The sequence below is a fragment of the Amycolatopsis australiensis genome (assembly GCF_900119165.1).
GTDB classification, from domain to species: Bacteria; Actinomycetota; Actinomycetes; order Mycobacteriales; family Pseudonocardiaceae; genus Amycolatopsis; species Amycolatopsis australiensis.
Map to the genome: position 1 here is coordinate 2,809,287 of NZ_FPJG01000006.1, position 111,874 is coordinate 2,921,160.

Here is a 111,874-nt window from a genome sequence, read left to right on the forward strand (position 1 = left end):
ACGTCCGTGCTCGCGAAGATGGTGGGCCTTGACCTGCCGCTCACGTCGCATCCGCTGCAGGCGCTCGTGTCGGAGCTGCTCGAACCGGTCCATCCCACGGTCGTCATGTCGAACGCCGTGCACGTCTACGTCTCGCAGGCGCACAAGGGCGAACTCGTGATGGGCGCCGGCATCGACAGCTACAACGGCTACGGGCAGCGCGGCTCGTTCCACGTCATCGAGCAGCAGATGGCGGCCGCGCTGGAGCTGTTCCCGGTGTTCGCGCGGGCACACCTGCTGCGGACGTGGGCGGGCATCGTCGACACGAGCCCGGACGCGTCCCCGATCATCGGCCTCACCCCGGTCGAGAACCTGTTCCTCAACTGCGGCTGGGGGACCGGTGGCTTCAAGGCCACTCCCGGTGTCGGCGACGTCTACGCCGACACCATCGCTCGCGGGAAGCCGCACGAGTACGCCGAGCCGTTCGGCCTCGACCGGTTCACCACCGGTGCCCTCGTCGACGAGCACGGCGCCGCCGCCGTCGCGCACTAGGAGATTCCGATGCAGCTGATCCCCTGCCCGTGGTGCGGGCCACGCGAGGAAGCCGAGTTCCACTACGGCGGCCAGGCGCACGTCGCCTACCCGCCGGACCCGTCGGCGCTGCCGGACGAGGAGTGGGCGAAGTTCGTCTTCTTCCGCGAGAACCCGAGCGGTCCGTTCGCCGAGCGGTGGAGCCACTCCGCGGGCTGCCGCCGGTGGTTCAACGCCGTCCGCGACACGCGCACCCACGACCTCCTGGCGGTCTACCGCCTCGACGAGCCCCGGCCGGTGATCCCGTGACCCGACTGTCCGGCGTCCCGCTCAAGTTCACCTTCGACGGCCGCGAGCTGACCGGTTTCCTCGGCGACACCCTGGCTTCCGCGCTGCTCGCCAACGGCATCCACCAGGTCGCGACCAGCGTCAAGCACGGCAGGCCGCGCGGCATCCTGGGGGCGGGCGTCGAGGACCCGAACGCACTGGTGCAGATCGAAAAGCCGTTCCCCGAGCCGATGCTGAGCGCGACGACCGTCGAGTTGTACGACGGCCTGGAAGCACGTGGCCTGCGCGGCCGGGGCCGGCTGGCCGCCGAGCCCGACCGGGCGCGGTACGACGCCAAGCACGCCCACTGCGACGTCCTGGTCATCGGTGCCGGACCGGCCGGCCGCGCCGCCGCCGCGTCGGCCGAAGGGCGGGTGCTCCTGATCGACGACCAGCCTGACGGCGAGGCGCCCGAAGGCGTCCGGTTCCTTTCGCGCACGACGGCGTTCGGCGTCTACGACGACGGTTTCGTGCTCGCCCTCGAGCGCCGAGGCGAACCCGCGGCCCCCGAGCGCGTTTCGCGGCAGCGGGTCTGGCGGATCCGGGCGAAGCGGATCGTCATCGCCACCGGCGCCCACGAACGGCCGATCGTCTTCCCGGACAACGACCGCCCCGGCATCATGCTGGCTTCGGCTGCCCGCACGTACCTGAACCGCTACGGTGTCCTGGCCGGGCGGCGCGTGGTCGTGTTCACCACCAACGACTCCGCGTTGGACGCCGCCGCCGATCTGGCGGAGGCCGGGGCCGAGATCGTGCGGATCGTCGATGCCCGCGAGGGGTACGGAGTCATCGGCACCGACGGCGGCTCCCACGTCACGGCCGCCCACGTGGCGAAACTGGGCGAGCTGCGGGGGGAGCGGGTCGAGTGCGACCTGCTGCTCGTGTCCGGCGGCTGGAACCCGGCCGTGCACCTGTACAGCCAGGCCCGCGGCACCCTCCGGTACGCGCCGGAACTCGGGGCGTACGTCCCCGCCGGGGACCTGCCGAACGTGACCGTCGTCGGCGCCGCGGCGGGCGAAGGGCTGCCGGAGACGAAGGTGCTCTGGCAGGTGCCCGCCCCGGAGTCCGAAGTGGACACGCGGTTCGTCGACCTGCAGCGCGACGCGACCGTGTCGGACGTCCTGCGCGCCACCGGCGCCGGGCTGCGGTCGCTCGAGCACGTCAAGCGGTACACGACCATCGGGACCGCGCACGACCAGGGCAAGACGTCCGGCATGCTCGCCGCCGGCATCACGGCCGAAGCCCTCGGCGTCGGCCTCGCCGACCGCCGGCCGACGACGTTCCGGCCGCCGTACACCCCCGTGTCGTTCGCCGCCCTGGCCGGGCGGAACCGCGGTGAGCTGCACGATCCCGTGCGCGTCACCACGATCCACCCGTGGCACGTCGAGCACGGTGCCGTGTTCGAGAACGTCGGCCAGTGGAAGCGGCCGTGGTACTACCCGCGGCCCGGCGAGTCGATGGCCGACGCCGTCCGGCGTGAATGCCGGGCGGCCCGCAACGACGTCGCCGTGATGGACGGGTCCACCCTCGGCAAGATCGACGTGCAGGGCCGGGACGCCGGCTGGTTCCTCGACATGCTCTACACGAACATGATGAGCACGCTGAAGCCCGGCCGGATCCGCTACGGCGTGATGTGCGGCGTCGACGGGATGGTGATCGACGACGGCACGGTCATCCGGGTCGCCGAGGACCGGTTCCTGGTCACGACCACCACCGGCAACGCGGCGAAGATCCTCGACTGGATGGAGGAGTGGCTCCAGACGGAGTGGCCGCACCTCGACGTGTTCGCCACGTCGGTCACCGAGCACTGGGCCACGATCCCCCTCGTCGGCCCGCGCTCACGGGAGGTGCTCGGCCGCCTCGCGCCGGGCCTCGACGTCTCCAACGAGGCCTTCGGATTCATGACCTGGCAGGACGCCGAGGTCGCCGGGATCCCGGCGCGGGTCTGCCGGATCAGCTTCTCCGGCGAGCTGGCTTACGAGATCAACGTCCCGTCGTGGCACGGGCCCGTGCTCTGGCAGTCCATAGTGGACGAGGGTGCCACGCCGTACGGCACCGAGACCATGCACGTCCTGCGCGCCGAGAAGGGCTACCCGATCATCGGCCAGGACACCGACGGCACGGTCACCCCGCAGGACCTCGGGATGTCGTGGGCGGTGTCGAAGAAGAAGGCCGACTTCATCGGCAAACGCTCCTTCGCCCGCGCGGAGAACAACCGGCCGGACCGCAAGCACCTGGTCGGCCTGCTGCCGCTCGATCCGGCGGTGCTGCTGCCGGAAGGTTCGCAGATCATCGAATCGGAGACGCTGCCGGAACCGCCGGTGCGGATGCTCGGCCACGTCACCTCCAGCTACGACAGCGCCGCCCTCGGCCGGACGTTCGCGCTGGCCCTCGTCCGCTCGGGCCGCGAGCGGATCGGCGAGACGCTGTACGTCCCGGTCGGCGACGAGGTGGTCCCGGTGACCGTGACCGACTCCGTGCTCTTCGACAAGGAAGGAGCCCGCCGTGACGGTTGACGTGACCGAAGAACCGTTCCGCACGCAACTCACCGTGCGCCTCCGGGACGGGCGTGCCCTGCTCGGCGTCGAGCTGCCGACGCCGTGCACGTTCGTCAGCGGCGACGGCGTCGACATCCTGTGGATGGGCCCGGACGAGTACCTGGTGCTCGCCGAGCCCGGCCGTCAGGCCGAGCTGGAAGCCGGGCTCCGGGCGGACGGCGCGGCGGCGGTCGTCGACGTCTCGGCCCAGCGCAAGGTCTTCCGGCTCACCGGGTCGTACGCGGCCGACGTGCTGGCCCACGGCTGCTCGATCGACCTGGACCCGGCCGTGTCGCCGCCGGGCACGTGCGTCCAGACGCTTCTCGCGCGCACCGGGATCGTGCTCATGGTCCGGGAAGACGGTTTCACGATCCTCGTCCGCCAGTCGTTCTCGGACTACTTCACGGCCTGGCTGGCCGACGCGAGCCTGGAGTACGTGCCATGACCTTCACCTTGACGCTCAAGTGCCCGGAACGCTCGGGCATCGTGCACGCCGTCACCACGTTCCTGGTCGGGCAGGGCTGCGACATCGTCGAGCACCAGCAGTTCGACGACGACGTGCGCGGCTCGCTGTTCCTGCGCACGTCGTTCACCTGCGCCCGGGCGGCCACAGTGGACGATCTGACCCGCGCGTTCGCCCCGGTGGCCGGCGACTTCGCCATGGAGTTCGAGTTCTCCGACGGGACGCCGCCGCGGATCCTCGTCATGGTCTCGAAGTTCGGGCACTGCCTCAACGACCTGCTCTTCCGCTGGCGGGCGGGCAGTCTCGGCGCCGAGATCGCGCTGGTCGTGTCCAACCACGAGGACCTGCGGCCGATGGCCGAGGCGGCCGGGGTGCCGTTCGCGCACGTCCCGGTCACGCCGGAGACCAAGCCGGACGCCGAGCAGCGCCTGCTCGACCTGGTCGGGGAGCACGAAGCGGACCTGGTCGTGCTCGCCCGGTACATGCAGGTGCTGTCGAACGAGCTGTGCCAGAAGCTCGAAGGCCGCGCGATCAACATCCACCACTCGTTCCTGCCCGGGTTCAAGGGCGCCAAGCCCTACCACCAGGCCTACGACCGTGGCGTCAAGTACGTCGGCGCGACCGCGCACTACGTGACGCCCGACCTCGACGAGGGCCCGATCATCGAGCAGGAGGTCCAGCGCGTCGACCACACGTACTCGCCGCGCGAGCTGGTGACCGTCGGCCGCGACGCCGAAGCCCTCGCCCTGTCCCGCGCGGTGCGCTGGCACTGCGAACACCGCGTCCTGCTCAACGGCAACAGCACGGTCGTCTTCCGTTAGGAGTCCGCCATGACCGCACCCCGCGTAGTGATCATCGGCGCCGGCATCGTCGGCGCGAACCTGGCCGACGAGCTGACGGCCCGCGGCTGGACCGACGTGACCGTGCTCGACCGCGGCCCGCTGCCGCGCACCGGCGGGTCCACCTCGCACGCGCCCGGGCTGGTGTTCCAGACCAACGCGTCCAAGGCGATGACGGACTTCGCCCGCTACACCGTCGAGAAGTTCCTGGAGCTGGACTGCTTCCGCCAGGTCGGCGGCATGGAGGTCGCGACCACGCCGGCCCGCTGGGAAGACCTCAAGCGCAAGCACGGCTGGGCGACGTCGTGGGGGGTCTCCGGCTCGCTCATCGACGCCGAAGAGTGCGTCCGGCGGTGGCCGTTGCTCGACGGCTCGCGGGTGTTCGGCGCGCTGTACGTCCCGACCGACGGTCTCGCCCGGGCCGCGAAGGCCGTCGAGGTGCTGATCTCGCGCTCCACCGGGCGCGGCGCGCGGTTCGTCGGGGCCACCAAGGTCACCGACGTCCTCCAGGAGGGTGGCCGCGTCACCGGCGTCCGGACCGACCAGGGTGACTTCCCGGCCGACGTCGTCGTCTCGTGCGCCGGGTTCTGGGGCCGCGAGATCGGCGCCATGGTGGGGATGGACGTCCCGCTGTTGCCGCTGGCGCACCAGTACGCCAAGACCGGGCAGGTCGCCGAACTCGTCGGGCGCAACACCGAAGAGACCGAGGCGAGCCTGCCGATCCTGCGGCACCAGGACCAGGACCTGTACTTCCGGGAGCACGTCGACCGGCTCGGGATCGGGTCCTACGCGCACCGCCCGATGCCCGTCGAGGAGTCCACCCTGGACCCGGCGGTGACCGGGACGGCCATGCCGTCGATGCTGCCCTTCACCGAGGACGACTTCGCGCCGTCGTGGGAGCAGAGCAAGCTGCTGCTGCCCGCGTTGCGGCAGACGAAGGTCGAGGAGGGCTTCAACGGCATCTTCTCGTTCACCCCGGACGGCCAGTCGCTCGTCGGCGAGTCCGCCGACGTCCGCGGGTTCTGGCTGGCCGAGGCGATCTGGGTGACGCACTCCGCGGGCATCGCGAAGGCGGTCGCGGAACTGCTGGTGTCCGGGCACTCCGAAGTCGACGTGCACGAGATCGACGTGCACCGCTTCGAGGACGTCCAGCTGGCACCGTCCTATGTGCACGAGACGGCGCAGCAGAACTTCGTCGAGGTCTACGACATCCTGCACCCGTTGCAGCCCAAGCTTTCCCCGCGTGACCTGCGGGTCACGCCGTTCCACGCGCGGCAGCGCGAGCTGGGCGCGGTGTTCCTGGAGGCGGGCGGCTGGGAGCGGCCGCACTGGTTCGAGGCCAACGCGCCGCTGCTGAAGAAGCTGCCGCACGACTGGCTGCCGCCGGCGCGGGACGCGTGGTCGGCGCAGTTCCACTCGCCGATCGCGGCCGCCGAGGCGTGGCACACGCGCCACGGCGTCGCGCTGTACGACATGACGCCGCTGAAGCGGGTCGAGATCAGCGGACCGGGGTCGCTCGAATTCCTGCAGTCGTTGACGACCAACCAGCTCGACAAGTCGGTGGGGTCGGTGACGTACACGCTGATGCTCGACAACGCCGGTGGCGTCCGCAGCGATGTCACCGTGGCGCGGCTGGAGCGGGAGGTGTTCCAGGTCGGCATCAACGGCAACATCGACGTCGACCACTTCGTCAAGCACGCGCCGCCGGGGGTCCGCGTCCGGGACGTCACCGGCGGGACGTGCTGCATCGGTGTGTGGGGCCCGCTCGCGCGGGACCTCGTGCAGCCACTGTCGCGCGAGGACTTCTCGCACGAGGGGCTCAAGTACTTCCGGGCGCGCAAGGCCCGGATCGCGGGAGTCCCGGTCGTCGCGATGCGACTGTCCTATGTGGGCGAACTGGGCTGGGAGATCTACACCGGTGCCGACAACGGCCTCCGGTTGTGGGACGCGCTGTGGGCGGCCGGTCGTGGTCTCGGTGTCGTCGCGGCGGGACGGGCGGCGTTCAACAGCCTGCGGCTGGAGAAGGGCTACCGGCTGTGGGGCACCGACATGACCACCGAGCACGACCCGTACGAGGCCGGCCTGGCGTTCGCGGTGCGTCCGGCCAAGGGGCCGTTCGTGGGCCGGGACGCCATCGAGGGCCGCAGCGAGGAAACGGCGTCGCGGCGGCTGCGGTGCCTGACGGTCGACGACGGCCGGACGGTCGTGCTCGGCAAGGAACCGGTGTTCGTCGACGGCGTCGCGGCGGGCTACGTCACCAGTGCCGCGTACGGCTACACGGTGGGCCGGCCGATCGCCTACGCGTGGCTGCCGGGATCGGTGGAGATCGGCCGCGGTGTGGAGATCGAGTACTTCGGGCGCCGGGTCGCGACCACGGTGGCCGCCGAACCGCTGGTGGATCCCGGCATGGCGCGGATCCGGCGGTGACCGGGGCCCGGCCGACGTAACATGGATCACGTGGGCAGGTCCGGCGCGCTCGCCCGGGGTATCCACAGCAAGTCCATGGGACCGCGCCAGGAAATTCTCAGGATCGGGGCGTTTCCTGGAAGGGCCGGAGGCTTGTCGAGGGCTGGAGCTGGGCATGAGCGAGTACGACCGGGGACCGCACGGCGGCGGGGAGTACCCGTACGGCTATGGCCAGGGCCACTACCGGCAGCCGCCGCCCTACGAGCCGCCCCGTGACCAGTGGGGGCGGCCGTACGATCCCTACACGCAGCCGTTCTACGGCTACCCGCAGCCCGGCTACCAGCCGCCGCCCAAGCGGCGTACGTCGCTGCCCCTGGTGTTCGGGATCGTCGCGGTGGTGTTCGGGCTGGGCGTCTGGCGGTACATCCAATCGTCGGACCCTTCGATGGAGGGCGGCGGGAACCAGAACTTCGGCTTCTCCGGGCCGCCCAGCACGTCCCAGACGGTGCTCGACGCCGCCGCCGTGACCGCGAAGGTCAGCCCGGCCATCGTCAACATCACCACCGAGCTGGGCCTGCAGGGCGCGGCCGCGGCGGGCACCGGCATCGTGCTCACCCCGGACGGCGAGGTGCTGACGAACAACCACGTCGTCGCGGGGGCGACGAGCATCAAGGCGACCAGCATCGGCACCGGCGAGACGTACCAGGCGTCCGTGATCGGCTACGACCGCAGCGAGGACATCGCGGTCATCCGGCTCGAGGACGCGTCCGGCCTGCCGGCCGCGACGATCGGCGACTCGTCGTCGGTCAAGGTCGGCGACCAGATCCTCGGCCTCGGCAACGCCGGCGGCCGCGGCGGCGACCCGGTGCCCGCGCCGGGCACGGTCGCGGCGCTGGACCAGTCGATCACCGCGTCGGACGAGTCCAGCGGCTCGTCCGAGCAGCTGACCGGGCTGATCCAGGTCCATGCGGACATCGAGTCCGGCGACTCGGGCGGCCCGCTGGTCAACGCGGACGCGCAGGTGGTCGGCGTGGACACGGCGGCGTCCACCGGCTACCAGCTGAACGGCCGCCGCAGCGGCGCGGGCGGCGAGGGGTTCGCGATCCCGATCAACCAGGCCGTCGACATCGCGCACAAGATCGTGGCGGGCGCGGCGACGGACAAGATCCACATCGGCAAGACGGCGTTCATCGGCGTCTCGGTGTCGGACGCCCCGGGCCAGGGAGCCCGGGTCAGCGAGGTGGTCCCGCGAGGCCCGGCCCAGCGGGCTGGCGTGACGCCGCGCGAAGTGATCACGGCGGTCGACGGCAAGCCGATCGATTCGGCGACGACGTTGACGGCGGTGATGGACACTCACCATCCGGGTGACGAGTTGACCCTGACGGTGTCGGACGCCTCGGGCGGGCAGCAGCAGGTGAAGGTGACGGCCGCCGAGGGGCCGGTCGGCTGAGGTCAGCGCGGGTTCTTCGGCGCTCGGCAGCGCGTCCGCTGCGGCGGCCCGGCCGCCGCGGAAAGCCCGGCTGAGGTCAGCGCAGGACTTCGTTGAGCACTTCGCGATGCGTCTGCTTCGCCGCCTGGTAGCGCTCGCGGCCCGCGTCGGTGAGCGTCACGAAGATGCCGCGCCGGTCCATCTCGCACAGGGCGCGCTCGACCAGGCCCTCCTTCTCGAGGCGGGCGACCAGCCGTGACGTGGCGCTCTGGCTCAGGTGGACCGCCTCCGTCAGGTCGGCCGACCGGCACTTGAAGTCGCAGGTCGCGAGGCGTTCCAGTGCTTCGAACTCGTTCGCGCCGATGCCGTGGCGCTCCTGCAGGCGGCACTCCAGCGTGCTGAACACGGCCGAGTAGCGCGCCAGCAGCTCGTGCCACTCCTGCACCAGGCCCTGCTCGGCGACGTCGCTCACGACGGCCAACTTACCATGCGCGAGCATCAGATGCAAATACATTAAATGCGTGGACATTAGATGCGTGTGCATGTACTGTCGCCGCCATGAGCTCTTCCGTGTCCTTGTCCACCACCTCGACCCGGTGGGACGCACGTCTCTGGGGTGTCCTGCTCACCGTTTCGATCGTCATCGGTCTCGACGCGCTCGACGTGTCGATGGTCGGGGTCGCGCTCCCCGCCATCCAGGCCGACCTCGGCCTGTCCACCAGCGCGCTGCAATGGGTCGTCAGCGGCTACGTCCTCGGCTACGGCGGGCTGCTGCTCCTCGGCGGCCGCACCGCCGACCTGCTGGGCCGCCGCCGCGTGTTCCTCGTCGCCGTCGCGGTCTTCGCGCTCGCCTCGCTCCTCGGCGGGCTCGTCGACGACGGCGCGCTGCTCATCGCGAGCCGCTTCGTCAAGGGCCTGGCCGCCGCGTTCACCGCGCCGGCCGCGCTGTCCATCATCACCACGACGTTCCAGGAGGGCCCGGCCCGCAACAAGGCGATCAGCATCTTCGCCGTGTTCGGCGCCAGCGGGTACTCCGCCGGTCTCGTGTTCTCCGGCCTGCTGACCGAGGTCGGCTGGCGCTGGACGTTCCTGCTGCCCGCGCCGATCGCGCTCGTCGCGCTGGTCGCGGCGTGGCGGCTGATCCCGTCGTACCAGCGGGAAGAGGGCCGCGGGTACGACTTCCCGGGCGCCATCACCGGCGCCGCCGGGTCGCTGCTGCTGGTGTTCGGCGTCGTCGAGGCGCCGGAGGTGGGCTGGGCCGCGCCGCGCACGCTCATCACGTTCGTGGTCGCCCTGGCCCTGCTCGTGACGTTCGTGGTCATCGAAAAGCGCAGCAGCCACCCGCTGCTGCGGCTGGGGATCCTCCGCTCGGGCCCGCTGGCCCGCGCCAACCTCGGCGGCGCGCTGTTCTTCGGCGCGTACATCGGGTTCCAGTTCGTCGTGATGCTGTACCTGCAGCGGGTCCTGGGCTGGTCCGCGCTGCAGACCGCGCTCGGCTTCCTGCCGGCGGCGCTGATCGTTGCGTTCGGCTCGCCGCGGATCGAGCCGCTGATCGACCGCGTCGGCACGCCCCGCACGATCTTCGCGGGCGTGGTCGCGCACGTCATCGGCTACGCGCTGTTCCTGCGCATCGACGAGCACTCGGGCTACGCGGGCAGCGTCCTGCCCAGCATGATCCTGCTCGGCATCGGCTTCACGCTGGCGTTCTCCTCGCTGAACATCCAGGCCACGAACGGGATTTCGGACAGCGAGCAGGGGCTGGCGGGCGGCCTGCTGAACACGTCACTGCAGGTCGGCGGCGCGATCGGGCTGGCGGTGGTGACGGCGGTCCTGACCGCCAACGGCGGCCGCGAAGCCTCACCGGCCGCGCTGCTCACCGGTCTGACACCGGCGTTGAGCGTGGTCACCGGCATCGCGGTGCTGGGCCTGTTGATCGCCATCAGCGGCCTGGCCGCCCGCAAGAAGCCGGCGGTGGAGCCGGTCGCGGAAGCGGACCTGCTCGCCCTCGCCGACTGAGCAACGCGGAAGAACCACCATCGCGGGGGATGGTGGTTCTTCCGCGTTTCGCCGGCGCCGTCCGCCGGTGTGGAAACCGGAGCCGCCACCGGCTCGGGCGAACCGGTGAACCGCAGGGCACGATTCCCGTCGCGGCCAGCAGTACCGCCGTGCGCAGGCCGGCCACCTCGTCCGCCCGCGTTGGCCACCGCGAGTCCCGCCGCGCCACCGGCCTGCTGGGTGGCCCGCCCGCCCGCCGCCTGCGAACCCCCGCCGCGATCGCGGCGATCGGCACCCCGAACGCCAGCCCGGTCGCGAGCGCGCCGTAGCCGCGCACGCCTTGGAAGTACCCGGTGAGGAAGTACAGCAGCGTCCCGAACGTGCGCGTCAGCACGCCCCCAGCAGGGACCCGAGGAGCATCCCCGCAGCCGCCCGCGGTGTCCCACACCGCGGAGGCGCGGTTGCGCTCGCGACCGGCCGCGAACGAGGTGCTGACCAGCGTCAGCGTCGCCGGGACCGGCCTGCTCGTCACGGCGCGGGCCGGTCAGGGGCTGGGCGGGGCGTTGCTCTTCCCGGCGACGCTGACGCTGGCGCGAAGGCCGGCAACGCCAGTATGGCGCGCGCACGGCGGTTCACCGCGCCACCCGCTCGTCCGTGCCGGGCACCTTGGCGGTCGTGATCGCGATGCGGTTCCACGTGTTGATCGCGAAGATCAGCGCGAGCAGCTGGCCCAATTCCGCTTCGTCGAACTGGCCGGCGGCGCGGGCGTAGACGTCGTCGGGCACGCCGGCCGCCGAGATCAGCGTGACGGCTTCGGTCAGGGCCAGCGCGGCCTGCTCCTGCGCGCTGAAGAAGCTCGTGGCCTCCCGCCACACCGCCACCATGTGCAGCCGCTCCTCGCTTTCCCCCGCCTTGCGGGCGTCCGAGGTGTGCATGTGCAGGCAGTAGGCGCAGCGGTTGAGCTGCGACGCGCGGATCTGGACCAGCTCGACCAGCGCCGGGTCCAGCCCGGCGCGGGCGGCGGCGTCGAAACCGATCAGGGCCTTGAAGGCCTTCGGTGCGGTCTTGGCAAAGTTCAGGCGGTTCGTCATGACCGGAAATCTACGGCTCGATTGACCGCGATGTAGGGTGCATTTCCGTGCCGGAATCATGGGTCAATCTGGGCGGGCGGCTGGGTGCGGACCTGCACCTGGACCTGACGGGCACCGGCGGCAAGCGGGCCGCGCTGATCACCGCGTTGCGCGAGGCCGTCCGCTCCGGGCGGCTCGCCCCCGGGACCCGGCTGCCGCCGTACCGGTCGCTGGCCGCCGACCTCGGGCTGGCCCGCAACACCGTCGCGGACGCCTACGCCGAGCTTGTCGCCGAAGGCTGGCTGGCCGCCGTCCAGGGTTCGGGCACCCGCGTCGCGTCCCGGGCCGAGCCGCTGACGGCGGCCCGGACGCCCAAGCCGGTCCCGGAGGCGCCGAAGCCGCGGTTCGACCTCCGGCAGGGCCGGCCGGACGCGACGGCGTTCCCGCGGACCGAGTGGCTCGCGGCCGCGCGTCGCGCGCTGAACGTCGCACCGCACGACACCTTCGGCCCCGGCGACCCGCGCGGGCGGCCGGAACTGCGGGAAGCGCTGGCGCGGTACCTGGCCCGGGCCCGCGGCGTGCGGACGTCACCGGAGCGGATCGTCGTCTGCTCGGGGTTCGCGCACGCGCTGCGGCTGCTGTTCCCGGCGGTGCTGCCCGGCCCGCTCGCCGTCGAGGCGTACGGCCTGCCGTTCCACCGCTCGATCTTCCGGCACGCCGGGATCGGCACGATTCCCCTCGCGCTGGACGAAAACGGCGCGCGCGTCGACGAGCTGACGGCGCCGGCGGTGCTGCTGACGCCCGCGCACCAGTTCCCGACCGGCGGCCCGCTGCACCACGACCGCCGCACGGCGGTGCTCGACCACGTCCGCGCGACCGGCGGCGTGCTCGTCGAAGACGACTACGACGGCGAGTTCCGCTACGACCGCAAACCGGTCGGCGCGGTCCAGGGGCTCGATCCCGAGCACGTCGTGTACGTCGGATCGGTGAGCAAGAGCCTGTCCCCGGCGCTGCGGCTCGGGTGGCTCGTGCTGCCCGCGGCGCTGGTGGACGCGGTGCTGGCGGTGAAAGGCGAGCGCGAGGCGTGGACCGGCGTGCTCGACCAGCTGACCTTGGCGGAGTTCCTGGAATCGGGTGCGTACGACCAGCACATCCGCCGCATGCGGCAGCGGTACCGCCGTCGCCGCGACGCGCTCGTCACGGCACTGGCCGAACGAGCCCCGCACGTCGAGCCGACGGGCATCGCGGCGGGGTTGCACGCGGTGCTCCGGCTGCCGCCGGGCACGGAACGATCGGCGGTGAAGGCGGCGGCGTGGCAGGGACTGGCCCTGGACGGCCTGGCGCCGTTCCGCCACCCGGACGCGACGGGGTCCACAATGGACGGTCTGGTGGTCGGCTACGCGGCCCCGCCGGAACACGCCTACCCGGCGGCGCTGGACGCGCTGTGCCGCGCCCTGCCGCCAGCCTGAGCCGAGCGCAAGCGCCCCAATGTGGCCTTCGGTGCGTGGGACGCAACGAAGGGGCCCTTCGGTGCGTGGGACGCAACGAAGGGGCCCTTCGGTGCGTGGGACGCACCCAAGGCCGCATTGGGACGGGGGGCGTGCCTTCCGCTAGCCGACTATGTCGATCTCGAAGGGGTCCGCCGCGCTGTAGTTGATGTCCGCCCAGACCGCGCCCGGCAGGTCGTAGCGGCGGTGGGACGTCAGGCGCGGGTCGTAGCCCGGGTCCTGCTTCGGGTTGTGGCCGATTCCGCTGTGGTCGCTGCCCCACGCGAAGATGTCGCCGACCCACATCGGGTTCGCGTAGCCGTCGCCGCCGATCCTGGGGCGGACGATCACCGCCGCGCCCTGGCTGCCGGACAGGAAGACCCGCACCGCGTTCTCGTCGGCGTTCGGCGGGGTGACGGTGATGCGCTCCATGATCTCCACTCCGGTCGAGTCCGTTGCCGTGCCGTCCACGCCGGGCCAGTGGTCGGCGACCGACGAGACGTCGTAGCCCGGGGCGACGTTCCCGCGGTACTGCTTGGCGACCGCGCCGGCCGGGATGGCGGGATCGCCGTCGTAGTGCGCGATCCAGTAGTGCGGCTCGGCGACGCCCGCCGACGAGAACGCCGAACGCACCGACGGCCACGTCGAGAGGTCGCAGTACACCGAGGGGTCGGCGCCCGCCGCGCGGCGCATCCGGACCCAGCCCGGCGCCTCGGCCGGGGTGGCGTCGCCGGGCTCGACGTCGAGCACGTGACCGGCGTTCGTCGAGGCCTTCTTGACGATCGTGACCTTGACCGCGCCGGGAAAGCGCGCCCAATCGGCCGCCGACCACGGCTCCAGCTTGATCTTGTCGATGTACCCCGCGACCATCCGGGCGCCGGCGGGGATGTTCGCGGCCGTCACCGCGTCATACATCGTGCGCACGGGTTCGAACTCCGTTTCGCTGTTTCTCCCGGGAGTTTTCGCCATCGTGCAGTTACCCCGGTGGGAAGCGCGTCAAGCGAAAACACCGGGCAGTTCCTGTCAATCACCAAAACGGCCGCATCGCGCAATTCCTTCACCGCCCGTTCACGCCCGATGGTCACTTTCCGCTGTCGGCACTGGCTTCCCGCTCACCCGGCTGGCAAGCTGCCAGGACTCCACGACGGAAGGGACGTGCATGGCGGCACACCCGGTGCGGGCCCGGCGCATCGACGCGCGGGTCGTCGTCCTGTGCGTGCTGCTCGTGGCCGCCCTGCTCGCCTGGTTCGGCGCCGACTACCTGCGCGACCGCCTCGCCACCGGGGGCTGTGACACCACGACGCCGGTGCGCGTCACCGCTTCACCGGACATCGCGCCGGTGCTCGCCTCGCTCGCCCGGACCGTGCCGGAGCGGGACTGCTACACCGTCGACGTCACCGCGGCACCTTCCGCGGCGACCGCGGCGGCGCTCGAAGCCAACGGCGCGACCGGCCCCGACGTCTGGGTGCCGGAATCGAGCACGTGGCTGCTGCGGGCCCGCGACGGCGGCGCGTGGAACCTGCCCGAGTCCGGCCAGTCCGTGGCGAGCTCCCCGGTGGTGCTGGCGCTGACCGACGACGTCGCGAAACATGCGGGCTGGCCGGGCAAGGCGCCGTCGTGGGCGGACGTCCTCGCCGGAAGCCCGGTCGGCCTGCCCGACCCGAACCGCGACCCCGCCGCGATCGCCGCGCTGATCGGCCTGCGGCAGCTGGCAACGGACGCGCCCGATCCGGCCGCCGCGTTCACCGAGGAGATCCGCAGGCTTTCGGCGGTGCAGGAGCCGTTCACCGCGTCGCCGGCGTCGGAGCAGTCCGTGCTGGCGCGCAAGCTCGTCGCCGCGTACCCGGCGGCCGGCGTGCCCGGTTTCGACTACCCGTACGTCGTGCTGCCGCGCGCGTCGGAGGCGTCCCGGTCGGCGGCCGAGCGGTTCCTGCGGCTGCTGCTCGACCAGACCGCCACCGCGGCGTTCGGCAACGCCGGTTTCCGGACGCCGTCCGGGCAGCTGCTCGGCGACCGGCAGGCCGGCACCACGCGCACGGACCCCGCGCCGCGCCCGGCCGGGCCGCCGGCACCCGACGCGATGTACGGCGTGCTCCAGGCGTGGGCCGGGGCGAACCTCAGCGCCCGCGTCCAGGTGCTGCTCGACGTCTCCGGCTCGATGGCCGCCACCGTCCCCGGCACCGGCCGCAGCCGGATGGCGCTCACCCTGGAAGCCGCGACGCAGGGGCTCGGGCTGTTCAAGCCGACGACCGAAATCGGCCTGTGGCTGTTCTCGACCCGGCTCGACGGCGACAAGGACTACCGGGAACTGCTGCCGATGCGGCCCCTGTCCCAGCAGCTCGCCGCGGGCGGGCTGGCGGCACTGCAGGCGGTCAAGCCGAAACCCGGCGGCGCGACCGGGCTGTACGACTCGATCCTCGCCGCCTACCAGAACGCCCGGCAGAACTGGCAGCTCGGCCGGATCAACGTCGTCGTCGTGCTCACCGACGGCCGCAACGAGGACAGTGACTCCGTCGGGCTGCCCGGGCTGCTCGCCGAGCTGGGAAGGCTGCAGGACCCGCGGAAACCGCTGCCGGTGATCGGGATCGGCATCGGCCCGGACATCGACGCGAGCGAGCTGCAGCAGGTTTCGGCCGCCACCGGCGGCGAGTCGTTCAGCACGCCGGACCCGCGCAAGATCTCCGACGTCTTCTACCAGGCGCTGAGCAAGCTCATGTGCCAGCCGCCCGCCTGCAAGAATTGAGGACGCCCGTGTTGGTGGAGACCGGAAAACCCGTGCCGGCAGCGGTACGAAGACCGTCCACAGTGGTCTTGGCCGCGGTCGTCGCGGGGCTGGTGCCGTTCCTGTTCCACGCCTGGGCGGCGCTGCACGGCAATCTCGCGCAGGACGACTTCGTCGTCACCCACCGGGCGGCCGCGGCCGGGCCGTTCGACCTCGCCTTCCTGTTCCAGGACTACCACGGGCACCTCACGCCGGGCGGGTTCTTCCTCGCCGCCGTGGCGACCGCGTGGGCGCCGTTGAACGTCCCGCTGCTGATGCTGCCCCTGCTGCTCATGCGGGCCGCCGCCACGGTGCTGTTCTGGTGCCTGCTGGTGCGCTGCTTCGGCCGCCGGTGGGCGATCCTGGTGCCGTTCACCGTGTTCACGGCATCGACGTTGCTGCTGGTCCCGACGCTGTGGTGGGCCTACGGCGTGCAGATCGGGCCGGTCGTGCTGGCGGCCGCGGGCGCGCTGCACGCGCACGTCCGGTACCTGGACGGCGGCGGCCGCTGGTGGCTCGGCGCCTTCGCCTGGACGCTGTTCGGGCTCGCGTTCTACGAGAAGGCCGCGGTGCTGCCGATCCTGCTGGCCGGCGTCACCGTCCTGCTCGGACGGTCCTTCCGGGACCACGCCCGGTACTGGCTCGGCCATGGCGTGCTGCTGCTGGGTTTCGTGGCCGGGTACCTCGCGCTGACTTCGAGCCAGGTGACGGCGGGCGGCACGCCGATGTCCGCCGGCACGGCCGCCGACCTGACCGGCCGGATGCTCGGCGACACGCTGCTGCCCGGCCTGGCCGGTGGGCCGTGGTCCGGGCCCGGACCGGGCGCGACCTGGGCGCCTTCGCCGTTCGCGGTCGTCGTCGCGCTGGTCGTGGCCGCGCTCGCGATCGGGACCGCCGGCGTGCGCGCAGGGGGACGGCGGGCGTGGCGGGCGTGGGCGCTGCTCGGATTCCTGTTCGCCGTGGACGTCACGCTGCTGGCACTGACGCGGCTGCGGGAGATCGGCCCCGCGGCGGGTGACGACCCGCGGTACCTCGCCGAGCTGGCCCTGCCGGCTGCCCTCTGCGGAGCGTTCGCTTTCCTTCCGCCGCACGGGACTGCGCCGTCCGGCGGACAGCGGGAACGGCCGATCGCCCTAGCCCTGTGCGTGCTCCTGCTCGCCAGTTCGGCAGTGGGTTTCACCCGGTTGTCGCCTGCCATGCGGTTCGAGCACTCCGGCCAGTACGTCGGCAATGTCCGGGCGGCCGTCGCGGAAGACCCGGATCTCGTCTTCTACGACACCTTCGTGCCGTCCGACGTCGTCCACGAGTGGTTCGGCACGGACTCCCTCGCGTCGCGCGTGGTCGGGCTGGTCCCCGGGACGCACTTCGACCAGCCGGCGACCCGCATGCACCTGCTCGACCCGACGGGCACACCGCGTCGGATCACCGGCGTGCAACCGCTTTCGCGCGGAAAGCCGGGCCCGGTGCCGGACTGCGGGTACCCGGTGGGCGAAACCCCCGTGGACGTCCCGCTCGACACGCCGATGCTCGGCCGGTACCTGCTCAAGCTGGACTACTACACCTCGGACGGCGGTGAAGGCCTGGTGAACCGGACACCCGTGTGGTTCCAGGCCGGGCTGCACTCGCTGTACCTGCCGGTCGACGGCCTGTACGACCGCGTCGGCGTGCGGTTGTCGGGCCCGGGCGCGCCGGTCTGCGTCGCCAGGGTCGAGGTGGGGAAACCGATTGCTCAGTAGGGGTCGTCCGGGCTGTCGTGCCCGAGCAGCCGGGCCGCCGGCCGCAGCCGCAGGCGCAGCAGCACCTTGACCACGACGTTGCGCAGGAACCACGGCAGCTGCGCCACCAGGCGCAGCCGGGCGCGCGCCGGCGGCGGCGCGAGCCGGAACCGCGCCAGCGACGCCGTCCGGTCCACATAGGTGTAACGGCGTCCGAAGAGGACTTTCGCGATCGTGCCGAGCGTGACGCCGACCGAGGAAAAGCAGTCGTGGACCAGGATTTCCGCGCCCGGCGGCAGGTACGCCGACCAGCGCAGGTCGTCGGTGTAGGTCCAGTAGTCGTGCTTGCCGTCGATGTGAAGCAGCTGTAAGGGCCGATCCCAGTCAGGCCGCAGTTTCGTGCTGTGAGCGGCGACCAGCTCGACGACGTCGTCCAGCCCGGCGCGGCGGATGTTGCGCTCGAACAGCCGCCGCGTCGGCGATCCGCCGAACAGGCGGCCGTCGACGAAGGGGTCCACGGCGATCACCGTGGCCCCGACCGTGCGGGCCGCCGCGCCGAGGACGATCGTCGACCGGCCCTGGTGGCTGCCGATTTCGAGCACGGTGCCGCCCTTCTCCAGGCGGCGCACGGCGTTCCACAGCGCTTCACCCTGCGCACGGGTCATCCAGCCCTTGACCGGCTCGGCCGAGGCCCAGGCTTCGTCGAACGAAATGGCGCACCTGCCCTGTGCGTTCGGAAGGTCCGGGAAAATCGTCGGCACATGGTAGCCGGGTTTCGGCCTAGTATCTACCGGATGGTAACCGGCACCCGCGAACGCACCCGGGACGGCGCCCCGCACTCCGGGCGCGCCCGGAAGTTCTCGCCCGGTGCGCTCTTCCGCCGGCCGGGCACGTGGATCGTGCTCGCGCTGACCACGTTGTCTTTCCTGCAGATGCCGGGGAAGACGACGTTCGACACGAAACTCGACCTCGCCGTCGACCCGCTCGCCTTCCTCGGCCGCGCGCTGCACCTGTGGAATCCCCAGGCGACGGCGGGGGAGCTGCAGAACCAGGCGTACGGCTACCTCTTCCCGATGGGCCCGTTCTTCGCGCTGTGCCAGGCCGCCGGCCTGCCGGCGTGGATCGCGCAACGGCTCTGGGGCGCGATCCTGCTCTCGGCCGCGTTCGGCGGCGCCCTGCTGCTGGCGCGGGCGATGAGGGTCGGTACCGAACGCACGCGGCTGATCGGCGCGCTCGGGTACGCGCTCGCCCCGCGCATGCTGACCGAAATCGGCGGTCTGTCCGCGGAGATGCTGCCGGCGGTATTGCTGCCGTGGGTCCTCGTGCCGCTGGTGCGGGCCGGGAAGATCGGCTCGCCCCGGCGGGCCGCCGGGCTGTCCGCGGTGGCCGTGCTCTGCATGGGCGGCGTCAACGGCGCGATGGTCGTGATGGCCCTCGTCCTGCCCGGACTCTGGCTGCTGACGCGCCGGTGGACGCGCCGGCACGCCGAACTGGTGCTGTGGTGGTTCGTCTTCGTCGCCGGCGCGACGCTGTGGTGGATCCTGCCGCTGCTGCTGCTCGGCGAATACAGCCTGCCGTTCCTGGACTACATCGAGTCCGCGACGAACACGACCGCGCCGATGTCGCTGTTCGAGGTGCTGCGCGGGACGAACCAGTGGGTGGCCTACGTCGTGCAGGGCACGCCGTGGTGGCCCGGCGGCTGGTCGCTGATCGACAACCCGGTGCTGATGCTCGCCACCGGGCTGGTCGCCGCGGTCGGCCTGCTCGGCCTGACCCGGCGCGGCCTGCCGGAACGGCGGTTCCTCGTGCTGGGCGTGCTCACCGGCCTGACACTGCTGACCATCGGGTACGTCGGCACGCTCGACAGCCCGGTGGCCGAGCAGGTCCGGCACCTGCTCGACGGGCCGCTCGCCCCGCTGCGCAACGTCCACAAGTTCGAGCCGGTGCTGCGGCTGCCGCTGATGCTGGCGTTCGTGCACGGCGTTGCCGGCCCGGTGCCCTCGCCGCGCCGGTTCCTGCGTCCCGCGCTGGGCCTGCTGCTCGTGGTGGTGATGGCCGCGCCCGCGTGGCTGCTCGACCTGCGGTCCGGCCCGGGCTGGGACGAGGTCCCCGGCTACTGGTACGACGCCATGGGGTACGTCGCCAAGGCCGGCCCGCAGGCGCGGACGCTGCTGCTGCCGGCCACCGGGTTCGGCGAGTACGAGTGGGGCCGCACGGTCGACGAGCCCGCGCAGGCGATCGCGAAGAGCCCGTGGGCGGTGCGCAACCAGGTGCCGCTGGGGTCCGAAGGCAACACGCGGCTGATGGACTCGGTCGACGCGGCGCTCGCCGACGGCCGCGGTGATCCCGGGCTCGCCGCGCTGCTCGCGCGGTCCGGGTACCGGTTCCTGCTGCTGCGCGACGACATCGACCGGTCACGGAGCACGGCCCCGCCCGCCGAGACCCTGCGGGCCGGGCTGGCCGGCTCACCCGGCATCGGCAAGGCGGCGCGGTTCGGGCCGCTGGAGGTCTACGAGGTGAAGCAGCCGGTCCCGCTCGCCACCGCGACGTCCACAAAGGACGTTCCGACGGTCAGCGGCGGGCCGGAGAACCTGCTGCCGCTCATCGGCTCCGGCCAGCTCGACCCGGCGACCCCGGTCGTGCTCGCCGGGGACGGCGGCTCGCCCGGCGGGCCGCGGCTGGTGACCGACGGCCTGCGCCGCGCCGAGCGGAACGTCGGCGGCGTGCGGGACAACCTCAGCCAGACCCTGACCGCCGGGGAGGCGTTCCGCCAGCAGCGGGCTGCGGGCGACGTGCTGCCGTTCCCGGGCCAGGAGCACCAGACCGTGGCCGCGTACCGGGGGATCCGCGCGGTGACGGCGTCGACGGCCGCCTCCTACGCCGACGCCTTCGGCGGGTCGGATCCCGGGCACCAGCCGTTCGCCGCGATCGACGGCGATCCGCGCACGTTCTGGCGCTCGTCGTCGTTCACCGGCCCGATCGGGCAGTGGCTCGAGGTGGAGCTGGACACGCCGCGGCTGGTCACCTCGGTGGACCTGGAGCTGGTGGACGACATCCGGGTCGGCTGGCCGGCGACGCGCATCCGGATCACCACCGACAACGGCTCGATCGACCAGCAGGTGGTCCGCGGCGCCGGGGCGCACAGCTACGCCGTCGCGCCGGGCGTCACGCGCAAGGTGCGGATCACGTTGCTGTCGCTGGTCGTCGGCAGGCAGGACGGCAACGTCGGCATCGCGGAGCTGAAGATCCCCGGTACCGAACCGCAGCGGGCCCTGGAGGTCCCGGCGGACCTGCCCGCCGGCCCGGCGCCGGGGTTCGCGTTCACGCGCGGCACGCAGCCGCGGTACGCGTGCCTGCCGGTCGGCGGCGCCGTGCGCTGCGACGCGTCCGCCGCCCGGGACGGCGAGGAACCCGACGGCGTCCACCGGCTCTTCAGCACCTCCGCCGAGCAGACGTTCCTCGTCGGTGGCACGGTGCTGCCCGCGGGCGGTGGCACGAACCCGGTGTCGCTGCCGGGGGTGACGGTGACGGCGACGTCGCAGCTCGGCGGCGATCCGGCGGCGGGCGGGTTCGCGGCGGTGGACGGCGACGCGGGCACGACGTGGCGTCCCGACGTCACCGACCTGCGGCCGGCGCTGACCCTGGACTGGGCGGCCCCGAAGCGGATTTCCGGGCTGCACATCGGGGTTTCGCCCGCGAGCGGTGCCCGCCCGCCGCGTCAGCTGGAGCTGGTCGGCCGGTCCGGCACGCGCTCGGTGCGGCTCGACGCGGGCGGGTCGGCGTCGTTCGAGCCCCTGGACACCGACCGGCTGCGGATCGTGCTGCCGGGCGACGACGACGATCCCGCGGCCCGCGCGGTGGCCGGGATCGGCAGCCTGGAGCTGTCGGGCACCGACGGGCTGCTGCCCGGCCCGGACCCGGCGTTCACCGTGCCGTGCGGCGCCGGGCCGAACGTCCACCTCGACGGGTTCGACTACCGGACGTCGGTGCAGGGGACGCTGGCCGACATCACCGCCCACCGGCCGCTGCCGCTGCGGATGTGCCGCGACTCCGAAGGCGGGATCTCGCTGCCCGCCGGCGGGCACGAGCTGCGGACCGACCGGTCGGCGTCGTTCGTCGTCCAGGACCTGTGGCTGCGCCCGGCCGGTGCCGCCGCGCCGCCGGTCCACCGGGCGGTGCAGGCCGGCACGTGGGACGCGGCTTCCCGGAGGGTCACGGTGGCGCCGGGCCCGGAAGCCGTGCTGGCGGTGCCGGAGAACGCGAACGCCGGCTGGGTGGCCACTATGGACGGTCGCGAGCTGGCCCGCACCCGCGTCGACGGCTGGCAGCAGGCGTGGATCGTCCCGGCGGGCGCGGGCGGGGTGGTGTCGCTGGTGTTCACGCCGGACACCGCGTACCGGACGTCGCTGCTCGTCGGCGCGTTCGCCGTGCTGCTGATGCTGGCCGGAGTGTGCTGGCCGGCCCGGCGAAGGACGTACCCGGTGGCCGCCGGGGGAGCCCTGGTGCCGGTGGCGCTGATCGGGCTGCTGGTCGCGCTGGGCGGCATGCTGCCGGTGGTGCTGCTGATCGCGTGCCTGCTGGCCCGGCAGTTCCGGGACCAGGCCCCGCGTTACCTCGCGTTCGGCGGCATGGTCGTGGCGGCGGTCGTCTCGGTGACGGGCCGGGTGCTCGGCCACGGCCAGGACTGGGCCTACGGCCCGGTGACCCAGGCGGCCCTGCTGCTGTCCGCGGCGGCGACGGTGGCGACGTGCGTGGACTGGTTCGCCGTGAGTGAGAAACCGGGTTAGAACCCTGTTTCTCACTCACGACGGGCGCGCAGCTCCAGTGCGGCCCCGGCCACGGCGAGGCCGCCCGCGCAGCCGGCCGCCACCGTGACCACCTGGGTCGCCGACCCGTGCAGCCAGGTCGTGATCAGCACCGCCTCCACGGCCACCGCCGCCCACATCAGCACCGTGACGCGGCGATCGCCGTCGGCCAGCCGCGCGTACAGCAGGATCTGCACCAGCGCCAGCATCGACCCGGCGAGCGCGAACGGCCACACCGGCATCGTGCTCCCGGAGTAGCGCGAACCGCCGATCACCGCGAGCAACGCCGGGCCCAGCACCACCGAGGCCAGCAGCACGACGGCGTCGAGACAAGCGCACACCGCCAACGCCACCGGCAGCACCCGGCGACGGCCGGCGGACGCCGCGAACCGGGGCAGGACCAGCACCCCGACCGCCTGGGGCAGCCAGTACGCGATCTTCGTGACGATCGCGCCCAGCGCGTACTCGCCCGCGGACGCGGCGGGCAGGGCGTGGCGCGCCAGCACCAGGTCGAGGTTCACCAGCAGCACCAGCGCCAGCATCGCTTGCGCCGCATGGAGTATTTCGCCGCCGTGCCGGTCGGCCCACCGGGGCCGCGGACGGCCGCAGACCTGCCAGCCGGCCACGGCCACCGCCAGCGAGCCGATCGCCGCGCCGGCCAGCGCGCCGGCCGGCGAGCCCGCCACCAGCAGGCCGGCCAGGGATCCGCCGACCTTGCCCAGGCCCTCCAGCCCGATGAGCCCGGCCAGCGTCGCGAACCGGTGGCCGCCCTGCAGCAGCCCGTGGAACAACCCCAGCAGCGTCAACGGCCCGAGCGCGGCCGTCACCAGCAACGCCGGCGCCAGTGAACCCAGATGCAGCAAGAGCACCAGCAGCGGGCTGAGCGTCAACGCCGCCGTCGCGACGATCCCGCTCGTCAGCAGCCCGAGCGCGAACAGGGAACCGGTCTGCGGCGCGGGAGAGCGGGCGACGCGCAGCGCGACCACCGTCTGCAGCCCCATCGCCGGGACGACGCCGATCACCAGCACCGCCAGCAGCGAACTCAGCTCGCCGAACGCGCCGGGCGCGAGGATCCGCGCGGCCACGAGACTCAGCACGTAACTGGCCGCGTTGTTGCCCGCGAGGGCGAGCGAGACGAGGATCGCCGCGACCCGGTGGCCAGTCCGGGCCGGCCCTTCGGTGGCTACGCTCAACGGCGGGCTCCCCTGACCGGCGGGCAGTGCCCAGGGACCCTAACCGCGTGGGCACCGGAAAGGAAGGGCCGTGGACGCACCGGGCAGGCGGTTCGCGCTCCCCGCGGTGTCCGCGCTGCTCGCGTTCGCCGTCTGCGCGCCCTTGCTGGGCCGGGGTTTCGTCCTCGGCTACGACATGGTGTTCGCGCCACGCCAGTACTTCGTGCCCGACGCCTTCGGCCTCGGCAGCACCCTGCCCCGGTCGGTGCCGGCGGACGCCGCCGTCGCGCTGGCGACCACCGTGCTGCCCGGCGACATCGTCCAGAAGGTCGTCCTGCTCGCGGCCGTCTTCTTCGCCGCGCTCGGCGCCGGACGCCTGGTCCCCACCGAATACGTGGGCACCCGGCTCGTCGCCGCGACCGCCTACGCCTGGACGCCGTATCTCGCGGAACGGCTGCTCATCGGACACTGGCCGCTGCTGCTGACCTACGCGTGCCTGCCCTGGATCGCCGCCGCGGGCCTCGCCGCGCGAAGGCACGAGCCGCACGCGCTGCCGAAGCTGGTGATCGCCTGCGCTCCGGCCGTGCTCACTCCGCCGGGTGGCGTACTCGCCGCCGCCGTCATGGCCACAGCCGCCGGTTCGCGGCGGCTGTGGCAGACGATCCCCATCGCTGTCGTGCTCAACCTGCCGTGGCTGGTGCCGGCGTTCGTCAACGCCGAGGGCACGTTCTCCGACCCCGCCGGTGTTCCGGCGTTCAGCGCGCGAGCCGAGAGCTGGGGTCCGGCGCTGTTCAGCGTGCTCGGCCTGGGTGGCATCTGGAACGCCGAAACGGTGCCCGGCAGCCGGGCCATGCCGCTCGTCCCGGTGCTGACGCTCGTCGTCGCCGCCCTCGCGGTCGCCGGGCTCGGGCCGCTCACGAAGAAGTGGGGCAAGGCGCCGGCGCGGTCGGTGTTCCTGCTCGGCGTCGCGGGCGTGCTCCTCGCGTCGCTGGCGACGTTGCCGGGCGGGCACGCGCTCCTCACCGCCGCGACGCGGCACCTGCCCGGCGCGGGACTCCTGCGTGACGCCCAGAAGTGGGTGGCCTGGTGGGCGTTGCCGCTCGCGCTGGGCTTAGCGCTGGCCGTCGAGGCACTCGCGGCGAAACTGAAGACCGCGCGCGGCCGCGTCGCCCTCGTGACGGCGGCGGCCGTCCTGCCCCTGCTGGCCATGCCGGACCTGGCCTGGGGCGGCTGGGGACGGCTCGGCACCGCGCAGTACCCGCCCGACTGGCGGGCGGTGTCCGATGTGCTCGGTGACCGGCCGGGTGACGTGCTCGCCGTGCCGCTCTCGGCGTTTCGCGGGTTCGCCTGGAACGGCGGCCGCACCCAGCTCGACCCGGCGCCGCGCGTCCTGCCGCGGCCCGTGCTGGTGGACGACACGCTGCAGGTGGGCCCGGACCGCGTCACCGGGGAAGACCCGCGCATCGCCGACGTGCGCGCCGCGACCTCGGCCCGCGAGCTGACGGCCGCGGGCATCGGCTGGATCCTCGTCGAACACGGGACACCGGGCGACGTCGACCCGCGGTTGCTCGCCGACGCGACCCCGGTGTGGTCCGGTGACTGGCTCACGCTGTACCGGACTCCCGGTGTGCCGGCGGTGAAAGCGGTCTCGTGGACACCCGCGCTGGTGGCGAACGGAGTAGCGCTCGCGTTGCTGTGCGCCGCCCTGTTGTGCCGCATGTTACCGATGCGTACATTGAGCCGCGGCAGGAACTTCCCGCCGCGGAAGGAGTGACAGTGGGCACGGTCATCGGCGCGGTCGCCGCCGTCATCATCGGGGGCGCACTGGCGACCGGAGCGAGCTTCGCCCTGACCCAGGGCGCCGACCCGGACACCGCCGCTCAGGTGCAGGAAAAACTCAACGCGCAGGTGAAGTACAACCCCGCCGACCACCCGAACAAGATCTACGGGAACCGCTGACGCGGTGACCCGGCTCGCCTCCGACCACGCCCACCGCGTCGTCGGGCTCTACGGCGACCCCACCGTTTCCTGGAGCATCCTCCTCGAAGCGGAGCTCGGTACGGCCGCACCCGAGCCGGAGAAGCTGCGGGCCCGGCTCGCCGCCGCCGGCCGGGAGTACCCGCATCTCGGGGCCGTGCCCGCCGTCGAGCTGGCGGACGACCTGCCTGCCGTCCGCCACCGGTTCGCTTCCGCGCCTTACGCACGCGCCGATCCGCTCGTGCGCGTCGCCGTCGCCGGGCCCACGCTCCTCGTCGCCGCGCACCACGGCGCCCTCGACGGACTGGGCCTGCTCGCCCTGCTCGGCATCCTCCTCGACGTCCCGGTTTCCTCGGCGGCCCGCGGCATCGGCGTCCGCACCGGCGGGAAATCCTTTGCCGTCTCGGCCCTCCAGCGGCTCGCTGAGGCGCTTTTCGCGCCCCCTGGCCGGATCGTTCCCGATCGGGGGCACGAAGCGGCGGGAGACGTCTTCGCGGCGCGGCACGAGCCCCGGCTGCGGCTGGGCGCCGCGGGGTCCGTCGCGGCCGCCGTCCGTGCCACCGAACGCTGGAACCGCGCGCACGGCGCCCGCACCGCGCGCGTTGTCGCCGCGCTGGGCGCGTCGTGGCGGTCCGGCGCCGCGCCGGAACCGGTGCACGACAGCGCCTTCTTCCGGCTGCGGCTCGGCCCCGGCGCGGACGTCGCGGCGGTGTTGCGCGCCCAGGCTCCCGAGCCGGACTTCCCGGCCCGCAGCAGCAGGCTGGCCCGGCTGGGCACCCGGCTGCTGGCGAGCCGGCTGGGCTCGACGTTCCTCGTCTCGAACCTCGGCGTGGTCTCCGCCGGGGACGCCGTGCGCTCGCTGGCGTTCTACCCGGCCGCGAGCGGCCGCTCAGGCGTGGCGTTCGGCGTGGCGACGATCGGGGGCACCACGACCGTGACGGTGCGCGCCCGCGGCAAGGACTTCGACGCGGCCGCCGCCGACCGGTTGCTGGACGAGTTCCGGGACGCGGTGCGGGACGAGGACGCGGGGGCGGGGCGCCGCGCGCCCGGAGACCTCCCGCACCAGTGACTCGAACTGCCCGATGCTGGTGTCCCAGCGGTACTTCCCGGCCCGCTCGGCGCCGGCCAGGCCCATCTCCGCGCGCCGCAGCCCGTCGGCGAGCAAGCCGTCGACCTGGGCGGTGAATTCGTCGAAGTCGTCCGCGAGCAAGCCGGTCCGCCCCTCCACGATGGACTCCGCGACTCCGCCGGCGGCGCGGTAGGCGACCGACGGCACGCCGTGTGCCGCGGCCTCCATGATCACGATGCCCCAGCCTTCCTTGACCGACGGGCACAGGTGCAGCCACGAGCGCGCGAGGATCTCGTGCTTGGCCTGCTCGTCGACCCAGCCGTGCAGCACGACGCGGTCGGCGACCCCGCGCGCGGCGGCGTGCGCGCGCAGCACGGCGTCCCACGGGCCCTGGCCGACGACCTCGAGCCGCAGGTCCGGCCAGCGCCGCGCCAGCCGCGCGACGACGTCGATGGCGTGCTCGATCCGCTTGTGCGGCACCAGCCTGCTCACCGCGACCAGGGTGGGCGTGGGGTCCCGTTCCGCCGCGCACGGCGGGGGTGCGTCGAGGCCGTTCGGCACCACCGTGACGCGCTCGCGTTCGATGCCCAGCCCGGCCAGCTCCGCGCGGGTGACCTCGGAAACCGTGACGTACCGGCACGTCCGGAACAGCCACGGCGCCAGCCGCGACTCGACCCACCAGCCCAGGCGGCCCAGCGGCTCGCCGAGCGCGCTGATCCACTGGTGCTCGTGGACGTGGTGCACGAGCACCAGCACCGGGCAGCCGGCCACGAGCCGGGCGAAGAACGGCATGCCGTTCTGCACGTCCACCACGAGGTCGGCGCGGGCCCGGCGGATGGCGCGCAGGGCGTGCGCGTACACGCCGAACTTGTTGCCGCGGCGGCGGTAGCGGACGCCGTCCCGCCACTCGCCCGCGGCGGCGCCCGGGTAGGCCGCGCACTGGATCTCGACCCGGTACCCGGCTCTCGCCAGCCCGCCGGCCATCCGCTCGACGTACCGCTCCGACCCGCCGCCTTCGGGGTGGCCGGTGTCGCGCCAATTGACCAGGAGCACACGAGGACGGTCCATCGGGATATCCCAACTGTAGCGGCGATGCTAGGTTACCGGTGCGTACACAGTAGAGGAACGTATTCGGGAAAGCGACGGTTCAATGGTAGGGAATCCGGTTCTCGACCGGCCGCACCGGGCCACGCTCGGTCGTTCGGTCACGTTGTTCCGCACGTTCCTGACCGAGCAGACGGACCCGGACGGCTTCTATTCCGCGCTGGCCGCCGACTCCGTCCGGCAATTGGCGGCGCACACTCCGCTGACCGGGCGCACGGTGCTCGACGTCGGCGGTGGTCCGGGGTATTTCTCCGACGCGTTCCGCGCGGCCGGTGCCGTCTACCTCGGCCTGGACCCGGACGTCGGCGAGCTGTCCGCGCGCGGCGAGCCAGGGGAGAACATGATCCGCGCCAGTGGCACGGAACTGCCGGTGCGCAGCGGATCCGTCGACGTGTGCTACTCGTCGAACGTGCTGGAGCACGTGTCGCGGCCGTGGGTGATGCTCGACGAGATGTGCCGGGTGACCAAGCCGGGCGGCACGGTCTTCGCGTCGTTCACGCCGTGGTATTCGCCGTGGGGCGGCCACGAGACCGCGCCGTGGCATTTCCTCGGTGGCCATTACGCGCGGCAGCGTTATGCCCGAAAGCTCGGCAGGCAGCCCAAGAACAAATTCGGGGAAAGCCTGTTCCCGGTTTCGGTCGGCGCCGCGCTGCGGTGGGCGAAAACGACGCCGCTCGCCGATCTGGTCGCCGGGTACCCGCGTTACCACCCGAGCTGGGCGATGTGGATCGTGCGGGTGCCCGGCCTGCGTGAAATAGCGTCCTGGAACCTGGTCCTGGTGTTGCGGCGGCGGTGACTCACGTGCGGGCGAAGACCACCTGCCGCCGCGCCCGCGGGGCAGGCGGCCCGGCCGGGCGCCGGCGGACCAGCAGGAAGATCGCGACGAGGATCAGCACGCCGCCGCCGATGCCGAGCCAGCGCGGGCCGGTGCCGGAGAGGAACTCCAGCCTGCCCTTGTTCGCGTGCACCTGGTCGACCATCTGCGAGATCGTCTTGCCGTTGTAGGCCAGCGTCCCGTCGAACACGACCGCCGCGCTGGTGAGCGTGCGCAGTTCCTGGTGCTGTTGCTGCTGCTGCTTGACCTCGATCCCGGTGACCGGCTCCACCCACATCGTGTTGACGCCGCGGTAGCAGAGATCGGCCTTGACGGTCGGCTCGAGCGAGCCGACGAGTGGACCGGGCACGTCCTTGGTGGCGATCTTCGTGTCCGGGATGTCCTGGACGAACTTGTAGGTCTCGATCCCGTTCACCGTCTCGGGGCCGAGGTAGCGGGCCGTGACGGCGGTGCCGGTGTTGTCGTCGTAGACCTGGTAGTCCTTCTGCTCGGTGCCGAAGGGGAACTTGAAGTTCAGGCCGGGCTGTGCTTTGTAGACGTTGTTCTCGGGCGGCTTCTGACCGTCCTTTTCGGCCTTGTCGGCGAGCTCGGTGACGTAGCTGCTCTTGGCGTCGCATTTCGGGTCGGCTTCGCCGTGCGGCTCGTAGCCTTCGGCGGTGCGCCGGTCGAAGCAGACCTGCCGTTTGCTCGCGCTGACCACGGTGCCGTCGGCGTCGTCGGTGACCTGCACCGCCAGCAGCCAGACCGCGTAGTCGGTGTCCTGGTGCATCTCGGGCGCGGCGAAGTTCGCCTGGACGCGCGCCGTCGCGGTCAGCTTCGCGTCCTCGCGGATGTTCGAGACCGGGCCGGATCCGTTGTCGGTCACGGCGAGGACCTTGCTCGCGGTGCCTTCGAGCACCGACGTGGAGTCCTGGTCGAGCGGCACCTTGGCGAGCTTCGGGTACACGTACGCCGGCAGGAGCACCGCACCCGCGACCGCGAAAACGCCCAGTGCCAGCAAGATCAGGCCGAAAGCACGTCGCAACGGTCCTCCTGGTCGGCTTCGTCGACACGCAAATTACCCGGCGGTAATCAGGTGCTGCGGATAGTGGCCCGCGCCACGCCGCGCGTCAAAGTGTGACGGCGGGTCACAGGCGCCCGGTGCCACCGGAAGGTCGCATGGAGACGGCCGTTCGGACCAAGCGGCCAAACATGTTTGTTCCCGGGCACAACGGGCGCGGACCCACCATCGGACGATCCGTACGCCGCCGCGCCCGACCCGCAGAGGAGACGGTTTCTGTTGCCCCAGGACCCTTCGATGGTGGCCATCGCGGCCACCGCGCGCTGGCGGGCCCGGATCGTGGCGGCGGCCGCGAGCGCGGGGATCACGCTCACCGACCCGCAGGCCGGCGTGCCGGGCATCCGTGTGCTGGCCTGCACCCCGGGCGCGCTGGCGGCGATCGTGCCGAGGCTGGGCGGCCCACCGGCGCGGGCGGCGATCGGCGCGCATTCGGACTCGATAGCCGACCTCGAGCTGCGCGACGCGGTGGCCGACGTGGCAGCCCTGCTTTCGTTGCACGGCAACGTGGTGCTGGACCTCGACGCACCGGGCCACGGCGGCGCCCGGGCCCGGCCGGACGTGGTGGTCTCGGCAGGCGTGGACCGTCCCGAGTGGACGGAGCCGGCGGTGACGCTCCCGGTGGGCACGGACCGGCGCGGGGGTCCGCTCACGGTGGCGCTCACCGCCGGTCCCGGCTTCGAACGAACGCTGCTGGAACTGGCCCGGCTGGTCGAGGCGGACGCGGCTTAGCGTGGCTGCCGGGAGCGGAACCGGCTCAATGCTCACCGCGGTGGTTGCGGGCCGCGACCGCCGCCGCGGCGAAACCGTTGTCCAGCATCTCTTTCTCGTACGCCGCGACCGCGTCCGGCAATGGCTGGCCCGACACCAGGCGTCCCGCCAGCACACCCGCCTCGTGCAGGGCCACTCCCGCGCTGACGCCCGCCGGTGGCATCGGGTGCGCCGCGTCGCCCACCAGCGTCACCGGAGCCGGTGACCACCGCCGCGGCCGCTCGGACGTGTAGACGTTCGCAGGCATCGCGTGCGCCGGGTCGCCCTTGCGGATCAGCGTGCCCAGCGACGGGTGCCAGTCCGCGAGCGTCTCCGCCGCCAGCTCGATCAGCTCGTCTTGGCCCAGCCGGAACAGGTCCGGGCCGAACGGTGCTGTCACCGCCCACATCACGTAGTCCTCGCCCGGCGGGAAGCCGAACTCGGCCGGGTCGCGGCGGAACCGCTGTGCCGCCAGCGCCAGCCGCCTCTCGTCCGGCCCCGCCACGCCCAGGAAGCCTTCGAGCGCCGCGTCCGGCGTCAGCGCCCGCGCCTCGGCCGTCAGCGGGGTCCGGCCGTAGATCAGCCGCGCGTCCTCGACCGTCAGCGGGAAGCCCGGCACCAGCAGGCGCCGGATGCCCGAGCCGACCCCGTCGGCGGCGACGAGCAGGTCGCCGTCTTCCGTGCTGCCGTCGGCGAACCGGACGCGGACGGTGCCGTCGTCGAGCAGCGTGTACCCGGCGAACTCGGCGCCGAACCGGGTGCAGGAGGTCAGGCCGCGCAGCATGATCCGGCGCAGCGTCAGCCGGTCGGCCGTGAGGCCCGCGGTGCCCGGGGGCAGCGGGATCTCGGTGAACGAGTCGAGACCGGGCCCGGCGACGCTCACCCCGCGGCCGGTCCGGCAGGAGGTTTCGACGGCCTGCTCGTACGCCTCGGCCGGCAGCCACTCGCGCAGCGCGGCGTCCCCGTCGCCGTTGATGTGGATCCGGTAGCCCTGGGCGCGGGCGTCGATCGCCGCGTCGCGTTCGAAGAGCCGGACGTCGATGCCGTGCCGGCGCAGGCCGTGGGCCAGGCACGGGCCGGCCAGTCCGGCACCGCTGATCAGTACTCGCACGATTACCCCCGAAGCGAGATGGTCTCAAATGAGACTGTCTCGGATGCTAGCGTTCCCGCCATGGAGGCTCAACCGGTCGACCCGGCCACGCTCGGGATGCTGCTCTACCGCGCTCACCGCCTGGCGCGCGCGAAGTCCAACGAGGCGGCCCGGCCGGCGGGCATCGAGCTGCAGCACGCGGGGGTGCTCTCGGCGGTGCGGACCGGCGGTGTCCGCAGCCAGCGTGAGCTCGGCGCGGCCCTCGGGGTCGACAAGTCCACGCTGGTGCGGATCGTCGACGACCTCGAGCGGCGGAACCTGGTGCGGCGACAGCGATCCCGGCACGACCGGCGCGCGTACGAGATCGTGCTCACCGAAGACGGCGAGCGACGGCTGGACGAGGCGAACGGCCTGTTCGCCGACGCGATGTCCGGCCTGCTGAAGGTGTTCGACGACGAGGAACGGCACCGGCTGCACGAGCTGCTGAGCCGGTTCGTCGCGCAGGACTAGTCGTCGACCCACTCCAGCAGGTCGCCGGGCTGGCAGCCGAGCACCCGGCACATCGCTTCGAGCGTGCTGAACCGCACCGCCTTCGCGCGGCCGTTCTTGAGCACGGCGACGTTCGCCGGCGTGAGCCCGACCTTTTCGGCGAACTCCCCGACGCTCATCTTCCGCTTGGCCAGCTCGACGTCGATGCGCACGACAATCGGCATCAGATGACCGCTTCCAGGTCGGACCGCAGCGCGGTCGCCTGCCGCAGCAGGGCGCGCATGACCACCATCAGCAGGCCGAGCACGGTGATCGCGACGGTCACCAGGAACAGCAGCATCGGCATGCCCGGGTCGTCGGCGTTGAACCCGACGAAGACCAGCATGCCGGCGAAGACCAGCCACGCGGCCGCGATGGCCCAGACGATCACGTCGACCCACTTCAGGGACGCGCTGGTGAAGATCCGGTCCTTCTTGACCAGCGTCAGCAGCTTCCACGTCGCGACGAGGACCACCTCGACGCACAGCACGAGGAACACCGCGATGGCGGTCAGCGGCCAGCGCAGGTTGGCGTCGTGCGGGTTCTGCTGAGCCAGGTAGGCGATTCCGCCCGGCAGTGAGAGCGTCTGGAACACGACGAGGATGCCGAACAGCACCACGAGGAACACCCGGAGCGCGGCCACGGCGCGTCTTTCGGTCAGCATGTGTCGACTATCGCTGGAAATCTATCGAAAGTCAATCGGTCGAGCCGGGCTCCAGTCGCACCGACTCGAGGGCGACGTAGAGCTCGCCGATGTCGGCGGGGTCGGTCAGGTCGCGTTTCGTCAGCTCCTGGACGCGGCGCAGCCGGTAGCGGACGGTGTTGGGGTGCACGAACAGCCGGTCCGCGGCCTCCTTCGCCGAGCCGTGGCCGCCGAACCACGCGAGCAGCGTGTCGAGGAGCACCTTCCGCTCCGCGCCGGGCAGGGCGAGCACGCCGGCCAGCGCGGACCGCACGACGTCGCGGGCCATTCCCGGCGCGGCGGCGACCAGCGTCGTCACCGGCGAGTCGCCGAACACGACGACCCCCGCGGTCGCCGACGGCAGCGAGCGGCGGGCGATGCGGGCCCGGTGCAGCGCGTCCGGGACGTCGGGGAACCCGCTGAACGGCTTGCTCAACCCCGCCGCCACGGGCAATGCGCCCAGGGTCTCGCGCAGCCGCCGCACGTCCTCGACGCGGTCGATCGCTACGAGACCCGCTTCGCCGCCGGGCCGCCAGGCCGAGCGCCAGCGGCGGGCGCGCAGCAACGCCTCGACGCTGTCGTGCTCCTCGGGCTCGACGCGTTCGGTGACCACGGCGACGAACATGCCCGCGGTCGGCAGGCCCAGCTCGCGCGCGGCGGCCTCCATCTCGGCCTGGCTCGCGAGCCGGCCGCGGAGCAGGTCGTCCAGCAGCCGCGCGTTCGCGTGCGACGGCTCGGCCGCGACCTCCTCGTACGCCGTGGTCAGCGCGTCGGAGTAGAGGTCGATCGCCTTCCAGACGTAGGAGTTGATCTCGATGGTCCGCGTGGGGTTGAGGAACTCCGGGCCGGCCAGCTCGAGCAGGGCTTCGTAGACGAAGGTGCCGCCGATCCGGAACGCGCGCAGCACCGCGGGCAGCGGGATGCCCTGCCGGGCTTGGGCGAGCCCGGTCTTGCGGGCGGCGTCGAGGGCCAGCCCGCGGCCCTCGGCCAACGCGGTCAGCGCGCGTTCGAGGTTGGCGTGGCAGACCTGGCGCAGCTCGCCGGGCGCGACGGCGTCGACCTGGCGGTAGAACTCGTCGGCTTCGCTGAGCACGCGGGCGAGGCGGTCGGCGAACTCCGGCAGCCGGGCCAGCATCTCCCGCACCAGCTCACGGTGCTCGCGAGAGACCGGCTTGGCCGGAGCATCGATGCCCATTCCTCACCTTAGCCCGGGTCCGCGGCCCGGAACATGCACCGACTTGAGCAAAATTCACGTCCGCGCGGGCTTGCGCGCGGTCAGGTGGACGTGCGGTTCCCCGGTCGCGCCGGGGTGCTCAGGGACGAACTCGGAGCGGGTTTCGCGGACGATCTCCAGGCCCGCGGCGCGGAGTTTTCCGGCCAGGGCCTCGGCGGCGAAGCTGCTCGCGCGCACCGGATGTCCCATGAAGACGATGCCGACGCCGTCGACGTCGGCGGGCACGGTCGCGAACACGAGCAGGCCGCCGGGCTTCAGCCACGCCGAGATCCGGCCGATCATCGTCTCCTGGTCGGCGCGGGGCAGCTGCAGCATCGAGAAGAAGGCGGTGATCGCGTCCCAGGTTCCGTCCGCGAAGGACAGTTCGCGCATGTCGCCGAGTTCGAACCGGGCGCCCGGCACCTGCGCCCGCGCGATCTCGACCATCTTCGGCGAGACGTCGTACCCGGTGACGGCGTGACCGGCCGCGGCCAGCAGTTCCGCGGTGGGCCGGCCGGTGCCCGAACCGAGGTCGAGCACCTGCGCGCCCGCGGGCAGCCGCTCGGCCAGCGCGGTGATCGCGTCCCGCCGTTCGGTCAGGTTCCGGAACGCGTGCTCGTAGTCCTTGCCCAGTGCGTCGAAAACTTCGGCGGCGGATTCGGTCATGCCCCGACCTTGCCAGAAGACGCCCCGGCTAGGGTTCCGCCGTGGCTGCGTTGCGGAAGGTGTTCGCCGGGTTCGGCAAGAGCCGCGCGTTCGGGGTGCTCGGGCGGGCGCTCGTCCCCGCCGACCGGGTGCTGCTGCGGGTCAGCGGCGGACGCCTCGGGGTCGGCGCGGCGGTCGGGCTGCGGACGCTGCTGCTCACCACCGTCGGGCGGCGCAGCGGTGCCCCGCGGCAGGTGCCGCTGCTCTACGTCGAGCGCGGCGGCGGGTACGTCGTCATCGGCTCGAACTGGGGCGGCGAGGCGCACCCGGCGTGGTCGGCGAACCTGCTGGCCCGGCCCGAGGCGACGGTCACGATCGGCGGCCGGACGATCGAGGTCACCGGGCGGCTCCTGACCGGGGACGAGCGCCGGGAGACGTGGGACGCCGTCGCCGCGTACTGGCCGGCCTACGACCGCTACGCCGTGCGCGCCGGGGACCGCGAAATCCGGGTCTTCCTGCTGGAGCCGGTCAGTCGATGAGGTCGGTGTGCCGGATCCGGTACACCTGCAGCCGCAGGTTGTAGTACTTGTCCGTCTCGCCGACCCACCGCATGCCGAGCCGCTTGGCGACGGCGATCGCGCGCGTGTTGTTCGGCCGTGCGACCGCGAACAGCTCCTCGGTGTCCTGCGTGAACGCCCACTCGATCAGCGCCGTCGCCGCTTCGGACGCGTAGCCCTGGCCCCACGCGCCCGGCGCCAGCTGCCAGCTCAGCTCGAGGTCCTCCTCGAACGGCGGCAACAGCCGGATGCCGAGGCCGCCGATCACCGCGCCGTCCTCGATGCGCTCGACGGCCCACCGCCCGCGCGGCGGCGGCAGGTTCGGCTGCGCCTCCTGCCACGCGTTCAGCACCGCGCGCATCGCGCCGATGTCGCCGACGCGGTCCATGGCCGGGGTGAGCCAGTGCGTCACGTCTTCTGCGCCGTAGATCTCGAACGCGGCTTCGGCGTCGTCCACCGTCCAGTCCCGGATCACGAGCCGGTCGGTGTGCAGCGGGATCTCCATACCAGGACGCTACGCCGGGCGCCCCGCGATTGTTCCCCGCGCGGACGGATGTCACTTCGCCCGCGCGGGCCTACAGTCGCCCTCGTGGACGACCTGCGTGACCTCCTCACCCGCGCCGCCGAGCTGGCCGCCGCCCACCGGGCGGGACTGGCGGACCGGCCGGTGGCCCGGCCCGCCGATCCCGCCGTCCTGCGCGCGGCCTTCGGCGGCCCGCTCCCCGCCGGCCCCGCGGATCCGGCGAGCGTGCTCGAAGAACTCGCCCGCGCCGCCGAACCCGGCCTGGTCGCCACGGCGGGCCCGCGGTTCTTCGGCTTCGTCATCGGCGGGGCGCTCCCCGCCGCCACCGCCGCCGACGTCCTCGCGGCCGGCTGGGACCAGAACGGCTTCAACGCGGTCCTTTCCCCGGCCGCGGCCGCCGCCGAAGAGGTCGCCGGCGCGTGGCTGAAGGAGCTGCTCGGCCTGCCCGCGACCGCGTCCGCCGGTTTCGTCACCGGCGGGCAGGCGGCGAACACCGTCGGGCTGGCCGCCGCGCGCCACCACGTCCTCGCCGAAGCGGGCTGGGACGTCGAACGCGACGGGCTCGCCGGCGCCCCGCGCGTCCGCGTCGTCGCGAGCGAAGAGCGGCACGCCACCATCGACCGCGCCCTGCGGCTGCTCGGTTTCGGCACGCGGGCCGTCGAGCCGGTGCGGGCACGCCCCGACGGCGCCATCGACGTGCAAGACCTCGAGCGGGCGCTGGGTGACCGGCCGCAGATCGTCTGCCTCCAGGCGGGCAACGTCAACACCGGCGCCTGCGACGACCTCAGGACCGCCTGCGAGCTCGCGCACCGGCACGGCGCGTGGGTCCACGTCGACGGCGCCTTCGGCCTCTGGGCCGCCGCCAACCCGGGGACGGCGGCGCTGCTCGACGGCGCCGAGCTGGCCGACTCGTGGGCGTGCGACGGCCACAAGTGGCTCAACGTCCCCTACGACTCGGGTTTCGCCTTCTGCGCGCACCCGGAGGTCCACGCCGAGGCGATCGCCTACCGCGCGGCCTACCTGACCGGCGCCGGCGAGGTGTCCGGCATGGGGGACCTGACGCTGGAGTCGTCGCGCCGCGCCCGCGGGTTCGCGGTCTGGGCGGCGCTGCGCGAGCTGGGCCGCGACGGTGTCGCCGAGCTCGTCGACCGCTGCTGCCGCCTGGCGCGCCGGTTCGCCGCCGCCCTCGCCGCCGGCGGCGCCGAGATCGCCAACGACGTCGTCCTCAACCAGGTGCTGGCCTCCTTCGGCGACGACGCCCGCACCGACGCGCTCGTCCGGGCGATCCAGCTCGACGGGACGTGCTGGCTGGGCGGCACGACCTGGCGCGGCCGCCGCTACCTGCGGATCTCGGTGTCGAACTGGTTGACGACCGAGGCCGACGTCGACCGCTCGGCGGCGGCGATCCTCCGGCTGGCCGGCCGGTAGCCGTCCGCGGTGAATCCGCACCCGGCCGCGGAGCCATCGTGAAATCCCTTGACCGCACCGATTCGGTCTGGTCCGCAATGGTCTGGACCTGTTAGCCTCAGCACGACCGCCCAGCCGGTTCCGGAAGGAAAATCCCGTGCTCCGCATGAGAAAACGCATCGCTGTCGCCGTGCTCGCGCTGGCCGGCGCGGCCGTCGCCGCGCCGCCCGCGGAAGCCGGGCAGGCCCACGGCAAGGTGATGGCCTACTTCGCCGACTGGGACGTCTACGCCCGCAACTACCACGTCAAGGACATCGAAACCTCCGGCTCGGCCACGAAGCTCACCCACGTCAACTACGCGTTCGGCAACGTGACGGGCGGCGGGTGCGCGGTCGGCGACCCGTGGGCCGACCACGACATGCCCTACGACGCCGCCACGAGCGTCAGCGGCCAGGCGGACAGCACCGAGCCCGGTGCCCTGCACGGCAGCTTCAACCAGCTCCGCGAGCTGAAGAAGCTGCACCCGGGGCTGAAGGTGCTGTGGTCGTTCGGCGGCTGGACCTGGTCGGCGGGCTTCACCGAGGCGGCGAAGAACCCCGAGGCGTTCGCGCAGTCCTGCTACGACCTCGTCAACGACCCGCGCTGGGCGGGGGTCTTCGACGGCATCGACATCGACTGGGAGTACCCGAACGCCTGCGGCAACACGTGCGACACGAGCGGCCCGAAGGCGTTCACCGGGCTGGTCAGGGCGCTGCGCGCGAAGTTCGGCCACCGGCTGGTGACCGCCGCGATCACCGCGGACGGCTCGGAGAACGGCAAGATCGACGCCACCGACTACGCCGGGGCGAGCCGGTACCTCGACTGGTACAACGTGATGACCTACGACTACTTCGTCGCCGGTGCCAGCCCGACGGGCCCCACGGCGCCGCACTCGCCGCTGCGGGCCTACCCGGGCATCCCGGCCGCCGGCTACTACGCCGACGCCGCGATCCAGAAGCTGCGCCACCAAGGTGTGCCGTCGTCGAAGATGCTGCTGGGCCTCGGATTCTACGGCCGCGGCTGGGACGGCGTGACGCGGAAGCAGCCCGGCGGCACCGCGACCGGCCCGGCGCCGGGCACGTACGAAGCGGGTGTCGAGGACTACAAGGTCCTCAAGAACACGTGCCCCGCCAACGGAAGGATCGCGGGCACGGCGTACGCGAAGTGCGGTTCGCAGTGGTGGAGCTACGACACGCCCGAGACCGCGTCGGCCAAGGCGGGCTACGCGAAGTCGCAGGGGCTGGGCGGGGTGTTCGCCTGGGAGCTGTCGGGCGACACGGCGAACGCGGAACTGCTGCGCGCCATCGCGGGCCGCTGCTGAAAGCTGGAGGGCCCGGGCGCGATCGCGTCCGGGCCCTTCGTCCACTCAGGACAGCTCGGGGATGTTCGCGGCGGGGATTCGCGACGTGCCCGAGGCGCGGTTGTACTCGAGCACCGCGTCCAGGTACTCCGAAATCGCGTCCCGGTTGCGCAGCAGGCATTCCGCCCGCCGGGCCATGCGGTCGCGCTGCTCCTCCAGGGTCGCGATCATCTCCGGTGTCGCGTCCGGGAAGTAGATCGTGCGGGGCTTGTCGAGGCAGGGCAGGATCTGTTTGATGATGCGGGTGGGCAGCCCGGCGTCGAGCAGCCCGCGGACCTGCAGCACCCGGTCGACCGTCGCCTCGTCGTAGTCGCGGTAGCCGTTCGGCCCGCGGGAAGCGACGATCAGGCCCTGTTCCTCGTAGTAGCGGAGCAGCCGGCGGGACGTGCCGGTGCGCTCCGCGAGCTCGCCGATCCGCATGTGTGCCACCTCACGTAGACCTTCACATAGATGTGATGGTTTGAGCATAGCGGCATGACGAGCACAGAAGTCCTGCCCCGCACCGCTTTGCTGTCCCTCACCACCGCCGCGTTCGTCACGGTGCTCACCGAGGCGCTGCCCGCCGGCGTGCTGCCCGGCATGAGCGCCGGCCTCGGGGTCGGTGAGTCCGCCGCCGGACAGGCCGTGACGGTCTACGCCCTCGGCACCGCCCTCACCGCGATTCCCCTCGCCGCGGCCACGGCCACCTGGAGCCGCAAGCGTTTGCTGCTGGCCGGCGTCGCCGGGTTCGCCGTCGCCAACACCGTGACGGCGCTGTCGGCGGACTACGTCTTGACCATGGCCGCCCGGTTCGTCGCCGGGGTCGCCGCCGGGGTCGTCTGGGCGCTGCTGGCCGGGTACGCGCGGCGGCTGGCCCCGGCGCACCTGCAGGGCAAGGCGATCGCGATCGTCATGACGGGCATCCCGCTGGCGCTCTCGCTGGGCATCCCGGCCGGCACGTTCCTCGGCGGGCTGCTCGGCTGGCGCTCGGCGTTCGGCGTCATGTCGGCGATCGCGGTGGTCCTGCTGGCGTGGATCACCACGGCCGTGCCCGACCAGCCCGGCCAGGCCCGCGGCCGCGTCCCGGTGCTGCGGACGCTCGCGGTGCCGGGCGTGGTGCCCGTGCTGGTCGTGACGCTCGTGTTCGTGCTGGCCCACACCGTCCTGTACACCTACGTCGCCACCTTCCTGGCCCACGCCGGGATGGGGGACGCGGTGGACGTCGTCCTGCTGGTGTTCGGCGTCGCGTCGATGGCCGGGATCTGGGTCGTGGGCGCCTGGATCGACCGCGCGCTGCGCCCGCTGATGATCCTCAGCACGATCCTGGTCGCGGTGGCCGCGGCGCTGCTGGCGGCGTTCTCCGGCAGCCACGTTCTGGTGTACGCCGCGGTGACGCTGTGGGGTCTCGGCTGGGGCGGCGTCCCGACGCTGCTGCAGACGGCGGCCGGCAACGCGGGCGGCGAAGCCGCGGACAACGCGCAGGCGATGCTGGTCACGCTGTGGAACGCGGCGATGGCGGCGGGCGGCGTCGCCGGCGGCGTCCTGCTGGACGCGGCCGGGCCGATGTCGTTCCCGTGGACGCTGCTCCTGCTCCTGCTGCCGGTCCTCGCGGTGGTCGCCGGCGCCCGGCGGCACGGCTTCCGCTGAGCGTCAGTCGTCGTCTTCGGACGGGCGGGACCGGACCCAGTGCAGGGTGTCGGCCTCGGGCCACCACCCGGCGGGCTCGGGCCGCGGACGCGAGCCATCCTCGGCCCACCAGCGCTGCTCGTCGCCCATACCGGCGACGCTAAGCGGGGAACGGGCGGCGGCACACCGGTCGAGGGCGGCCAACGTCCGGTTCCGGCCGGTTCGCGGCCGGCCGGAACCGGACAGTGGCCGAACCCGCCCCTCCCCGTCGCGGGTGGGCGGGCCTTAGATTGAGTCGGGAGATCACTTCGCGGGGAGGACGAACATGATCAGGCGAGTACGAGCGGCCTGGGTGGCGATCATCACGGCGGCGGCAGTCGCGACGCTGGCAGCCCCGGCGGCGCAGGCCGCGGACGTGGGCAAGCCGAAGACGGATTGCGTGTGGATCTGGACGGTCGAGGGGCCGGCCTGCCATTGGCAGTAGGGCCGCGGGCGGAAGCGGGTCGGTGGGGCGCCAGCGGCCCCGCCGACGCGGCGCGGCCGGCGCGCGTGAGCCGATCGGCGGCCGTGGAGGCGCGCAGCCGGACCACGGCAGCGGCGGCCCGCGGGTGGTCGAGAGCCTGCGCGGCTGGGGGCCGTGGAGGCGCGCAGCCGGACCCGAGGCCGTGGAACCGGCCACCGCCGCCGGGATCAGCCCAGCCAGCCCAGCCTCGTGGCCGCGAACACCGCCGCCACCCGGTTGTCCGCCTGCAGCGCCTCCAGCAGCCCCTGTACGTGCCGGCGGACCGTTCGCTCGCTCACGTCCAGGTGGCGGGCGATCGCGCCGTCCGTCATGCCCGTTGCCAGCAGGTCCAGCACCTTCGCCTGGGTCGGTGTCAGGCCGTGGCGGGGCTCGGCTGCCGGGCCGTGCACCTGCACCGCCTGGCTCCACACCAGCTCGAACAGCATCCGCAGCGCCGCCACGATCGTCGGGCTGCGGATGAACAGCGCGCCCTCCATGCCGCTCGGGTCCAGGGGGACCAGCGCCGAATGGCGGTCGGCGATCACCATCTTCATCGGCAGCTCCGGGGCCACCCGCATGGTCCAGCCCGCCGCCACGCTCGCGTCCACGACCTCCTTCGCACCCTCGAACTCCAGTGCCGCGCGCTCGTACACGTTCCGCAGGCTCACCCCGCGCTCGGTCACCGCGTCCGGGAGCCGCATCACCGTGCCCGCGTCCGGCTTGCGCTTGAAGTGGCGCGTGGTGAACGTCAGGAACTCCTCGCGCGCCGACAGGCACAGCTCCAGCGACAGCGAGCCGATGCGCCGCGGGTCGGTCAGCACCTCGACGGCCGTGTCGCCGCCCGAACCGTTCGCCGCGCGGTACACCGCCTGCAGCATGTCCAGCTGCTGGCGCGCCGCGACGATCTGCCGCTGCTGCTCCAGCAGCCGCTGCTGCGCGCCGAGGATGGCGTGGTCGACCGCGCGCACCGGCTCCATCGGTGCGATCACCGGGTCGTCGCGGTAGTCGCGGCGCACGAACCCGCGTTCGAACAGCTCCCGCATCTCCGGGCTCTCGGCCCGCGGGTCGTCCAGCGGTACCGGCCCGGTGCGCACCATCGCGTCGTACAGCGCGCCCGCGCCGGGCGTCAGCAGCCCTTCCAGCATCCGTGTCCCTTTCCGGCAGCGCGGAGCGACCCGGCCGGATCCGGACACGACCGCTCTGCCGCCTACCCCACGCCCCGGCCCCGGGAAAGGATTAGGCCGATCGCGAAATCGGGGCCGGACTCGTCGTGGGGGCGGGTCCGGCCGCCTACCAGCGCCGCGACGGGTCAGGTGGACGGCCGTTTCCTCTGCGGGGCCGAACTCGTGGTGGGGGCGGTCCGGCCGTCTAGCCAGTGCCGTGACGGGTCGCTCAGGCGGACGGCCGCTGGCGGAATCGGGGCCGGACTCGTCGTGGGGGCGGGTCCGGCCGCCTACCAGCGCCGCGACGGGTCGATCACGTGGACGGCCGCTTCCTCCGCCGAGGCCGCGCCGCCGTCGATGCCCGCGTCGGATGCGTACAGCTCCTCGTCGGTGTCCTCGCCGAAGCCCTCGTCCGACGCCACCAGACGGCCCGCGCGGACGTCGCCGACCTCGTCGTCGATCAGCTCGCCGTCGGTGTCCTCGCTGTCGCCGAGGCCGTCGCCCTCGGTGTCGGCCAGGTCCGGGACCTCGCGCGCGAGCCGGCGTTCCCAGCTCTCGCCCTCCGCGGCTTCGCGTGCGGTCGTGCCCCATTCTTCCGTTTCCCGCGGGCGTTCCGGCGGTGAATAGCCCTCCGCCAGCTCGTCGCGGTCGTCCAAAGTGTCCTCGGGGTCGAGGATCCCTTCGTCGGCGTGGTCTTCGATGTCGTCGTCCATGCGCCCATCCTCGCGCAGGCTCCTTGGCCACGCGCCGCCCGGGTGATATCACGTGCAGGCCGCCGCACGGGCGGTGTTCCGGTGAAAGGTGATCCCATGCCGATGAGACGCAGGGTGCTGGCCGCAGGGCTGGCCGGGGTGTTCGGCGCCGCCCTGTCCGGGCGGACCGCGCAGGCCGCGCAACCCGCGGCGCCGCCGGTGCGGCTCGACCAGCTGAACCTGGTCAACCTCTCCCACGTCAACGACCCCGCCACGACGAACGTCTTCCCCGGCGACCCGGCGTTCACGCTGGAGACGATCGCCACCATCCCGAAGGACGGCTACTACCTGCAGTTCGTCCGCGAAGGCGAGCACACGGGCACGCACTGGGGCGCACCCGGGCACTTCAACGCCGGCCAGCCGCTCGCCGACGACATGGACCCGGAGGACCTCTTCCGGCCCGCGGTCAAGATCGACGTCCGGGCGAAGGCCGCGGCCGACCCCGACTACGGCGTGACCATCGACGACCTCAAGGCGTGGGAACGACGGCACGGAAGAATCCCGGACGAGTCCGTGGTCGTGCTCTGGACGGGCTGGGACGCCAAGTGGGGCACGCCGGCCTACCCGAACACCGGCGCCGACGGCGTGCTGCACCAGCCGGGCTTCTCGATCCCCGCGGTGCGGTGGCTGATCGACACGGGACGCCTGGGCCGCCGCGGCGGCACGGGCACCGACACGTTCAGCCCCGACGTCGGCACCGACGAGACGTACACCGTGTCGAAGCTGGTGTACCAGCGCCACCGGATCAGCCTGGAGATCCTGGCGAACCTGAAGGCGCTGCCGACGACCGGCGCATGGGTCCTCGCCGGCGGCCCGATCAACCGCCGGGGAGCAGGCTCGACCGCGACGATCTTCGGCGTGCTGCCGCCCGGGGTGACGGCGGACTGAGCCGGTCGTGAGTGAGAAACAGGGCCAGAACACTGTTTCTCACTCACGGCCACCCGGGCGTGCTAACCCGCCGGGATCGTCGACAGCCGCAGGGCGGGCAACGGCGCCGGACGCCCGAACCGATACCCCTGCGCGGACGTGCAACCCGCCCGCGTGACCAGCTCCGCCTGCTCCGCCGTCTCGATCCCCTCGGCGACCACCGCCAGGTCGAGGTCCGCGCACAACCCCACCAACGAGCGGCACAGCGCCGCGTCCCGTTCCGGCTGGATGCCCGTCGTCAGGGCGCGGTCCAGCTTGAGCAGGTCGACCGGGAGCGCGTGCAGCACCGTCAGTGAGCTGTAGCCCGCGCCGAAGTCGTCGAGTGCCACCCGGACGCCCAGTTCCTGCAGCCGGCGGATCGCCGCCGCGCCCGCCGTCAGGTCCGGGACCGGGACCGTCTCCGTGATCTCCACGACGAGCCGGGACGCCGGCAGCCCGTACCGGTCCAGTGCCGCCGCGACGCTCCGCTCCAGCGTGGCCGCGCCGAGGCGGCTCGCGCAGACGTTCACGTGCACCGTCAGGTCCAGGCCCGCCGCCGTGATCTCCCGGCACGCCAGGTCCAGCACCAGCGCGTCCAGCTCCGCGCCGAGACCCGCCCCTTCGGCCGCGCGGACGAAGGTCTCCGGCGAGACCGCCGTGCCGTCCCGCGTCGTCCAGCGGGCCAGCGCCTCCAGCGCCACCGGGGCCTCGTCGGCCAGCCGGACGATCGGCTGGAACACCAGGCCGAACCCCTCCGGGATGCCGCCGGCCGCGCGGCGCAGCGCCGTCGGGAAGTCGGGCGGGCCGTCCTGCGACGGCTGGTACACCACCGTCGTGTCCTTGCCCAGCCGCTTGCCCGCGTACATCGACGAGTCCGCGCGGCCCAGCAGCACGTCCGCGGTGACCAGCGGCTCGGCCGGGTCCGGCACCACCAGGCCCATGCTCGCGCGGACCGACACGAGCGTCCCGTGCACCGCGAACGGCCGCCGCAGCGCGCCCTGGATCCGGTCGGCGACCGCCTGCGGGGCCTCCGGCTCGCCTTCCAGCAGGATCGCGAACTCGTCGCCGCCGAGCCGCGCGACGGTGTCGGTCGAGCGGACGCAGCTCAGCAGCCGCTGGGCGACCGCGTGCAGCAGGACGTCGCCGCCCGCGTGCCCGAACCGGTCGTTGACCTCCTTGAAGTCGTCGAGGTCGACGAAGATCAGCACCAGCGGCGCCTCGACGGCTTCGACGGCCCGGTCCAGCCGGTCGGCGAACAGCGCGCGGTTGGCCAGCCCGGTCAGCGGGTCGTGGTAGGCCTGGTGGGTCAGCTGCTGCTGGCCCTCGTACACCCGGCGCAGCAGCAACCTGTTGTCCAGCAGCGAAAGCAGCTGCCGGGCCAGCACGAGGAACACGACGAGCACGCCGACGAACACCTCGACGCCGTCCGGTCCGGCACCCGCCAGCAGTTGCACGGTGATCAGCAGCGCCACGGCGGTGACCGGGACGTACGGCAGCGCCAGCTGCCACCAGTCGACGCCGCCCGGCTGGCCCGCGTCGTCGCGGCGCCGCGCGTTCGGCGTCACCAGCAGGGCGAACGCGATGAACAGCGGCCCGAGGACGAACCCGCCGTCCGACCACGGCTTCATGCTCTCGGCGCCGATGCTGACGAGGTAGGCGAACACGCTGTCGGAGCAGGCGAGCGCCACGATCCCGACGGCGGCCAGCAGCAGGTTCGCCCGGTAGGGCCGGTCCACCCGGTCGAACACGACCAGCAGCACCGCGACGACCACGATCACCAGGTCCGACAGCGGGTAGGCGATGGCGACGGCCCAGGTGAGCGCGTCCGGCGCGGTGGCCCTGACCAGCTGCCCGAGCGCCGCGGTCCAGGTCAGGATGAACAGCGAGCCGGTGACGACCAGGCCGTCGAGCACGACCGCGACGCCGAAGTGCGCGGTCCACTGGGCGGGCTGCCAGCGTTCGCGGTCCGGGCGGACCCGCGCCCGCGCCAGGACGATCAGCGCGGCGAGGGCGAACACCGGGAAGCTCAGGTAGCCGACGTCGGCCGGCGACGGCGACGGCAGCCCGCGCCCGTCGACCAGCTGGTACCAGGACCAGACGCACTGGCCGAGCGACCAGCCGGCCATGCCGGTCGCGACCAGCACCCGCCACCAGCGCTGGTGCCCGCGGACCCGGCGGGCGACCAGGACACCGCAGACGACCGCGCCGACGCCGGCGCTCAGCTGCATCGCGTCGTCGACCCACTGCGCGAGGGTGTCGCCCCACGGGGCGAAACCGTTCACCACGACCAGGGCCACGGTGACGACCACGAGCAGGATCGCCACCGGGTACCGCCGCACTGTCATGGCACCTCACGTGGGTCACCCGCCGGTCGGACCGGGAAACACTACACCGCCCGTGACCGGCCACAAGCGCACCGCACCGGGTGGTCAGGCGATGTCACGCCGATGCAGCAGCCGGCCGCCGAGCAGGCCGAAGGCGACCAGGTACGCGGCCAGCACGACGGCGGCTTGCCCGGAGCCGACGATCCCGTCGGCCCCCGGCGCGTCCGCCCCGAACGCGGCGGCGAGCGCGCCCGCGTTCGGCCCGGGCAGCGCCTTCTGCAGCTGCGCGACCCAGTCCAGCAGCGGCGCGGCGACCGACGCCAGCAGGTTCTGCACCGCCAGCAGCCACACCAGCCCGAGCCCGATCGGCAGCGCGACCGAGCGCAGGCCGATCGCCAGCAGCACGCCCAGCACGCCCCACATCGTCGTCACCAGCCAGCCGGCGCCGAGGCCGAGCACGACGTCCGAGGCCGGCGGCCAGGACTGCGGCTGGTCCTGCAGCGACGCGACCACCGCGCCGGCCCCGGCGGCCGCGGCGAACAGCGCGAGCACCACGGCGAGCGCCGCGACCGCGACGGTGACCAGCTTCGCGGCGTACACGGCGAGGCGCGACGGGTGCTGCACCAGCACCGTCTTCCAGGTGCCGTAGCCGTATTCGCTTCCGGCCACGAGCACGCCGAAGATGAGCGCCAAGGCACCGACGAAGATCGGCAGACCGCCGAGGGCGCTGCCGACGAACGCGTCCGGCAGCATCGCGCTCAGCCCGCGGCCGGCGCCGGGACCGCCCGACACGGGGGTGCCGCCGAGTGCCGCGTAGGGGACGACGTAGCCGAAGGTCAGCGTCAGGACGACGGCCACGGCCAGCAGCAGCCAGCTCGCCGGGCGGCGGGACTGCTTGGTCAGCTCGGCTCGGATGTCACGCAGCATGGCCGGTGCCTCCGGTCAGGGCGAGGAAGGTCTGCTCGAGGTCGGGTTCGTGCCAGCGCAGCTCGGTGACGGTGCACCCGGCGCCGACCAGCTCGGCGTTGACCCGCCCGGCCTGGCCGGGGTCGACGTCGAGTTCCAGGGCGTTCCCGTCGACGCGGACGCGGCCGGCGCCGTAACGCCGTTCGAGGTGCTCCCGGGCGCGCTCGACCGGGTCGGGGACGACGCGCAGGGCACCGCCCGCCCGCAGGCCGGCCACGGTGGTCTCGGCGACGAGCCTGCCGTGGTCGAGCACGCCGACGCGGTCGCAGATCTGCTCGACCTCGGCCAGCAGGTGGCTCGACAGCAGCACCGTGCAGCCGCCGGCGGCGAGATCACGGAGGGTGACGCGCATGTCGGCCATGCCCGCCGGGTCGAGGCCGTTGGTCGGCTCGTCGAGGACCACGAGCTCGGGGTCCTTCAGCAGCGCGGCGGCGAGGCCGAGCCGCTGCTTCATGCCGAGCGAGTACGTCGAATACCGGTCTTTCGCGCGGTCGGCGAGGCTGACGACGTCGAGGACGCCGTCGACGCGAGCGCGCGGCACCCCGGCGTGGTCGGCGAGGACCCGCAGGTTGGCGCGCCCGGACAGGTACGGGTAGAAGGCCGGGCCTTCGATCAGCGCGCCGACGCGGGCGAGGCTGGCGGGGCCGGGTCCGGCGCCGAAGAGCCGTACCCGGCCGGACGTCGGCCGGATCAGGCCGAGCAGCATCCGCAGCGTGGTCGTCTTGCCGGCGCCGTTCGGGCCGAGGAAGCCGTACACCTCACCGGCGAGCACCGACAGGTTCAGGTCCTCGACCGCGGCGGCCGGTCCGTAGCGTTTGGTCAGCGCGGTGGTTTCGACGGGCAGCGGCATGGGTCTCCTTCCGGATGCGGCCCCACGGCTTGAAGACCGAGAGGACGCTGGCGAACAGCAAGAGGCTCGGGGCGACGACGACGGGGTAGAGCAGCCCGCGCGCGTCTCCGGTGGCGGCGGCTTCGGCGATGCCGGGCCGCAGCGCGACGAGGATCAGCACCGCCATCAGGAGGTTGACGGCGAGCTTGGCGGCAACCCACCAGTAGCGCACGAGCCCGTACCGGCTGCCGAGGCCGAGGACGACACCGGTCCCGAGCGTGAGCACGGCGGCGGTGAGCATCGGCCACACGGCGAAGAGCGGAAGCGCGTTCAGGCCGGCGGTCCGCACGGCGTCGTCGCCGGAGAGGAGAGCGGTGCAGGCGAGGACGCCGAGGGTCGCGTCGATCCCGATCCACGCACCGGCCGAGACGATGTGTGCGACCAGGAACCACTTCCGCGCCCGTGGCTTGAGGGCCATGGGGCCTCCTTTCGGATGGCTCCCATGGTGGTGCCGGGGCAGGCCGCGGTCGTCCGCTCGCGGACGGCTCTTGCGGCTACGCCGGAACACGTACGCGGGTACGGCCGGTGTGTCACGACGTCCGGCTGTCACAGATCGCCCCCGGCGTTCGTCAGGGCGGTGTGACCGATGTTCTCCGTGAACGGCCCCGGGTGATCGGGATCGCCTACCGGCTCCTGGGTTCCCTGAGCGACGCCGAAGACGTAGTCCAGGAGGCCTACGGCCGGTGGTATGCCCTGCCCGAGCCGCGGCGGGCGGCGATCGAGCGGCCCGGTGCCTGGCTGACCACGGTCGTGAGCCGCGGCTGCCTCGATCTCCTCGGCTCGGCGCGGGTCCGGCGGGAGCGGTACGTCGGCGAGTGGCTTCCGGAGCCGGTGCCGGGCGAGTTGCCGGCCGACCCGGCCGAGCACGTGGCCCTCGACGAGTCCGTCACCATGGCCTTCCTGGTCGTGTGCGAGTCGATGACACCGGCCGAGCGGGTCGCGTTCGTGCTGCACGACGTCTTCGGGTACGCGTTCGCCGAGGTCTCGGCCGTGCTGGACCGCACTCCGGCGGCGTGCCGGCAGCTGGCCTCGTCGGCCCGCCGCCGGCTCCGGCCCGGCCGCCGGCCCGCTCCGGAGCCGAGCGCGTCGGTCGTCCGCGCGTTCAAGATCGCGTGGGAGGCCAAGGACATCCCGGGCCTGATCGGCCTGCTGGACCCGTCGGCGGTCGCCGTCGCGGACGGTGGCGGGCGGGTGAGCACCGTGCGCCGGCCGGTCCGGGGCGGGGCGCGGCTGGCGCGGTACGTCGTGGAGCTCACCGGCCGGATCCCGGCGATGACCCTGGTGGAACGCACGGTCAACGGGCGTCCCGGGCTGGTCGCGCTGCGCGGCGGCGTGGTCGAGACGGTGCTGGCCTTCGACGTCGGCGGCGGCGTCGTCCGCCGGATCTGGGCCGTGCGGAACCCCGGCAAGCTCCGTCACTGGCAGGTGGCGGGACACCCGCCGGTGACGGCAGCTCAGCCCAGCAGCTGGGCCTTCACCTCGGCCTTGAGGACCTTCCCCACCTTGGACCGGGGCAGGTCCGGCCAGACGAGCACCTCCTTGGGCGCCTTGACGCTGCCGAGCAGTCCCTTGGCGAACTCCCGCAGCTCCGCCGCGGCCACTTCGCGGCCCGCGTGGACCTGCACGACCGCCGTGACCTGCTCGCCCCACTTCGGGTGCGGCAGCCCCACCACGGCGCAGTCCCGGACGGCCGGGTGGCGCATCAGCGCCTGCTCCACCTCGGCGGAGTAGACGTTGAAGCCACCGCTGATGATCATGTCCTTGAGACGGTCCACGATGTACAGGTAGCCGTCGGCGTCCAGGTACCCGACGTCCCCGGTGTGGTGCCAGCCGTCGCGCGACACCGCGGCCGTGGCGGCGGGGTCCCGGTAGTAGCCGGCCATCACCAGCGACCCGCGCACCACGATCTCCCCGCGCGAGCCCGGCGGCTGCCGCCTGCCCGCCTCGTCCACGATGGCCACCTGGGTCAACGGCGTCGGCTTGCCCGCCGAAGCGAGCCGGGACTCGGCGAGCGAGCCGTCGGGCCCGAAGTGGTCCGCCGGCGCCAGCGTGGAGATCATCATCGGCGCCTCCGACTGCCCGAACAGCTGCCCGAGCACCGGCCCGATGCGCTCGATCGCCTCCTTCAGGCGCGCCGCCGACATCGGTGCCGCGCCGTACCAGAGGCACTGCAGCGAACCGAGGTCGGCCGTGTCCAGCGCGGCGTTGTCCAGCAGCAGGTAGATCAGCGTCGGTGGCAGGAACGCGTGCGTGATCCGGTGCTGCCCGGCCAGCGCGAGGAATTCCGTCAGGTCGGGTGACGGCATCACGACGATCTCGCCGCCGAGCGTCATGACCGGGAAGCACAGCACCCCGGCCGCGTGGGTCAGCGGTGCGAGTGCCAGGTACCGCGGCCGCCCGTCGAACGGATAGCTCAGCAACGTCAGTGCCGTCATCGTCTCGATGTTGCGGCCGGTCAGCACCACGCCCTTGGGCCGTCCCGTCGTGCCGCCGGTGCCGGCGATCATCACGACGTCGTCCACCGGCCGGGCTTCCCACGGCGAAGCCTCGCCGAGCCACGGCCCGAACGAGCCGTCGTCGAGGCAGACCACCGTCTCCAGCCGGGGCAGGTCCGGCCGGATCCGCTCGACGAGCGGCGTGAACGACGACTGGTGGATCAGGCACGTGCAGTCGAACAGGTCCAGCAGGTCGCGGTTCTCGCCGGCCGCGTTGCGCGGGTTGACCGGGCACCAGACCGCGCCCGCGCGCGAAATGCCGAAGACGCACGCGAACGCGACCGGGTCGTTGCCGGACAGGATCGCGACCTTCTCGCCCGGGCGCACGCCGGAGCGGGCCAGCGCCCGGGCGACCCGCCAGGACAGCTCCTGCACGGCCGCGTAGCTCAGCGAGACGCCGTCCATGGTCAGGCACGGCGCGTCCGGGCCGAGCGACGCGCCCTTGTCGAGGTAGTCGGTCAGGCGCATGGCGATCAGGTGTGCACCGTCAGGACCGGCGCCTGCACCAGGCCGAACCCGCGCAGCACGCCCAGCAGCTCGCGGTGCCCGAACGCCTGGCACGCCGAGGCGAACCCGGCCCGCCGCGGTGGTTGCTGCAGCAGCGAGTAGGCCGCGTACGCCTGCATCAGGCCCGTCTGCTTGTAGTTGCACGTGCCGTGGATGACGCAGTGGGCGCGCCCGGCGGGCCCGGACGCGTGCACCGAGTCCAGTGACGTGTTGACGCGCTGGTTCTCCCGCGGCGGCATCTCGTCGCGCACGGCCGCGGCCTGCTCGTGCAGCACCTTGAGCTTCTCGGCCTCCGGCAGGCCGTCGACCTGCTCCAGCACGGACTTGACGATCAGCGGCACGCCCTGCATGAGCGCCTTGTCGAAAACGCCGCCGAGGGCCTTGACGTTCGCCACGCGCGGGTCGCGCCTGAACCACACCGGGTGCGACGTGCCGCCCCACGGAAGCGCCAGCCCGATCTCGTGCCGGCCCGGCACGGCGACGTCGTAGAGACCGGCGTCGGCGGGCCATTCGGCGTAGGTGTCCTGCTCCAGGTAGTACGCCTTGGACAACGCGGCGTTGACGAGGATCGTCTGCGTGGAAGCGACGGTGGGGTGGCCCTTCCAGAACACCAGGATGTCCAAAGTGTCCAGTCCCGGGGTTTCGAGGCAGAGGTTCGCGGCGATCTCGCCGGTCGTGTACATCTGCGCGATGCCCGGCGAGAGCAGCAGGCCGCGCTCGGCCATCCGCGCGCCGTACCGCTCGTCGCAGGTGATCAGCCAGTCCTGCTCACCGGTGGTGTCGACGTAGTGCGTGCCGCTGCGGATGCACGCCTCGACGACCTCGTGGCCGTACTCCGCGAACGGCCCGACGGTGTTGCAGACGACGCTCGCGCCGTCGAACAGCTCGGCCAGCGACTCGGCCTCGTGGCCGACTTCGACGACCTCGTGGTCGACCGTGTCGAGCCCGGGAACGTGGTCGAGGGCGGCCTGGACGCGGGCCTTGTCGCGGCCGGCGGCGGTGAACGGGACGTGGTACTCGCGCAGGTATTCGCAGATCAGGCGGCCGGTGTAGCCGGACGCGCCGTAGACGACGACGGGCTTGGTCATGGTTTCAGCGCCTTTCGGGAGAGGGGGTCACATGCCCATGCCGCCGTCGACCGGCAGGCCGGCGCCGGTGACGAAGCGGGCGGCGTCGGAAGCCAGGAACACGACGGCGTCGGCCATGTCGGTGACCTCGCCGAGCCGTCCGGCCGGGGTCTGCCCGACCACCGCGCCGATCGCGTCCTCGACGCTGGGGAACAGGCCCAGCCGGACGACGTCGGTGGCGAGCTGGTTGCCCATCTCGGTCGGCACCAGGCCGGGGTAGACGCAGTTGACGCGCACGCCGTAGCCGAGCTTCCCGGCCTCCATCGCGGCCACGCGGGTCAGGCGGTCGACCGCGGACTTCGTCGCGGAGTAGCCGGCGATGCCGGGGAAGGCGATGGTCGCGGCGACCGACGCGATGTTGACCACCGCGCCGCCGTGCCCGGCCGCGCCGCCCGGGCGCATCGCGCGGAACGCGTGCTTGATGCCCAGCGCCGTGCCCAGCACGTTGACGTCCAGCATGCGCCGCACGTCGGCCGGGTCGAGGTCGGCGACCAGTCCCGAGATCTCGACGCCGGCGTTGTTCACGACGATGTCCAGGCCGCCGAGCTCGGCGAGCGTGGCGGTCACGGCCTGCTCCCAGCTCGCGTCGTCGGTCACGTCGAGCGGGACGAACGCGGCGGTCGCGCCGGTCTGCTTCAGCGCGTCGGCGGTCGCGCGGCCCAGGTCCTCCCGGATGTCGGCGATCACCACCGCCGCGCCGGCCTTGGCCAGCGCCTCCGCCATGCCGGCGCCGAGACCGCGCGCGCCGCCGGTGACCAGCGCCGCGCGCCCGGACAGGTCGTATCCACCCATGTGCATCTCCTCCTTGAGACGGCCGGGCCACAGCATCGGCCAAGTTCTGGACAGTCGTCAAGACTTTCTTGGACACTCGTCAAGGAAAAGTTGGTCAAGTGCCCGATAGACTGATCCCCGGCAACCCAGGAAGCGACGGACGGTGCAGGTGACAGAGGCGAAGGAACGGACCCGGGACCGGATCTCACGCCGCCAGGTCGACAAGTTCGAGCAGCGGCGCGCGCAGCTGGCCGAGTCGGCGCTGCAGACGCTGGCCGAGCTCGGCTACGCGCGGACCAGCCTGCGGGAGATCGCGCAGAACTCGGAGTTCTCGCACGGCGTGCTGCACTACTACTTCGCCGACAAGGTCGAGCTGCTGACCCACTGCGTGCGGCGGTTCGAGGAAGTGTGCGTCACCCGATACGACGAAATCGTCGCCCGGGCGCGGACGGCGGAGGAGCTGGAACGGGAGTTCGCGGCGGCGATGGCCGCGACGCTGCGCACCGACGCCAAGATGCACCGGCTCTGGTACGACCTGCGCAACCAGAGCCTGTTCGAGGAGTCTTTCCGCGCCGACGTGCTCGAGATCGACCGGCGCCGCGAGGAGATGATCCACCACGTCGTCGCGCGCTACGCGGAGCTGGCCGAAAGTGCCGAGGACGTGCCGCAGCAGGTGGCGTACGCGCTGCTCGACGGCTTGTTCCAGCAGGCGCTGCTGCGGCACCTGGCCGGCGCGGAGGACGCCGCGGCCGGGCTGGAACGCCAGGTCCCGCCGGTGCTGGCGCGGCTCGTCGCGCGCTAGGGGCCCAGGCGTTCGTGCGGGGTTCGCGGGGCGGGCACGACGAACGCGATCGCCGTCGCCAGCATCCCGGCGAACAGGGACAGGTGCGCGGCGGCCGGCACGGCACTGACCAGGAACAGCCGCAGCGACCCCGAGATCAGCAGGCGCCACATCTTCGGGCTCATGATCAACAAGTACCCGCCGGGCGGCGGTGGTCACGCCACGATCACCCGCCAGGGTGGCGGCTCCGGGGGTGCCACCGGTGGAAACGAGCGTGTGCGTCGCCGCGGAATGGTTTCTCCGGTTTCCGGTTCCGTCGCGGAGGAAACCGCGGGATAACGATCCGTTTGGCCGTCCCTCGATCGGCTGGACATCGGCGGCGGCGCTGACCAACATTGGTCCCCGGCGAGAATGGCGAGGGAGGAACGGTGGACCTCAGTGCGGCGGACGTGGTCGAGGAACTGAAGGTCCTGCGCAAAGGGAGGGGAATTTTCAGCACACCGCTCGCTGATCGCGTCGGTCCCGCTTTGCGGGCCGCATTCGGCATTTTCGGAGATGACGACAGCACGGCGGTGCGGCGTAAGCTCACCGACGGGCTGCGGCCGCTGGTCGAGTCGCTCCCGGAGGACCTGAAGATCGCGCTGCTGGCGGCGTTCGCGCTGGACGAGCGGGCGCGCAAGCCGTTCTACCAGGAACGGGTGCACTGGGCGGCGCGCACGCTCGACCGCGACGACCGGACCGTCCGGCGGCGCATCGACGAAGGAATCGAACACGTCGCGGCGATGGCCGTCTCGGCCGGTGAACCGCTTTCCCGATCGCGCTTTCCGAGCCGCGGCTGGCACACCGAAGAACTGCGCGTCACGCTCGCACTCGACCGGCCGGTGCCCGAGGCGTTCGAATTCCGCCGAGTGGTCGCCGACGCCGACGAAATCGCCGAACTGGACCTGGCACTGACGCTCACCGCGCCCGGAGATCCGGTCGGCGAATCCGATCTGGAGGTCGACGTGTTCCACGGCGGCGTGCTCGCCGGCCGGGTGATGGAGTCGAGTGACCGGATCGGGCTGGCGTTGCGGCTGCCGGCGCCGTTGCGCCGCGGCGAGCGCCGCGACCTCGGCCTGCGGTTCCGGGCGAACCTGCGCGAACCGCACTACGTCTGCGTCCCGCGTCACCCGTGCGAGGTGTTCGACCTGCACGTCCGGTTCGGCGACCGGGTGCCGGGCCGGATCGTCCGGCTCGACAAGGCGTCCCAGGAGGACACGGCCACGCTGCGGGGCCCGGTCCTGGAGCCCGACGGCGCGGGGGAGGTGCACGTCCGGTTCCGGGATCTGGCGCCGGGCTTCGCCTACGGGATCCGGTGGCAGCCGGGAGTGACCGCCGGGTAACTCCCGTGGCATGTCGCCGGTTAACGGACAATATCTGGACAACACCCACGCGGCTGCAACGTTGCAGGTCAGCGCCTCGATTACTCCGGATGTCGGACCGGAACCGGCCGAACCGTCCCCGGACCCGTGTGGTCCATTGTGGACAGCGGTGCGCCCCGGCGGTCCGGTGGACGAGGCGAGGAGGGACCTGTGGAAACCATGACGGCGGAGACGGCGGTCGACGGCTACGTCGTGCTCGACGAGCTGCCGCGGCCGGACGGCAAGCTGACGAAGGAGCAGCTCGACCCGGTCGTGGCCGCGGCGCGCACCGGCGACCCGGACGCCGTCCAGGCGCTGCTGCGGCTGATCAAGCCGACCGTCGTGCGCTACTGCCGGGCCCGGATCGGCGGCCGCGACCTGTCGTACCTGTCGGCCGACGACGTCGCCCAGGAGGTCTGCCTGGCCGTGCTGAAGGTGCTGCCGGGCTACCAGGACCGCGGCGGCTCGTTCCTGTACCTCGTGCGCGCGATCGCCGCGAACAAGGTCGCCGACGCCTTCCGCTCGGTGGCGCGCGACCGGTCGAAGCCGGTGCCGGAGCTGCCGGACCGCCCGCTCGGCGGCAACGAGCCGGAGAGCCACGTGCTCGACCTGGACCTCGGTGCCCGGCTGGGCCGGCTCATGGCGTCGCTGCCGCCGCTGCACCAGGAGATCCTGTCGCTGCGGATCGTCGTGGGCCTCTCGGCGAACGAGACGGCGGAGGCGCTGGGCATCTCGGCGGGCAACGTCCGCATCACGCAGTACCGCGCGCTGGCGAAGCTGCGTGGCATGATCCCGGACGGCGGGCTCTGACGGTCACTGCGGCGCGGCTCAGCCGGCGACCACCTTCCGCAGCTGGCTGAGCGCCCGGTGCTGGGCGACGCGCACCGCGCCGGGCGTCGAGCCGACCGCGGCCGCCGTCTCCTCCGCCGACAGGCCGACCACCACGCGCAGGACCACGATCTCCCGCTGCTTCTCCGGCAGCCTGCGCAGCAGCTGCGCCATGCGCTCGTTCAGCTCGCGGCGCAGCGCGTGGTGCTCGGGGTCGGTCGACCAGTCGGGTTCATCGGGCAGCTCGGCCGCCGGCTCGTCCCACTGCCGCGCGGCCGCCTTGCGGGCCGCGGCGACCTTCTGCCGGGCGATGCCGCAGACGAAGTTCGGGAACGGCCGGTCCGGCGGACGGCGGGGCAACGCCTTGAGCAGCGCGACGCAGACGTCCTGCGCGACGTCGTCCGCCGAGCGCCAGGTGCCGTCGCCGGTGCCGAGGCGGGCCCGGCAGTACCGCACCACCAGTGGCCGTGCCGCGGCCAGCAACCGGTCCGGAGCTTCCTCTGCGGTCGTCATGGCTTCCCCTCCGCTGCGTCCGGCAGGGGCTACCCGTTTTCCGCGGAAATCGATCCGCGGCGCGGCGATTCCCGGGGAATTCCGGGGTAATCGTGTGCCCGGCGTCGATCCCGAGGTCAATCCGCCGGATGACCTACGGCTTCCGGCGGATCGGACACCTGTCCGGTTGGCTACGCTGGCGGTGTGACGCCGATGCGAGCCGACGCCGAACAGAACCGGGAGCGGATCCTGGACGCCGCGCGCACCGCGCTCAAGGCGTCCAGCGCCGCCTCCCTGCAGTCGATCGCGAAGGCGGCCGGGGTCGGGCAGGGCACGCTGTACCGGCATTTCCCCAGCCGCGAGGCACTGCTGCTCGCCGTCTACCGGCACGACGTCGGCAAGCTGATCGACGCCGCGCCCGCGTTGCTCGCCCGGCACCCGCCCGCGGAGGCACTGCGGCGGTGGTTCGAGCAGCTCGCGGCGTACGGGCGCATCAAGCACGGCGTCGCCGACGCCGTCGAAGCCGCGACGCGCGCCGACCTCTCCGGCGAGTTCTACGAGCCGGTGCGCGCGGCGATCACGCTGCTGCTCGACGCCGGGAAGACCGCGGGCTCGGTGCGGCCGGACGTCGACGCCGAAGACGTCCTGCAGCTGGTGAGCTTCCTCTGGCGGTCCGACTTCGGGGCGGACCGGAAGGCGCGGACCGCGCATCTGCTGACCCTGGTGCTGGACGGGCTGAAACCGCCGCGGCGCGGGTGATCAAGGCGCCTGCTGCCGGAACGCGTCCAGCACGCGGCGCTCCTTCTTGGTCGGCCGTCCGGCGCCGCGGTCGCGCCGGGCGACCGGGATCGCCGTCTCCGGTGGCGGCTTCGGCGTCCGGTCGACGAAGCACGTCGCCGCGTCCGCCGCGCCCACGCGCTTCTGGATCACCCGGACGACGTCGAGGATCCGGGTCGTCCCGCCGACGCGCAGGCGGACTTCGTCACCCGGCACCACGGTCGTCGCGGGTTTCGCCGGCTTGTCGTTGACGCGCACGTGACCGCCGCGGCACGCCGCCGCGGCGTCCGGGCGGGTCTTCGTCAGCCGGACCGCCCAGAGCCAGCGGTCCACTCGGGTCGACTCCACAATCGTCCATGATGGCCCATTCGGCGGCACGGCCGCGCCACCCCGGCGGGTTACTCGCGGGTAAATGTCGACTTGTCTGCACCGCACGGTTATAACTTGTTCTAATATACCTCAACGGTGAGGACCGGCACATGCGTGATGAACCCGTGTGGAGAACGACTTCTGGAGCCATTTCCCGTCGCATTTTCATTGCTGGAACAGGTTCTATGCTGGCGGCCGCGACGGTGGGGAGCCGAGCGGCCGCCGCGACGCCGCAAGCCGTCATCGCCGACGGCGCCCGCGTGCCCGCGCTGGTGATCGGCTCGGGGTACGGCGGTTCGGTCGCCGCGCTGCGCCTCGCCCAGGCCGGCGTCGACGTGCAGCTGGTGGAAATGGGCATGGCGTGGGACACCCCGGGTGCCGACGGCAAGATCTTCGCCAACACGACGAGCCCCGACCAGCGCTCGTTCTGGTTGCGCACCAGGACGAAGCAGCCGCTGTCCAACTTCCTCGGGTTCCCGATCGACAAGGACATCCCGCGCTACACCGGCATCCTCGACGCCGAGGAGTTCGGCGGCATCGTCGTCTACCAGGGCCGCGGCGTCGGCGGCGGCTCGCTCGTCAACGGCGGCATGGCCGTGACGCCGAAGCGGGAGAACTTCGGCGCCATCCTGCCGACGGTCGACCCGGGCGAGATGTACGACACCTACTACCCGCGCGCCAACGCCGGTCTCGGCGTCGGCCTCGTCGACCCCGCGTGGTTCGACTCGGCCGACTGCTACCAGTACGCGCGGGTCGGCCGGAAGCAGGCGCAGCGGTCCGGGTTCCCGTTCGTCTTCGTCCCGGACGTCTACGACTGGGCCTACATGCAGCAGGAGCAGGCCGGCACGGTCCCGCGGTCGGCGCTGGCCGGGGAAATCCTGTACGGCAACAACTACGGCAAGAAGTCCCTGCAGAAGACCTACCTCCCGCGGATCGCGGCGACCGGGCGGGTCACCGTCTCGCCGCTGCACCGCGTGACGACGGTGACGCCCGCGTCCGGCGGCGGCTACACCGTCGTCGTCGAGCAGCTGGACACCTCCGGCGCGGTGACCGCGACGAAGTCGGTGACGGCGGACAAAGTGTTCTTCGCCGCGGGCAGCGTCGGCACCAGCAAGCTGCTGGTGAAGCTGAAGGCGACCGGCGCGCTGCCGAACCTCGGCGACGAGGTCGGCAAGGGCTGGGGCGACAACGGGAACGTGATGTGCGGGCGCGCCAACCACATCTGGGACCCGACCGGCAGCCTCCAGTCGTCGATTCCCTGCGGCGGCATCGACAACTGGGCCGCGGGCGGCGCGTTCGCCGAAGTCGCGCCGCTGCCGACCGGGATCGAGACGTGGGCGTCGTTCTACCTGTCGATCACGAAGAACCCGAACCGGGCCCAGTTCAGCTGGAACCCCGCGACGCGGAGCGTGGACCTGAACTGGCAGCCGGCGTGGAAGCAGCCGTCGATCGACATGGCGAAGTCCATCTTCGACCGGATCAACGCGAAGGAGGGGACGATCTACCGGACCGACCTGTTCGGCACGTACAAGATCTGGGGTGACCACCTGACCTACCACCCGCTCGGCGGCGCGGTGCTGGGCAAGGCGACCGACAACTACGGCAGGCTCGCCGGCTACCAGGGCCTCTACGCGATCGACGGGTCCCTGATCCCGGGCAACACGAGCGTGAACCCGTTCGTCACCATCACGGCGCTGGCCGAGCGCAACATCGAGAAGATCATCGCCACGGACTTCTGACCCGTCGTGAGCGGGAAACCGGGTCAGAACACTGTTTCCCGCTCACGACCGGTGGGACGGCAGGACGCAGACGGTGTCGAGCCCCAGGACGTGGTTCAGCCGGCCGAACGCCAGCCACGCGCCGAGGCTCATGCTCAGCTCCACGATCTCCCGCTGCGTGTAGTGCGCGGACATCCGCTGCCAGAACTCGTCGTCGAGGTGGTGGTGGTCGAGGGCGTACCGCTCGGCGTACTCGGCCGCCAGGCGCGTCCGCTCGTCGAACCGGCCGGTCGTGCGCCAGTCGGCGACGGCGTCGGCGAACTCCGGCTCGACCTTGACGCCGTCGCGCTCGGTGCGCCAGTCGAGGCAGAACACGCAGCCGTTGATCTGCGCGATGCGCAGCCGCGCGGCTTCGAACTCCCGCAGTCCCAGCGTCGTGTGCTCGTACACGGCCAGCGAGAACCGGGAAGCGGCGATCCCGATGCCGGGCACCATTTCGCCCCAGACGTACCCGATCGGGTCCTTGCCCTCGGGGATGTCGATGTTCACGGACGCCTCCTGCCGAGCCTGCCCACCGCCGGGCGCAGCGGGACGTCGAGCGCGTCGTAGAGGCCGGGTTCCGCCGCGGCGAGCCAGTCGATGGCCCCGACGAGCCGGCCGACGGCGGTGGCGTTGCCGCCCGCGGACCGGTTTTCGCCCTCGTCGCTCGCCTCGACCGTGACCTCGATGCGCGGCCGGCCTTCGATGATCACGCGGTGCGCGCCGTCGCCGCTGGGCGGTGCCGGCCAGTCCGGCGCGCACGACGGGTGGATCCGGGTGACGTGCTCGACGACGATCCGCGGTTCGCCGCCGACGAGGCCCTGCACCTCGAACCGCACCGCGCCCTGCGTGCCGCGCTCGAACTCGCCCATGGTGCGGGTGGTCACGGTTTCGGCGAGGGGACGGCGATCGAGCGTCTCGCGCAGCTCGCCGACCTCGACGCCGAGGCCGCGCGCGATCAGCCGGACCTGGCCGCCCCAGACCATCGACGGCACGCCGGGCATGAGCATCGGCGGGTCGTAGTCCATCGGCCGGCCCATGCCGACCAGGTTCCGGACGGAGTCGGGCTGCTCGTAGGTCGAGTAGTCGAAGATCTCCTGGCAGCGGACGACGTCGACGTCGGTGCCGAGCCCGCTGACCAGCAGCGGCAGCACGTCGTTGCCCCAGCCGGGGTCGACGCCGGAGACGAACAGCGAGCCGCCGCCCGCCCGCACGGCGGCCAGTACCGGGTCCCGCAGCTCGGGTGGCGCGTTGCGCTGGTCGTAGAGCGGGTAGAGCGCCGGGGTCACGACCACCGCGCCCGCCCGGACCCCGCGGACGACGTCGGCGAACGCGTCGTCGAACCGGACGTCGCCCGAAGCGGCGTACACGATCGCGCGCGGACCGGCCGCGAGCACCGCGTCGACGTCGTCGGTGGCGGTCACGCCGAGTTCGCCGGTGCCGGCCAGCGCACCGGCGTCCTTGCCCACCTTCGCCGGGTCGTGGACGAGCACCGCGGTCAGCTCCAGCGCCGGATGGGCGTCGACGGCCCGGACGGCCGCGCGCCCGACGTTGCCCGTGCCCCACACCACTGTGGCGATCATGGCCCGAGTCTTCGCCGGTTCGCCGGGGCCCCGGAAGGGAATCGTTCCGGCCAGCGGACCGCGCGGACGTTGGTAGGATCCCGGTGCAGCCGAACGTAGCAAGCGGAGGTCTGCCATGACTGTCGACCCGAAGCCCCGCAGCCGCACGGTGACCGACGGGATCGAGGCCGCGCCCGCCAGGGGCATGCTCCGCGCCGTCGGGATGGGGGACGGCGACTGGGGGAAGCCGGTCATCGGCGTCGCCAGCTCGTGGAACGAGATCACGCCGTGCAACCTGTCGCTGGACCGGCTCGCGCAGGCGGCGAAGGAAGGCGTGCACGCCGGCGGCGGCTACCCGCTGCAGTTCGGCACGATCTCGGTGTCCGACGGCATTTCCATGGGCCACGACGGCATGCACTTCTCGCTCGTCTCCCGCGAGGTCATCGCGGACTCGGTCGAGACCGTGATGCAGGCCGAACGCCTCGACGGCTCGATCCTGCTGGCCGGCTGCGACAAGTCGCTGCCCGGCATGCTGATGGCCGCCGCGCGCCTGGACCTGGCGTCGGTGTTCCTCTACGCGGGCACGATCGCCCCCGGCTGGGTGAAGCTCACCGACGGCACCGAGAAGGACGTCACGCTCATCGACGCCTTCGAGGCCGTCGGCGCGTGCCGGGCCGGCCGGATGACGACCGGCGACCTGGACCGGATCGAACGCGCCATCTGCCCCGGCGAGGGCGCGTGCGGCGGGATGTACACGGCGAACACGATGGCGTCGGCCGCCGAAGCCATGGGGATGAGCATGCCCGGCTCGGCCGCGCCGCCGTCCGCGGACCGCCGCCGCGACCATTACGCGCACCTTTCGGGTGAAGCCGTGGTCGGGCTGCTCGAACGCGGCATCACCGCGCGGGACATCCTCACGCGCGAGGCGTTCGAGAACGCGATCACGGTCGTGATGGCCCTCGGCGGCTCGACGAACGCCGTGCTGCACCTGCTCGCCATCGCCCACGAGGCGAAGGTCGAGCTGACGCTGGACGACTTCAACCGCGTCGGCGACCGCGTCCCGCACCTGGGCGACCTGAAGCCGTTCGGCAAGTACGTCATGAACGACATCGACCGCCACGGCGGCATCCCGGTGCTGATGAAGGCCCTCCTCGACGAGGGGCTCATCCACGGCGACGCGCTGACCGTCACCGGCCGCACGGTCGCGGAGAACCTCGCCGACCTGGATCCGGGCCCGATCGACGGCGAAGTGCTGCGCACGCCGGCCAACCCGCTCCACCCGACCGGCGGCATCACCATCCTGCGCGGCTCGCTCGCGCCGGAGGGCGCCGTCGTGAAGTCCGCGGGCTTCGACACGGCCAGCTTCGAAGGCCCGGCCCGCGTGTTCGAACGCGAGCAGGAGGCGATGGCCGCGCTGAACGAGGGCCGCATCCAGGCCGGCGACGTCGTCGTCATCCGCTACGAAGGCCCGAAGGGCGGCCCGGGCATGCGGGAGATGCTGGCGATCACCGCGGCGATCAAGGGCGCCGGGCTCGGCCGCGACGTCCTCCTGCTCACCGACGGCCGGTTCTCCGGCGGCACCACCGGCCTGTGCATCGGCCACGTCGCCCCCGAAGCCGTCGACGGCGGCCCGATCGCGTTCGTCCGCACCGGCGACCGGATCGCCGTCGACATCAAGGCCCGCAGCATCGACCTGCTGGTCGACGCGGCCGAGCTGGCCCGCCGCCGGGACGGCTGGCAGCCGCTGCCGAACAAGTTCCCCGAAGGGGTGCTCGGCAAGTACGTGAAGCTGGTGAAGTCGTCGTCCTACGGCGCGGTCACGAGCTGAGCCAGGGCCCGTTTGTCGACCTTGCCGACGTCGGTGAGCGGCAGCGCGTCGACGAAGTCCACGCCGGCCGGGACGTAGTGCTCCTGCCCGAAGACTTCCCGCGCGTGGGCTTTCAGCTCGGCTTCCGTCACTTCGCTCCTCGTGACGACGACGGCGTGCAGCAGCCGGCCGTGGCCGAAGACGGCCGCGCTCCGGACCGCCGGGTGCGTCTCCAGCGCGTGCTCGACGACGGTCGTGGGCACCTTCGTGCCGTGCTCGCCGGTCACGACGACGTCGTCCGCGCGGTCGAGCAGGTAGAGGTAGCCCTCGTCGTCGAAGCGGCCGAGGTCGCCGGTGCGCAGCCAGCCGTCGCCGATCGGCTCGGCACCGACGTAACCGTCCATCATGGACAGTCCGCGGACCTCGACCTCGCCGCCGGTGATCCGGGCTTCCATGCCGGGCACGATCCGGCCGACCGAGCCCAGCCGGTCCGGCCGGTCGAGCAGCTCGGCGGCGGAGATGCTCGCGATCATCGGGGCCTCGGTCAGGCCGTAGCCCTGGCCGACGACCGGCCCGAACACGTCGAGGGCCTGAGCCAGCCGGTGCGGCGGCAGCGGTGCGGCGCCCAGGGACAGCGAGCGGACGCTGCGGAGGTCGGTGCGCGGCCGCGCCGGGTGGTCGAGCAGCGCCGCCAGCCGCGGCGGGGTCAGCGACAGCGTGTCGATGCGGTGCTCCTGGATCGCGTCGAGCACCGCGCCCGCGTCGAAACCGTCGTGCAGCACCACGGTGTCCCGCCGCAGCAGCGCGCCCAGCACGGTCGCGTTGCCGGTCATGTGCGTCATCGGCGCGACGAGCAGCGTGCGGCGCGGGCCGTCCGGGTCCGGCGCGAAGATGTGCGCCATGCCGTCGTAGATGCCGCTGTGGTGGATGAGCTTCGGGGTGCCGGTGGTGCCGCCGGTGGGGAAGCGGAGGCTGACCCGCTCGGGCAGGGTCAGCGGCTCGGGCTCGCCGTCGAGGTCTTCGAGCGTCCGGACGTCGCTGCCGGGCCATTCCCCGGGGCGGCCGGTGACGACGGTCGCGCCCCGCGCGGCCGCGAGCCGATCCTGGTTCGGGGCCGACGCCGGGACCAGCAGCACGGTCGCGCCGCGCAGCAGGGCCGCGAGCTGCACGAGGACCGTCTCCGGCCGGTTCGGCAGGTCGATGGCGACGGTCCCGGTGCCGCCCAGCCCGGCGTGCAGGCGGCGCAGGCGGTCGCGGGCCTGGTGGTAGGTCGTGGTGACCCCGCCGGCGTGGAACAGGACGCGGTCACCGCCGTCGTCGAGGGCGGCGAGCGCTTTCGCCAGGAAGAAGCTCACCGACCGGACGGTACTCAGTCCTGGTAGGACAGCTTCGCCAGCTCCGCCTGGAAGTCGAACCAGTCGGTCTCGCTGCCGGCCGGGATGACGTCGTAGGTCCGGTCGAGGAAGGCGGCGATCTCCTTCGCGGGCGCTTCGAGCACCGCGGCGCCGTCCGGGGAGGTCAGCTCGACGACGACGAGGGCGGGGTCGGCGGCGGGCCCGACCCGGACGTCACCGTCGCCGCAGCGGGTGAGCAGCCCGTCGGCGAGCAGGTCGCGGCCGAAGAGCCAGCGGACGGCGCTCGCGCCGGCGTGCAGCACCACGGCGACCGCGTACGGGTCGCGGGTGTCGTACTCCAGCTCGGCCGGCACCGGCCGCGGCGCCGCCCCGAATGTGCGCAGGGCGAAGTCGATGCGGGCGCTGGTCACGCTGTGCGGGTCGGCCATGGGGGACACCTTCGCGTTCGTTCGGTCTTCTTGATCTTGTCCAAGGGATAACCCATGGTGAGTGCAACGCCCAGCGATCCGAAAAACTTTCACACGCGCGGGTGATCAAGAAGTGGCCGACGTCACCGTCGGCGTGGCCGAACGGGCACTTTCGTCACTGTACGTGTCCAGTCAGCGGCCGAGTGCCGGGCCGAGCCGTTCCGCGATGTCGGTGAGGATCTGCACGTAGTCCTCGTGCTCGAAGGTGAACGGCAGGGCGAACGCGACCTCGTCGACCTCGCGGAACGCGGCGTGCGCGTGCAGCCGCTCGGCGATCTCCGCCGACGTCCCGACGAAGTCGGGGGAGAACAGCATCCGCGCCGGGCCCTGCGGCTCGGCGGTCCGCGGCAGCCGCTTCGCCGCGTACGCCTCGTACTTCGCGCGCTGCTCCGGCGTCGCGCGGTCGGTCGGGATGACGACGAGGCCTTGCGAAACACGGCCGGCGGGGTGGTGCTCGCGGAAGGTCCGGATGTGCGACAGCTGGATCTCGGCGAAGTCCGTGCTCTCGCCTTCGGCCTTGACCACGCTGCTGGTCAGGAAGTTCATCGCGTGCTTGCCGGCCCATTCGGCCGAGCGCAGGCTCGCCCCGCCGTACCAGAGGCGTTCGCCGAGGCCGGGCGACTGCGGCTGGACCCGGTCGGAGAACACCTCGAAGCCGTCGGTGCCGCTGAAGCCCGTTGCCGGCTCGCCGCGCACGAAGTCCAGCAACCTCCGCACGCGCTCGTAACCGAAGTCCTCGGCGTCGGCGGTGTCGGGGTAGAGCGCGCGCTTGATCTCGTCCCAGCGCATCGGCGGGCCGACGCTGATACCGGGGTTGAGCCGGCCGCCGGAGAGCAGGTCGACGGTGGCCAGGTCCTCCGCCAGCCGCAGCGGGTTCTCCCAGCCGAGCGGGATGACGGCGGTCCCGAGCGCGATCCGGCTGGTCCGCTGCGACGCGGCCGCCAGCACGGCGACCGGCGAGGAGATGCCGTGCTGCAGGTGCCGGTGGCGCACCCAGGCGCTGTCGAAGCCGAGCTGTTCGCCGAGCTCGATGATCTCGAGGGTCGATTCGTGGCCCCGCCGCGGGTCGGCGGGGTCGAACAGGCCGATGGTCAGGAAGCCCAGCTTCCGCAGTGGTCGCGACACGCCGCCGATTCTGCCCCGGCCTGCCGTGAAGCCGCCGCCGTTCCACCTGCTGGGCTGCTCCGGAGCCCCCGGGAGGCGTGAACCTCCCGGGGGCCGGGCTCAGCCGTTGTGCGGGCAGTTGCCCCGGTAGTCGGAGATGGCGGCGCTGGTGCTCGGGAGCGGGCAGAGGAACTGTTCGTAGCGGGTGTCGTTGTCGATGAACCGCTTGAGCCAGGACAGCGTGTACTTCGCGATCGTGGTGTTCGGCGTGTTCGGGGCGAAGTGGCTGGCGCCGCGCAGTTCCAGGTACGCCCGGTCCAAAGTGGACGGCAGGCTGGTGTAGAACGGGATGGAGTGGCTGGCCACGGGGGCGACGGTGTCCGCCTGCGCCCCGACGACGAGCGTCGGCACCTGCAGCGTCGACCAGTTCTTGTTCAGGTCCCACGCGGTCAGCGGCACGGCGGCCTGCAGCGACGGCCGCGAGCGCGCGGCTTCGAGCGTGCCGCCGCCGCCCATCGAGTGCCCGACCACGCCCAGCCGGCCGCTGTCGATGCGCGAGCGCACCGAGCTCTGCTGGGTCAGGTAGTCGAGGGAGGCGAGGAGCTGGCGGCCCCGGCTGTCGGGCTGGTCGCTGGTCGTGAGGGTGTCGATGGTGAAGACGACGAAGCCCTGGGAGGCCAGCCGCGGCCCGAGCCAGGCGATGCTCGACTGGGTGGCGGTGAAGCCGGGCGCGATGGAGATGGCCCCGAACGTGCCGGCGGTGGTGGTGGTCGGGTAGTAGATGGTGCCGCCACCGAAGCCGGAGACGGCCAGCCGCGAAACGGTGGCGGTACTGGTCGCGAACGGGCCCTGGGCGGCTTCGATGCTGGCGTTGGTGGGATCGGGGCCGCGTTCGTAGGGGTTGGCGGCAGCGGGAGCGGGAGCGGCAACACCGGTGGTGAGCGCCAGCGCGGCGAGCACCACCCCGGCGGCCTTGGCCCGCCACCCACGGCGGCGGGAAATTTTCTCACCCGAGCCAGACAGCATCGGCGGGCTGGTGAGTACGGACATGGAGCGCTCTCTTTCCCCGGGCGGCCGAAAGCGGCCCGGAACGGACGGGCGGACCGACGGAATCGTTGCGGGACAACGGAGGACGTGCGAAGTGAGGGTGCGGGGGTAACCGCTTTCCCGTGGTGTCATGAAACACTTCTGGGAAATGTTCCACAACACCCGAATGGGTGAGTCGTTGGCCGACTGTGCGCTCAGTCAGCGTCGGGAGGGGCCTGTGCGGGCTGGGTGCGGTCCTCGCGGCCTGGCTCGGCGCCTGCGGGCGGGGCGCCCAGGCCGGGCTGTGCCCGCTCGGGCGCGGAGTCCGCGGGACTGCTCAGCGTCGCTGCAAGCCCTGTGCACCGCGACCGCGCACCAGCGCACTCGCGCCGCGAGTTGCGCCCGCGCGAGCTGAACTCGCGCGGCTTGCGCCCGCGCGGGTTGAGCCCGTGCCCGCGCCCCGCGCACCCGCGCCGCGGGTTGAGCCCGTGCCCGCGCCCCGCGCACCCGCGCCGCGGGTTGAGCCCGTGCCCCGCGCGCTCGCGCCGGGAGCTGCGCCCGCGCGAGCTGCGCCCGCGCGAGCTGCGCCCGCGAGCTGCGCCCGCGCGAGCTGCGCCCGCGAGTTGCGCCCGCGTGAGTTGCGCCCGCGCCCGGCGCACTCGCGCCGCGAGCTGCGCCCCGCCCGGTGTGCTCCACAGGCGCCAAGCGGCCCCGCGCCCGGCATCCGCAGGCCCGCACTGCGCCACCGAGCCGCGCCCGGCGCCGATGATCAACCGGCGGCCGTCGGTTCCAAGGCTCCGCGGACCAGCGTGTCCAGCAGCGTCGTCGCGACCGTCAAATCCACCGTCCGCGCCGCCAGCACGTCCGAGTACAGGAACGACTCACCCAGCCGCACGACAGCGAACGCCAGGTCCGGCAACCCCACCAACGGCGTCAACCCCGCCGCCTCCGCGTCCGCGCGGAACAGCTCCACGTGCGCGTCCACCAGGGCCGGCTGGACCGCTCCGCGCGGGTCGGTCAGCACGCGCAGCGCCACCGTCGACTCCGCCTCGATCAGCTTGCGCATGCCCTCGTTGCCCGCCACCTCGCGGCGGTACTCCTCCATCACCCACAGGCACCGCAGCCGTCCCTCCGGCGCGCGGACCGCGTCGCCGTGCTGCTCGTGCCAGTGGTCGAGTGCCCGCTGCCACGTCCGGTCGGACAGCAGGCGCAGCCCCGCGCCCATCAGGTCGTCGCGGTTGCCGACGCGGCGGAAGAACGTCGTGCGCGAAATCCCCAGCTCCGCCGCCATCCGGCCGAGGTCGAGGCGCGTGCCCGAGTACAGGAGGCGGGCCGCGTGCCGGACTATGTCGTCGGTCGAGACGGTCACCGGCCCACCCTAGCCGCAGGTCGCCGTCGGTTACCTTGAAGTGCGTGCCGCCACCGGGGATACCGTGTCGGCGTGCGCGTAGACATCTGGTCCGATCTCGTCTGTCCCTGGTGCTACCTCGGCAAACGCCGCTTCGAAAAGGCCGTGGCCGAACTCGGTGCCGACGTCGAGGTCGTGCACCACTCCTTCCAGCTGGACCCGTCGTTCCCGCGGGGCACGTCCCGGCCGACGCGCGAGGTGCTGTCCGAGAAGTACGGCCGCACCCTCGAAGAGGCCGACGAAATGGAAGCGCAGATGGAACAGCGCGCGGCGGCCGACGGGCTCGAGTACCACCTCGACGGCGTCCACATGGGCAACACCGCCGACGGCCACCGCCTGGTCCACCTCGCCGCCGAGCGCGGACTGGCCGACGCGGTCGTCGACCGGTTCTACCGCGCGCACTTCACCGAACGACGCTCGCTGTTCGACCGCGACTCGCTGGTGGCGCTGGCCGCCGAAGCCGGCCTCGACGCGGCCGAAGCCCGCGCGGTCCTCGAATCGGACGCGTACGAAGCCGAAGTCGCGGCGGACGGCGAACAAGCGCGGGCGCTGGGCGCCACCGGCGTGCCGTTCTTCGTGATCGACCGCCGGTTCGGCGTCGCGGGCGCCCAGTCGCCCGAGGCGTTCGCCCAGGTGCTGCGCCGCGCGGCAGAGGTCAGCGACGGCGCCGCCGCCGGGTGAACCGCGACCGGTCGGTGGCGACGCCGGCCAGGTGCAGCGCGACGCACAGCAACCCGGCGGTGGTGAGCGTCCCGGTCGTGACGACGGAGCCGAGCCCGAACCCGGCCAGCTCCATCAGCAGGGCGAGCCCGAAGAGAACAGCGGCGAGAATGGCGAGCATGACGGCCTCGTTTCCGTGGTGCGGCTGAATGGTCCACACCACTGCGACGTTCGGAGCGCCGGAAGTCCCGGCTCGGTGGCCGGTAATGCCCCGGCGCCCGCGCGGCGAAACGAAGATTGAGACGCAGCTCGCGGGGGCGCCCCCCGTTTTCCACTCTACCGGCAGTCACCGACAATTCCGGCGCGAGCTGCCGAACCCGGTGCGGCCGACCGACTTCTCCACGGCACCAACCCGCTGAGCCACGCCCGTCACGGCGGTGGTGCCGTACTCGACCGGACCACCAGCTCCGTCGGCACGCTCACCGGCTCCCCAGCCTCGGCGCCCGTCTCGATCTCCGTCAGCAGCGCCGCCACCGCGTGGCGGCCCACCGCCTCGAACGACTGGCGGATCGTGGTCAGCGGGGGCCAGAAATGGGCCGACTCCTCCATGTCGTCGAAGCCCACCACGCTCACCTCTTCCGGCACGCGCCGTCCCGCTTCGTGCAACGCCCGCAGCAGGCCCAGTGCCATCTGGTCGTTCGCCGCGAACACCGCCGTCACCGCCGGGTCCGCCGCCAGCCGCACCCCCGCCTCGTAACCCGACGCCGGGGACCAGTCGCCGGTCGACACCGGTGGCACCGGGCGTCCCGCCCGCTCCAGCGTCGCCTGCCACGATTTGCGGCGCCGCTCCGCCGAATACGACTGCGGCGGGCCCGCTATGTGCCACACCGTCGGATGCCCCAGCTCCAGCAGGTGCCGGGTCGCCGTGGCCGCGCCGTCGGCCTGGTCGGTGTCCACCACCGGGTAGTCGTAGCGGGCGCTCGAGTCGATCACCACCACCGGCAGCCCGTGCGGCAGCTCGATCTCGCTCTGGTCGAGCTGGTGCTGCTCGATCAGGATGATCACGCCGTCGACGGCCTGCTCGTTCAGCTTGCTGAACGCGCCCGTCACCTCGCCCTGCGTCGGGCGCGTCACCGGCATCAGGATGATCGAGAACCCCTGCTCGACGACCGCCGCCGCGATGGCGTCCAGCGTGCGGCTGTTGCCGAACGTCGGCAGCGCCGAGATGATCACGCCGATGCTGCGGAACTTGCCGTTGCGCAGCGCGCGGGCCGCGCTGTTGGGCCGGTAGCCGATCCGCCGCATCGCGGCCAGGACCCGTTCGCGTGTCGCGTCGTCGACGTTCGTCTTGCCGTTCGCCACCCGGGACACCGTCTGGCCGGACACGCCCGCCTCGCGCGCGACGTCCGCCATCGACGGTCCACGGCGCGGGGATGCAGTCGGCACGGTGTCTCCTCGAAGCGTCCTGGACATGTTTACGTCAACACGTTACCCTCCGACCGTCCATGTTGACGTAAACATCCGCACGAACACCGGAGAGACGATGACGTCCACAGCGGCTCCGCCCGTCCCGGCCCCGCCGCGCCGGGCGACGGCGGCCCGGCGGCCACGGCGCAACTGGCGTGGCTGGCTCTTCGTCGCTCCCTTCATGCTGGTGTTCGCGCTGACCTTCGTCGCGCCGGTCGGCTACGCCTTCGTGCTCAGCCTCTTCCGCGACCAGGCCTTCTTCGGCGGCACGGTGTTCGTCGGCGCCGACAACTACGCGCAGGTGCTCGCCGACCCGAAGTTCTGGGAGGCCTTCCGGCGGGTGCTGCTCTTCCTCGCCGTCCAGGTGCCGATCATGCTGGTGCTCGCGCTGATCGCGGCGCTGGCGATCGACAGCGCCCGGCTGCACGCCGCCGGGTTCTTCCGGATCGTGATCTTCCTGCCCTACGCGGTGCCCGCCGTGGTCGCCGCCCTGATGTGGGGCTTCATCTACGGCGACCACTTCGGCCTCGCCGCCGACCTCAACCACCTGCTCGGCACCGACGCGGTGCGGCCGCTGTCCCAGAACTGGCTGCTCGCCTCGATCGGCAACGTCGTCACCTGGGAGTTCGTCGGCTACAACATGCTCATCTTCTACTCCGCGCTGAAGGTGATCCCCAAGGAGCTGTTCGAGGCGGCCGCGATCGACGGCGCCGGCGCGTTCCGCACCGTCTTCTCGATCAAGCTGCCCGCCATCCGCGGCGCGATCGTGATCGCCACGATCTTCTCGATCATCGGCAGCTTCCAGCTGTTCAACGAGCCGAACATCATGCGCAACCTGGTCCCGAACGTGATCGGCACCTTCTACACGCCGAACATGTACGCCTACAACCTTTCCTTCGCCGGTCAGCAGTACAACTACTCCGCCACGGTCGCGATCGTGATGGGCGTGATCACCGCGGTCATCGCCTACGTCGTGCAGCTGCGCGGCACCCGGAAGGGGATGTGACGTGGCCACGGCTCCGGGCAAGAGGCAGTCGGTGACCCGGCCGGAGAAGTCGCGGGTCCTCACCGCCGTCATGGCGCTGTACCTGCTCTACACGCTGGTCCCGCTGGTGTGGCTGGTGATCAACGCGACGAAGACGCAGCCGGCGCTGTTCACGACGTCGGGCCTGTCCTTCGGCGGCCCGTTCGCGCTGTTCGACAACATCGCCCAGACGTTCACCTACAACAACGGCATCTTCTTCCGCTGGCTCGGCAACACCCTGCTCTACGTCGTGGCCGGCGCCGGCGGGGCGACGATCCTGGCCACGGCGGCGGGCTACGGGCTGGCCAAGTACCGCTTCCCGGGCCGCCGCGCGGTGTTCGCGGTCGTCCTGGGCGCGGTGGCGGTACCGGCCACGGCGCTCGCCGTGCCGACGTTCCTCATGTTCAGCAAGCTCGGGCTGACCAACACGCCGCTGGCCATCATCATCCCGTCGCTGATCAGCCCGTTCGGCCTCTACCTGATCTGGGTCTACGCCGCCGACGCCGTCCCCGACGAGCTGCTGGAAGCGGCCCGGATCGACGGCGCGGGCGAGGTCCGGATCTTCCTCACCGTCACGCTGCGCCAGCTCGTGCCCGGGATCATCACGGTGGCGCTGTTCACGATGGTGCAGACCTGGAACAACTACTTCCTCCCGCTGATCATGCTCAGCGAGCCCAAGTGGTACCCGCTGACCGTCGGGCTCAACCAGTGGAGCGCGCAGGCCAACGGCGCCGGCGCGCAGCCGATCTTCAACCTCGTGCTCACCGGATCCCTGCTCACCATCATTCCCCTCGTCCTCGCTTTCCTGCTCATGCAACGGTTCTGGCAGTCCGGGCTGAGCGCGGGCAGCGTCAAGTAACCGCCGTCACACCGTCGTGAAGGGACACTCGATGTCACGCATCCGTAGTCGCGCCAGGGCGGCCGCCGCCGTGGCGCTGGCCGCCGCACTGGCGGTCGGCTGCTCGTCCGGCAGCACGTCCGGGCCCGCCGCCGCCACCGGCACCCAGGACTCCGTCGACGCCGCGCTGAAGGCGGGCGGCACCATCACCTACTGGAGCTGGACGCCCTCGGCCAAGGACCAGGTCGCCGCGTTCCAGAAGGAATACCCGAACGTCCACGTCGACTACGTCAACGCGGGGACGAACAAGGAGGAGTACACCAAGCTCCAGAACGCGATCAAGGCCGGCTCCGGCGCCCCGGACGTCGCGCAGATCGAGTACTACGCGCTGCCGCAGTTCGCGTTGACCGATTCACTGGCCGACCTGAACCAGTACGGCTTCGGCGCGTTCGAAAAGGACTACAGCGCCTCGACGTGGGCGCAGGTGAAGAACAGCAACGGCCTGTACGGCCTGCCGCAGGACTCCGGCCCGATGGCGTTGTTCTACAACAAGGAAGTCTTCGACAAGAACGGCATCGCCGTGCCGAAGACGTGGGACGAGTACGTCGCCGCGGCCAAGAAGCTGCACGCCGCCGACCCCACCAAGTACATCACCTCCGACACCGGTGACCCCGGGTTCGCGCTCAGCATGATCTGGCAGGCCGGCGGGCACCCGTTCAGCGTCGACGGCCGGAACGTGAAGATCAACCTGGCCGACGCCGGCGCCAAGAAGTGGACCGCGACCTGGAACCAGCTCATCGAGGGCAAGCTGCTCGCCCCGGTCAAGGAGTGGTCCGACGACTGGTTCCGCGCCCTCGGCGACGGCACCGTCGCGTCCCTGGTCACCGGCGCCTGGATGCCCGGCAACTTCAAGTCCTCCGTCCCCGGCGGCGAGGGCAAGTGGGCGGTGGCCCCGATGCCGACCTACGACGGCAAGCCGGTCACCGCGGAGAACGGCGGCAGCACCCAGTCGGTGGTCAAGCAGAGCAAGAACCCGGCGCTGGCGGCGGCGTTCGTGCGCTGGCTCAACCACGGCAACGGCGTCAAGCCGTTCATCGAAAGCGGTGGCTTCCCGGCCACCACGGCGGACCTGACCTCGCCCGCGTTCGTCGACGAGCCCGTGCCGTACTTCGGCGGGCAGAAGATCAACCAGGTGCTGACCCAGGCGTCGAAGGACGTCGCGCCGGGCTGGACCTACCTGCCGTACCAGACCTACGCCAACAGCGTCTTCAGCGACACCGTCGGCAAGGCCTACCTGAACGGCACCGGGCTGGACGCCGGGCTGGCGGCCTGGCAGCAGGCCCTGGTCGACTACGGCAACCAGCAGGGCTTCACGGTCAGCGCCGGATGACCGTCCACATCGAAGGCGACGTGGGCAACGCCGCCCAGGTGATCGGCCGGGTCCCGCGTCGCCTCTTCGGCTCGTTCGTCGAGCACATGGGCCGGTCGGTCTACACCGGGATCTACGAACCCGGACACCCCACCGCGGACGAACGCGGCTTCCGCGGCGACGTGCTGGAGCTGGTCCGGGAGCTGGGCCCGACGGTGGTGCGCTACCCCGGCGGGAACTTCGTGTCCGCGTACCGCTGGGAGGACGGGGTCGGGGCCGTCCGGCCCGTCCGGCTCGATCCGGCCTGGCACAGCGTGGAGTCCAACCGCTTCGGCCTGCACGAATTCGCCGCGTGGGCCGAAGCCGCGGGTGCCGAGGTGATGTACGCGGTCAACCTCGGCACCCGCGGCATCCAGGAGGCCGCCGACGTCCTGGAGTACTGCAACCACCCGGGCGGCACCGAGCTGAGCGAGCGGCGGCGCGCGAACGGCGCCGACCGCCCGTTCGGCTTCAAGCTCTGGTGCCTCGGCAACGAGATGGACGGGCCGTGGCAGATCGGCCACAAGACGGCCGACGAGTACGGCAGGCTCGCCGCGGAGACCGCCCGGCTGATGCGGATGATCGACCCGGACGTCGAGCTGGTCGTCGCGGGCAGCTCGCACGCCGAGATGCCGACGTTCGGCTCGTGGGAGCGCACCGTGCTGCGCCACACCGCCGAGCTGGCCGACCACATCTCGCTGCACGCCTACTACCAGGAGCTGCACGGCGACACCGAAAGCTACCTGGCCAGCGGCGCCGCGCTGGACCGCTACATCCGGACCACCGCGGGCGTCATCGACGAAACCCTCGCCGAGCTGGGGCTGGACAAGAAGATCGGGATCAGCGTCGACGAGTGGAACGTCTGGGACCTGCGCCGCTGGAACGAGGTCGACCAGGCGCGGCTCGCCGCGAGCGGCTGGCGGGAACACCCGCGGATCATCGAAGACACCTACACCGTCACCGACGCGGTCGTCGTCGGGTCGCTGCTGTCCTCGCTGCTGCGCAACGTCGACCGCGTCACCATGGCGAACCAGGCCCAGCTGGTGAACGTCATCGCGCCGATCCGCACCGAGCCCGGCGGCCCGGCGTGGCGGCAGCCGACGTTCCACCCGTTCCGGCAGGTCGCCGCCCTCGCGAGCGGGGACAGCCTGCGGCTGACCGTCGAAGGCGAGCGGCTGCGCACCGCCCAGCACGGCGAAGTCGACCTGGTCGACGCCGCCGCGACGGCCGCGGACTCGGGGCGTGGCGCGGTGTTCCTCACCAACCGGGCCACCGCGGCGCCGACCGAGGTCCGGCTGCGCCTGCGCGGCGCGCGCTACGGCGTGTACGCCGCCGAAACCCTGACCACACCCGACGGCGAAACCCGGCACGCCGTCAACACCGCCGAAGCCGAACCGGTCCGGCCGGTGCCGCTGGCCGGCGCCGCCGTGACGACCGACCCCGGGGGGACCACCATCACCGTGACTCTGCCGCCCTTGTCCTGGACCGTGCTGCAGCTGTGCCCCGAGGCGGGCCCGCATGCCTGAGTTCGTGATCGGGGAGACCGACTTCCTGCTCGACGGCCGGCCGTTCCGGATCCTTTCCGGGGCCCTGCACTACTTCCGGGTGCACCCGGACCTGTGGGCGGACCGGATCGACAAGGCCCGGCGGATGGGCCTGAACACCATCGAGACCTACGTCCCGTGGAACGCGCACGCCCCTTCGCCGGACACCTTCGACCTCACCGGCGGCCTCGACCTCGACCGCTTCCTGCGGCTCGTCGCCGACGCCGGGATGTACGCGATCGTGCGGCCGGGCCCGTACATCTGCGCCGAGTGGGACAACGGCGGCCTGCCGGCGTGGCTGTTCCGCGACCCGTCGGTCGGGGTACGGCGGTACGAGCCGAAGTACCTGGCCGCCGTGCGCGAATACCTCACGCGCGTCTACGAAGTCGTGGTGCCGCACCAGGTTGACCGCGGCGGCCCGGTGCTGCTGGTGCAGGTGGAGAACGAGTACGGCGCGTTCGGCGACGACAAGCGGTACCTGAAAGCGCTTGCCGACCACACGCGGGCGTCCGGCATCACCGTGCCACTGACCACAGTGGACCAGCCCACACCGGAGATGCTGGATGCGGGCAGCCTGGAAGGGCTGCACCGCACCGCGTCCTTCGGCTCGGGCACCGGAGAGCGGCTGGCGATCCTGCGCGCGCACCAGCCGACCGGGCCGCTGATGTGCAGCGAGTTCTGGAACGGCTGGTTCGACCACTGGGGCGCGCACCACCACACGACACCGGCCGCGGCCGCGGCGGCCGAGCTGGACGCGCTGCTCGCGGCGGGCGCGTCGGTCAACCTGTACATGTTCCACGGCGGCACCAACTTCGGGCTGACCAGCGGCGCCAACGACAAGGGCGTCTACCAGCCGCTGGTGACCTCCTACGACTACGACGCGCCGCTCGACGAGGCCGGCGACCCGACGCCGAAGTACCACGCCTTCCGTGACGTCATCGCCCGCTACCACAAGGTGCCCGATTCGGTGCCGCCGCCGGCCCGGCCCGCGCCGACCCCGGCGGGGGTGCTGCGCGACCCGGTCCGCCTGCTCGACGCGCCGGACCGCTGGGGCACCTGGGAGTTCCACGAGGAGCTGCCCGCCTTCGACGACCTGACGCCGATGCCGCGGCTGGCACTGCTGCGCACCTCGGTGACCGGCGACCGGCCCGGCGTGCTCACCTTCGGCGAGGTCCGCGACCGCGCGACGGTGTTCTTCGACGGCGACCCGGTGGGCACGCTGCACCGCGACCACCACGACCGCGCGATCGCCCTGCCGCGGGCCCGCGGTGAGCTGCTGGTGCTCGTCGAGGACCAGGGCCGCGTCGACTACGGGCCGCGGATCGGCGAGGCCAAGGGCATCGTCGGCGGCGTCACGCTGCACGGCGAGCCGCTGACCGGCTGGGACGTGCTGCCGATCGACCTGGCCGCGGTGCCTTCGCTGCGGGCGCCGGGCGGCGCCGTCGTCGCGGGTCCGGTGGCCGGCCCGGTGCTGCTGCGCGCCGGATTCGACGTCGACGCGCCCGCCGACCTCTTCCTCGACACGGGGGACTGGGGCAAGGGCATCGCGTGGCTCAACGGTTTCGCGCTCGGCCGGTACTGGCGGCGCGGGCCGCAGCGGACGCTGTACGTGCCGCGTCCGGTAGTCCGCGCGGGCGCCAACGAGCTCGTCGTGCTCGAACTGGACACCCTGCTCGACCCGGCGGCCCGGTTCGTGCCGCGGCCGCTGCTCGGCCACACCGAAGCCTGACAGGTCCCCACCGAAGCGAAGGGCAGTCCGACGATGAACCTGCGGCGTTTGCTCACCGTCCTTTGTGTACCACTGGTCGGCGGCGCGGTCGTCGCCGCGCCCGCGGCGGCGGCCACCGCCGTGACCGTGAAACCCGACCCGACCTACCGGCAGCAGCCGTTCGAGGGCTGGGGCGCGAGCCTGGCGTGGATGGCCGAGGCGACCGGCGGCTACCCCGATGCGGTCCGGACCAAGCTGGCGGACCTGGTCTTCGGCCCGCAGGGGCTGAACCTCAACATCGCCCGGTTCAACGTCGGCGGCGGCAACGCCCCGGACGTCCCGCCGTACCTGCGCAAGGGTGGCGCGGTCCCCGGCTGGTGGAAGGCGCCGGCCGGCACCACCCGCGCCGACAAGGACTGGTGGACCCCCGGCGACCCGGCCGAGTTCGACCCGAACGCCGACCCGAACCAGCGCTGGTGGGTCGACAAGATCAAGAACCGCGTCACGAAGTGGGAGGCGTTCAGCAACTCCCCGCCCTACTTCCAGACCGTGTCCGGCTACGTCTCCGGCGGCTTCAACGCCACCGACGAGCAGCTGCGGCCCGACAGGATCGGCGATTTCACCGCGTACCTGGCGCAGGTCGTCCGGACGCTGGAACGCGCGCACGGCATCAAGTTCGCGTCGGTCGACCCGCTGAACGAGCCGAACACGAACTACTGGAAGACGACCCTCGGCCCCGACGGCAACCCGACCGGTGGCCGGCAGGAGGGCGCGCACGTCGGGCCGTCGGTCCAGGCCCAGCTGATCCCGGCGATGGCCGCGGCGCTGCCCGGGACGGCGGTGTCCGCCCCCGACGAGACCAACCCGGACATCTTCGCCGCGGACTGGAGCGGCTGGACGGCCGCGGCGCGGGCGGCGGCGGGACGGCTGAACGTGCACACCTACGGGACCGGCAACCGGCCGGTGCCGCGGGACATCGCCAAGGGCGCGGCGAAGCCGCTGTGGATGAGCGAGGTCGGCGGCAGCTGGCTGGACCGGCAGGACTTCACCAGCATGGACCCGGGACTCGGGCTGGCCGGCCAGATCACCGACGACCTGCGCCTGCTCGAGCCGAGCGCGTGGGTGAGCTGGCAGCCGATCGAGGACTACGACAACATGAAGCCCGGCGGGGAATCCGCGGCCGGGATGAACTGGGGCGAGATCCAGGTTTCGTTCGGCTGCACCACCGCGGACTGTCCGATCCAGACGAACACGAAGTTCGACACGATGCGGAACTTCACCCACTACATCCGGCCGGGTGACCGGCTGATCGCGTCGAACGACACGGCGTCGACGGCCGCGATGCGCGGGGAGGACCTGTCGTCGGTGGTCCACGTCAACCCGGGCGCCGCGGAGCAGGACGTCACGCTGGACCTGTCCGGGTTCGGCCGCGTCCGGCCGGGCGCCTCGGTGACGCCGGTGGTCACGGACGGCACAGGCGCGCTTCGCCGTGGCAAGCCGGTCCGGGTGCGCTCGGGCCAGGCGACGCTGCGGGTCCCGGCGCGCTCGGTGACGACGTTCGTGGTCGACGGCGTCTCGTCGGCGGCCGCGGGCACGGGTATCGGCTCGGGCCGGCCGTTCACGTTCACCGGCGTCCAGAGCGGCAAGTCCCTGTCGGCGGAGAACGGCACGCTGGTCCAGCGCACGACGGACGCGTCGGCGGCCTCGCAGCGCTGGACGCTGACGGACCGCACGGGCCGCTACGGCAGCCGCGACCGCTACACGATCACGAACGCGGCGACGGGCGAGGTGCTGACCACGGCCGGCGGCGCGGTGACACTGGCCCCGGCGGCCACGACGGACCCGGCGGCCCAGTGGACGCTGTCGACCACGGGCGACGGAACCTGGACGTTCGTCAACGCGGCGGACGGCCGGCTGCTGGACGTGACGGGCGAGTCCCGCGCGGACGGCGCCCGCATCGGCCTGTACCGGCCGACCAACGGCCCCAACCAGCGTTGGCAGGCCGTCGCCCGTTAGTCCCGGCCCCGAGCGCCCCAAGGCGGCCTTGGGGCGCTCGGGGCCGGGTCAGCTCGGGGGTTTCAGCGGGTCGTGGCCGATGGACATCAGGCGGTGGCGCCAGTGGGCCTCGCCCGCCGTCGGCTCCAGATCTTCGCGGCGCTCGCTGCGGACGCGGGCCACCACCTTGCGCATCACGTCCGCGTCGCGCTCGTCGGTGTCCACCCGGCGTTTGCGCAGGATCGACAGCACCTGGTGACCCGTCGGCGGGCCCGCTTCGTCGGGGAGCGGTTCGTCCTCCGGGCCGGCGTCCCGTGTGCGCAGCCAGTCCTCCAGCTCGCGCGACGTCATGTTCACCACCCGGTGGAACTCGGCCCACAGCTCGTCGTCAACAGCCGGATCGCTCATGCTCCGGGGCTACCCGGCGCGGCCGACGCCAAACCGGAGGCCCACGGCCGGTAGAGTTCACCCGGACCCGTTGAAACGCCAGCGGTGGTCTCGGTTGACGCTGCTGGCGAGCTCTTCCCGTTGCTCGCCACTCGACGCAAAAGGGAGGGGTGGGCTGTGCCGACCACTGGCGACGGCATGGCGGAGCGGGTCGACGAGCTGAACGCCGTCCTGGCCGACCTCGTGGGGGTCCTCGAATCGGTGTCCGACACGCCGGGTCTGCTCGACGCGGTCTGCGGCGAGGCGGTCCGGGTGGTCCCCGACGCGGACCTGGCGAGCATCATGGTCGTCCGCGACGGAGTGACGCAGACCGCCGCCTACACCGACGAGCGCGCCCAGCGCATCGACGACGTGCAGTACGCGGCGGGCGACGGTCCCGGCCTGGTCGCGGCGCTGACCGGCGAAGTCGTGCGGGTCGCGGTCGGGGACACGGGCCCGCGGTGGCCCGAGTTCACCGCCGCGGCCAAGGAACTCGGCGTCGGCAGCTACCTGGCGGTGCCGCTGCGGGTGGACGACACCCTCGTCGGCGCCATCACGCTGTTCGGCTTCGGCGCGCACGGCTACCACGAGTTCGACACCAAGGTGCTCCGGCTGTTCACACTGTGCGTGGAGACCGCGCTGCGGCTGACGCGCCGCTACCGGGAGGCTCGCAGGCTCGCCGACGAGCTCCACAACGCGATGGAGACGCGGGCGGTGATCGAGCAGGCCAAGGGCATGCTCATGCTGATCCACCGGGTGAACGAGGACGCGGCGATGCAGCGGCTGATCGTCGAGTCCCAGCACACGAACATCAAGCTGCGCGACGTCGCGGCGCGGTTCACGAGGAGGATGAGCTCGGCCGACGGCGCGCCGCCGCGGCGCTAGGAACGCCCACCGCGCCGAGCACCGGCTCGCCGCCGAAGGACGGGACCAGCGCGGCGTCGTTGAACGCGGTGATCCGCGCGACGCGCGAGCCGGTCAGCGTCAGGACCTGGACGCCGTGCGCGGCGAACCGGCCGCCGCCGGTCGCCGCGTACTCGAGCAGGGCAGGCTGGCCGTTCGCCCGGGCCGGGACCAGGCGCCACGCGCCGGGACGCAGCACGCGGCGGCTCAGGAACCCGAGCACGGCGTCACGGCCGGTGAACCACGTCGGGATCGGCGGCATCTCCAGCTCGACGTCGGCGCGCAGCAACGTCACCAGCGCGCCGGCGTCGGCCCGGACGAACGCGTCGACGTAGCCGTCGAGCAGGGTCCGGCGCGCCTGCTCGTCCGGCTCGGCGACGTCCGCCTCGACCGGGCCCGCCTCGGCGAGCCGGGCGCGGGCCCGGCGCAGCGCGCTGTCGACGGCCGCCGGGGTCGTGCCGAGCATCTCGGCGACCTCGCCGGTGCGGAACGCCAGCACGTCGCGCAACGTCAGCACCGCCCGCTGCCGCGCCGGGAGCAGCTGCAGCGCGGCGATGAACGCCAGCCGCACCCCGGCGCGCCCGGCCACCACCGCCGCCGGGTCGAGCAGCGCGTCGGGGATCGGCTGCAGCCACGGCACCGACGGGTCCGCGGCCGCCACCGCCACGCGGTGGTCGTCGGCGGGCGCGCCGAGCCCGGACGGCAGCGGCCGCCGGGCCCGGGTTTCCAGCGCGGTCAGGCACGCTGTCGTGGCGATCTTGTACAGCCAGCGCCGCACCGACGACCGGCCCTCGAAGCCGCCGAAGGCGCGCCACGCGCGCAGGTAGGTCTCCTGCACGAGGTCCTCGGCGTCGTGGATCGAGCCGAGCATGCGGTAGCAGTGCGCGAGCAGCTCCCGCCGGAACGGCTCGGTCTGCGCGGCGAAGTCGGGCATGGTGGTCAAAGCGTACGCAGGCCGGTGCCGCTGACCTGGTACTCGGCCGCGTCGCCGGTGACAATGTCGAGGACGGCCTTCGCGACCTGCTCCGGCGTCAGGACCGGCTCCATGTTCCGCACGAAGGTGTCGCGGTCGACGCCGGTGCGGGCGGCGTACCCCTCGACGCCGGCCGTGCCGAGCCCGGTGACCGGGGTGAGCTGCGGCAGGAGCGTGGCGAACCGCAGGCCGAGGCCGGCGCGTTCGGACTCCTCGGCGCCGTACGCGCGCAGGTAGCGGATCGCGGCCTTCGCGCTGGCGTACCCGCCGCTGAGCGGCGAACCCCCGATGGCCGCCCCGCTGGACATCGAGACGACGACCCCGCCCGGGTCCAGGGGCGCCCGCAGCGCGGCGCGGGTCCAGGCGAAGACGTGCCGCGTGTCGACGTGCCAGTTGCGGCTGAAGGTCTCCCAGGTCTGCTCGTGCACCGGCGCCATGTGCGGCACGGCGCCGGCGTTGAGGACGAGCAGGCCGGGCCGGTGCTCGCGGAGCACCTTCTCGGCCAGGGCGTCGTCGGTCGCGTCGGCGGCGACCGGGACGAAGCCCGCGCCGAGCTCGTCCCGCGCGGCTTCGAGGTCGTGCGCGGTGCGGGCGACGCCGACGACGGTGCGTCCCTCGGCGACGAGCGCGGCGGCGATGGCGCGCCCGAAGCCGCGGCCGGCTCCGGTGACGACGGCGGTGGTGTGGGTGGACATGACGGGCTCCCCGGTGGTCTCGGCGATGCGGACCGGATCAAGACCACCGGCGGCCCGGGAAACCGTCGCCGAGTGACTCAGGTCACAGCTGCGGTGTCGCGGCGCGGGGGCGTGAGCGGGAAACCGGGTTGGCACCCGGTTTCCCGCTCACGAGGGCTTGGCCGACGGGCGGCGGTGCAGCAGGTCGAACCGCGACCACATGGCTTCCGCGGCCTCGATGGACTCGCTCGTCCGGGCGGGGTCGACCGCCGCCAGCTGCGCCACGATCGCCTGGACCAGCGCCATGCCGGCGGTCAGCGACGGGAAGAACGTCACACCCTCGGCGGGCACCATCAGCACGTGCTCGACCGCGCCCGCCAGCGCCGGGCTGGCCGCGTCCGTCACCGCGAACACGCGGGCGCCGCGGCGCTTGGCCTCGTCCGCCGCCAGGACGGTGCTCTCGTACAGGCGCCAGAAGCTGATCGCCACCAGCACGTCGTCGGACGTCAGTTTCGCCGTCTGGTTCGCCAGTTCCGCGTCGCCGGCCGTGATCGCGTGGACGTCGTAGCCCGCGAGACGCGCGTTGTGCGCGAAGGCGATGCCGACTGCCGCGTAGCTGCCGTCGGCGATCACCACCGTCCGCCGCGCCGCGGCGATCGCGCGGGCGACCTCGCGGATCACGTCTTCGTCGAACCGCCGGTTCAGCAGGGCCAGGCTGTCGAGGTCGCGGCGCAGCGACGCCGAGCCCGGCGAGCCGACGTCGCGATGTTCCTCGGCGACCTGCGGCGCGCTCAGCGACGACATGTACCGCGCCCGCAGCTCCTGCTGCAACGCGGGCCAGCCGGCGAAGCCGAGCGCCTGGGCGGTGCGCGTCACGGTCGCGACGTTGACCCCGGCGAGCTGCGCCAGCTCGGCCGTCGAGCCGAACGAGGCCCGCCTCGGCTGGGAGACGAGCACCTCCAGCACCGCGGCCGACTTCGGCCGCAGCCCCCGCGCGGGCAGCCGGTCGCGCAGCCAGCCCTCGAAACCGTCGTCGGGTTCCGCCACTTCGTGCCCTCCCTCGTTCGCGTAGACCGTAACGCAGGGATGTCGACTTGCAACAAACATTGCAAAACAGCGAAAGTGCAGTATACGTTGTCCGCACTCCTCGGCGCCCGGACACGGAAGGCGTTCCCCATGACCCTGCTGGCACGACTGGATCGGCTCCCGCTGAGCCGTCCCCACTACAAACTGCTGCTCATCGGCGGGCTCGGCTACACCTTCGACGGCATGGACTCGGCGGTCGTCGCCTTCCTCCTGCCCAGCGCGAAGGCCGCCTGGCACCTCGGCAACGGCCAGCTCGGCCTGATCGGGTCCGCGACGCCGTTCGGCTTCCTCTTCGGCGCGATCGCCGCCGGCCTGCTCGGCGACCGCATCGGCCGCAAGAAGGTCATGATGTACGCGCTGGCCTTCTACGCGGTGTTCTCCGTCGTCGCGTCGTTCTCGCCCAACTACGAAATCTTCCTCGGCGCCCGGGTGCTCGCCGGCGCGGGCGCCGGTGCGGAAAGCGCCATCATCGCGCCGTTCCTGTCCGAGTTCGTCCCGGCCAAGCGGCGCGGCTGGTTCGTCGGCGCGCTCGCCGGCTTCTTCTCGTTCGGCTTCGTGGCGGCCGCGCTGATCGGGCGGTTCGTCGTGCCGTCGTTCGACGAAGGCTGGCGCGTCGCGCAGCTGGTCACCGCGCTGCCGATCGTGATGCTCCTGTGGTGGCGGCGGTCCCTGCCCGAGTCGCCGCGGTTCCTGCTCGCGCAGGGCCGCACCGCCGAAGCCGAAAACGTCGTCGCGAAGATGGAACGCGACGTCGAGAAGGCGACCGGCGCGGCCCTCCCGCCGGTGCCCGCCGCCGACGCGCGGCCGGCGACCGAGACGCCGAAGGTCAACCTGTTCAGCGCGCTGAAGTTCCTGTGGAGCCCGGCCATGCGGCGCCGGACGGCGGTGATCTGGACCGTCTGGTTCGTGATCACGTTCTCCTACTACGGTTTCTTCTCCTGGATCCCGACGCTGCTGGTGGAACGCGGGATCACGGTGACGAAGAGCTTCGAGTTCTCGATCATCATCTACCTGGCCCAGGTGCCCGGGTACTTCTCGGCCGCGTGGCTGTCGGAACGGCTCGACCGCAAGCACACCATCGCGCTCTACCTCGCCGGTTCGGCCGTGAGCGCGTTCTGGCTGAGCCAGACGAGCGCGCCGTGGTCGATCACGCTCGCCGGTGCGGTGCTGTCGTTCTTCCTCAACGGCACCTACGCCGGGGTGTACTCCTACACGCCCGAGGTGTTCCCGACCTGGATCCGCGCCAGCGGCACCGGCCTGTCCAGCGCGTTCGGCCGGGTCGGCAGCATCCTCGCGCCGACCATCATCGGCCTGTCGGCGGCGAGCCTCGGCTTCGCCGGCGTGTTCGGCCTGACGACGGCCGTGCTGGCCGCCGGGGTGCTCTGCGTGCTCGTCTTCGGCCTGTCCACCGCGGGCCGCTCGCTGGAAGAACTGACCGAACACGGCGCGCCGGTGGCCGCCGCGAAGGAGATGACGCAGTGAGTCTGTCCACTGTGGAGGACAAGGTGCGCGCCGAACTGGGCGTGCGGCTGTTCACCGTGCTCGCGTGGGTGCCGGAGCGCCGGGCGCTGCGGCGGGTGCACAGCAGCCATCCGGCGGAGTACCCGGTGGGCGGGGAGAAGACGGTCGAGGTCGCCGCGGGCTGGCTCGAGCGCTGCATCACCGCGCAGGAGCCGTACTTCGGCCCGGACCGGGCGGCGGTGCGGGAGATCTTCGCCGACCACGAGCTGATCGAGAGCCTCGGCTGCGGTTCGATCATCAACGTGCCGGTGGTCGCGGACGGCCGGACGCTCGGCGTGCTCAACATCCTCGACGCGGAAGGCGCCTACGACGAGGATTCCGTGAAAACGGCCCAATCGCTCGCGCCGCTGGCCGTGCCGGCGCTGCTGGAGGAGGAGAAGTGACCGGAAACCTGCTGCTGCGCAACGCCCGGCTGCTCGATCCGCTGTCCGGCGAGTACACCGAGGGCGACCTGCGGTGCGCCGACGGCCGCATCGCCGAGGTGGGGCCGGACCTGGCCGCGGCCGACGTGCCCACGCTCGACCTGCGCGGCGCGGTCGTCCTGCCCGGCCTCGTCGACGCGCACGTCCACGTCACGGCGTCGACGGCCGACCTGGGCTCGCTGCCGTCGTCGTCACCCTCGTACGTGGCCGCGCACAGCGCGCGCACGATGAGCCGGATGCTCGACCGCGGCTTCACCACGGTCCGCGACGCGTCGGGGGCGGACTACGGGCTCGCCGACGCCCAGGCGGAGGGGCTGTTCCGCGGTCCGCGGCTGCTGTTCTGCGGGCGGGCGCTGAGCCAGACCGGCGGCCACGGCGACAGCCGGACCCGCGGCACGCAGGTGAAGGACGACCATCCGTGCTGCGCGGGCCTGGGCCGGGTGGCCGACGGCGTCGACGCGGTCCGCGCGGCGGCCCGCGACGAGCTGCGCAAGGGCGCGCACCACATCAAGGTGATGGCCTCCGGCGGCGTCGCCTCGCCGACCGACCGCATCGACTCGACGCAGTACTCGGCCGAGGAGCTGCGCGCGATCGTCGAGGAAGCCGAGGCGGCGAACCGGTACGTGGCCGCGCACGCCTACACCGCCCGCGCGGTGAACCGGGCGCTGGAGCTGGGCGTCCGGTCGATCGAGCACGGCAACCTCCTCGACGACCGCAGCGTTTCGCTGTTCCTCGCGCACGACGCGTTCCTCGTCCCGACGCTGGTGACGTACTGGGCGCTCAAGGAGGAAGGCCGCGAGCACGGGCTGCCGGAGTCCAGCTGGCGCAAGGTGGACGAGGTGCTGGGCGCAGGGCTGGCGGCACTGGACCGCGCGGCCCGCGCCGGCGTGAAGATCGTCTACGGGACCGACCTGCTGGGCGGGATGCACCGCCACCAGAACCACGAGTTCCGCCTGCGCGCCGAGGTCCAGACCCCGCTGGAGGTCATCCGCTCGGCGACGTCGACGGCGGCGGAGCTGCTGAACCTCACGGGCGAGATCGGCACGCTGGCCCCGGGCGCCCACGCGGACCTCCTCGTCCTGGACGGCGACCCGCTGGCCGACATCGGGGTGCTGGCGGAGCCGAAGCACTTCCGCCACGTCGTCCAGGGCGGCGAGGTGGTCGTGGGCTGACCGGCCGCACCGGCTCGGCCGGCCGCTGGATCTTCCGGCGAAGATGGCAGGGTTGTCCGCGCGGGTGCCGGGTAACCACCTCCGATGCGCATCGTGGTCACCGGAGCGACCGGCAACATCGGGACCGGCGTCGTCGCCGCCTTGGACGCCGATCCGCAGGTCGAGGCCGTCGTCGGGCTGGCGCGGCGGCCGGCGGCGGGCGTCGTCACCGCCGACGTCGAGCGGGACGACCTCGTGCCGCTCTTCCGCGGCGCCGACGCCGTCGTGCACCTCGCCTGGCTGTTCCAGCCCACCCGGCGCCCCGAGCGCACCTGGCGCGCGAACGTCCTGGGGTCGCTGCGGGTGTTCGACGCCGTCGCGACGGCGGGCGTGCCCAAGCTGGTGTACTCCTCGTCCGTCGGCGCGTACTCACCGCGCGAGGACGACGACCCGGTGACCGAGGACTGGCCGACGCACGGCTGGCCCGGCGCGGCGTACACGCGCGAGAAGTCCTACCTCGAGCGGTACCTGGACGCGTTCGAGCAACGGCACCCGGAACTGGCCGTGGTCCGGATGCGGCCCGGGTTCGTCTTCCAGCGCGCCGCCGCGACGGAACAACGCCGCCTGTTCGCCGGGCCGTTCCTGCCGGGCTCGCTGGTCCGGCCGGGTTTGCTGCCGGTCGTGCCGGACGTCCCGGGCCTGCGCGTGCAGGTCGTGCACACCGCCGACCTGGCCGACGCGGTCCGCCGGGCGGTGACGCGGCCGGTGCGCGGCGCGTTCAACATCGCGACCGGCCCGGTGGTCGACCCGCGGTTCCTCGCGGGCCTGCTGCACGCGCGCCCGGTGCCGGTACCGGTCGCCGTGGTCCGCGCCGCCGTGGACGCGGCCTGGCGCCTGCACGCGGTGCCCGCGTCGCCGGGCCTGTTCGACGCGGTCATGCGGCTGCCGCTGCTCGACACCACCCGCGCACAGGCCGAACTGGACTGGCAGCCGCGGCACGACGCCGCGGCGACGCTGACCGAGTTCCTGTCCGGGCTGCGCTCCGGCGCCGGCGCGGACACCGCGCCGCTGGCCCCGGACCGGCACCGGCTGCACGAGATCTCGACGGGCATCGGCCGCCGTCCGTAGCCGAGAGGAGAAGCCATGACGCGCGCCTGCGCACTCGAACTGCGGGTCGACGGCACCGCGCACCGGCTGGAGGTCGACCCGCGGCGGACCCTGCTGGACCTGCTGCGCGACCAGCTGGGCGGGTACAGCCCGAAGAAGGGCTGCGACCACGGCCAGTGCGGTGCCTGCACGGTGCTGCTCGACGGACGCCGCGTCCTGGCCTGCCTCATCCTCGCCGTGACCTGCGAAGGCGCCGAGGTGACGACGGCGGCCGGCCTCGCTCCCGGCGGCGAGCTGCACCCGGTCCAGCAGGCGTTCCTCGAGCACGACGGCTTCCAGTGCGGCTACTGCACGCCCGGCCAGATCTGTTCCGCGGCGGGCCTGCTGGCCGAGTTCGCCGCCGGCGCGCCGAGCCACGTCACCACGCCGGTCACCGACGCTCCACAGTGGACGGACGAGGAGATCGCCGAGCGGATGAGCGGGAACCTGTGCCGTTGCGGTGCCTACGCCGGGATCGTCGCGGCGGTCCGGCAGGCGGGGGAGGAGCGGTGAAACCCTTCACCTACGCCAGGCCGGCCACGGCGGCCGAAGCGGTCGACGCCGTCGCCGGCGACCCGGCCGCGGCGTTCCTGGGCGGCGGCACCAACCTGGTGGACCACCTCAAGCTCGGCGTCGCGGCGCCGGGCCGGATCGTCGACGTGACGGCGCTGAGCTCGCGGGAGATCACCGAGGACCCCGGCGGTGGCCTGGTGATCGGCGCGGGCGTGCCCAACAGCGACCTGGCGGCCGACCGGCGCGTGCGGGAGCGGTACCCCGTGCTGGCCCAGGCCCTGCTGTCCGGCGCGTCGGCGCAGCTGCGGAACCGGGCGACCACCGGCGGGAACCCGTTGCAGCGCACGCGATGCCTGTACTTCCAGGACGTCACGACGCCGTGCAACAAGCGCTCGCCGGGCACCGGCTGCTCGGCCATCGGCGGCGCCACCCGCCAGCACGCGATCCTCGGCGCGTCCGAGCACTGCGTCGCGACGCACCCGTCCGACCTGGCTGTGGCGCTCGCCGCGCTCGACGCCGGGGTGCGCGTGCTCGGGCCGGCGGGCGAGCGTGAGATTCCGGTCGCCGGCCTGCACCGCCTGCCCGGCGACCGGCCCGACCGCGACACGGTGCTCGAGCACGGCGACCTGATCACGGCGATCACCGTCCCCGCGCGGCCGTGGGCCCGCCGGTCGGCCTACCGGAAGGTCCGCGACCGGGCGTCGTACGCCTTCGCCCTGGTGTCCGTCGCCGCCGCGGTCGACGTGCGGGACGGCGAGCTCGCCGACGTCCGGATCGCGCTCGGCGGCGTCGCGCACAAGCCGTGGCGCGCCCACCGTGCCGAAGACGTCCTGCGCGGCGGACGGCCGGGCGACGCGCTGTTCCGGGCCGCCGCCGAGGCCGAGCTCGCCGACGCCCGCCCGCTGGACGGCGTCGACGGCGGCAACGCGTTCAAGATCCCGCTCGTCGCGCGCACCCTGAACGCTGTCCTGCGCGACCTGACCGCCGAGGAGCCGCGCCGATGACCGGACTGCCGGAACCGGAGGCGATCGGCCGCCCGCTCACCCGCCGCGACGGGCCCGCCAAGGTCACCGGCACCGCGCCGTACGCCTACGAGGTGCCCGCCGAGCACGCCGCCTACTGCCATCCCGTGCAGGCCACGATCGCGCGGGGCCGCTGCACCCGGGTCGGCACCGTCGAGGCCGAGTCGCTCGACGGCGTGCTGCGCGTGCTGACGCCGTTCACCGCCGAACGGCTGGCCGGCACCGGTGACGCCGAGCTGGCGGTGCTGCAGGACCGGGAAGTCCCGTTCCGCGGCCGCGTGCTCGCCCTGGTCGTCGCCGACAGCCCGGAGACCGCCCGCCAGGCGGCCGGGCTCGTCGAAGTCGACTACGAACGCGAAGACGCCGACGTCGAGCTGCGGGCCGACCGCGACGACCTGTACAAACCGGACAAGGTCAACCCGTCCTTCCCGACGGACACCGACGAGGGTGATGTCGACGCCGCCCTGCGCGAAGCCGACGTCACCGTCGAGCAGACGTACACGACGGCGATGTACCACAACAACCCGCTCGAACCCCACACCACGACGGCATTGTGGGAGAACGACACCCTCACGCTGTGGGACTCCACGCAGGGCGTCCACCCGGTGCGCAGCGCGGTGGCGGAGGTGTTCGGGCTGCCCGAAGAGCGGGTGCGGGTGATCTGCCCGTACGTCGGCGGCGGCTTCGGGTCGAAGGGCACCGCGCACGCCCACGTCGTCCTCGCGGCGCTGGCCGCGCGGGCGGTACCGGGGCGCCCGGTGAAGCTCGCGCTGACCCGGCAGCAGATGTTCAGCCTGGCCGGCTACCGCACGCCGACGATCCAGCGGATGCGCCTGGGCGCGGGCCGCGACGGGCGGCTGACGGCGATCCGGCTGGACGTCGTCGAGCAGACCTCGCGCATCAAGGAGTTCGCCGAGCAGACCGCGGTACCCGCCCGGATGATGTACGCGGCGCCGAACCGGCGCACCAGCCACCGGCTCGCCGCGCTCGACGTCCCGGTGCCGTCGTGGATGCGCGCGCCGGGCGAGTGTCCCGGCATGTTCGGGCCCGAGGTCGCGATGGACGAACTGGCCCACCGGCTCGGCATCGACCCGGTCGAGCTGCGCATCCGCAACGAGCCCGAGCGCGACCCGGAGACCGGGAACCCCTTCTCCCGCCGCAACCTCGTCGGATGCCTGCGCGCCGGCGCGGCGGAATTCGGCTGGGCGGACCGCGACCCGCGGCCGGGCGTCCGCCGGGACGGCCGGTGGCTGGTCGGCACCGGCGTCGCGGCCTCGGTCTACCCGGCGAAGCGGATGCCGGGGTCGACCGCGCACGTCCGGTTCGACGGCGGCCGCTACGTCGCCGAGATCGGCGCCGCCGACCTCGGCACCGGCGCGTGGACGGTGCTGCCGCAGATCCTGGCCGACGCGCTCCGGGTGCCGGTCGGCGACGTCGACGTGCGGATCGGCGACACCGCGTTGCCGGTCGCGAGCGTCGCGGGCGGGTCCACCGGCACGGCGTCCTGGGGCTCGACGCTGGTCGCGGCCGCGGCGGCGTTCCGGGACAAGTACGGCGACGATCCCGGCGACGGCGACGAAGCCTCGGCGGACACGCCGGAGAACCCGGACGAAGACCGCTACGCGATGTACGCCTTCGGCGCGCAGTTCGCCGAAGCCCGGGTCGACGCCGACACCGGCGAAGTGCGGGTGTCGCGGCTGCACGGCACGTTCGCCGCCGGCCGGATCGTCAACCCGCGCACCGCGCGCTCGCAGTTCCTCGGCGGCATGACCATGGGCCTGTCGATGGCCCTGCACGAGCACAGCCTGCTCGACCCGCGGTTCGGCCACGTCGTCAACCACGACCTGGCCGAGTACCACATCGCGGCCAACGCGGACGTCCGCGACCTGCGGGCGGACTGGCTGGCCGAGACCGACCCGCACGTGAACCCCATGGGCAGCAAGGGGATCGGCGAGATCGGCATCGTCGGGACGGCGGCGGCGGTGGCCAACGCGGTCTTCCACGCCACCGGTGTCCGCGTGCGCGACCTGCCGATCACCCTGGACAAGCTGCTGCCGGGACTGCCCTGATCAGTGCCCCTGGATCTCGGGCTCCGGGTACTGGCCGCGGGCGCGGTCGACGGCCGTCGTCGCGATGCCGAGCGCGATCATCGCCAGGCCGAGGCCCAGGTGCAGCCAGTCGTCGGCGTTGTCGAGCGGGATGAAGTTGGCCGGGCTGTCGTGGTTGAGCGCCAGGCCGAACACCCAGAGCAGGACGTAGACGCCGCCGCCGATCATCAGGAACGCGCGCGAGCCGCCGTTGTAGCGCGCGGCCAGCACGCCGAGGACGCCGAAGAGCAGGTGGACCAGGTTGTGCAGCACCGAAACGGTGAACACGCCGAACAGGCGGGCTCCCGACTCGTGCCCGGCGAAGCGCAGGTCGCCGTACCCCGCGGTGATCCCCGGGATGAACCCCAGCACCCCGACGACCAGGAACGCGATCCCGACCAGCAGGGCCGCGGTCCGCGCGGTGCTCCGGCGCGGCCGGGTTTCCGTTGTCATGACGCCTCCCGCTTTCTCGGCAGCCGGTCGGCTACCCGGGTGCGGGCGGGACAAACGCGGGGGTCAGGCGAGTTCGGCCGAGACGACCGACGGCAGCCCGCGCAGCCGGTCGAGCAGGGGCTCGGTCTCCTCGGCGGCCAGCAGGACGGCGCAGACCATGCTGCTCTCGCGGACGCCGTCCTTGATGTCGACGCTCAGCTCGTGCACCGGGCGGCCGTCCAGCGCGTGGACGAGCGCGGGGATCTGCTCGGCACCGCCGACGAAGTAGGTCGCGATGCGGCGCCGCAGCAGCACGGCGGAGCGGGGCGCGGGAACGGCGAAGGACGTGGACATGGCTGATCTCCAGGACGAAGAAGGAATGAGATCACCGGCCAGGTCCGGAAAATGCGATCGACGACGCTGCGCGCCGGCGACCTGGGTTCAGCCGGCGCGCCGGGTTACGAGTCGCGAGGACGGCGTGAGGCGCTGCACGGCGTCAGGCTAACACGCGACGGCCTCAGCGGGGCAAGACCCGCTCGAGCAGGCCGGTGACCGTGTCGCGGTACCGCTGCGGGTCGAGCCCGGGTTCCCAGGACCGTTGCAGCAGGAAGCCCCTGGACGAGGGCGAGCAGGACGCGGGCGAACATGTCGGGCTCGACCCCGTCCGGCAGCGCGACGCCGTCGAGGGTGCGCTCGACGTCCCCGAGCGGCGCGAGCCCTTCGGTGACGACCCGCCGCAGCCGCTCGTCGTGCTCGGCGCGGGCCCAGACGTGCACGGTGACGCGCCGCCGCCGCGCCTCCGCCGGGTCGGCGATCCAGGCGAAGCAGGCGTCCATGAACTGGCGCAGGCCGTCCGGGCCACCGGTGGCGAGCGCCGCCCGGAGCAGTTCCCGCTCGCGCTCGTGGCGGTCGGCGGCGACGGCTTCGATGATCGCCTCCTTGCTGTCGAAGTAGCCGTAGATCGCGACGGCGCTCATCCCCGACTCGGCGACGATGTCCTGCATGGACGCCCCGCCGGGGCCCGCTTTCTCGAAGCACGCCATCGCGGCGTCGAGGATCCGCTGCCGCCGCGCCTCGCGGCGCTCGTCACTGATGCGCGGCATGGGCGTTCCTCGCGACGGCGATCCGGTACAGCCGCGAGCCGCCGCCCGCTTCGAAGGCCGAGACGTCCGATTCCAGGACGAACCCGCGCTCGGCGAGGACGCGCAGCGACGGGCGCAGGAACGCGGTGGCGTACGGGTCTTCGAACCGGCGACGGCCGGGCGGCCGGTGGGTTTCGAAGGCCCGCTGCAGGGCCATCGTCTCGGCGGTGAAGCTGGCACGCGCCGCCATAGCGAATGGATGGTTGTTCGCGAGTCCCCGTGGTCAGCTCGCCCGGATCAGGCCGAGGCCCAGTGGCGTGATCTCGTGGACGTGCGCCTTGCCGGAGCGGGTGCTGGTGATCAGCCCGCTCGCCCGCAGCACCGAGGCGTGCTGGCTGGCCGTCGCGAGGGAGACGCCGGTCAGTTCGGCCAGCTCGCTCGTGTTGCACCGTGCGATCGCGATCGTCACCAGCGCCCTCGCCCGCGTCTGGCCGAGCAGGGCCGCCAGTGCCGGTCCCGGCTCCGCGTCGCGGTCGAACCCCGGGTGGCTGATCGAGTGCACCAGCACCGGCGGCAGACCTGGGTTCTTGTACGTCGTCGGCATGCCGTGGGCGAAGAACGCCGGGATCAGGCGGAGGCCGCGGCCGTCCAGGTGCAGCTCCTGCTCGGCCGGGAACCGGACGCGCAGCACCGGCGGCGTCCACGTGATGTCCGGGTGCAGCGTCGAAAGCAGCAGCTGCGGCCCGCCGTGGTCGAGGCTGGCCTGCAGGCGGCGGCGGTCGCGGGCGACCGCCCGGCGGACCGCCGGCCAGTCCGGGGCCAGGCACCGGCGGTAGTAGTCGTGCAGGGCCGTGCCGAGCCGGTGCAGCTCGCGGGTCTCGCCGCCGGCCAGCCGGCGCAGCCACGCCGGGACGCGCGTGCCCTGCGCCGCCAGCTCGGCGACGTCGGCGGCCAGGACCGGCGGCGGGGTGTCCAGCACCGCCGCGACCCCGTCGCCGATCGTGCGGCGGCCCGCCGGGGTGAGGAAGTCCGGGCAGTACCCGTACGGCGGGACGGCCGCCATCAGCAGCCGCCCGGACTCGGGGACCGCCGAACGCGAGCCCCGGCGCCACCGGCCGAAGAACGGCTCGCCCTCGGGCCGGCGCATCCGGTAGCTGCTCATCAGCAGCTCCCACATCGGATCGGCGTCCTCGGCGATGGTCAGCTTCGCCAGGTCCGCCTCCGTGAAGTGGATCTTCAACATCGAGGTACCGCCCCTTTCCCCGGCGAGAATAGCGGTGGCGGAAATTCACGGACGCGCCCCGGGTTTCCGCACGATCTTGAGGTGGTGTTCACCCTCCGCGAGGGTAAAAAGCCGGGCCGTGGCGGCTCACCCTGCGTAGCTGGTGCGTACGGGGGAAATGGCGGCGCTTCCTTGACAGCGCCGCGGTCGCCGGGGTTATGTCTGGCGTCTGAATTCCGCGGAAAAAGCACCTTAAATCGTTCTCGGGTCACCGGTACGAATCGAGCGACGCCACCGATGAAAGAAGAAGAAACACTTCGCCGTCGTCCCGCCGCCTCCTGGAATCCCGGCACCTGGCGGCTGCGCACCAAGATCTCCGTCGTGCTGCTGCTGCCCGTCCTGGTCGCGCTGCTGCTGGCCGGCGGCCGCGTGCAGGTCGAGCTCGCCCAGGCGGGCGGGCTCAGCGCCGTGCGCGACCAGATGCCCGTCGTGCAAGGGATCGCCGAGCTCGGCGGCCTCGCCGACGAGGAGGTGAACCACGACGGCGCCGCCGCGCAGACCGCCGCGGTCGACGCGAAGGCCGCCGCGATCCGCCACGACGCCGAATTCGCGCAGCTCGGTCCCGAGCTTTCCCGGGCGCTGGAAGATCAATTGGGTAAATTGGCCGGACTGCGTCAGCAGGACGGTTCCGCGGCCGCGAAAACCGCTGGTTACCACGACTTCGCCGGCGCGCTCGCGGAAGTGATCCCCGGCATCGTCGACCAGGCCGGAAATGCCGATCTCGACGCCTCGGCCGATATCGTGAAGGCATTGATGCAGCTGAGGACCGCGCTGGCCGGCCAGGAGGTGCCGGGCGGCAAGCCGTCCGACGCGGCCGCGGCCGCCGCCGAAGAAGCGGTGCTCACCGCGCAGCTGCGCCGGTCGCTGTCGCCCGGCGCGGTCGCCGCGCGGTTCGCCGCCGCCACCATCCCCGGCGCCGGCGGCCCCGCGGCCCGGCGGGCCGCGCTCGGGACCCTCCTGGCCGAGCAGGTGAAAGCGCTTTCGGACGCGGTCGGCGCCCGGACCAACCAGGTCCGCTCCGCCGCGCTGCGCGACGCCGCGCTGGTGCTCGCGGCGCTGCTGGGCGCCCTCGCCATCGCGCTCGCCGTGGCCCGCTCGGTGGTCTCCCCGATCCGGCGGCTGCACGCGGCGGCGCTCGACACCGCGCGCAACCGGCTGCCCGGCACCATCGAGCGGATCCGCGAGGGCGAGGACGTCGACTGGCAGGCGACCGAGCCGCTGCCGGTCGACTCCGAGGAGGAGATCGGGCAGCTGGCGCGGGCGTTCGACGACATGCACCGGCAGGCGGTGCGGCTGGCCGTCGGCGAGCAGGCCGAGATGCGGATCCAGGTCAGCGAGATGTTCATGGCGCTGTCGCGCCGCAGCCAGTCGCTGGTGGAGCTGCAGCTGTCGGTGATCGAGGACCTCGAAGCCGAGGAGCAGGACCCGCAGCGGCTGGCCGAGCTGTTCCGGATCGACCACATCGCCACCCGGCTGCGGCGCAACGGCGAGAACCTGCAGGTCCTCGCGGGCGGCCGGCCGGTGCGGCGGGACGTCGGCCCGGTCCCCGCGGTCGAGCTGCTGCGGGCGGCGACCTCGGAGGTCAAGGACTATCAGCGCGTCACGCTCGGCAACGCGCCACGCGGGTCGGTGCAGTCCGAAGCCGCGGCCGACGTCGTGCACATCCTCGCCGAGCTGCTGGAGAACGCCATCCGCTCGTCGCCGCCGGAGGAGCAGGTCGTGCTCACCGCCGACCGCGGCTTCGACGGCGGCCTGCTGATCGAGGTCGTCGACACCGGGCTCGGCATGACCCGCGAGGACCTCGAGGCGGCGAACGCCCGGCTGGCCGCCGGCGCGGCGGTGAGCCCGGAGACGACCCGCCGGATGGGGCTGTTCGTGGTGAGCAGGCTCGCCGCGTCGCACGGGATCACCGTGCGGCTGCGGCCGACGACCACGCGCACCGCGAGCGCGGGCATCACCGCCAGCGTGCACGTGCCCGGCGTGCTGATCCTCGTCGACCTGCCGCCGCGGCCGCCCGCGATCCTCCCGGCGGCCGCCGGCACCGCCCGGCGCGAGCCGGAACCCCGCTGGCCCGCCGAGGAACCGGGCCCGGCCGTCGTGGAGCCCGCGCCGATCTTCGACCAGATGCTTTCGCACTGGTTCGCCGGCACCCCGGCGAGCGCGGAGTGGACGAGCCCGGCCGACGAGCTGCGGCGGGCCGCCGAGGCCGCGGTCGGGACGCTGGACGACGTCGAGTTCACCGCGTCCGGGCTGCCGGCCCGGCAGCCGGGGGCGCAGCTCGCGCCCGGTGCGGCCGCGCCGCGCAAGCCGACCGCACCTGACACGTCGTTCCGGGACCCGGCTGCCGTGCGGAGCAACCTTTCCCGGCACTACAGCGGCATGCGCGCGGCCCGCCACCGGGTCGCGACCGACCCGAAGGCGCAGCGATGAGCACCCGGCAGGAAGGAGCGGAAGTGGCCGACCAGTCCCGCAACTGGCTGGTGTCGGCGTTCACGCAGGAGGTGCCCGGCGTCGCGCACGCCGCGCTCGTGTCGGCCGACGGGCTGCTCGTCGCGGCGAACGAAACCCTGCCGCGTGACCGGGCCGACCAGCTCTCGGCCATCGCCTCCGGGCTCTCGAGCCTCGCCATCGGAACCGCCGAGCTGTTCACCGCCGGCCGGGTCGTGCAGTCGGTCATCGAGATGGAGCAGGGCTTCCTGCTGCTGATGAACGTCGGCGACGGCTCGAACCTCGTCGTGCTGGCCCATCCCGGCTGCGACATCGGGCTGGTCGGCTACGAGATGACGCTGCTGGTCGACCGGGCCGGGAAGATGGTCGACACCCCGGCCCGGCCGGGAGCGAGCCGGTGACCGACGGCCGGCGCCGGGAAGGCGGTCGGCACGCCGCGTCGCTGGCCCGCCCGTACGCGTGGACCGCCGGCCGCACCCGGCCGCGGGTCGAGCTGGCCGTCGAAGCGCTCGTCGAGACGACGCCGGAGGGGCGCACCGCGCCCTACAGCCCGACCGACCCGCTGGCCGCGGTGACGCAGCTGTGCCTGCACCAGCGCTCGGTGGCGGAGGTCGCGGCGCACCTCGGTGTGCCGCTGGGCGTGGCCAGGGTGCTCGTCGGCGACCTGCTCGCGGCCGGCCAGGTGTCGGTCCGCGACACGCTCACCGCGGACGCCTCCTTCGACGAACGCAACGACCTGCTCGAAAGGGTCCTCAGTGGACTACGCGCACTCTGACAAGCGGATCACCTCGGCCAAGATCGTCGTGGCAGGCGGCTTCGGGGCCGGCAAGACGACGTTCGTCGGCGCGGTGTCGGAAATCGACCCGGTGCGCACCGAGGCGGTCATGACGGTCGCCGGGGTCGGCGTCGACCGGGCCGAAGCGGTGCCGGGCAAGTTCGCCACGACCGTCGCGATGGACTTCGGCAGGCTCACCCTGGCCGACGACCTGGTGCTCTACGTGTTCGGCACGCCGGGCCAGCACCGGTTCTGGTTCATGTGGGACGACCTGGTGTGCGGCGCGGTGGCGGCGATCGTCCTGGTCGACACGCGCCGCCTCGCGGACTGCTTCGCGTCGATCGACTTCTTCGAGTCGCGCCGCCTGCCGTTCCTGGTGGCGGTCAACCAGTTCGCGGACACCTGTCAGCACCCGCCGGAGCAGGTGCGCGAAGCCCTCAAGATCCCGCCGGCGGTCCAGGTCGTCACCTGCGACGCGCGCTCGCCGGAGTCGACGAAGCACACCCTCATCGCCGCGGCCGAGCACGCGCTGGCCGAACTGCACGCCCCGCGACAGCGGAACGCCTGACAGGAGCACGGAAATGCCCATGGACCACGACGACTTCGCGATGGGCCACTGGCTCGTGGTGCTCGCCTACCTGACCTCGGCGGTGGGCTGCGCTCTCGGCCTCGCCTGCACGCTGCAGGCCCGCACCACGGACAACGCGCGCGTCCGGCTGACCTGGCTCGTGCTCGCCGCGGTGTCGATCGGCGGCGTCGGGATCTGGGTCATGCACTTCATCGCGATGCTCGGCTTCGCCACGCCCGGGCTGCCGGTGCGGTACGACATCCTCCGCACGGCCCTGTCGGCGCTGCTGTCGGTGGCGGCCGTGTTCTGCGGCCTGCTCGTGTTCGGCGTCCGCAACCGGTTCGCGTGGCGGCGGCTGCTGCTGGGCGGCCTGCTGACCGGCCTGGCCGTGAACGTCATGCACTACACGGGGATGTGGGCGGTGCGGATCAAGGGCACGATCGGCTACGACCCGGCGCTGGTGGCGCTCTCGGTGGTGATCGCGGTCGTCGCGGCGACGGCGGCGCTGTGGTTCACCGTCGGCCTGGACAAGCTCCTGCCGCGGCTGGCGGCGGGCCTGGTGATGGGCGCGGCGGTCACCGGGATGCACTACACCGGCATGGCGGCGGTCCGCCTGCACCTGGACCCGGCGGCGCCGGACCCGGCAGGCGCGGAGGTGTTCTCGTTCCTGTTCCCGGTGTTCGTGCTGGCGGCGCTGGCGATGGCGGTGCCGATCTGCGCGGTCCTGATGGCTTCGTCGAGCTCCGAGGCGCCGCGGCACACGACGGTGCCGTCCTAGTCCGATGTGGACACCGGGACCGCGGGTCACCAGGTCGGCCGCGCGGTGACGCCGCCGTCGACGACGAGGTCGTGCCCGGTGATCCAGGACGCCAGCGGCGAGGCCAGGAACACGCACGCGTTGCCGACGTCGGCCGGGGTGCCCAGCCGGCCCAGCGGCGCCGCGCGGTGCCAGCGGCCGACGCCCTCCGGCCAGTCCCGCGCCAGGCCCGGGCGCTCGATCAGCCCCGGCGACACGGTGTTGACGCGGATCCCGCGCGGCCCGTACTCCAGCGCGGCGCCGCGGGCGTGCATGACCAGCGCCGCCTTGGCCGCGCTGTAGTGGACGTGCCCCGGCGCGGGCTGCCGGGCCTCGATCGACGCGATGTGCGTGACGCTGCCGCCGTCGCGCATCAGCCGGGCCGCCGCCTGGGTGCACGAGAACGCGCTGGTCAGCGTGGCGTCCAGCATCTCCCGCCAGCGCCGGGCCGACAGGTCGGCGAGGGCTTCGACCGGCTGGACGCCGGCGTTGTTCACCAGCGCGTCGAGCCGGCCGCCCCATCCGGCGACGGCGTCGAGCAGGGCGTGGCAGGCGCGGTCGTCGGTCAGTTCGGCGGGGAACGCGCGCGCCCGGCCGCCGGCGGCCTCGATCGCCTCGACGACGCCGTCCGCCGTGCCCGGCCGCCGGTGGTGCACGGCCACCACGCTGCCCGCTACGGCGAACCGCAGCGCGATCCCGCGGCCGATCGTGCCGCCGGCGCCGGTGACGCAGGTGACCGTGCCGGACAGGTCGGGCAGGTCCGTTCGGGGGCTCGTCACGCGCAGATCGTAGAGCGCGCCGCTACGTTGGGGGCATGGCCGACACCCAGCGATCGAAGTTCGGCGAGCTCCTGCGGGCGCAGATCCGCCACGAGTTCACCGCCGCACAGCAGTACATCGCCCTCGCCGTCTGGTTCGACGCGCGTGACCTGCCGAGGCTGGCCAAGCGCTTCTACCGGCAGTCGATCGAGGAACGCAACCACGCGCTCGCGATGGTGCAGTACCTGCTCGACCGCGACCAGCCGGTGGCGATCCCGGGCACCGGCGAGGTCCGGAACGACTTCGCCGGCGTCCGCGAGGCGATCGAGCTGGCGCTGGAGCAGGAGCAGACCGTCACCGCCGACATCGAGGCGATGGCCAAGGCCGCGCGCGCCGAGGAGGACTACCTCGGCGAGCAGTTCGTGGCCTGGTTCCTCAAGGAGCAGGTGGAGGAAGTGGCGCAGATGTCGACGCTGCTCAAGGTCGTCGAGCGCGCCGGCGGCAACCTGTTCGAGGTCGAGAACCACCTCTACCGCGAGGCGGCCACGGCCGTCGAGGACGCGCCGGACATGCCCCCGGTGGCCGGCGGGAAGCTCTGACCGCCGGGCCGGGGCGGTAGGCACGGGGGTCGGGTCTGGCTGCCGGGCCGGGCCCGCCTGCCGGGCCCGGCCCGACCCAGCGCCCACCCGGCCGACTCACCGTCACCCAGCCAGCTCGACCAGCAACTTCGCCGCCACCATCGCCCCATCGGGCCGGATCTCGCGACCCACCGCTCTCGCCCGGGCCGCCGTCTCCGGGGCCAGAGCCGTCTCGAGCGCCGCCGACAACGACTCCGCTGTCGGCGCCGGATCCGGATGGGCCGCTCCGATGCCCAGCTCCGCCACCCGGGCCGCCCAGTGCGGCTGGTCCGCTACCCGGGGGACCACCACCTGGGGCGCTCCCGCGCGGGCGGCCGTCGTCGTCGTGCCCGCGCCGCCGTGGTGGATCACCGCCGCCGTTCTCGGGAACAGCGCCTGCTGGTTCACCTCGCCCACCGCGAAACAGTCGGTGCCGTCGTCGACCGGGGTCAGGCCCGCCCAGCCGCGGGCCAGGACGATCCGGCGCCCGTGCGCGCGGGCCGCCTCGATCGCCGCCCGCGCGATGCCCTCCGGCGCGTACGCGGCCATGCTGCCGAAACCGACGTACACCGGCGGTTCGCCCGCGTCCAGGAATGCCTCCAGCCCCTCCGGGAGCGGACGCTCGTCGGGCAGGAACCACGCTCCGGTCTGCACCACGTCGAGGTCCGTCTTGCCCGCCGACGGGCACAGCAGCGGATCCGCGGCCAGCCACGGCCGGTCGGTGAAGACCTGGTCACGGACGTTCCCGACCGGCGGCAGGCCGATCGCCGCCCGGTGGCTGTTGACCGCCGGGCCGTACAACGCCTGCACGCGCTCCGCGTCCTGCCGCCACAGCACGCGGTTGTCGGTCTCGTCCGGCGACGACGGCGTCCCGGGCCGCCGCCCCGGCGGGAAGTGCCGCGACGGCAGCCCGAGCAGGTGGAAGCACGCCAGCACGTACGGCAGGCCGAGCTTCTCGGCGACGTCCGGCGCGCCGGCCGGCAGCAGGCCCGTCGCCAGCAGCGCGTCACATCCTTCGGCCGCCGCGGTGAGCGTCTCGAACCGCGCGGCGACCAGCCGCGGCGCGAGCTCGAACGCCTCTTCCGCCCCGGGCGGCTTCGGCCCGGCGACCACCGAACGCACCGTCGGCCCGAGCGGCACCAGCGGCACCCCGGCCCGCTCCAGCAGCGCGACGAAGTCCTCGTCCGGCGGCGCGCACACCCGCGTCCCGACCCCGAGCTCCCGCAACGCCACCGCGAGCCCGGCCAAGGGCTCGACGTCCCCCCGCGAACCCCACGTCGTCAACAGCACTCGCATCGCACGTCCCCCGTTTTCGCTGGTAGTGGCTTCAGGCGGGCCATTCTGGGGCATCGCACCCGCCTTGCCGCAAGCCCCGGGGTCGGCTATACCTTGAAGGGGGCGGGAGTTCACCCGACGCGGACGCGCCGTTCGGCCGCCAATCGCGGCACCGCCAGCACCCGCTCGCGGTGGTGCTCCTCGTGCAGGTCCCGGCGCCGGGCGTGCAGCAGCTGGGCCAGCGTGATCACGCCGCGGACCCGGTCCGGCGCCGTGCGGTCCACCACCACCGCCTGCGTGACGTGGCCCGTCGCCAGCCGGTTCGCCACCTCGCGCAGCGTGTCGTCGGGATGGCAGACGGCGTGGGCGGGGGTCGCCGCGTCGGCCACCGTCCGGCCCGCGCACGTCAGCAGCGCGTGCCGGGTCGTCACGCCGATCAGGCGGTCCTCGCCGTCCACCACGGGGTACAGCGTGGCGTGGCGGGTGTGCGGCAGTGTCCCGTCCACCGTCTCGTCGTGGCGGAAGACCACCGGTGCCGCCGTCATCACCTCGTGCGCGAAGAACGTCTCCAGCGGGTCGGTCGTGTACTCGCGGGTCAGGTGCAGGCGCCGCCGCGCGATCTTCTCGGTGAGCACCGACCGCTTGAGCAGCAGCACCGACACCGCGTAGGCCGCCACCGACGCCGCCACCAGCGGCAGCAGGAAGCTCCACGCGTGCGTCAGCTCGAGGGTGAACACGATGCCGGTCAGCGGCGAGCGCATGACGCCGCCGACCACCGCCGCCAGGCCGCACACCGCCCAGAACCCGGGTGTGACGTGGGGGAGCAGCCCGCCTTCGGCCGCGCCCAGTGCCGCACCGATCATGAACACCGGCGCCAGGACCCCGCCCGACGTGCCGGAGCCGAGCGACAGCGACCAGATGAGCGTCTTCACCACCAGGATGCCGGCGATCAGCGACGTCGTGGCGTGGCCGGTGAGCAGCTGCGCGATGACGTCGTAACCGACGCCGAGCGCGCGGGGCTCGACCAGCCCGCCGAGGCCGATGACGAGCCCGCCGATCGCCGGCCACCACATCCAGTGGACCGGCAGCCGGGCGAAGCCGTCCTCGGCCAGGTACACCAGCGCGGTCGCGGCGATGGCGAGCAGCCCGCCGGTGACGCCGGGGACGAGCGCGAGCACGTCGGCGGCCGCGCCGGGCGCGGGCGCGGCGGGCAGGCCGAAGACCGGCGCGGTGCCGAGCAGGAAGCCGCGGCACAGCGTGCTGGTGAGCACGGCGGCGGCCACCGGGACGAAGCTGCGCGGCCGCCACTCGAACAGCAGCAGCTCCACCGCGAGCAGGATCGACGCCAGCGGCGCGTCGAACGTCGCGGCCATGCCGCCCGCGGCGCCCGCCACCAGCAGCGTCTTGCGCTCGTCGGCGGACAGGTGCAGCAGCTGCGCGAGGATCGACCCGACGGCGCCGCCGGTCATGATGATCGGGCCTTCGGCGCCGAACGGGCCGCCGGTGCCGATGCTGATCGCGGCCGACACCGGCTTCAGGACGGCGACGCGCGGCGCGACCTTGCTCTCGCCGGTCAGGATCGCCTCGATCGCCTCCGGCATGCCGTGGCCGCGGATCTTCTCCGAGCCGAACCGGGCCAGCAGGCCGATCACCAGCGCGCCGGCCACCGGTGCGGTCAGCACCAGCCACCACGGGTGCGCGCTGCCGCCGGGCGCGCCGAGCGCGGTGTCGAACCGCTGGGCGAACACGAGGTTCGTGATCAGCCCGATGAGCTTCAGCAGCGCCAGCGCGGCGAGGGCCGCGGCGCCGCCGACGGGGACCGCGAGCAGGGTGATCAGCAGCATGCGCGGCCGGACCTGGAAGTCGCCCAGGTGCGTGGCGCGGGGCTGCGTGGACGGGCCGCCGCTCATCGGGTCTCCGTTCGGCACGGTGGTATTGCAGACAGCAATACTTGTAGTGGCGAACAGTTGCGGTCAAGTCGAGCCGCGGTGGAGTGGCGGGGTTCACCGCGGGGCCGGTCAGCCCCAGATGGCTTCGGGTGCCGCGGCGGCGGGCGGCTCGCCGCCGGCTTCGGCGAAGGCCGTGAGCGCGTCGACGAGGCCCTGGCGGCTCTCCTCCGGCATCCGGGCGACGATCTTGGCGATCTCCTTGCGCCGCCGGTTCGTCACCTGCCGGACGATCCGGGCACCCTCCCGGGTGATTTCCAGCACGATCTCGCGGCGGGACACCGGGTTGTGCTGCCGGTCGACGAGCCCGCCGGCGACCAGGCGGTCGACCATGCGGCTGGCCGTGGACGGCGTGACCCCCAGGTACTCGGCGAGGGTGGCGTGCTTGAGCGGCCCGCGGGTGTGCAGCACCACGAGGAGCCGGAACTGCGGCAGGGTCAGGCTGTCCTCGGCCGCGGCGATCGACCGGACGGACACCGCCACCAGCAGCCGGGAGGCGGTGAGCACGGCGTCGGTCAGCGTGTCGACGCCCGCGGCGTCGATGCCCGGGTTCGTGCGGGTCATGCCCTCCAGTGTGCCGGAACGAGCCCGCCCCGCCGGGGTGACCCCCGGCTTGACAGCGGGCCGCCCGTCTCGCACTATGCGAACAAGTGTTCGATAACTTTCTCCAGGGTTCGCCCGTCGTGACGCGGGTGTCTCCGGTGCGAGTACGTGGTGCTGGAGGTGAGCGGTGGTGGCGGTGCCGGACGCGCTGGCCGGGCTCACGGCGATCCCGGGGGTCCGCACGGCGGGGGAGCTGCGCGCGGACGACGTGCTGAGCGTGCTGCCGCCGCTGGCGGACCTGCTGCCGGGCGGCGGCCTGCGGCGCGGCACGACGGTGGCGGTGCGCGGAGCGACGTCGCTGGCACTGGCACTGGCGGCGGCCCCGACCCGCGACGGCTCGTGGGCGGCGGTGACGGGCCTGCCGGAACTGGGCCTGGCGGCGGCGGCGGAGCTGGGCGTCGACCTGGCGCGGCTGGCCCTCGTGCCCCACCCGGGCGCGGAGCTGACGGGCGTACTGTCCGCCCTGGTGGACGGCTTCGACGTGGTGGTGCTCGGCCCGGTGGGCGTCCAGCCGGAGCTGGCGCGCCGCCTGGCGGGCCGGGTGCGCAACCGCGGCACGGTGCTGCTGGCGGTGGGCCGGTGGCCGGGCGCGGACGTGGAGCTGAGCGTGTCGGAACGCCGCTGGCACGGCCTCACCCAGGACGGGCACGGCCACCTGCGAGCCCGCGAAGTGGTGGCGACAAGCCGAGGCCGCGGCGCGGCGATGCGCCCGTCGACGGTACGGCTGCAGCTCCCGGGAGCCGGCGGCGAAGTGGCGAGAGGAGGCCCACCGCGGCGGCGGCTGGCCGAGGTGGCCGGGTGAGCGAGGATGCCGCGACGGTCGGATCCCTTGCCGGACAGGGGAAATGAGGTCGACGCCGGGTTCGGGGCCGGGGTGCCTGCGCGGGCGGGCGGCCGAGCCGCGAGGTGCGCGCGGGGCGAAGCGTCCGGCCGTGGTTGCGTGGTCGGCGGTGCGCCGCGGTCGGTGGCCGGCAGGGTGGTTTGCCGCGGTTGCGTTGCGGGCGCGGCCTTGTCCATACGGGCTTGCGCGCCCGGCCGGGTGTCCCGGTGCGCCGCCGCCGGTGCGCCGCGGTCGTTCCTCCTCGAGTGCGCCGGATGAGCGGTGCGCCGCGGCTGCTGGTGCTGTGGTGCCCGGACTGGCCCGTCGTCGCCGCCGGGGCCGCCGCCGGGACCTCGCCGCTCCTGCCCGCCGCCGTTTTCTCCGGGAACCGGGTCGTTGCCTGCTCCGCCTCCGCGCGGCGGCAGGGTGTCCGGCGGGGGATGCGCCGCCGCGATGCCCAGTCGCGCTGTCCCGACCTCGTTGTCCACCAGCACGATCCCGACCGCGATGCCCGGCTCTTCGAACCCGTCGCCGCCGCCGTCGAAAGCCAGGCCGTCGGGGTCGAAGTCGTGCGGCCCGGCGTCGTCGCCGTGCCCGTCGGCGGGGCCGCCGGGTACTTCGGTGGCGAAGAAGCCCTCGCCGAACTCCTCATCGACCAGGTGGAAACCCGGGCCGGTGTCGAATGCCAGGTCGGGATCGCCGACGGGCTCTTCGCCGCCGTCCTCGCCGCCCGCCGCGCGGCGCTCGTCCCGCCCGGGGACACCCCCCGGTTCCTCGCCCCGCTCCCGATCGGCGAGCTGGACCAGCCCGGCGACGACCGCGGCGAGCTCGTCGGCCTGCTGCGGCGGCTCGGCCTGGCCACCCTCGGCGCGTTCGCCGCCCTCGCCGAACGCGACGTCGCCGGCCGCTTCCCGAAGGACGCCGTCCTCGCCCACCGCCTCGCCCGCGGCCTCGCCGAACGGCCGCCCCTGCGCCGCGCGCTCCCGCCGGACCTCACCGTCACCCAGACCTTCGACGAGCCCCTCCGCCGGATCGACGAAGCCGCGTTCGTCGCCAAAACCCTCGGCGAACGCTTCTTCGCCGTCCTCGCGAACCACGGCCTCGCCTGCACCCGCCTCGCCATCGTCGCCGTCACCGAAGCCGGCGAGGAACGCGTCCGCGTCTGGCGCTGCGCCGAACCGCTGACCGCCCGCTCGACGGCGGACCGCGTGCGCTGGCAGTGCGAAGGCTGGCTCACCGCCCGCGACCGGCCCACCTCGGGCATCGTCCGGCTGCGCCTCGACCCCGAGGAGGTCGTCGGCGGGCAGGCGCTGCAGCTGCAGCTCGGGTCGATGGGCCGCGACGCCGACGCCGCCGAGCGCGCGGGCCGCGCGCTGGTGCGGATCCAGGGCCTGCTCGGCCCGGAAGCCGTCGTGACGCCGCTGCTGGACGGCGGCCGCGGCCCGGCCGAGCGCGTCCGGCTCGTCCCGTGGGGCGAGCCGCGGCGTCCCGTCGCCGAAGACCGGCCGTGGCCCGGCCGGCTGCCCCCGCCCTCGCCGATCCGGGTGCCACCCCGGCCGCCCGCGGCGAGCGTGCTCGACGCCGTGGGCGACGTCGTCCGCTGCACCGGACGCGGCGAGCTCAGCTACCCGCCCGCGACCGTCGCGGTCGACGGCGGACCGGCCCGCCGGGTCCTCGGCTCGGCAGGCCCGTGGGTGGTGCGCCCGCCGCTGCCCGCCCACGGCGGCGAGCCGCCGCTGGCCCGGGTCCAGGTGGTGCTGGAAGGCGAGCACGACGACCTCGCGCTGCTGCTCCGGGTCACCGTCGGTGACGATCCACAATGGACTGTAGAGGGCGTCTACGACTAGGGCCGGCGCACGGCACGCCTGTGATCGCGGTGACTCCTGATCCGTCCACAGTTGACACCGCGCGGTCCCCGGCCCAGGATCGAACCGAGCGGATTCGTCCGTGTGTTCGAACCGTAGTCGCCGGCTTCCCCACGGTGAAGACCTTTGTGGGGAGCCGGTTTTGGCGTTCAACAACCCGAACGTGCCGTGGTCCGAAGTGGAGCGGATCGCCTCCGGGCGGCCGCCCGGGCCCGGGGACGGCAACGACGCCCCGGCGTGGTCGCGCAAGCGCGAAGGGTACGCCGGCGCGCCGCCGGACCTGCGGGACCGCCGGGGCCGCGACGACGGCGGTGACCGGATCCGCGCGCCGTACGCCGAGCTGCACGTCCACTCCAACTTCAGCTTCCTCGACGGCGCCAGCCACCCCGAGGCGCTGGTCGAGGAGGCCGCGCGGCTGGAGCTCGACGCGCTGGTGCTCACCGACCACGACGGCATGTACGGCGCCGTCCGGTTCAACGACGCCGCCCGCGAGCTCGGGGTCCGGGTCGGGTTCGGCGCCGAGCTGTCGCTGGACCTGCCCGCGCCGCAGGCCGGGGAACCCGACCCGGCCGGGTCGCACCTGCTGGTGATCGCGCGGCAGCAGGAGGGCTACCGCCGGCTCTGCCGGGTCATCTCCCACGCCCAGCTCGCCGGCGGCGAGAAGGGTCGTCCCGTCTACGACCTGGAGGAGCTGGCCGACGAGCTGGCCGGGCACGTCGTCGTGCTGACCGGCTGCCGGAAGGGCCCGGTCCGCCGGGCGCTCGCCGAGCGCGGGCCCGCCGCCGCGCACGCCGAGCTGGCCCGGCTGATCGACTGGTTCGGCCGTTCGCACGTCGCGGTCGAGCTGATCGACCACCGCCGGCCGCTGGACGACACCGTGAACGACCACCTCGCCGCGATGGCCCGCGACCTGCGGCTGCCGACCGTCGTGTCCAGCAACGCCCACTACGCCCGCCCGGACGACGCCGTCGTGGCCGACCTGGTCGCCGCGGTGCGGGCCCGGCGCTCGGCCGAGGAACTGGAGGGCTGGCGGCCGCCGTCGGGGCAGGCGTTCCTGCGCTCGGGGATGGAGCAGCGCCGCCGGTTCGAGCGCCGCTACCCGGGCGCGGTCGGGCGGGCCGCCGTGCTCGGCGTCGAGGTCGCGTTCGACCTGCGGCTGGTCGCGCCGGACCTGCCGCCGTTCCCGGTGCCGCCAGGGCACGACGAGATGTCGTACCTGACCGAGCTGACCTGGCAGGGCGCGCGAAAGCGCTACGGGACGAGAGAAGACAACCCGAAGGCCTACGCGCAGCTCGACCACGAACTGGCCGTCATCGGCAAGCTCGGCTTCCCCGGCTACTTCCTGGTCGTGTGGGACATCGTCCGGTTCTGCAAGGAAGCCGACATCCTCTGCCAGGGCCGCGGCTCGGCGGCGAACTCCGCGGTCTGCTACGCGCTGGAGATCTGCCACGCCGACCCGGTGCGCTGGAACCTGCTGTTCGAGCGGTTCCTGGCGCCCGAGCGCGACGGCCCGCCGGACATCGACATCGACATCGAGTCCGACCGCCGCGAGGAGGCCATCCAGTACGTCTACGGCAAGCACGGCCGCTTCCACGCCGCGCAGGTCGCCAACGTCATCACCTACCGCGCGCCGTCGGCGATCCGCGACGCGGCGAAAGCCCTCGGGCACAGCCCGGGACAGCAGGACGCCTACGGCAAGCTCGTGGACCGCTGGGGCGGGGTCGCCGCGACGAAGCAGCAGGCCGCCGGCGCGATCCCGGACGACGTCCTCGACCTGGCCGCCCGGATCGAGGACTTCCCGCGGCACCTGGGCATCCACTCCGGCGGCATGGTGATCTCGAAGCAGCCGGTGTCCGAGGTGGTCCCGGTCGAGTGGGCGACCATGGCCGGCCGCAGCGTCCTGCAGTGGGACAAGGACGACTGCGCGACCGTCGGGCTGGTCAAGTTCGACCTGCTCGGCCTCGGCATGCTCTCGGCCCTGCACTACACGATCGACCTCGTCGCCGAGCACCACGGGACCGCCGTGGACATCGGCAAGCTCGACCTCGCCGACCCCAAGGTTTACGACATGCTCTGCGAAGCCGACGCGGTCGGGGTGTTCCAGGTCGAGTCCCGGGCCCAGCTGGCGACGCTGCCGCGGCTGCGGCCACGGGAGTTCTACGACCTCGTCGTCGAAGTCGCGCTGATCCGGCCCGGTCCCATCCAGGGCGGTTCGGTGCACCCCTACATCCGGCGCCGCCGCGGCGAGGAGCAGTGGGAGCACGCCCACCCGCTGCTGGCCCCGGCACTGGACCGGACGCTCGGGGTGCCGCTGTTCCAGGAGCAGGTCATGCAGATGGCCGTCGACGTCGCTTCGTTCACGCCGGCCGAAGCCGACAAGCTGCGCCGCGCCATGGGCGCCAAGCGATCCAGCGCGAAGATGAAGGCGCTGATGGCGCGGTTCTTCGCCGGCTGCGAAGCCAACGGCCTCGACCGGGAGCTGGCGACGCGGATCTTCGAGCAGATCCACGCCTTCTCCGGCTACGGCTTCCCCGAAGCGCACTCGATGTCGTTCGCGCTGCTGGTGTACGCGTCCGCGTGGTTCAAGCGCTACTACCCGGCCGCGTTCTGCGCGGGGCTGCTGCGCGCGCAGCCGATGGGCTTCTACAGCCCGCAGTCGCTGGTCGCCGACGCGCGACGGCACGGCGTCCGCGTCCGCGAGCCGGACATCAACGCCAGCCTCGCCCACGCCACCCTCGAGCCCGATCCCGGCAGCACCGGCGGGGTCGCGCTGCGCCTCGGCCTCGCCGGCGTGCGGCACCTCGGCGCGGACCCGGCGGCGGCGATCGTCGCCGAACGCGAGGCGAACGGCCCGTACGCCGGCGCCGGTGACCTGACCCGCCGCGTCCAGCTGAAGCGCAACGCCGTCGAAGCGCTCGCCACCGCCGGCGCGTTCGGCGGCGACCGGCGCCAAGACCTCTGGGTCGCCGGTGCCGCCGCGGCCACCCGGCCCGGCCACCTGCCCGGCCTGGCCCCCGGTCTCGACGCGCCCGCGTTGCCGGGCATGACGCGGCTGGAGGTCACCGCCGCGGACCTGTGGGCGACGAGCGTCTCCCCGGACAGCCACCCCGTCGAATACCTGCGCGAGCTGCTCACCGCGCGCGGCGCGATCACCACCGCCGCTCTCGCCCGGGTCAAGGACGGGACGCGGGTGTGGGTCGGCGGCGCGGTCACCCACCGGCAGCGCCCGGCCACCGCCGGCGGGATCACGTTCCTCAACCTCGAAGACGAAACCGGCATGGCCAACGTCCTCGTCTCGCCGGGCCTGTGGCGACGGCACCGGCTGGTCGCGCACACCAGCGCCGCGCTGCTGGTCCGCGGCCGGGTGCAGGCCGCCGAAGGCGTCGTCACGCTCGTCGCCGACCACCTCGAGCGCCTCGACCTGGCGACGCCGGCGGGGCCGTCCCGCGACTTCCGTTGACTTCCGGCGCGCGCACTGGTTTTCTCTGCTCTGAGAGCGCTCTCAGCCATCCGTTCGTGCCCATGAGTGAGGATGGACTTTTCATGACAGTTCGACGTCTGCGCTGGGCGGCGTGGCCGGTGGCGGCCGTGCTGGCGCTGGCGGTACCGGCACCCGGTGCCGTCGCGGCCGGCGCCCCGCCCGAAGCGACCGTCACGGTCAACGCGCGCGCGGGGCTGGCCGCCGTGCCGGACACCGGGATCGGCGTCAACCACGCGGTCTGGGACAGCCAGCTCGGCACCGACACCGTGGCCGACCTGTACCACGCGGCCGGTGTCCGCACGATGCGCTATCCCGGCGGCTCCTACGGCGACATCTACCACTGGAAGGACAACACCGCGCCCGGCGGGTACGTGGCGCCCGGCACCGATTTCGACACGTTCATGGGCGGCGTCCGGCGGGCCGGAGCCCAGCCGATCGTCATCGCCAACTACGGCACCGGGACGCCGCAGGAGGCGGCCGACTGGGTGCGGTACGCCAACGTCACGAAGGGCTACGGCGTCAAGTACTGGGAGATCGGCAACGAGCTCTACGGCAACGGCCACTACGGCGCGAACTGGGAAGCCGACAACCACGCGGACAAGGGGCCGGCCGCGTACGCCGCCGGCGTCGTCGCCTACGCCGACGCGATGAAGGCCGCCGACCCGAGTGTCAAGATCGGCGCGGTGCTCACGACGCCGGGGAACTGGCCGGACGGGATCGTCGGGACGGGGGACACCGGCACCTGGAACCAGACCGTGCTCTCGATCGCGGGCCCGCACGTCGACTTCGTCATCCTGCACTGGTACCCGACCGGGGCGACGGCCGCGGAAGCGCTGACGAAGCCCGAGCAGGTGGACGACATGATCTACCTGGCGCGGGACGAGATCACGCGGTACGCGGGCCGTCCGCTCGGCATCGCGCTGACCGAGACGAACACCCCGGTCGGCATGGACACCCAGCCGGGCGCGCTGTTCGCCGCCGAGACCTACAGCTCGCTGCTGGAGAACGGGGTGTTCACCGTCGACTGGTGGGACACGCACAACGGCGGCACGGCTGTGTCCACAGTGGCCGGTCAGACCGACTACGGCGACTCGGGCCTGCTGTCCAGCGCGACCTGCCTCGCGGACGGCGCCTGCGAGCCCGCGCTCAACACGCCGTTCGCGCCCTACTACGGCTTGCGGATGCTGAGCACGTTCGCGCGTCCGGGTGACCAGTTCGTCCGCGCCGGGGCGGACGACCCGCTGATCGACGCGCACGCGGTCCGCCGCCCGGACGGGAACCTCGCGGTGCTGCTGGTGAACAAGGATCCGGCGGCGGAGCGTGCGGTGACGCTCGGCTACGCGGGCTACACGCCGGCGGCCGGATCGCAGGTGTACACGTTCACCAACGGGGCAACGTCGATTTCCGCCGCGGCGGCGGGTTCGGCGTTCTCGCAGACGTTGCCGCCGTACTCGCTGACGACGTTGGTGCTGCACCCCGCCGCCGCGGCGGCCCGCCCGCCGGCGCCCGGCCAGCCGACGGCGACGACGACCGACCGGACGGCGACGATCAGCTGGCCGGCGTCCCCGGCCCCGGTCGCGAAGTACGAGGTGTACCGCCAGAACGGCGCGGTCAGCGAGGAGTGGGGCGAGACGGCGTCGACGACGCTGACGGTGGGCAACCTGGTCCCGGGCACGCGCTACACGGTGAACGTGCTGGCCCGCGACGCGGCGGGGAACGTGTCGTGGGCGTCACCGCCGTCGACGTTGACGACGGGAGCGCCGGTTTCGAGCAGCTGCACGGTCCGGCTGACCGACCAGAACGACTGGGCCAGCGGTTTCGTCGGCGGCATCCACGTGGTCTCGGCCGCCACGACCGGCGACTGGACGCTGACGTTCACCTGGCCGACGGCGCGTCAGCACATGACCAGCGGCTGGAACGGCACGTGGAGCCAGGAAGGGGCCACGGTGACGGTGACGTCGTCGGCGTCCCTCGCCTCCGGAGCCGACGTCGGGTTCGTCGCGGACTACGGCGGCCCGAACATCCTGCCGACGGCGTTCACCCTGAACGGGACGCTCTGCTCGCTGGGCTGAGAAGCGTTGACCGGCTCTTTCCGCTGCCTGACGGAAAGAGCCGGTCACCTCACATCGAGTTCGCCAGGTGCGCCAGCGCCACCCGCAGCACCCGCCGTTCTTCGGCGCTCAGCCCGGCCAGCCGACGATCTTCCACCTCGCGGATGCCGTCGCGAACCGCCGCGTGGCGACGGGTGCCTTCCGGGGTCAGGCGGACCATGCGGTTGCGGCGATCCACCGGGTCCGGCTCGCGGCTCACCAGTCCCGCGGCGACCAGGCGGTCGAGCAGCGCGATCAGCCGTGTCTTGTCGTAGTGGATCTGCTGGGCCAGCGCCAGCTGGCTCGGTGCCGCCCCCGCGGCGAGGGCCGACAGCACGACGTACTGCCACATCGAGAGCCCGTGCGCTTCCAGGACCGGGCGCTCGGCCTCGGCCAGCGCGCGGCCCGCGCCCGCGCAGAGCGCGCCGAGATCGTCGTCCTCGTTCACCGGCGGGATTTTACGCGTGGACAAATGATAAGCAGATGCGTATCGTTTGCCGCATGACCTCATTCCAGCCGGGGCGTGCCGAGACGCGCTCCATCTCCGTCGCCGCGCCGCCCGAGCGCGTGGTCGAGTACCTTTCCGACGCCCGTCACCTGCCCGAGTGGGCGCCCGGCTTCGCTTCCGCGGTCGACCACGACCACGACGACGTCTGGCGCGTCCAGACCGGCGCCGGAGCCCGGAAAGTCGTGGTGAAAGCCGCCAAACCGCAGGGTGTCGTCGACTTCGTCAGCGCGGACGCGCCGAACCTCGGCATGTTCACCCGCGCGGTGCCCAACCTGACCGGTGCCGAGCTGATCTTCAGCCTGTTCTTCCCCGAGGACACGGACCCATCGGCCGTCGACGCGCAGATGGCGGTCGTCGACGAGGAACTGCGAGCCGTGCGCGAGCGCGTCGAGCGGTGAACCGCGAGATCCGGTCGGTCGAGGACCTGCTGCGCGTCCTGGACGGGCTTTTCGGCGGCGGCCCGGCGTG

The 111,874-nt window shown here is 72.9% G+C and carries 107 protein-coding genes and 1 pseudogene (2 of these 108 only partly in view); 58 read left to right on the top strand and 50 right to left on the bottom strand.

The window, feature by feature from the left end; all coding sequences use genetic code 11:
- The 7 genes from BT341_RS14875 to BT341_RS14905 form a co-directional block, all read left to right on the top strand.
- Window positions 1–531: the end of a sarcosine oxidase subunit beta family protein gene (locus BT341_RS14875; RefSeq protein ID WP_072476872.1), read on the top strand. It extends 684 nt beyond the left edge of the window; 531 of the gene's 1,215 nt are visible here — the last part of the coding sequence; its start codon lies beyond the left edge, outside the window; its stop codon occupies window positions 529–531.
- Between the two features lie 9 nt (window positions 532–540).
- On the top strand, window positions 541–819 hold the full coding sequence (locus BT341_RS14880) for a sarcosine oxidase subunit delta (protein ID WP_072476873.1): 279 nt from the start codon (window positions 541–543) through the stop codon (window positions 817–819).
- The gene (locus BT341_RS14885; RefSeq protein WP_072476874.1) at window positions 816–3,353 is read left to right on the top strand and encodes a 2Fe-2S iron-sulfur cluster-binding protein; all 2,538 of its coding nucleotides are present in this window, start codon (window positions 816–818) and stop codon (window positions 3,351–3,353) included. The genes BT341_RS14880 and BT341_RS14885 overlap by 4 nt, the downstream gene beginning before the upstream one ends.
- Window positions 3,343–3,819, top strand: coding sequence for a sarcosine oxidase subunit gamma (locus tag BT341_RS14890; protein ID WP_072476875.1), 477 nt, complete (start codon window positions 3,343–3,345; stop codon window positions 3,817–3,819). The genes BT341_RS14885 and BT341_RS14890 overlap by 11 nt, the downstream gene beginning before the upstream one ends.
- A complete protein-coding gene (gene purU / locus BT341_RS14895) occupies window positions 3,816–4,658 on the top strand; it encodes a formyltetrahydrofolate deformylase (protein WP_072476876.1) in 843 nt (280 codons plus the stop codon). Before BT341_RS14890 ends, purU begins: the two co-directional genes overlap by 4 nt.
- A gap of 9 nt (window positions 4,659–4,667) precedes the next feature.
- The gene (locus BT341_RS14900) at window positions 4,668–7,103 is read left to right on the top strand and encodes a GcvT family protein (protein ID WP_072476877.1); all 2,436 of its coding nucleotides are present in this window, start codon (window positions 4,668–4,670) and stop codon (window positions 7,101–7,103) included.
- Window positions 7,104–7,257: 154 nt separating this feature from the next.
- Complete coding sequence (locus tag BT341_RS14905; RefSeq protein ID WP_072476878.1) at window positions 7,258–8,532, top strand: S1C family serine protease; 1,275 nt, start codon at window positions 7,258–7,260, stop codon at window positions 8,530–8,532.
- A gap of 76 nt (window positions 8,533–8,608) precedes the next feature.
- Here the strand turns inward: BT341_RS14905 and BT341_RS14910 are convergent, their stop codons facing one another.
- Window positions 8,609–8,983: a MarR family winged helix-turn-helix transcriptional regulator gene (locus BT341_RS14910; protein ID WP_072481953.1), complete on the bottom strand. Its 375-nt coding sequence runs from the start codon at window positions 8,981–8,983 to the stop codon at window positions 8,609–8,611.
- A gap of 86 nt (window positions 8,984–9,069) precedes the next feature.
- On the opposite strand from BT341_RS14910, the gene BT341_RS14915 reads away from it, so the two are divergent.
- Window positions 9,070–10,527, top strand: a complete 1,458-nt coding sequence (locus BT341_RS14915; protein WP_072476879.1) for an MFS transporter — start codon at window positions 9,070–9,072, stop codon at window positions 10,525–10,527.
- 149 nt (window positions 10,528–10,676) lie between these two features.
- Window positions 10,677–10,835, top strand: a complete 159-nt coding sequence (locus BT341_RS45300) for a hypothetical protein (RefSeq protein WP_177328806.1) — start codon at window positions 10,677–10,679, stop codon at window positions 10,833–10,835.
- A gap of 303 nt (window positions 10,836–11,138) precedes the next feature.
- Here the strand turns inward: BT341_RS45300 and BT341_RS14925 are convergent, their stop codons facing one another.
- Complete coding sequence (locus BT341_RS14925; RefSeq protein WP_072476881.1) at window positions 11,139–11,597, bottom strand: carboxymuconolactone decarboxylase family protein; 459 nt, start codon at window positions 11,595–11,597, stop codon at window positions 11,139–11,141.
- Window positions 11,598–11,644: 47 nt separating this feature from the next.
- Between BT341_RS14925 and pdxR the strand changes: the two genes are divergently transcribed.
- Window positions 11,645–13,045, top strand: a complete 1,401-nt coding sequence (gene pdxR / locus BT341_RS14930) for a MocR-like pyridoxine biosynthesis transcription factor PdxR (protein ID WP_072476882.1) — start codon at window positions 11,645–11,647, stop codon at window positions 13,043–13,045.
- A 141-nt stretch (window positions 13,046–13,186) separates the two neighbouring features.
- On the opposite strand, the gene BT341_RS14935 is transcribed toward pdxR, so the two are convergent.
- Window positions 13,187–13,987, bottom strand: coding sequence for a glycoside hydrolase family 25 domain-containing protein (locus BT341_RS14935; protein WP_072476883.1), 801 nt, complete (start codon window positions 13,985–13,987; stop codon window positions 13,187–13,189).
- 235 nt (window positions 13,988–14,222) lie between these two features.
- Between BT341_RS14935 and BT341_RS14940 the strand changes: the two genes are divergently transcribed.
- On the top strand, window positions 14,223–15,806 hold the full coding sequence (locus BT341_RS14940; RefSeq protein ID WP_072476884.1) for a substrate-binding domain-containing protein: 1,584 nt from the start codon (window positions 14,223–14,225) through the stop codon (window positions 15,804–15,806).
- 32 nt (window positions 15,807–15,838) lie between these two features.
- The gene (locus BT341_RS14945) at window positions 15,839–17,560 is read left to right on the top strand and encodes a hypothetical protein (protein ID WP_245804981.1); all 1,722 of its coding nucleotides are present in this window, start codon (window positions 15,839–15,841) and stop codon (window positions 17,558–17,560) included.
- Here the strand turns inward: BT341_RS14945 and BT341_RS14950 are convergent.
- Complete coding sequence (locus tag BT341_RS14950) at window positions 17,554–18,204, bottom strand: class I SAM-dependent methyltransferase (protein WP_072481954.1); 651 nt, start codon at window positions 18,202–18,204, stop codon at window positions 17,554–17,556. The genes BT341_RS14945 and BT341_RS14950 overlap by 7 nt on opposite strands.
- Window positions 18,205–18,333: 129 nt before the next feature.
- On the opposite strand from BT341_RS14950, the gene BT341_RS14955 reads away from it, so the two are divergent.
- On the top strand, window positions 18,334–22,326 hold the full coding sequence (locus BT341_RS14955) for an alpha-(1->3)-arabinofuranosyltransferase (RefSeq protein ID WP_072476885.1): 3,993 nt from the start codon (window positions 18,334–18,336) through the stop codon (window positions 22,324–22,326).
- Window positions 22,327–22,337: 11 nt separating this feature from the next.
- Here BT341_RS14955 and BT341_RS14960 read toward each other — a convergent pair whose 3' ends face one another.
- Window positions 22,338–23,537: a polysaccharide biosynthesis protein gene (locus tag BT341_RS14960; RefSeq protein ID WP_072476886.1), complete on the bottom strand. Its 1,200-nt coding sequence runs from the start codon at window positions 23,535–23,537 to the stop codon at window positions 22,338–22,340.
- A gap of 70 nt (window positions 23,538–23,607) precedes the next feature.
- Here BT341_RS14960 and BT341_RS14965 point away from each other — a divergent pair, with 70 nt between their 5' ends.
- Together BT341_RS14965 and BT341_RS14970 are read left to right on the top strand one after the other, a co-directional pair.
- Window positions 23,608–25,290, top strand: a complete 1,683-nt coding sequence (locus tag BT341_RS14965) for an MmpA family trehalose lipid delivery protein (RefSeq protein WP_072476887.1) — start codon at window positions 23,608–23,610, stop codon at window positions 25,288–25,290.
- A gap of 2 nt (window positions 25,291–25,292) precedes the next feature.
- Window positions 25,293–25,475, top strand: coding sequence for a hypothetical protein (locus BT341_RS14970; protein WP_072476888.1), 183 nt, complete (start codon window positions 25,293–25,295; stop codon window positions 25,473–25,475).
- Between the two features lie 907 nt (window positions 25,476–26,382).
- Here BT341_RS14970 and BT341_RS14975 read toward each other — a convergent pair.
- Entirely contained in the window at window positions 26,383–27,615 is a 1,233-nt protein-coding gene (locus BT341_RS14975; protein WP_072476889.1) for a glycosyltransferase, read from the bottom strand.
- A gap of 97 nt (window positions 27,616–27,712) precedes the next feature.
- Between BT341_RS14975 and BT341_RS14980 the strand changes: the two genes are divergently transcribed.
- Window positions 27,713–28,462 (top strand): class I SAM-dependent methyltransferase, encoded by a 750-nt coding sequence (locus BT341_RS14980; RefSeq protein ID WP_072476890.1) that lies wholly within the window; start codon window positions 27,713–27,715, stop codon window positions 28,460–28,462.
- A gap of 1 nt (window position 28,463) precedes the next feature.
- On the opposite strand, the gene pgfA is transcribed toward BT341_RS14980, so the two are convergent.
- Window positions 28,464–29,525 (bottom strand): cell envelope lipid trafficking protein PgfA, encoded by a 1,062-nt coding sequence (pgfA, locus tag BT341_RS14985; protein WP_072476891.1) that lies wholly within the window; start codon window positions 29,523–29,525, stop codon window positions 28,464–28,466.
- Between the two features lie 273 nt (window positions 29,526–29,798).
- On the opposite strand from pgfA, the gene BT341_RS14990 reads away from it, so the two are divergent.
- Window positions 29,799–30,290 (top strand): hypothetical protein, encoded by a 492-nt coding sequence (locus tag BT341_RS14990; protein ID WP_072476892.1) that lies wholly within the window; start codon window positions 29,799–29,801, stop codon window positions 30,288–30,290.
- A 25-nt stretch (window positions 30,291–30,315) separates the two neighbouring features.
- Here the strand turns inward: BT341_RS14990 and BT341_RS14995 are convergent, their stop codons facing one another.
- Window positions 30,316–31,419: an FAD-dependent oxidoreductase gene (locus tag BT341_RS14995; RefSeq protein ID WP_072476893.1), complete on the bottom strand. Its 1,104-nt coding sequence runs from the start codon at window positions 31,417–31,419 to the stop codon at window positions 30,316–30,318.
- A 60-nt stretch (window positions 31,420–31,479) separates the two neighbouring features.
- On the opposite strand from BT341_RS14995, the gene BT341_RS15000 reads away from it, so the two are divergent.
- Window positions 31,480–31,908, top strand: coding sequence for a MarR family winged helix-turn-helix transcriptional regulator (locus BT341_RS15000; protein WP_072476894.1), 429 nt, complete (start codon window positions 31,480–31,482; stop codon window positions 31,906–31,908).
- Here the strand turns inward: BT341_RS15000 and BT341_RS15005 are convergent.
- From BT341_RS15005 to BT341_RS15020, 4 genes are read right to left on the bottom strand one after another with little or no spacing between them, the layout of a single operon-like run.
- Window positions 31,905–32,111 carry a helix-turn-helix domain-containing protein gene (locus tag BT341_RS15005; RefSeq protein ID WP_072476895.1) on the bottom strand — a complete coding sequence of 69 codons (207 nt, stop codon included), beginning with the start codon at window positions 32,109–32,111 and terminating at the stop codon, window positions 31,905–31,907. The two genes, BT341_RS15000 and BT341_RS15005, sit on opposite strands and share 4 nt — an antisense overlap.
- Window positions 32,111–32,590, bottom strand: coding sequence for a DUF2975 domain-containing protein (locus BT341_RS15010; protein ID WP_072476896.1), 480 nt, complete (start codon window positions 32,588–32,590; stop codon window positions 32,111–32,113). Before BT341_RS15010 ends, BT341_RS15005 begins: the two co-directional genes overlap by 1 nt.
- 31 nt (window positions 32,591–32,621) lie before the next feature.
- Entirely contained in the window at window positions 32,622–33,803 is a 1,182-nt protein-coding gene (locus BT341_RS15015) for a PucR family transcriptional regulator (protein WP_072476897.1), read from the bottom strand.
- A 54-nt stretch (window positions 33,804–33,857) separates the two neighbouring features.
- Entirely contained in the window at window positions 33,858–34,487 is a 630-nt protein-coding gene (locus BT341_RS15020) for a class I SAM-dependent methyltransferase (RefSeq protein ID WP_072476898.1), read from the bottom strand.
- Between the two features lie 50 nt (window positions 34,488–34,537).
- Here BT341_RS15020 and BT341_RS15025 point away from each other — a divergent pair, with 50 nt between their 5' ends.
- A complete protein-coding gene (locus BT341_RS15025; protein ID WP_072476899.1) occupies window positions 34,538–35,005 on the top strand; it encodes a nitroreductase family deazaflavin-dependent oxidoreductase in 468 nt (155 codons plus the stop codon).
- Here the strand turns inward: BT341_RS15025 and BT341_RS15030 are convergent.
- On the bottom strand, window positions 34,995–35,528 hold the full coding sequence (locus tag BT341_RS15030) for a GNAT family N-acetyltransferase (RefSeq protein WP_072476900.1): 534 nt from the start codon (window positions 35,526–35,528) through the stop codon (window positions 34,995–34,997). The two genes, BT341_RS15025 and BT341_RS15030, sit on opposite strands and share 11 nt — an antisense overlap.
- 93 nt (window positions 35,529–35,621) lie before the next feature.
- Between BT341_RS15030 and BT341_RS15035 the strand changes: the two genes are divergently transcribed.
- Window positions 35,622–36,974, top strand: a complete 1,353-nt coding sequence (locus tag BT341_RS15035; RefSeq protein WP_143168893.1) for a pyridoxal phosphate-dependent decarboxylase family protein — start codon at window positions 35,622–35,624, stop codon at window positions 36,972–36,974.
- 145 nt (window positions 36,975–37,119) lie between these two features.
- On the top strand, window positions 37,120–38,313 hold the full coding sequence (locus BT341_RS15040; RefSeq protein WP_425426357.1) for a glycoside hydrolase family 18 protein: 1,194 nt from the start codon (window positions 37,120–37,122) through the stop codon (window positions 38,311–38,313).
- 45 nt (window positions 38,314–38,358) lie between these two features.
- Here BT341_RS15040 and BT341_RS15045 read toward each other — a convergent pair whose 3' ends face one another.
- The gene (locus BT341_RS15045) at window positions 38,359–38,772 is read right to left on the bottom strand and encodes a MerR family transcriptional regulator (protein WP_072476903.1); all 414 of its coding nucleotides are present in this window, start codon (window positions 38,770–38,772) and stop codon (window positions 38,359–38,361) included.
- Between the two features lie 54 nt (window positions 38,773–38,826).
- Between BT341_RS15045 and BT341_RS15050 the strand changes: the two genes are divergently transcribed.
- Window positions 38,827–39,978 carry an MFS transporter gene (locus tag BT341_RS15050; RefSeq protein ID WP_072476904.1) on the top strand — a complete coding sequence of 384 codons (1,152 nt, stop codon included), beginning with the start codon at window positions 38,827–38,829 and terminating at the stop codon, window positions 39,976–39,978.
- Window positions 39,979–39,981: 3 nt separating this feature from the next.
- Here the strand turns inward: BT341_RS15050 and BT341_RS47280 are convergent, their stop codons facing one another.
- Window positions 39,982–40,107, bottom strand: coding sequence for a hypothetical protein (locus tag BT341_RS47280; protein ID WP_281255982.1), 126 nt, complete (start codon window positions 40,105–40,107; stop codon window positions 39,982–39,984).
- 175 nt (window positions 40,108–40,282) lie between these two features.
- Here BT341_RS47280 and BT341_RS45305 point away from each other — a divergent pair, with 175 nt between their 5' ends.
- A complete protein-coding gene (locus BT341_RS45305; protein WP_177328807.1) occupies window positions 40,283–40,441 on the top strand; it encodes a hypothetical protein in 159 nt (52 codons plus the stop codon).
- A gap of 206 nt (window positions 40,442–40,647) precedes the next feature.
- Here the strand turns inward: BT341_RS45305 and BT341_RS15055 are convergent, their stop codons facing one another.
- Complete coding sequence (locus tag BT341_RS15055; protein WP_072476905.1) at window positions 40,648–41,604, bottom strand: LuxR C-terminal-related transcriptional regulator; 957 nt, start codon at window positions 41,602–41,604, stop codon at window positions 40,648–40,650.
- Between the two features lie 308 nt (window positions 41,605–41,912).
- On the bottom strand, window positions 41,913–42,335 hold the full coding sequence (locus BT341_RS15060; protein ID WP_072476906.1) for a DUF5709 domain-containing protein: 423 nt from the start codon (window positions 42,333–42,335) through the stop codon (window positions 41,913–41,915).
- Between the two features lie 96 nt (window positions 42,336–42,431).
- Here BT341_RS15060 and BT341_RS15065 point away from each other — a divergent pair, with 96 nt between their 5' ends.
- Window positions 42,432–43,262 carry a cyclase family protein gene (locus BT341_RS15065; RefSeq protein WP_084742862.1) on the top strand — a complete coding sequence of 277 codons (831 nt, stop codon included), beginning with the start codon at window positions 42,432–42,434 and terminating at the stop codon, window positions 43,260–43,262.
- 62 nt (window positions 43,263–43,324) lie between these two features.
- On the opposite strand, the gene BT341_RS15070 is transcribed toward BT341_RS15065, so the two are convergent.
- The 4 genes from BT341_RS15070 to BT341_RS15085 all read right to left on the bottom strand — a co-directional run bounded on the left by BT341_RS15070 (window position 43,325) and on the right by BT341_RS15085 (window position 47,877).
- Complete coding sequence (locus BT341_RS15070; RefSeq protein ID WP_245804983.1) at window positions 43,325–45,625, bottom strand: putative bifunctional diguanylate cyclase/phosphodiesterase; 2,301 nt, start codon at window positions 45,623–45,625, stop codon at window positions 43,325–43,327.
- Between the two features lie 84 nt (window positions 45,626–45,709).
- Window positions 45,710–46,531: an ABC transporter permease gene (locus tag BT341_RS15075; RefSeq protein ID WP_072476907.1), complete on the bottom strand. Its 822-nt coding sequence runs from the start codon at window positions 46,529–46,531 to the stop codon at window positions 45,710–45,712.
- Complete coding sequence (locus tag BT341_RS15080; RefSeq protein ID WP_072476908.1) at window positions 46,521–47,420, bottom strand: ABC transporter ATP-binding protein; 900 nt, start codon at window positions 47,418–47,420, stop codon at window positions 46,521–46,523. Before BT341_RS15080 ends, BT341_RS15075 begins: the two co-directional genes overlap by 11 nt.
- Window positions 47,329–47,877: a hypothetical protein gene (locus BT341_RS15085; RefSeq protein ID WP_072476909.1), complete on the bottom strand. Its 549-nt coding sequence runs from the start codon at window positions 47,875–47,877 to the stop codon at window positions 47,329–47,331. Before BT341_RS15085 ends, BT341_RS15080 begins: the two co-directional genes overlap by 92 nt.
- A gap of 161 nt (window positions 47,878–48,038) precedes the next feature.
- On the opposite strand from BT341_RS15085, the pseudogene sigJ reads away from it, so the two are divergent.
- Window positions 48,039–48,875 (top strand): annotated as a pseudogene (sigJ, locus tag BT341_RS15090) (RNA polymerase sigma factor SigJ); the annotation flags it as partial.
- A 38-nt stretch (window positions 48,876–48,913) separates the two neighbouring features.
- On the opposite strand, the gene BT341_RS15095 reads toward sigJ, so the two are convergent.
- From BT341_RS15095 to BT341_RS15105, 3 genes are read right to left on the bottom strand one after another with little or no spacing between them, the layout of a single operon-like run.
- The gene (locus tag BT341_RS15095; RefSeq protein WP_072476911.1) at window positions 48,914–50,422 is read right to left on the bottom strand and encodes an acyl-CoA synthetase; all 1,509 of its coding nucleotides are present in this window, start codon (window positions 50,420–50,422) and stop codon (window positions 48,914–48,916) included.
- 5 nt (window positions 50,423–50,427) lie between these two features.
- A complete protein-coding gene (locus BT341_RS15100; RefSeq protein WP_072476912.1) occupies window positions 50,428–51,549 on the bottom strand; it encodes a DUF5938 domain-containing protein in 1,122 nt (373 codons plus the stop codon).
- A 27-nt stretch (window positions 51,550–51,576) separates the two neighbouring features.
- Window positions 51,577–52,380: an SDR family NAD(P)-dependent oxidoreductase gene (locus tag BT341_RS15105; RefSeq protein ID WP_072481958.1), complete on the bottom strand. Its 804-nt coding sequence runs from the start codon at window positions 52,378–52,380 to the stop codon at window positions 51,577–51,579.
- 148 nt (window positions 52,381–52,528) lie between these two features.
- Between BT341_RS15105 and BT341_RS15110 the strand changes: the two genes are divergently transcribed.
- Window positions 52,529–53,161 carry a TetR/AcrR family transcriptional regulator gene (locus BT341_RS15110; RefSeq protein ID WP_072481959.1) on the top strand — a complete coding sequence of 211 codons (633 nt, stop codon included), beginning with the start codon at window positions 52,529–52,531 and terminating at the stop codon, window positions 53,159–53,161.
- On the opposite strand, the gene BT341_RS45310 is transcribed toward BT341_RS15110, so the two are convergent.
- Window positions 53,158–53,325 carry a hypothetical protein gene (locus BT341_RS45310; RefSeq protein WP_177328808.1) on the bottom strand — a complete coding sequence of 56 codons (168 nt, stop codon included), beginning with the start codon at window positions 53,323–53,325 and terminating at the stop codon, window positions 53,158–53,160. The genes BT341_RS15110 and BT341_RS45310 overlap by 4 nt on opposite strands.
- A 243-nt stretch (window positions 53,326–53,568) precedes the next feature.
- Here BT341_RS45310 and BT341_RS15115 point away from each other — a divergent pair, with 243 nt between their 5' ends.
- Window positions 53,569–54,522: a hypothetical protein gene (locus tag BT341_RS15115; RefSeq protein WP_245804984.1), complete on the top strand. Its 954-nt coding sequence runs from the start codon at window positions 53,569–53,571 to the stop codon at window positions 54,520–54,522.
- A gap of 198 nt (window positions 54,523–54,720) precedes the next feature.
- The gene (gene shbA / locus BT341_RS15120; RefSeq protein ID WP_072481961.1) at window positions 54,721–55,350 is read left to right on the top strand and encodes an RNA polymerase sigma factor ShbA; all 630 of its coding nucleotides are present in this window, start codon (window positions 54,721–54,723) and stop codon (window positions 55,348–55,350) included.
- Between the two features lie 18 nt (window positions 55,351–55,368).
- Here shbA (BT341_RS15120) and shbA (BT341_RS15125) read toward each other — a convergent pair whose 3' ends face one another.
- Entirely contained in the window at window positions 55,369–55,881 is a 513-nt protein-coding gene (gene shbA, locus BT341_RS15125; RefSeq protein WP_072476913.1) for an RNA polymerase sigma factor ShbA, read from the bottom strand.
- Window positions 55,882–56,073: 192 nt separating this feature from the next.
- Between shbA (BT341_RS15125) and BT341_RS15130 the strand changes: the two genes are divergently transcribed.
- Window positions 56,074–56,619, top strand: a complete 546-nt coding sequence (locus BT341_RS15130) for a TetR/AcrR family transcriptional regulator (protein WP_072481962.1) — start codon at window positions 56,074–56,076, stop codon at window positions 56,617–56,619.
- On the opposite strand, the gene BT341_RS15135 is transcribed toward BT341_RS15130, so the two are convergent.
- Entirely contained in the window at window positions 56,620–56,985 is a 366-nt protein-coding gene (locus BT341_RS15135) for an RNA-binding S4 domain-containing protein (RefSeq protein WP_245804985.1), read from the bottom strand.
- Window positions 56,986–57,209: 224 nt separating this feature from the next.
- On the opposite strand from BT341_RS15135, the gene BT341_RS15140 reads away from it, so the two are divergent.
- On the top strand, window positions 57,210–58,745 hold the full coding sequence (locus BT341_RS15140; RefSeq protein WP_483860498.1) for a GMC oxidoreductase: 1,536 nt from the start codon (window positions 57,210–57,212) through the stop codon (window positions 58,743–58,745).
- Between the two features lie 42 nt (window positions 58,746–58,787).
- Here the strand turns inward: BT341_RS15140 and BT341_RS15145 are convergent, their stop codons facing one another.
- Together BT341_RS15145 and BT341_RS15150 are read right to left on the bottom strand one after the other, a co-directional pair.
- Window positions 58,788–59,273, bottom strand: coding sequence for a carboxymuconolactone decarboxylase family protein (locus BT341_RS15145; RefSeq protein ID WP_072476915.1), 486 nt, complete (start codon window positions 59,271–59,273; stop codon window positions 58,788–58,790).
- Complete coding sequence (locus BT341_RS15150; RefSeq protein ID WP_072476916.1) at window positions 59,270–60,346, bottom strand: NAD(P)H-dependent amine dehydrogenase family protein; 1,077 nt, start codon at window positions 60,344–60,346, stop codon at window positions 59,270–59,272. Before BT341_RS15150 ends, BT341_RS15145 begins: the two co-directional genes overlap by 4 nt.
- Window positions 60,347–60,461: 115 nt before the next feature.
- Here BT341_RS15150 and ilvD point away from each other — a divergent pair, with 115 nt between their 5' ends.
- On the top strand, window positions 60,462–62,153 hold the full coding sequence (gene ilvD / locus BT341_RS15155; RefSeq protein WP_072476917.1) for a dihydroxy-acid dehydratase: 1,692 nt from the start codon (window positions 60,462–60,464) through the stop codon (window positions 62,151–62,153).
- On the opposite strand, the gene BT341_RS15160 is transcribed toward ilvD, so the two are convergent.
- From BT341_RS15160 to BT341_RS15180, 5 genes are all read right to left on the bottom strand, one after another.
- A complete protein-coding gene (locus BT341_RS15160) occupies window positions 62,132–63,487 on the bottom strand; it encodes a class I adenylate-forming enzyme family protein (protein WP_072476918.1) in 1,356 nt (451 codons plus the stop codon). The genes ilvD and BT341_RS15160 overlap by 22 nt on opposite strands.
- A 14-nt stretch (window positions 63,488–63,501) precedes the next feature.
- Window positions 63,502–63,915 (bottom strand): SsgA family sporulation/cell division regulator, encoded by a 414-nt coding sequence (locus BT341_RS15165; RefSeq protein WP_072476919.1) that lies wholly within the window; start codon window positions 63,913–63,915, stop codon window positions 63,502–63,504.
- Between the two features lie 171 nt (window positions 63,916–64,086).
- Complete coding sequence (locus BT341_RS15170; protein ID WP_072476920.1) at window positions 64,087–65,079, bottom strand: LLM class flavin-dependent oxidoreductase; 993 nt, start codon at window positions 65,077–65,079, stop codon at window positions 64,087–64,089.
- A gap of 99 nt (window positions 65,080–65,178) precedes the next feature.
- The gene (bdeA, locus tag BT341_RS15175; RefSeq protein WP_072476921.1) at window positions 65,179–66,108 is read right to left on the bottom strand and encodes a bis(hydroxyethyl) terephthalate hydrolase; all 930 of its coding nucleotides are present in this window, start codon (window positions 66,106–66,108) and stop codon (window positions 65,179–65,181) included.
- A gap of 745 nt (window positions 66,109–66,853) precedes the next feature.
- Entirely contained in the window at window positions 66,854–67,453 is a 600-nt protein-coding gene (locus BT341_RS15180; RefSeq protein WP_072476922.1) for a QsdR family transcriptional regulator, read from the bottom strand.
- 84 nt (window positions 67,454–67,537) lie between these two features.
- On the opposite strand from BT341_RS15180, the gene BT341_RS15185 reads away from it, so the two are divergent.
- A complete protein-coding gene (locus BT341_RS15185; RefSeq protein ID WP_072481964.1) occupies window positions 67,538–68,173 on the top strand; it encodes a DsbA family oxidoreductase in 636 nt (211 codons plus the stop codon).
- On the opposite strand, the gene BT341_RS15190 is transcribed toward BT341_RS15185, so the two are convergent.
- The gene (locus BT341_RS15190) at window positions 68,148–68,333 is read right to left on the bottom strand and encodes a hypothetical protein (RefSeq protein ID WP_072481965.1); all 186 of its coding nucleotides are present in this window, start codon (window positions 68,331–68,333) and stop codon (window positions 68,148–68,150) included. The two genes, BT341_RS15185 and BT341_RS15190, sit on opposite strands and share 26 nt — an antisense overlap.
- A 248-nt stretch (window positions 68,334–68,581) precedes the next feature.
- On the bottom strand, window positions 68,582–69,565 hold the full coding sequence (locus BT341_RS15195; protein WP_245805312.1) for a LacI family DNA-binding transcriptional regulator: 984 nt from the start codon (window positions 69,563–69,565) through the stop codon (window positions 68,582–68,584).
- Between the two features lie 130 nt (window positions 69,566–69,695).
- On the opposite strand from BT341_RS15195, the gene BT341_RS15200 reads away from it, so the two are divergent.
- The 6 genes from BT341_RS15200 (at window position 69,696) to BT341_RS15225 (ending at window position 78,157) form a co-directional block, all read left to right on the top strand.
- Window positions 69,696–70,625: a carbohydrate ABC transporter permease gene (locus BT341_RS15200; protein ID WP_072476924.1), complete on the top strand. Its 930-nt coding sequence runs from the start codon at window positions 69,696–69,698 to the stop codon at window positions 70,623–70,625.
- Between the two features lie 70 nt (window positions 70,626–70,695).
- Window positions 70,696–71,502 (top strand): carbohydrate ABC transporter permease, encoded by an 807-nt coding sequence (locus BT341_RS15205; protein ID WP_072481966.1) that lies wholly within the window; start codon window positions 70,696–70,698, stop codon window positions 71,500–71,502.
- Between the two features lie 31 nt (window positions 71,503–71,533).
- On the top strand, window positions 71,534–72,871 hold the full coding sequence (locus tag BT341_RS15210; RefSeq protein WP_072476925.1) for an ABC transporter substrate-binding protein: 1,338 nt from the start codon (window positions 71,534–71,536) through the stop codon (window positions 72,869–72,871).
- Window positions 72,868–74,415, top strand: a complete 1,548-nt coding sequence (arfA, locus tag BT341_RS15215; protein WP_072476926.1) for an arabinosylfuranosidase ArfA — start codon at window positions 72,868–72,870, stop codon at window positions 74,413–74,415. Before BT341_RS15210 ends, arfA begins: the two co-directional genes overlap by 4 nt.
- On the top strand, window positions 74,408–76,162 hold the full coding sequence (locus BT341_RS15220; protein WP_072476927.1) for a glycoside hydrolase family 35 protein: 1,755 nt from the start codon (window positions 74,408–74,410) through the stop codon (window positions 76,160–76,162). Before arfA ends, BT341_RS15220 begins: the two co-directional genes overlap by 8 nt.
- Before the next feature lie 33 nt (window positions 76,163–76,195).
- Complete coding sequence (locus BT341_RS15225) at window positions 76,196–78,157, top strand: RICIN domain-containing protein (protein ID WP_072476928.1); 1,962 nt, start codon at window positions 76,196–76,198, stop codon at window positions 78,155–78,157.
- Between the two features lie 48 nt (window positions 78,158–78,205).
- Here BT341_RS15225 and BT341_RS15230 read toward each other — a convergent pair whose 3' ends face one another.
- Entirely contained in the window at window positions 78,206–78,544 is a 339-nt protein-coding gene (locus BT341_RS15230; protein ID WP_072476929.1) for a DUF3140 domain-containing protein, read from the bottom strand.
- Between the two features lie 177 nt (window positions 78,545–78,721).
- Between BT341_RS15230 and BT341_RS15235 the strand changes: the two genes are divergently transcribed.
- Complete coding sequence (locus BT341_RS15235; protein ID WP_072476930.1) at window positions 78,722–79,447, top strand: ANTAR domain-containing response regulator; 726 nt, start codon at window positions 78,722–78,724, stop codon at window positions 79,445–79,447.
- On the opposite strand, the gene BT341_RS15240 is transcribed toward BT341_RS15235, so the two are convergent.
- From BT341_RS15240 to BT341_RS15250, 3 genes are all read right to left on the bottom strand, one after another.
- Window positions 79,401–80,399, bottom strand: a complete 999-nt coding sequence (locus BT341_RS15240) for an RNA polymerase subunit sigma-70 (RefSeq protein ID WP_072476931.1) — start codon at window positions 80,397–80,399, stop codon at window positions 79,401–79,403. The two genes, BT341_RS15235 and BT341_RS15240, sit on opposite strands and share 47 nt — an antisense overlap.
- Window positions 80,400–80,404: 5 nt before the next feature.
- Window positions 80,405–81,133, bottom strand: coding sequence for an SDR family oxidoreductase (locus BT341_RS15245; RefSeq protein ID WP_072476932.1), 729 nt, complete (start codon window positions 81,131–81,133; stop codon window positions 80,405–80,407).
- A 147-nt stretch (window positions 81,134–81,280) separates the two neighbouring features.
- Window positions 81,281–82,159: a MurR/RpiR family transcriptional regulator gene (locus BT341_RS15250; protein ID WP_072476933.1), complete on the bottom strand. Its 879-nt coding sequence runs from the start codon at window positions 82,157–82,159 to the stop codon at window positions 81,281–81,283.
- A 129-nt stretch (window positions 82,160–82,288) separates the two neighbouring features.
- Here BT341_RS15250 and BT341_RS15255 point away from each other — a divergent pair, with 129 nt between their 5' ends.
- The 7 genes from BT341_RS15255 (at window position 82,289) to BT341_RS15285 (ending at window position 90,042) form a co-directional block, all read left to right on the top strand.
- A complete protein-coding gene (locus tag BT341_RS15255) occupies window positions 82,289–83,680 on the top strand; it encodes an MFS transporter (protein ID WP_072476934.1) in 1,392 nt (463 codons plus the stop codon).
- Window positions 83,677–84,102, top strand: coding sequence for a GAF domain-containing protein (locus BT341_RS15260; protein ID WP_072476935.1), 426 nt, complete (start codon window positions 83,677–83,679; stop codon window positions 84,100–84,102). Before BT341_RS15255 ends, BT341_RS15260 begins: the two co-directional genes overlap by 4 nt.
- Entirely contained in the window at window positions 84,099–85,313 is a 1,215-nt protein-coding gene (locus BT341_RS15265) for a metal-dependent hydrolase family protein (RefSeq protein WP_072476936.1), read from the top strand. Before BT341_RS15260 ends, BT341_RS15265 begins: the two co-directional genes overlap by 4 nt.
- A gap of 84 nt (window positions 85,314–85,397) precedes the next feature.
- The gene (locus BT341_RS15270; RefSeq protein ID WP_072476937.1) at window positions 85,398–86,420 is read left to right on the top strand and encodes an NAD-dependent epimerase/dehydratase family protein; all 1,023 of its coding nucleotides are present in this window, start codon (window positions 85,398–85,400) and stop codon (window positions 86,418–86,420) included.
- A gap of 15 nt (window positions 86,421–86,435) precedes the next feature.
- On the top strand, window positions 86,436–86,951 hold the full coding sequence (locus BT341_RS15275) for a (2Fe-2S)-binding protein (protein WP_072476938.1): 516 nt from the start codon (window positions 86,436–86,438) through the stop codon (window positions 86,949–86,951).
- Window positions 86,948–87,955, top strand: coding sequence for an FAD binding domain-containing protein (locus BT341_RS15280; protein WP_072476939.1), 1,008 nt, complete (start codon window positions 86,948–86,950; stop codon window positions 87,953–87,955). The genes BT341_RS15275 and BT341_RS15280 overlap by 4 nt, the downstream gene beginning before the upstream one ends.
- Window positions 87,952–90,042, top strand: coding sequence for a xanthine dehydrogenase family protein molybdopterin-binding subunit (locus tag BT341_RS15285; protein WP_072476940.1), 2,091 nt, complete (start codon window positions 87,952–87,954; stop codon window positions 90,040–90,042). Before BT341_RS15280 ends, BT341_RS15285 begins: the two co-directional genes overlap by 4 nt.
- Here the strand turns inward: BT341_RS15285 and BT341_RS15290 are convergent, their stop codons facing one another.
- From BT341_RS15290 to BT341_RS15310, 5 genes are all read right to left on the bottom strand, one after another.
- The gene (locus BT341_RS15290) at window positions 90,043–90,513 is read right to left on the bottom strand and encodes a DUF4383 domain-containing protein (protein WP_072476941.1); all 471 of its coding nucleotides are present in this window, start codon (window positions 90,511–90,513) and stop codon (window positions 90,043–90,045) included.
- A gap of 63 nt (window positions 90,514–90,576) precedes the next feature.
- Window positions 90,577–90,846, bottom strand: coding sequence for a hypothetical protein (locus tag BT341_RS15295; RefSeq protein ID WP_072476942.1), 270 nt, complete (start codon window positions 90,844–90,846; stop codon window positions 90,577–90,579).
- A gap of 104 nt (window positions 90,847–90,950) precedes the next feature.
- Window positions 90,951–91,595: a TetR/AcrR family transcriptional regulator gene (locus tag BT341_RS15300; RefSeq protein WP_084742865.1), complete on the bottom strand. Its 645-nt coding sequence runs from the start codon at window positions 91,593–91,595 to the stop codon at window positions 90,951–90,953.
- Window positions 91,579–91,824 (bottom strand): hypothetical protein, encoded by a 246-nt coding sequence (locus BT341_RS15305; RefSeq protein ID WP_072476943.1) that lies wholly within the window; start codon window positions 91,822–91,824, stop codon window positions 91,579–91,581. The genes BT341_RS15300 and BT341_RS15305 overlap by 17 nt, the downstream gene beginning before the upstream one ends.
- 33 nt (window positions 91,825–91,857) lie before the next feature.
- Window positions 91,858–92,817: an ArsR/SmtB family transcription factor gene (locus BT341_RS15310; RefSeq protein WP_072476944.1), complete on the bottom strand. Its 960-nt coding sequence runs from the start codon at window positions 92,815–92,817 to the stop codon at window positions 91,858–91,860.
- A 276-nt stretch (window positions 92,818–93,093) separates the two neighbouring features.
- Here BT341_RS15310 and BT341_RS15315 point away from each other — a divergent pair, with 276 nt between their 5' ends.
- Genes BT341_RS15315 through BT341_RS15335 form a run of 5 tightly spaced genes read left to right on the top strand, consistent with a single transcriptional unit; the run spans window position 93,094 to window position 97,425 of the window.
- A complete protein-coding gene (locus BT341_RS15315; protein ID WP_245804986.1) occupies window positions 93,094–95,286 on the top strand; it encodes a HAMP domain-containing sensor histidine kinase in 2,193 nt (730 codons plus the stop codon).
- Complete coding sequence (locus BT341_RS15320) at window positions 95,283–95,705, top strand: roadblock/LC7 domain-containing protein (protein ID WP_072476945.1); 423 nt, start codon at window positions 95,283–95,285, stop codon at window positions 95,703–95,705. The genes BT341_RS15315 and BT341_RS15320 overlap by 4 nt, the downstream gene beginning before the upstream one ends.
- Window positions 95,702–96,079 carry a DUF742 domain-containing protein gene (locus BT341_RS15325; protein ID WP_072476946.1) on the top strand — a complete coding sequence of 126 codons (378 nt, stop codon included), beginning with the start codon at window positions 95,702–95,704 and terminating at the stop codon, window positions 96,077–96,079. Before BT341_RS15320 ends, BT341_RS15325 begins: the two co-directional genes overlap by 4 nt.
- On the top strand, window positions 96,060–96,647 hold the full coding sequence (locus tag BT341_RS15330; protein ID WP_072476947.1) for a GTP-binding protein: 588 nt from the start codon (window positions 96,060–96,062) through the stop codon (window positions 96,645–96,647). The genes BT341_RS15325 and BT341_RS15330 overlap by 20 nt, the downstream gene beginning before the upstream one ends.
- 19 nt (window positions 96,648–96,666) lie before the next feature.
- Complete coding sequence (locus BT341_RS15335; RefSeq protein WP_072476948.1) at window positions 96,667–97,425, top strand: MHYT domain-containing protein; 759 nt, start codon at window positions 96,667–96,669, stop codon at window positions 97,423–97,425.
- Between the two features lie 26 nt (window positions 97,426–97,451).
- Here the strand turns inward: BT341_RS15335 and BT341_RS15340 are convergent, their stop codons facing one another.
- Window positions 97,452–98,201, bottom strand: coding sequence for an SDR family NAD(P)-dependent oxidoreductase (locus BT341_RS15340; RefSeq protein ID WP_072481968.1), 750 nt, complete (start codon window positions 98,199–98,201; stop codon window positions 97,452–97,454).
- A gap of 56 nt (window positions 98,202–98,257) precedes the next feature.
- On the opposite strand from BT341_RS15340, the gene BT341_RS15345 reads away from it, so the two are divergent.
- Entirely contained in the window at window positions 98,258–98,800 is a 543-nt protein-coding gene (locus BT341_RS15345) for a ferritin (RefSeq protein WP_072476949.1), read from the top strand.
- A gap of 102 nt (window positions 98,801–98,902) precedes the next feature.
- On the opposite strand, the gene BT341_RS15350 is transcribed toward BT341_RS15345, so the two are convergent.
- The 3 genes from BT341_RS15350 to BT341_RS15360 form a co-directional block, all read right to left on the bottom strand.
- Complete coding sequence (locus BT341_RS15350; protein ID WP_072476950.1) at window positions 98,903–100,114, bottom strand: glycosyltransferase; 1,212 nt, start codon at window positions 100,112–100,114, stop codon at window positions 98,903–98,905.
- Between the two features lie 110 nt (window positions 100,115–100,224).
- Complete coding sequence (locus tag BT341_RS15355) at window positions 100,225–102,021, bottom strand: chloride channel protein (protein ID WP_245804987.1); 1,797 nt, start codon at window positions 102,019–102,021, stop codon at window positions 100,225–100,227.
- Window positions 102,022–102,111: 90 nt separating this feature from the next.
- Window positions 102,112–102,603 (bottom strand): MarR family winged helix-turn-helix transcriptional regulator, encoded by a 492-nt coding sequence (locus BT341_RS15360; RefSeq protein WP_072476952.1) that lies wholly within the window; start codon window positions 102,601–102,603, stop codon window positions 102,112–102,114.
- Window positions 102,604–102,772: 169 nt separating this feature from the next.
- Here BT341_RS15360 and BT341_RS15365 point away from each other — a divergent pair, with 169 nt between their 5' ends.
- The 4 genes from BT341_RS15365 to BT341_RS15380 all read left to right on the top strand — a co-directional run bounded on the left by BT341_RS15365 (window position 102,773) and on the right by BT341_RS15380 (window position 110,880).
- Entirely contained in the window at window positions 102,773–103,444 is a 672-nt protein-coding gene (locus tag BT341_RS15365; RefSeq protein WP_072481969.1) for a hypothetical protein, read from the top strand.
- Between the two features lie 293 nt (window positions 103,445–103,737).
- Window positions 103,738–105,309: a DNA polymerase Y family protein gene (locus tag BT341_RS15370; protein ID WP_177328811.1), complete on the top strand. Its 1,572-nt coding sequence runs from the start codon at window positions 103,738–103,740 to the stop codon at window positions 105,307–105,309.
- A 160-nt stretch (window positions 105,310–105,469) separates the two neighbouring features.
- A complete protein-coding gene (locus BT341_RS15375) occupies window positions 105,470–108,787 on the top strand; it encodes an error-prone DNA polymerase (RefSeq protein ID WP_072476953.1) in 3,318 nt (1,105 codons plus the stop codon).
- An 83-nt stretch (window positions 108,788–108,870) separates the two neighbouring features.
- Window positions 108,871–110,880: a cellulose binding domain-containing protein gene (locus BT341_RS15380; protein WP_177328812.1), complete on the top strand. Its 2,010-nt coding sequence runs from the start codon at window positions 108,871–108,873 to the stop codon at window positions 110,878–110,880.
- A 49-nt stretch (window positions 110,881–110,929) separates the two neighbouring features.
- On the opposite strand, the gene BT341_RS15385 is transcribed toward BT341_RS15380, so the two are convergent.
- Window positions 110,930–111,346, bottom strand: coding sequence for a MarR family winged helix-turn-helix transcriptional regulator (locus tag BT341_RS15385; RefSeq protein WP_072476955.1), 417 nt, complete (start codon window positions 111,344–111,346; stop codon window positions 110,930–110,932).
- Between the two features lie 53 nt (window positions 111,347–111,399).
- Here BT341_RS15385 and BT341_RS15390 point away from each other — a divergent pair, with 53 nt between their 5' ends.
- Both BT341_RS15390 and BT341_RS15395 read left to right on the top strand, forming a co-directional pair.
- Window positions 111,400–111,804 carry an SRPBCC family protein gene (locus BT341_RS15390; protein WP_072476956.1) on the top strand — a complete coding sequence of 135 codons (405 nt, stop codon included), beginning with the start codon at window positions 111,400–111,402 and terminating at the stop codon, window positions 111,802–111,804.
- Window positions 111,801–111,874: the 5' portion of a class I SAM-dependent methyltransferase gene (locus BT341_RS15395; protein ID WP_072476957.1), read on the top strand. 613 nt of this gene lie beyond the right edge of the window; 74 of the gene's 687 nt are visible here — the first part of the coding sequence; the start codon lies at window positions 111,801–111,803; the stop codon falls past the right edge of the window. The genes BT341_RS15390 and BT341_RS15395 overlap by 4 nt, the downstream gene beginning before the upstream one ends.

What these genes read in the sequence shown, in the direction of transcription:
- BT341_RS14880 (WP_072476873.1), top strand. Translation starts at nt 541, where the DNA reads ATGCAGCTGATCCCCTGCCCGTGGTGCGGGCCACGCGAGGAAGCCGAG.
- purU (WP_072476876.1), top strand. Translation starts at nt 3,816, where the DNA reads ATGACCTTCACCTTGACGCTCAAGTGCCCGGAACGCTCGGGCATCGTG.
- BT341_RS14900 (WP_072476877.1), top strand. Translation starts at nt 4,668, where the DNA reads ATGACCGCACCCCGCGTAGTGATCATCGGCGCCGGCATCGTCGGCGCG.
- BT341_RS14905 (WP_072476878.1), top strand. Translation starts at nt 7,258, where the DNA reads ATGAGCGAGTACGACCGGGGACCGCACGGCGGCGGGGAGTACCCGTAC.
- BT341_RS14915 (WP_072476879.1), top strand. Translation starts at nt 9,070, where the DNA reads ATGAGCTCTTCCGTGTCCTTGTCCACCACCTCGACCCGGTGGGACGCA.
- BT341_RS14925 (WP_072476881.1), bottom strand. Translation starts at nt 11,597, where the DNA reads ATGACGAACCGCCTGAACTTTGCCAAGACCGCACCGAAGGCCTTCAAG.
- BT341_RS14940 (WP_072476884.1), top strand. Translation starts at nt 14,223, where the DNA reads ATGGCGGCACACCCGGTGCGGGCCCGGCGCATCGACGCGCGGGTCGTC.
- BT341_RS14950 (WP_072481954.1), bottom strand. Translation starts at nt 18,204, where the DNA reads ATGACCCGTGCGCAGGGTGAAGCGCTGTGGAACGCCGTGCGCCGCCTG.
- BT341_RS14955 (WP_072476885.1), top strand. Translation starts at nt 18,334, where the DNA reads ATGGTAACCGGCACCCGCGAACGCACCCGGGACGGCGCCCCGCACTCC.
- BT341_RS14980 (WP_072476890.1), top strand. Translation starts at nt 27,713, where the DNA reads ATGGTAGGGAATCCGGTTCTCGACCGGCCGCACCGGGCCACGCTCGGT.
- BT341_RS14990 (WP_072476892.1), top strand. Translation starts at nt 29,799, where the DNA reads ATGGTGGCCATCGCGGCCACCGCGCGCTGGCGGGCCCGGATCGTGGCG.
- BT341_RS15000 (WP_072476894.1), top strand. Translation starts at nt 31,480, where the DNA reads ATGGAGGCTCAACCGGTCGACCCGGCCACGCTCGGGATGCTGCTCTAC.
- BT341_RS15005 (WP_072476895.1), bottom strand. Translation starts at nt 32,111, where the DNA reads ATGCCGATTGTCGTGCGCATCGACGTCGAGCTGGCCAAGCGGAAGATG.
- BT341_RS15010 (WP_072476896.1), bottom strand. Translation starts at nt 32,590, where the DNA reads ATGCTGACCGAAAGACGCGCCGTGGCCGCGCTCCGGGTGTTCCTCGTG.
- BT341_RS15015 (WP_072476897.1), bottom strand. Translation starts at nt 33,803, where the DNA reads ATGGGCATCGATGCTCCGGCCAAGCCGGTCTCTCGCGAGCACCGTGAG.
- BT341_RS15020 (WP_072476898.1), bottom strand. Translation starts at nt 34,487, where the DNA reads ATGACCGAATCCGCCGCCGAAGTTTTCGACGCACTGGGCAAGGACTAC.
- BT341_RS15030 (WP_072476900.1), bottom strand. Translation starts at nt 35,528, where the DNA reads ATGGAGATCCCGCTGCACACCGACCGGCTCGTGATCCGGGACTGGACG.
- BT341_RS15040 (WP_425426357.1), top strand. Translation starts at nt 37,120, where the DNA reads ATGAGAAAACGCATCGCTGTCGCCGTGCTCGCGCTGGCCGGCGCGGCC.
- BT341_RS15045 (WP_072476903.1), bottom strand. Translation starts at nt 38,772, where the DNA reads ATGCGGATCGGCGAGCTCGCGGAGCGCACCGGCACGTCCCGCCGGCTG.
- BT341_RS15050 (WP_072476904.1), top strand. Translation starts at nt 38,827, where the DNA reads ATGACGAGCACAGAAGTCCTGCCCCGCACCGCTTTGCTGTCCCTCACC.
- BT341_RS47280 (WP_281255982.1), bottom strand. Translation starts at nt 40,107, where the DNA reads ATGGGCGACGAGCAGCGCTGGTGGGCCGAGGATGGCTCGCGTCCGCGG.
- BT341_RS45305 (WP_177328807.1), top strand. Translation starts at nt 40,283, where the DNA reads ATGATCAGGCGAGTACGAGCGGCCTGGGTGGCGATCATCACGGCGGCG.
- BT341_RS15055 (WP_072476905.1), bottom strand. Translation starts at nt 41,604, where the DNA reads ATGCTGGAAGGGCTGCTGACGCCCGGCGCGGGCGCGCTGTACGACGCG.
- BT341_RS15060 (WP_072476906.1), bottom strand. Translation starts at nt 42,335, where the DNA reads ATGGACGACGACATCGAAGACCACGCCGACGAAGGGATCCTCGACCCC.
- BT341_RS15065 (WP_084742862.1), top strand. Translation starts at nt 42,432, where the DNA reads ATGCCGATGAGACGCAGGGTGCTGGCCGCAGGGCTGGCCGGGGTGTTC.
- BT341_RS15070 (WP_245804983.1), bottom strand. Translation starts at nt 45,625, where the DNA reads ATGACAGTGCGGCGGTACCCGGTGGCGATCCTGCTCGTGGTCGTCACC.
- BT341_RS15075 (WP_072476907.1), bottom strand. Translation starts at nt 46,531, where the DNA reads ATGCTGCGTGACATCCGAGCCGAGCTGACCAAGCAGTCCCGCCGCCCG.
- BT341_RS15080 (WP_072476908.1), bottom strand. Translation starts at nt 47,420, where the DNA reads ATGCCGCTGCCCGTCGAAACCACCGCGCTGACCAAACGCTACGGACCG.
- BT341_RS15085 (WP_072476909.1), bottom strand. Translation starts at nt 47,877, where the DNA reads ATGGCCCTCAAGCCACGGGCGCGGAAGTGGTTCCTGGTCGCACACATC.
- BT341_RS15095 (WP_072476911.1), bottom strand. Translation starts at nt 50,422, where the DNA reads ATGCGCCTGACCGACTACCTCGACAAGGGCGCGTCGCTCGGCCCGGAC.
- BT341_RS15100 (WP_072476912.1), bottom strand. Translation starts at nt 51,549, where the DNA reads ATGACCAAGCCCGTCGTCGTCTACGGCGCGTCCGGCTACACCGGCCGC.
- BT341_RS15105 (WP_072481958.1), bottom strand. Translation starts at nt 52,380, where the DNA reads ATGGGTGGATACGACCTGTCCGGGCGCGCGGCGCTGGTCACCGGCGGC.
- BT341_RS45310 (WP_177328808.1), bottom strand. Translation starts at nt 53,325, where the DNA reads ATGAGCCCGAAGATGTGGCGCCTGCTGATCTCGGGGTCGCTGCGGCTG.
- shbA (WP_072481961.1), top strand. Translation starts at nt 54,721, where the DNA reads ATGACGGCGGAGACGGCGGTCGACGGCTACGTCGTGCTCGACGAGCTG.
- shbA (WP_072476913.1), bottom strand. Translation starts at nt 55,881, where the DNA reads ATGACGACCGCAGAGGAAGCTCCGGACCGGTTGCTGGCCGCGGCACGG.
- BT341_RS15130 (WP_072481962.1), top strand. Translation starts at nt 56,074, where the DNA reads ATGCGAGCCGACGCCGAACAGAACCGGGAGCGGATCCTGGACGCCGCG.
- BT341_RS15150 (WP_072476916.1), bottom strand. Translation starts at nt 60,346, where the DNA reads ATGATCGCCACAGTGGTGTGGGGCACGGGCAACGTCGGGCGCGCGGCC.
- ilvD (WP_072476917.1), top strand. Translation starts at nt 60,462, where the DNA reads ATGACTGTCGACCCGAAGCCCCGCAGCCGCACGGTGACCGACGGGATC.
- BT341_RS15165 (WP_072476919.1), bottom strand. Translation starts at nt 63,915, where the DNA reads ATGGCCGACCCGCACAGCGTGACCAGCGCCCGCATCGACTTCGCCCTG.
- bdeA (WP_072476921.1), bottom strand. Translation starts at nt 66,108, where the DNA reads ATGTCCGTACTCACCAGCCCGCCGATGCTGTCTGGCTCGGGTGAGAAA.
- BT341_RS15190 (WP_072481965.1), bottom strand. Translation starts at nt 68,333, where the DNA reads ATGCTCGCCATTCTCGCCGCTGTTCTCTTCGGGCTCGCCCTGCTGATG.
- BT341_RS15195 (WP_245805312.1), bottom strand. Translation starts at nt 69,565, where the DNA reads ATGGCGGACGTCGCGCGCGAGGCGGGCGTGTCCGGCCAGACGGTGTCC.
- BT341_RS15200 (WP_072476924.1), top strand. Translation starts at nt 69,696, where the DNA reads ATGACGTCCACAGCGGCTCCGCCCGTCCCGGCCCCGCCGCGCCGGGCG.
- BT341_RS15205 (WP_072481966.1), top strand. Translation starts at nt 70,696, where the DNA reads ATGGCGCTGTACCTGCTCTACACGCTGGTCCCGCTGGTGTGGCTGGTG.
- BT341_RS15210 (WP_072476925.1), top strand. Translation starts at nt 71,534, where the DNA reads ATGTCACGCATCCGTAGTCGCGCCAGGGCGGCCGCCGCCGTGGCGCTG.
- arfA (WP_072476926.1), top strand. Translation starts at nt 72,868, where the DNA reads ATGACCGTCCACATCGAAGGCGACGTGGGCAACGCCGCCCAGGTGATC.
- BT341_RS15220 (WP_072476927.1), top strand. Translation starts at nt 74,408, where the DNA reads ATGCCTGAGTTCGTGATCGGGGAGACCGACTTCCTGCTCGACGGCCGG.
- BT341_RS15225 (WP_072476928.1), top strand. Translation starts at nt 76,196, where the DNA reads ATGAACCTGCGGCGTTTGCTCACCGTCCTTTGTGTACCACTGGTCGGC.
- BT341_RS15230 (WP_072476929.1), bottom strand. Translation starts at nt 78,544, where the DNA reads ATGAGCGATCCGGCTGTTGACGACGAGCTGTGGGCCGAGTTCCACCGG.
- BT341_RS15235 (WP_072476930.1), top strand. Translation starts at nt 78,722, where the DNA reads ATGGCGGAGCGGGTCGACGAGCTGAACGCCGTCCTGGCCGACCTCGTG.
- BT341_RS15240 (WP_072476931.1), bottom strand. Translation starts at nt 80,399, where the DNA reads ATGCCCGACTTCGCCGCGCAGACCGAGCCGTTCCGGCGGGAGCTGCTC.
- BT341_RS15245 (WP_072476932.1), bottom strand. Translation starts at nt 81,133, where the DNA reads ATGTCCACCCACACCACCGCCGTCGTCACCGGAGCCGGCCGCGGCTTC.
- BT341_RS15255 (WP_072476934.1), top strand. Translation starts at nt 82,289, where the DNA reads ATGACCCTGCTGGCACGACTGGATCGGCTCCCGCTGAGCCGTCCCCAC.
- BT341_RS15270 (WP_072476937.1), top strand. Translation starts at nt 85,398, where the DNA reads ATGCGCATCGTGGTCACCGGAGCGACCGGCAACATCGGGACCGGCGTC.
- BT341_RS15275 (WP_072476938.1), top strand. Translation starts at nt 86,436, where the DNA reads ATGACGCGCGCCTGCGCACTCGAACTGCGGGTCGACGGCACCGCGCAC.
- BT341_RS15285 (WP_072476940.1), top strand. Translation starts at nt 87,952, where the DNA reads ATGACCGGACTGCCGGAACCGGAGGCGATCGGCCGCCCGCTCACCCGC.
- BT341_RS15290 (WP_072476941.1), bottom strand. Translation starts at nt 90,513, where the DNA reads ATGACAACGGAAACCCGGCCGCGCCGGAGCACCGCGCGGACCGCGGCC.
- BT341_RS15295 (WP_072476942.1), bottom strand. Translation starts at nt 90,846, where the DNA reads ATGTCCACGTCCTTCGCCGTTCCCGCGCCCCGCTCCGCCGTGCTGCTG.
- BT341_RS15300 (WP_084742865.1), bottom strand. Translation starts at nt 91,595, where the DNA reads ATGCCGCGCATCAGTGACGAGCGCCGCGAGGCGCGGCGGCAGCGGATC.
- BT341_RS15305 (WP_072476943.1), bottom strand. Translation starts at nt 91,824, where the DNA reads ATGGCGGCGCGTGCCAGCTTCACCGCCGAGACGATGGCCCTGCAGCGG.
- BT341_RS15310 (WP_072476944.1), bottom strand. Translation starts at nt 92,817, where the DNA reads ATGTTGAAGATCCACTTCACGGAGGCGGACCTGGCGAAGCTGACCATC.
- BT341_RS15315 (WP_245804986.1), top strand. Translation starts at nt 93,094, where the DNA reads ATGAAAGAAGAAGAAACACTTCGCCGTCGTCCCGCCGCCTCCTGGAAT.
- BT341_RS15320 (WP_072476945.1), top strand. Translation starts at nt 95,283, where the DNA reads ATGAGCACCCGGCAGGAAGGAGCGGAAGTGGCCGACCAGTCCCGCAAC.
- BT341_RS15335 (WP_072476948.1), top strand. Translation starts at nt 96,667, where the DNA reads ATGGACCACGACGACTTCGCGATGGGCCACTGGCTCGTGGTGCTCGCC.
- BT341_RS15345 (WP_072476949.1), top strand. Translation starts at nt 98,258, where the DNA reads ATGGCCGACACCCAGCGATCGAAGTTCGGCGAGCTCCTGCGGGCGCAG.
- BT341_RS15350 (WP_072476950.1), bottom strand. Translation starts at nt 100,114, where the DNA reads ATGCGAGTGCTGTTGACGACGTGGGGTTCGCGGGGGGACGTCGAGCCC.
- BT341_RS15360 (WP_072476952.1), bottom strand. Translation starts at nt 102,603, where the DNA reads ATGACCCGCACGAACCCGGGCATCGACGCCGCGGGCGTCGACACGCTG.
- BT341_RS15370 (WP_177328811.1), top strand. Translation starts at nt 103,738, where the DNA reads ATGAGCGGTGCGCCGCGGCTGCTGGTGCTGTGGTGCCCGGACTGGCCC.
- BT341_RS15380 (WP_177328812.1), top strand. Translation starts at nt 108,871, where the DNA reads ATGACAGTTCGACGTCTGCGCTGGGCGGCGTGGCCGGTGGCGGCCGTG.
- BT341_RS15390 (WP_072476956.1), top strand. Translation starts at nt 111,400, where the DNA reads ATGACCTCATTCCAGCCGGGGCGTGCCGAGACGCGCTCCATCTCCGTC.